Annotated in this window: 85 protein-coding genes (1 of these 85 running past the window's edge); 34 read left to right on the top strand and 51 right to left on the bottom strand. The window is 45.5% G+C overall.

The window, feature by feature from the left end; translation table 11 throughout:
- The 6 genes in view from BUC01_RS04650 to BUC01_RS04625 are tightly spaced (at most 29 nt apart) and all read right to left on the bottom strand, a layout consistent with a single transcriptional unit that may run on beyond the window.
- Nucleotides 1-1086, bottom strand: partial view of a glycoside hydrolase family 2 TIM barrel-domain containing protein gene (locus tag BUC01_RS04650; protein ID WP_025831146.1) — the 5' end (the start) only. Its footprint begins 1386 nt before the window's first position; 1086 of the gene's 2472 nt are visible here — the first part of the coding sequence; it begins with the start codon at nucleotides 1084-1086; its stop codon lies beyond the left edge, outside the window.
- A gap of 9 nt (nucleotides 1087-1095) precedes the next feature.
- Nucleotides 1096-2169 carry a glycoside hydrolase family 53 protein gene (locus BUC01_RS04645; protein ID WP_025831147.1) on the bottom strand — a complete coding sequence of 358 codons (1074 nt, stop codon included), beginning with the start codon at nucleotides 2167-2169 and terminating at the stop codon, nucleotides 1096-1098.
- A gap of 12 nt (nucleotides 2170-2181) precedes the next feature.
- Nucleotides 2182-3900, bottom strand: coding sequence for a DUF5114 domain-containing protein (locus BUC01_RS04640; protein ID WP_073312883.1), 1719 nt, complete (start codon nucleotides 3898-3900; stop codon nucleotides 2182-2184).
- A gap of 11 nt (nucleotides 3901-3911) precedes the next feature.
- Entirely contained in the window at nucleotides 3912-5486 is a 1575-nt protein-coding gene (locus BUC01_RS04635) for a RagB/SusD family nutrient uptake outer membrane protein (RefSeq protein WP_025831148.1), read from the bottom strand.
- 29 nt (nucleotides 5487-5515) lie between these two features.
- On the bottom strand, nucleotides 5516-8485 hold the full coding sequence (locus tag BUC01_RS04630; RefSeq protein WP_073312882.1) for a SusC/RagA family TonB-linked outer membrane protein: 2970 nt from the start codon (nucleotides 8483-8485) through the stop codon (nucleotides 5516-5518).
- A 27-nt stretch (nucleotides 8486-8512) separates the two neighbouring features.
- On the bottom strand, nucleotides 8513-11113 hold the full coding sequence (locus tag BUC01_RS04625) for a glycoside hydrolase 5 family protein (RefSeq protein WP_073312879.1): 2601 nt from the start codon (nucleotides 11111-11113) through the stop codon (nucleotides 8513-8515).
- 211 nt (nucleotides 11114-11324) lie between these two features.
- Between BUC01_RS04625 and BUC01_RS04620 the strand changes: the two genes are divergently transcribed.
- The gene (locus BUC01_RS04620) at nucleotides 11325-11807 is read left to right on the top strand and encodes a PepSY-like domain-containing protein (RefSeq protein ID WP_025831149.1); all 483 of its coding nucleotides are present in this window, start codon (nucleotides 11325-11327) and stop codon (nucleotides 11805-11807) included.
- A 232-nt stretch (nucleotides 11808-12039) separates the two neighbouring features.
- Here the strand turns inward: BUC01_RS04620 and BUC01_RS04615 are convergent, their stop codons facing one another.
- From BUC01_RS04615 to BUC01_RS04600, 4 genes are all read right to left on the bottom strand, one after another.
- Nucleotides 12040-13614 carry a peptide chain release factor 3 gene (locus tag BUC01_RS04615; protein ID WP_025831150.1) on the bottom strand — a complete coding sequence of 525 codons (1575 nt, stop codon included), beginning with the start codon at nucleotides 13612-13614 and terminating at the stop codon, nucleotides 12040-12042.
- Nucleotides 13615-13635: 21 nt separating this feature from the next.
- Nucleotides 13636-14493, bottom strand: coding sequence for a dTDP-4-dehydrorhamnose reductase (rfbD, locus tag BUC01_RS04610; RefSeq protein WP_025831151.1), 858 nt, complete (start codon nucleotides 14491-14493; stop codon nucleotides 13636-13638).
- Nucleotides 14494-14566: 73 nt separating this feature from the next.
- Nucleotides 14567-15109, bottom strand: coding sequence for a DUF4924 family protein (locus BUC01_RS04605; RefSeq protein WP_025831152.1), 543 nt, complete (start codon nucleotides 15107-15109; stop codon nucleotides 14567-14569).
- Between the two features lie 16 nt (nucleotides 15110-15125).
- Nucleotides 15126-15779, bottom strand: a complete 654-nt coding sequence (locus tag BUC01_RS04600) for a LysE family translocator (RefSeq protein ID WP_007664434.1) — start codon at nucleotides 15777-15779, stop codon at nucleotides 15126-15128.
- A gap of 422 nt (nucleotides 15780-16201) precedes the next feature.
- Between BUC01_RS04600 and purL the strand changes: the two genes are divergently transcribed.
- The 4 genes from purL (at nucleotide 16202) to BUC01_RS04580 (ending at nucleotide 25266) form a co-directional block, all read left to right on the top strand.
- Complete coding sequence (gene purL, locus BUC01_RS04595; RefSeq protein ID WP_073312877.1) at nucleotides 16202-19906, top strand: phosphoribosylformylglycinamidine synthase; 3705 nt, start codon at nucleotides 16202-16204, stop codon at nucleotides 19904-19906.
- 184 nt (nucleotides 19907-20090) lie between these two features.
- Entirely contained in the window at nucleotides 20091-24089 is a 3999-nt protein-coding gene (locus tag BUC01_RS04590; protein ID WP_073312875.1) for a hybrid sensor histidine kinase/response regulator transcription factor, read from the top strand.
- 15 nt (nucleotides 24090-24104) lie between these two features.
- Complete coding sequence (locus BUC01_RS04585; RefSeq protein WP_073312873.1) at nucleotides 24105-24653, top strand: chromate transporter; 549 nt, start codon at nucleotides 24105-24107, stop codon at nucleotides 24651-24653.
- Nucleotides 24654-24717: 64 nt separating this feature from the next.
- A complete protein-coding gene (locus BUC01_RS04580) occupies nucleotides 24718-25266 on the top strand; it encodes a chromate transporter (protein ID WP_025831153.1) in 549 nt (182 codons plus the stop codon).
- On the opposite strand, the gene BUC01_RS04575 is transcribed toward BUC01_RS04580, so the two are convergent.
- Both BUC01_RS04575 and BUC01_RS04570 read right to left on the bottom strand, forming a co-directional pair.
- Nucleotides 25263-26768 carry a glycoside hydrolase family 10-like protein gene (locus tag BUC01_RS04575; protein ID WP_025831154.1) on the bottom strand — a complete coding sequence of 502 codons (1506 nt, stop codon included), beginning with the start codon at nucleotides 26766-26768 and terminating at the stop codon, nucleotides 25263-25265. The genes BUC01_RS04580 and BUC01_RS04575 overlap by 4 nt on opposite strands.
- Before the next feature lie 27 nt (nucleotides 26769-26795).
- Complete coding sequence (locus BUC01_RS04570; RefSeq protein WP_025831155.1) at nucleotides 26796-28733, bottom strand: sensor histidine kinase; 1938 nt, start codon at nucleotides 28731-28733, stop codon at nucleotides 26796-26798.
- Between the two features lie 164 nt (nucleotides 28734-28897).
- On the opposite strand from BUC01_RS04570, the gene uvrA reads away from it, so the two are divergent.
- Nucleotides 28898-31672 (top strand): excinuclease ABC subunit UvrA, encoded by a 2775-nt coding sequence (gene uvrA, locus BUC01_RS04565; RefSeq protein ID WP_073312923.1) that lies wholly within the window; start codon nucleotides 28898-28900, stop codon nucleotides 31670-31672.
- A gap of 114 nt (nucleotides 31673-31786) precedes the next feature.
- Here the strand turns inward: uvrA and BUC01_RS04560 are convergent, their stop codons facing one another.
- Genes BUC01_RS04560 through BUC01_RS04550 form a run of 3 tightly spaced genes read right to left on the bottom strand, consistent with a single transcriptional unit; the run spans nucleotide 31787 to nucleotide 33944 of the window.
- A complete protein-coding gene (locus BUC01_RS04560) occupies nucleotides 31787-32272 on the bottom strand; it encodes an outer membrane beta-barrel protein (protein WP_025831156.1) in 486 nt (161 codons plus the stop codon).
- A gap of 2 nt (nucleotides 32273-32274) precedes the next feature.
- The gene (locus BUC01_RS04555) at nucleotides 32275-32514 is read right to left on the bottom strand and encodes a hypothetical protein (protein WP_025831157.1); all 240 of its coding nucleotides are present in this window, start codon (nucleotides 32512-32514) and stop codon (nucleotides 32275-32277) included.
- Entirely contained in the window at nucleotides 32514-33944 is a 1431-nt protein-coding gene (locus BUC01_RS04550) for a carbon starvation CstA family protein (protein ID WP_025831158.1), read from the bottom strand. Before BUC01_RS04550 ends, BUC01_RS04555 begins: the two co-directional genes overlap by 1 nt.
- A gap of 370 nt (nucleotides 33945-34314) precedes the next feature.
- On the opposite strand from BUC01_RS04550, the gene BUC01_RS04545 reads away from it, so the two are divergent.
- A complete protein-coding gene (locus BUC01_RS04545) occupies nucleotides 34315-35796 on the top strand; it encodes a glycoside hydrolase family 10-like protein (RefSeq protein WP_073312922.1) in 1482 nt (493 codons plus the stop codon).
- 972 nt (nucleotides 35797-36768) lie between these two features.
- Here the strand turns inward: BUC01_RS04545 and BUC01_RS04535 are convergent.
- On the bottom strand, nucleotides 36769-37971 hold the full coding sequence (locus BUC01_RS04535; RefSeq protein ID WP_025831616.1) for a hypothetical protein: 1203 nt from the start codon (nucleotides 37969-37971) through the stop codon (nucleotides 36769-36771).
- Between the two features lie 163 nt (nucleotides 37972-38134).
- Here BUC01_RS04535 and BUC01_RS04530 point away from each other — a divergent pair, with 163 nt between their 5' ends.
- From BUC01_RS04530 to BUC01_RS04520, 3 genes are all read left to right on the top strand, one after another.
- Nucleotides 38135-39313 (top strand): ATP-binding protein, encoded by a 1179-nt coding sequence (locus BUC01_RS04530; RefSeq protein WP_025831615.1) that lies wholly within the window; start codon nucleotides 38135-38137, stop codon nucleotides 39311-39313.
- 33 nt (nucleotides 39314-39346) lie between these two features.
- Nucleotides 39347-42904, top strand: a complete 3558-nt coding sequence (gene nifJ, locus BUC01_RS04525; protein WP_073312871.1) for a pyruvate:ferredoxin (flavodoxin) oxidoreductase — start codon at nucleotides 39347-39349, stop codon at nucleotides 42902-42904.
- 107 nt (nucleotides 42905-43011) lie between these two features.
- Nucleotides 43012-43200 (top strand): hypothetical protein, encoded by a 189-nt coding sequence (locus tag BUC01_RS04520; protein ID WP_025831613.1) that lies wholly within the window; start codon nucleotides 43012-43014, stop codon nucleotides 43198-43200.
- Between the two features lie 79 nt (nucleotides 43201-43279).
- Here BUC01_RS04520 and BUC01_RS04515 read toward each other — a convergent pair whose 3' ends face one another.
- The 6 genes from BUC01_RS04515 to BUC01_RS04490 all read right to left on the bottom strand — a co-directional run bounded on the left by BUC01_RS04515 (nucleotide 43280) and on the right by BUC01_RS04490 (nucleotide 53656).
- The gene (locus tag BUC01_RS04515) at nucleotides 43280-44164 is read right to left on the bottom strand and encodes a PfkB family carbohydrate kinase (RefSeq protein ID WP_025831612.1); all 885 of its coding nucleotides are present in this window, start codon (nucleotides 44162-44164) and stop codon (nucleotides 43280-43282) included.
- 66 nt (nucleotides 44165-44230) lie between these two features.
- Entirely contained in the window at nucleotides 44231-46996 is a 2766-nt protein-coding gene (locus tag BUC01_RS04510) for a substrate-binding domain-containing protein (RefSeq protein WP_317044866.1), read from the bottom strand.
- Nucleotides 46997-47072: 76 nt separating this feature from the next.
- Complete coding sequence (locus BUC01_RS04505; RefSeq protein WP_025831609.1) at nucleotides 47073-48542, bottom strand: DUF3843 family protein; 1470 nt, start codon at nucleotides 48540-48542, stop codon at nucleotides 47073-47075.
- Nucleotides 48543-48672: 130 nt separating this feature from the next.
- On the bottom strand, nucleotides 48673-48885 hold the full coding sequence (locus BUC01_RS04500) for a hypothetical protein (RefSeq protein ID WP_025831606.1): 213 nt from the start codon (nucleotides 48883-48885) through the stop codon (nucleotides 48673-48675).
- Nucleotides 48886-49135: 250 nt separating this feature from the next.
- Complete coding sequence (locus BUC01_RS04495; protein ID WP_025831604.1) at nucleotides 49136-51325, bottom strand: alpha-galactosidase; 2190 nt, start codon at nucleotides 51323-51325, stop codon at nucleotides 49136-49138.
- Nucleotides 51326-51367: 42 nt separating this feature from the next.
- Nucleotides 51368-53656, bottom strand: a complete 2289-nt coding sequence (locus BUC01_RS04490) for a TonB-dependent receptor domain-containing protein (protein ID WP_025831602.1) — start codon at nucleotides 53654-53656, stop codon at nucleotides 51368-51370.
- Nucleotides 53657-53926: 270 nt separating this feature from the next.
- On the opposite strand from BUC01_RS04490, the gene BUC01_RS04485 reads away from it, so the two are divergent.
- Nucleotides 53927-55534, top strand: coding sequence for a DUF6377 domain-containing protein (locus tag BUC01_RS04485; protein WP_025831600.1), 1608 nt, complete (start codon nucleotides 53927-53929; stop codon nucleotides 55532-55534).
- An 87-nt stretch (nucleotides 55535-55621) separates the two neighbouring features.
- Here the strand turns inward: BUC01_RS04485 and BUC01_RS04480 are convergent, their stop codons facing one another.
- Both BUC01_RS04480 and BUC01_RS04475 read right to left on the bottom strand, forming a co-directional pair.
- Nucleotides 55622-56509 (bottom strand): carbohydrate kinase family protein, encoded by an 888-nt coding sequence (locus BUC01_RS04480; protein ID WP_073312866.1) that lies wholly within the window; start codon nucleotides 56507-56509, stop codon nucleotides 55622-55624.
- 39 nt (nucleotides 56510-56548) lie between these two features.
- Nucleotides 56549-57709 (bottom strand): MFS transporter, encoded by a 1161-nt coding sequence (locus BUC01_RS04475; protein ID WP_025831599.1) that lies wholly within the window; start codon nucleotides 57707-57709, stop codon nucleotides 56549-56551.
- A gap of 206 nt (nucleotides 57710-57915) precedes the next feature.
- Between BUC01_RS04475 and BUC01_RS04470 the strand changes: the two genes are divergently transcribed.
- A complete protein-coding gene (locus BUC01_RS04470; RefSeq protein ID WP_025831598.1) occupies nucleotides 57916-58788 on the top strand; it encodes an aldose 1-epimerase family protein in 873 nt (290 codons plus the stop codon).
- 177 nt (nucleotides 58789-58965) lie between these two features.
- Here BUC01_RS04470 and BUC01_RS04465 read toward each other — a convergent pair whose 3' ends face one another.
- Nucleotides 58966-60768 (bottom strand): glycoside hydrolase family 32 protein, encoded by a 1803-nt coding sequence (locus BUC01_RS04465; RefSeq protein WP_081795786.1) that lies wholly within the window; start codon nucleotides 60766-60768, stop codon nucleotides 58966-58968.
- A 489-nt stretch (nucleotides 60769-61257) separates the two neighbouring features.
- Between BUC01_RS04465 and BUC01_RS04460 the strand changes: the two genes are divergently transcribed.
- Genes BUC01_RS04460 through BUC01_RS04445 form a run of 4 tightly spaced genes read left to right on the top strand, consistent with a single transcriptional unit; the run spans nucleotide 61258 to nucleotide 69111 of the window.
- Nucleotides 61258-64320 carry a SusC/RagA family TonB-linked outer membrane protein gene (locus tag BUC01_RS04460; protein WP_394363901.1) on the top strand — a complete coding sequence of 1021 codons (3063 nt, stop codon included), beginning with the start codon at nucleotides 61258-61260 and terminating at the stop codon, nucleotides 64318-64320.
- Nucleotides 64321-64339: 19 nt separating this feature from the next.
- Entirely contained in the window at nucleotides 64340-66073 is a 1734-nt protein-coding gene (locus tag BUC01_RS04455) for a RagB/SusD family nutrient uptake outer membrane protein (protein ID WP_073312860.1), read from the top strand.
- Nucleotides 66074-66094: 21 nt separating this feature from the next.
- A complete protein-coding gene (locus tag BUC01_RS04450; protein ID WP_073312858.1) occupies nucleotides 66095-67498 on the top strand; it encodes a DUF4960 domain-containing protein in 1404 nt (467 codons plus the stop codon).
- Between the two features lie 11 nt (nucleotides 67499-67509).
- A complete protein-coding gene (locus tag BUC01_RS04445; protein ID WP_073312856.1) occupies nucleotides 67510-69111 on the top strand; it encodes a glycoside hydrolase domain-containing protein in 1602 nt (533 codons plus the stop codon).
- A 217-nt stretch (nucleotides 69112-69328) separates the two neighbouring features.
- Here BUC01_RS04445 and BUC01_RS04440 read toward each other — a convergent pair whose 3' ends face one another.
- Together BUC01_RS04440 and BUC01_RS04435 are read right to left on the bottom strand one after the other, a co-directional pair.
- A complete protein-coding gene (locus BUC01_RS04440) occupies nucleotides 69329-70453 on the bottom strand; it encodes an AAA family ATPase (protein WP_025831596.1) in 1125 nt (374 codons plus the stop codon).
- A 120-nt stretch (nucleotides 70454-70573) separates the two neighbouring features.
- A complete protein-coding gene (locus tag BUC01_RS04435) occupies nucleotides 70574-71422 on the bottom strand; it encodes a patatin-like phospholipase family protein (RefSeq protein WP_025831595.1) in 849 nt (282 codons plus the stop codon).
- Between the two features lie 94 nt (nucleotides 71423-71516).
- On the opposite strand from BUC01_RS04435, the gene BUC01_RS04430 reads away from it, so the two are divergent.
- The 5 genes from BUC01_RS04430 to BUC01_RS04410 all read left to right on the top strand — a co-directional run bounded on the left by BUC01_RS04430 (nucleotide 71517) and on the right by BUC01_RS04410 (nucleotide 77419).
- On the top strand, nucleotides 71517-72704 hold the full coding sequence (locus BUC01_RS04430; protein WP_025831594.1) for a C1 family peptidase: 1188 nt from the start codon (nucleotides 71517-71519) through the stop codon (nucleotides 72702-72704).
- 414 nt (nucleotides 72705-73118) lie between these two features.
- Nucleotides 73119-74012, top strand: a complete 894-nt coding sequence (locus BUC01_RS04425) for an electron transfer flavoprotein subunit beta/FixA family protein (protein WP_073312854.1) — start codon at nucleotides 73119-73121, stop codon at nucleotides 74010-74012.
- A 5-nt stretch (nucleotides 74013-74017) separates the two neighbouring features.
- Nucleotides 74018-75037 carry an electron transfer flavoprotein subunit alpha/FixB family protein gene (locus BUC01_RS04420; RefSeq protein ID WP_073312852.1) on the top strand — a complete coding sequence of 340 codons (1020 nt, stop codon included), beginning with the start codon at nucleotides 74018-74020 and terminating at the stop codon, nucleotides 75035-75037.
- A 13-nt stretch (nucleotides 75038-75050) separates the two neighbouring features.
- Complete coding sequence (locus BUC01_RS04415; RefSeq protein WP_073312850.1) at nucleotides 75051-75692, top strand: energy transducer TonB; 642 nt, start codon at nucleotides 75051-75053, stop codon at nucleotides 75690-75692.
- A 20-nt stretch (nucleotides 75693-75712) separates the two neighbouring features.
- The gene (locus tag BUC01_RS04410) at nucleotides 75713-77419 is read left to right on the top strand and encodes an acyl-CoA dehydrogenase family protein (RefSeq protein WP_073312848.1); all 1707 of its coding nucleotides are present in this window, start codon (nucleotides 75713-75715) and stop codon (nucleotides 77417-77419) included.
- A gap of 135 nt (nucleotides 77420-77554) precedes the next feature.
- Here BUC01_RS04410 and BUC01_RS04405 read toward each other — a convergent pair whose 3' ends face one another.
- Complete coding sequence (locus tag BUC01_RS04405; RefSeq protein ID WP_073312846.1) at nucleotides 77555-78193, bottom strand: hypothetical protein; 639 nt, start codon at nucleotides 78191-78193, stop codon at nucleotides 77555-77557.
- Between the two features lie 25 nt (nucleotides 78194-78218).
- On the bottom strand, nucleotides 78219-78785 hold the full coding sequence (locus BUC01_RS04400; protein ID WP_025831588.1) for a hypothetical protein: 567 nt from the start codon (nucleotides 78783-78785) through the stop codon (nucleotides 78219-78221).
- Between the two features lie 534 nt (nucleotides 78786-79319).
- On the opposite strand from BUC01_RS04400, the gene BUC01_RS04395 reads away from it, so the two are divergent.
- The 6 genes from BUC01_RS04395 to BUC01_RS04370 all read left to right on the top strand — a co-directional run bounded on the left by BUC01_RS04395 (nucleotide 79320) and on the right by BUC01_RS04370 (nucleotide 84043).
- On the top strand, nucleotides 79320-80471 hold the full coding sequence (locus BUC01_RS04395) for a site-specific integrase (RefSeq protein WP_025831586.1): 1152 nt from the start codon (nucleotides 79320-79322) through the stop codon (nucleotides 80469-80471).
- 10 nt (nucleotides 80472-80481) lie between these two features.
- Complete coding sequence (locus BUC01_RS04390; RefSeq protein WP_139261806.1) at nucleotides 80482-81153, top strand: hypothetical protein; 672 nt, start codon at nucleotides 80482-80484, stop codon at nucleotides 81151-81153.
- A gap of 215 nt (nucleotides 81154-81368) precedes the next feature.
- A complete protein-coding gene (locus BUC01_RS04385; RefSeq protein ID WP_073312919.1) occupies nucleotides 81369-81653 on the top strand; it encodes a helix-turn-helix transcriptional regulator in 285 nt (94 codons plus the stop codon).
- Entirely contained in the window at nucleotides 81650-82174 is a 525-nt protein-coding gene (locus tag BUC01_RS04380) for a hypothetical protein (protein ID WP_012056158.1), read from the top strand. Before BUC01_RS04385 ends, BUC01_RS04380 begins: the two co-directional genes overlap by 4 nt.
- Before the next feature lie 48 nt (nucleotides 82175-82222).
- Nucleotides 82223-83158 carry a phage/plasmid replication protein gene (locus BUC01_RS04375; protein ID WP_073312844.1) on the top strand — a complete coding sequence of 312 codons (936 nt, stop codon included), beginning with the start codon at nucleotides 82223-82225 and terminating at the stop codon, nucleotides 83156-83158.
- 414 nt (nucleotides 83159-83572) lie between these two features.
- A complete protein-coding gene (locus BUC01_RS04370) occupies nucleotides 83573-84043 on the top strand; it encodes a hypothetical protein (RefSeq protein WP_139261805.1) in 471 nt (156 codons plus the stop codon).
- Nucleotides 84044-84212: 169 nt separating this feature from the next.
- On the opposite strand, the gene BUC01_RS26065 is transcribed toward BUC01_RS04370, so the two are convergent.
- From BUC01_RS26065 to BUC01_RS04340, 7 genes are all read right to left on the bottom strand, one after another.
- Nucleotides 84213-84347, bottom strand: coding sequence for a hypothetical protein (locus BUC01_RS26065; protein ID WP_262483995.1), 135 nt, complete (start codon nucleotides 84345-84347; stop codon nucleotides 84213-84215).
- A 29-nt stretch (nucleotides 84348-84376) separates the two neighbouring features.
- The gene (locus tag BUC01_RS04365; RefSeq protein WP_025831577.1) at nucleotides 84377-85144 is read right to left on the bottom strand and encodes a hypothetical protein; all 768 of its coding nucleotides are present in this window, start codon (nucleotides 85142-85144) and stop codon (nucleotides 84377-84379) included.
- A 443-nt stretch (nucleotides 85145-85587) separates the two neighbouring features.
- Nucleotides 85588-85971: a hypothetical protein gene (locus BUC01_RS04360; RefSeq protein WP_025831575.1), complete on the bottom strand. Its 384-nt coding sequence runs from the start codon at nucleotides 85969-85971 to the stop codon at nucleotides 85588-85590.
- A 43-nt stretch (nucleotides 85972-86014) separates the two neighbouring features.
- A complete protein-coding gene (locus BUC01_RS04355; protein ID WP_073312842.1) occupies nucleotides 86015-86926 on the bottom strand; it encodes a helix-turn-helix transcriptional regulator in 912 nt (303 codons plus the stop codon).
- A gap of 199 nt (nucleotides 86927-87125) precedes the next feature.
- Nucleotides 87126-88184, bottom strand: a complete 1059-nt coding sequence (rsgA, locus tag BUC01_RS04350; RefSeq protein WP_073312840.1) for a ribosome small subunit-dependent GTPase A — start codon at nucleotides 88182-88184, stop codon at nucleotides 87126-87128.
- 18 nt (nucleotides 88185-88202) lie between these two features.
- Nucleotides 88203-88976, bottom strand: a complete 774-nt coding sequence (locus BUC01_RS04345) for a class I SAM-dependent methyltransferase (protein WP_025831574.1) — start codon at nucleotides 88974-88976, stop codon at nucleotides 88203-88205.
- A gap of 28 nt (nucleotides 88977-89004) precedes the next feature.
- Nucleotides 89005-89523: a GNAT family N-acetyltransferase gene (locus BUC01_RS04340; protein ID WP_025831572.1), complete on the bottom strand. Its 519-nt coding sequence runs from the start codon at nucleotides 89521-89523 to the stop codon at nucleotides 89005-89007.
- A 427-nt stretch (nucleotides 89524-89950) separates the two neighbouring features.
- On the opposite strand from BUC01_RS04340, the gene BUC01_RS04335 reads away from it, so the two are divergent.
- The 3 genes from BUC01_RS04335 to BUC01_RS04325 all read left to right on the top strand — a co-directional run bounded on the left by BUC01_RS04335 (nucleotide 89951) and on the right by BUC01_RS04325 (nucleotide 93187).
- Nucleotides 89951-91351, top strand: a complete 1401-nt coding sequence (locus BUC01_RS04335) for a hypothetical protein (protein WP_025831569.1) — start codon at nucleotides 89951-89953, stop codon at nucleotides 91349-91351.
- A 127-nt stretch (nucleotides 91352-91478) separates the two neighbouring features.
- Nucleotides 91479-92255: a class I SAM-dependent methyltransferase gene (locus tag BUC01_RS04330; protein WP_073312838.1), complete on the top strand. Its 777-nt coding sequence runs from the start codon at nucleotides 91479-91481 to the stop codon at nucleotides 92253-92255.
- Nucleotides 92252-93187 (top strand): acyltransferase family protein, encoded by a 936-nt coding sequence (locus BUC01_RS04325; protein WP_025831565.1) that lies wholly within the window; start codon nucleotides 92252-92254, stop codon nucleotides 93185-93187. Before BUC01_RS04330 ends, BUC01_RS04325 begins: the two co-directional genes overlap by 4 nt.
- A 253-nt stretch (nucleotides 93188-93440) precedes the next feature.
- Here the strand turns inward: BUC01_RS04325 and BUC01_RS04320 are convergent, their stop codons facing one another.
- Together BUC01_RS04320 and BUC01_RS04315 are read right to left on the bottom strand one after the other, a co-directional pair.
- Nucleotides 93441-93728: a chaperone modulator CbpM gene (locus BUC01_RS04320; protein ID WP_025831563.1), complete on the bottom strand. Its 288-nt coding sequence runs from the start codon at nucleotides 93726-93728 to the stop codon at nucleotides 93441-93443.
- Nucleotides 93729-93742: 14 nt separating this feature from the next.
- Nucleotides 93743-94714, bottom strand: a complete 972-nt coding sequence (locus tag BUC01_RS04315; RefSeq protein WP_073312836.1) for a DnaJ C-terminal domain-containing protein — start codon at nucleotides 94712-94714, stop codon at nucleotides 93743-93745.
- Between the two features lie 315 nt (nucleotides 94715-95029).
- On the opposite strand from BUC01_RS04315, the gene BUC01_RS04310 reads away from it, so the two are divergent.
- Nucleotides 95030-97540: a bifunctional glycoside hydrolase family 9 protein/polysaccharide deacetylase gene (locus BUC01_RS04310; protein ID WP_073312834.1), complete on the top strand. Its 2511-nt coding sequence runs from the start codon at nucleotides 95030-95032 to the stop codon at nucleotides 97538-97540.
- 310 nt (nucleotides 97541-97850) lie between these two features.
- On the opposite strand, the gene BUC01_RS04305 is transcribed toward BUC01_RS04310, so the two are convergent.
- The 4 genes from BUC01_RS04305 to BUC01_RS04290 form a co-directional block, all read right to left on the bottom strand.
- On the bottom strand, nucleotides 97851-98870 hold the full coding sequence (locus BUC01_RS04305; RefSeq protein ID WP_073312832.1) for a threonine aldolase family protein: 1020 nt from the start codon (nucleotides 98868-98870) through the stop codon (nucleotides 97851-97853).
- A 126-nt stretch (nucleotides 98871-98996) separates the two neighbouring features.
- Complete coding sequence (locus tag BUC01_RS04300) at nucleotides 98997-99215, bottom strand: winged helix-turn-helix domain-containing protein (RefSeq protein WP_009132761.1); 219 nt, start codon at nucleotides 99213-99215, stop codon at nucleotides 98997-98999.
- A gap of 267 nt (nucleotides 99216-99482) precedes the next feature.
- The gene (gene groL / locus BUC01_RS04295; RefSeq protein ID WP_025831561.1) at nucleotides 99483-101120 is read right to left on the bottom strand and encodes a chaperonin GroEL; all 1638 of its coding nucleotides are present in this window, start codon (nucleotides 101118-101120) and stop codon (nucleotides 99483-99485) included.
- A gap of 38 nt (nucleotides 101121-101158) precedes the next feature.
- Nucleotides 101159-101431 carry a co-chaperone GroES gene (locus tag BUC01_RS04290; protein WP_005780804.1) on the bottom strand — a complete coding sequence of 91 codons (273 nt, stop codon included), beginning with the start codon at nucleotides 101429-101431 and terminating at the stop codon, nucleotides 101159-101161.
- Nucleotides 101432-101736: 305 nt separating this feature from the next.
- On the opposite strand from BUC01_RS04290, the gene BUC01_RS04285 reads away from it, so the two are divergent.
- Both BUC01_RS04285 and BUC01_RS04280 read left to right on the top strand, forming a co-directional pair.
- A complete protein-coding gene (locus BUC01_RS04285; protein ID WP_025831559.1) occupies nucleotides 101737-102588 on the top strand; it encodes a bile acid:sodium symporter family protein in 852 nt (283 codons plus the stop codon).
- 103 nt (nucleotides 102589-102691) lie between these two features.
- Nucleotides 102692-103402, top strand: coding sequence for a hypothetical protein (locus BUC01_RS04280; protein WP_025831558.1), 711 nt, complete (start codon nucleotides 102692-102694; stop codon nucleotides 103400-103402).
- 116 nt (nucleotides 103403-103518) lie between these two features.
- Here BUC01_RS04280 and BUC01_RS25405 read toward each other — a convergent pair whose 3' ends face one another.
- The 9 genes from BUC01_RS25405 to BUC01_RS04240 form a co-directional block, all read right to left on the bottom strand.
- Nucleotides 103519-103686, bottom strand: a complete 168-nt coding sequence (locus BUC01_RS25405; RefSeq protein ID WP_009132765.1) for a hypothetical protein — start codon at nucleotides 103684-103686, stop codon at nucleotides 103519-103521.
- A 77-nt stretch (nucleotides 103687-103763) separates the two neighbouring features.
- Complete coding sequence (hisS, locus tag BUC01_RS04275; RefSeq protein ID WP_025831557.1) at nucleotides 103764-105128, bottom strand: histidine--tRNA ligase; 1365 nt, start codon at nucleotides 105126-105128, stop codon at nucleotides 103764-103766.
- Between the two features lie 216 nt (nucleotides 105129-105344).
- A complete protein-coding gene (locus tag BUC01_RS04270) occupies nucleotides 105345-106037 on the bottom strand; it encodes a zinc metallopeptidase (protein WP_009132767.1) in 693 nt (230 codons plus the stop codon).
- Between the two features lie 134 nt (nucleotides 106038-106171).
- Nucleotides 106172-107479: an alpha-L-fucosidase gene (locus BUC01_RS04265; protein WP_394363900.1), complete on the bottom strand. Its 1308-nt coding sequence runs from the start codon at nucleotides 107477-107479 to the stop codon at nucleotides 106172-106174.
- A 168-nt stretch (nucleotides 107480-107647) separates the two neighbouring features.
- Entirely contained in the window at nucleotides 107648-108919 is a 1272-nt protein-coding gene (locus BUC01_RS04260; RefSeq protein WP_025831554.1) for an adenylosuccinate synthase, read from the bottom strand.
- A complete protein-coding gene (locus BUC01_RS04255) occupies nucleotides 108916-109404 on the bottom strand; it encodes a Fur family transcriptional regulator (protein ID WP_009132770.1) in 489 nt (162 codons plus the stop codon). The genes BUC01_RS04260 and BUC01_RS04255 overlap by 4 nt, the downstream gene beginning before the upstream one ends.
- A 162-nt stretch (nucleotides 109405-109566) precedes the next feature.
- Nucleotides 109567-110226, bottom strand: coding sequence for a DNA alkylation repair protein (locus BUC01_RS04250; RefSeq protein WP_025831549.1), 660 nt, complete (start codon nucleotides 110224-110226; stop codon nucleotides 109567-109569).
- 17 nt (nucleotides 110227-110243) lie between these two features.
- Nucleotides 110244-112289: a dipeptidyl-peptidase 3 family protein gene (locus BUC01_RS04245; RefSeq protein ID WP_025831547.1), complete on the bottom strand. Its 2046-nt coding sequence runs from the start codon at nucleotides 112287-112289 to the stop codon at nucleotides 110244-110246.
- Between the two features lie 102 nt (nucleotides 112290-112391).
- Entirely contained in the window at nucleotides 112392-112856 is a 465-nt protein-coding gene (locus BUC01_RS04240) for a helix-turn-helix domain-containing protein (RefSeq protein WP_025831545.1), read from the bottom strand.
- A 277-nt stretch (nucleotides 112857-113133) separates the two neighbouring features.
- Between BUC01_RS04240 and recQ the strand changes: the two genes are divergently transcribed.
- Entirely contained in the window at nucleotides 113134-114942 is a 1809-nt protein-coding gene (recQ, locus tag BUC01_RS04235) for a DNA helicase RecQ (RefSeq protein ID WP_073312828.1), read from the top strand.
- The last annotated feature ends 401 nt before the right edge of the window (nucleotides 114943-115343 follow it).

The following is a 115343-nucleotide window of genomic DNA, read 5'->3' as shown; positions in this document are numbered from 1 at the left end:
CGCAGGCATATTATGGGAAGTACGGACAGCATCACAGCCCATATCTTTCAGCATCGTAAGCTGGCGGCGTAAAGCGGCAACATTGATAGCCGCGCCCAACGGCCCAAGATCATGGTGATTGCACACACCCTGGAATTTACGGTGCTTACCATTCAGGAAAAAACCCTTATCAGCTATGATTTCTATGCTGCGGATGCCAAAACGGGTAGTATATTCATCCGTTTGCTTGCCATCCGCATAGATTTTAGAAACTGCCTTATATAGATAAGGTGTCTCCGGTGACCACAGACAAGGAGCATCCACCAGAAAGTTTTGTTCGAAAGGCTGACCGTGATTAATCTTACGGGTATTATCCTTCATTGCTACAACTTTACCATCCGGTGAGATAATCTCCGTAACGATACGGATATCTTTCCCCTCATCATTGGCAATAGTGGTCAACAAACGAACTGAAGCGTATTCATCAGCTACATGGGGTGTAGTCAATTGTGTGCCCCATACAGGAACATGCACTTTCCCGGTAGTCACTACACGTACATTACGGTAAAGCCCAGCTCCGGGATACCAGCGGGAAGACTGCGGTTTGTTTTCCAGACGAACAGCAAGAGTATTGTTCTTACCGTCTTTATTCAAAAGAGAAGTGACATCGCAATGGAAAGAATTATAACCGAACGGCCAGAAACAGGCTTCCTGCCCATTGACGTAGACACGGGCTTCGCTCATGGCGCCATCGAAGACAAGAGTGGTCTGCTTATCGGCAGTGACATCAAAGGTTGTACGATACCAGCCGATACCCACATAAGGAAGCCCGCCTGTGCGCCCGGTCTTGATAGAAGCTTTCTTCTCGAAGTTCTGCGTTATCGCCACTTCCTGCAAGTCGTTGCTGCGGTCGAAAGGACCGAAGATGGCCCAGTCGTGAGGCACGGTTACGGTTTCCCACTTGCGGTCGTCAAACTCCGGTTTCATAGCTTCCGGAGCGTCGCCTTTGGTGAATTTCCAGTTCTTCTCAAGAAGAGACTCGCTGCGTTGCGCTTGCAGGGAGGCAGCAAGTAAGATCATTAAGAATAAAGTCGATAGTTTTTTCATGATGGTATATTATTGATTAAATGCGTCCAGTGCAACAGTCGGTTTACCGCTTTCATCAAAAGCTCCCAACGTATATCCGTTCCAACTGCCATAAGACTGCGGTTCCCAATAGAAGACGCCAAGACACTGTTCGATTGCTTTAGATTTGGCAATCAGCTCGGTCAGGCAAGATTTTGAGATCTCAGGCTCATCCCAGGGCATGCCGACTTCGGCAATCATAACCTCCTTATTATAACGGCTCACCATATCCTCCATATTGGCCACACAGGCGGCAACCATCTCTTGCCAGTTATCTGTTCCGGGATAAAGGGACATAGCTATGACATCATAAGGAGTGTTATTGGCTTTCAGAATATCGAATATCCAGCGATAGGTACCGTTATTGTTTCCATCATGCAAATGTACGATAACTTTTGCATTGGGGAATACCTCTTTCACTGCATTCGAACCGGTTGTGATAAAATCTGCAAAGTTCTTCTCATTCTTCGCATAAGTCACGCCCTCCTTCGGAACGTCATACGTGGCACCGCTCACTGTGGCATCCTCATCCCACAACATACCGGGAGTTATTTCATTACCCACCTGCACCCATTCGGGAGTAATACCTTTCTCTTTCAAGGCATTCAGCACATCTTTGGTATGGTCGGCAATTGCTGTCTTCAGTTCATCAAGCGAAAGTCCTACCCAGGCGGCAGGCTTATACTGGCTACCCGGATCTGCCCATACATCACTGTAATGGAAGTCAATCATCACCCGCATACCCAGTTGATGGGCACGCCAGGCTTTCACCACAACATCACTCTTATTACACCAACCATCCGAAGGATTCACCCATACACGCAGGCGGATGGAGTTCATGCCCAGATCACGCAATAAAGTCATACACTCCGTTTCACGACCGGAAGCGTTGTAGAACTTCTTTCCCGACGCTTCCATCTGTGTCAACCAACTGACATCGGCGCCTTTGGCAAAGCCGGTCATGTCATAAGTCGGTTCTTCGGGAAATGTCGGTTTATCATCGTCACTGCAAGCGGCTGCTCCCCAAAGGAGCAGGCCGGCTAATAATATATTCATTAATTTCATAATTGATATCCTTTATTCAATAGTATAGGTTGCATTAATTAAATCTATAGTCAGAGTGTACGTACCCGGTGCCAGCGTGGCATCATCCGTGATGCCGTTATTACTCTTATAATAGAGTTTTCCGGCACTTCCGCCATAAACATAATTCCAGTCTCCGTTAAAAAGATAAATCTTAAATCCCCAGGCAGACGGTTGGGTGATAGTGATACTACCACTATATACACCACCGGTAGCTGTAGCGGGCAATGGTTCAAAAGTCCAGTCTTCACCTTCCAGTTTATTAAGACCGGCAACATAAATTTCATCGCCTATAGCCGTCAGTTTATAAGTCAATGCTTTCAATGATACATCAAAGAAGTAAAGACCGCCATCTGGTGCAGGAATATTGTTCTCCGCATTAAAAGCTAACGTTCCGGCATTGGCATCGCCTTCGCCCAATTTATAAACATCTCCCCAATTACCTTCTTCTATTGCAATCTGATATCCCCAGGGAGAATTAACATCCGCCACACCGGCATATCCCAGATTATCCTCATCATAAAGCCGCAGGTAGTTATTGAAGTTCCAGTCACCTTCTCCTTCACTGATACCCAGCATATAAAGAGTCTCTCTCACCGGTTCGGGCTCGGCACTGCCACTGGTTACTTCTACCGTCCACTGTTTCGGATTGCTCAAATCAATAACCAAAGTACATTCTCCCGCTGCCGGAACATTCACTGTGATATTACCCGCTTCTCCGCCAAAGATAAGATTTTCTCCGTTTTGCGCAAAACTTACAGGAGTTTCAATTCCTAAGTTGGCATCACTATCCGAACCATCAGTACCCGTAGAAGAATCGTATAGACGACCGGTTCCGTTCACCTTGAATGTAATATTTCCCGCCTGTGCAGCACTAAATGCATACGTCCATTTCACATTCGGACGATCAAAAGTCATTGTACCTGCCACATCGCCTGTAAGCGTAAGAGACGGTATGTAAAGGGCCGACCAGGCTTTCTTGTTAGTGTTTGCATCCACATAATAACAACCGCCCATTCCGGGAAACCAGAAGTTCCAGGAGGATTCTTCCGAAGACATCAGAAAGGCCGTTCCTGTTACGCCATCATTACCCCAAACCGTTCCATCACCTTCTTTCATAAAGAAGTTGTACCAGGCGGTGGCTCCCATGAAACCCAGATATTGCCCGTCGGAAGCAGCCGAATAGAGTGTCACACCGGTTTCTGCCTTATCGGCATTAAGAATATACCCCAGACTCATGTCAATCGTATAGGGAGTGACCGCTACTGTGACTACATTAGAGTAAACAGGGATCATATTCTTTCCCGTCTGCGCAGCAAGCCGGAAATAAACGTTATTCGCCACATCAGGATTGGCACCGATATTCTTGGCCAGTGCATTCAAGGCAGCACCGGTATAAGCCTTCGAGAGGGAAGTTTCTACATTTTCGCTCACCACACCCGAAAAATCCTGAGTAGTGGAAACCTGCAAGGTCTGGATGGTCACATCAATAGCCGACAAAGCAGGGTCGCTGATCTGCAAGGCATCTTTCGTCCATGCCAAAGACAGGACAATGTCATTACTGTTTTCCTGCGACAAGACGACTGTACTTTCCGTCGCAACCAGTTCACCGGATTGAATACTGCTCAGATATATTTTGTCTTCATCCTTTTCGCAAGAGGCAAAACTAAAAACTGCCGCAAGAAGGAGAAGGAAATTCTTCATTGTCTTCATATAGTATAGAATTAATAGTTTTCGTTATAAAGATTCGGGTTAGCCGTCAGTTCGGTGGACGGAATAGGATAAATGTTATATTTGTTGTCTACTGCCTGTCCGTTCATCACACCGCCTTTCCACTGCCACAGATAGCTGGAAGTGGTAAACTTGCCGTAACGTATCAGATCCGTGCGGCGGACACACTCCAGATAGAGTTCACGGGCACGCTCGTCAAGAATAAAGTCGGTGGTCAACTGTCCGTCGGTAATATTCCCCGAATCGTTGCCAAAGGCACGTCTGCGCAAATCATTGACACAACCTAAAGCTGTGGAACGGCTGCTGCCTTCTCCCCCTCTCACTACAGCCTCAGCCAACATCAGATAGACATCCGCCAGACGGAAAACCGGGAAATCGGTATTCACACCACCGTCGTTGCTATTGGAAGCGGCTTCGCCCGCATCAGTCAAGTTAGTCCATTTCTCCGGAAGATAACCGTTGCTTTGGTTTTCCACTACATCTATTGTTTTGGTCTGTCCCTCAGTATAGAACATCCCCCGGCCATCGCCATCACTGAAAAGATCGGGAAGTTCGCCTCGCAGGCGGAAATTACCCCAACCGGAAGATACACCGTAATCGGCAGGTACCTGAGTATCGGAAGTGTTATTCACGCCTCCGCAGATGATATAAGTAGTTGCTCCCCACGATACGGTATGTGTTGCATCCACCGGAAAAGCATAGATGATTTCATTGGTACGGTTATGGTTGTCGGCATTGAACAGTTTGGCATAATCACCTTCCAGCGTATAACCCGCTTTCAGGATTTCGTTGCAGTAGGTGATGCAATCCGTCCAATGGGCAGTACCCGTATAAACTTCCGCATTGAGATATAAGCGTGCCAACAGGGCATAAGCGGCTTGTTTGCAGGCACGGCCGTATTCGCATTCTGTGCGGTCCAACAAGTCTGCATCCACATCTTTCAATTCCGTCTCCAGATACTCGAACATTTGTGTAGCAGTGTAGCGTGGCGGCAGATAGCTGCCTACAGGATCATTCTCGGTGACAAGAGGTATGTTACGATAAAGATCGAGTGCATGATAGTATGCCAATGCACGGAGAAAACGGGCTTCAGCCCGATAATGGCGTATTTCCGCCTGCTCACTCTCACTGAATTTTTCAATCTGCCCGTCGGTGGCATTACGCAGGAATTCATTGCAAAGTGCTATGGTGTAGTAAATACGATAATACGTATCGGACACCCACGCATCATTGGCATCCCAACTCAGATAAGTAAGTCCACTCATTTTTTCGCCTCCCAACCAGGTGTAGACCACCTCGTCGGTGCCACATTCCTGCATATTGAAGTAACAGCGCATATAGTCGTAACCGAAGTTACTGTCGAGGTCTTTATCTCCGCCGCCTTTTTCTTGTCCGGCAATGACGAAAGACACATAAAGTTTTCCTAAAACGGCTTTATAGTTAGCTGCGGACGTATAAACATCAGCCGAAGTGGTTTCCGTATGCGGATACTGGTTGAGGTCGTCCAAACAGGAAGTTGTGAATAGTGTACCGGCAAAAAGCAGTACGGTATAGAATATCTTTTTCATACGATATGTCTTGTTTTTAATGGTAAAGATTAGAATTCAAGTCCCAGGCTGAGTGAGTAAGTGCGCGGGCGGGGATAGAAAGAAGAATCCATTCCACTCGGAACCTCCGGATCAACACCCGAATACTTGGTTATGCAAAATACGTTTTGCACCATGACACTAGCATTCAAACTGAGCCAACGGCATACACGGCCAAAGTTGTAGGATAGTGACAGGTTATCCATTTTCAGGAATGAGCCGTTCTCCACATAATAGTCCGACAAGTGCTGGCGCCTCTGGAAGCCGGTTTCCAGATAACTGCTGTGCACGTTATTCAACTGGAACGCATTATAGCTCATCGTCTCCCAGGCACCGGTGTTCATAGCCATGCCGTTGTATACGTAGTTGCCCACATTGGCACGAAAGCTGGTGCTCAGCGTCCACTTCTTATAATTCAGCGAAGTACTGAAGCCGAAGATAAAGTCGGGTGTAGGTGATTTATAGCGATAAAGGTCACCTGAGTTTATCTCGCCGTCATTGTTCAGGTCGGCATAAGCTCCCTCGATGGGTTTGCCGGTTTCGGCATCGTAAAGCTGTTTATAGACGTAGAACATATAAGGTTCGTAGCCTTCGCTCAATACCTGCACATTTTGTCCGTCAATGGAGGCACCGGCCGAGATGTTGGTGGCAGCACCACCTTCTACCAGAGAGAGGTTCTTGACTTTCATCTTTTGCCAGGTCATGTTGAAGCTGACATCCCAGTTCCAGTTCTTGCTTTGAATGGGACTGGCGTTCAGGGAAACTTCAATACCCTGACTATCTACATTACCCACATTGGTCAGGATATTCTTATCGAAATTAGTACCGGCGGGAGAGGCAACAGTAGCCAACAGGTCCTTGGTCTGGCGGGTATAGTAATCAAAGCTACCGGTAATACGGTCTTCAAGGAAGCCAAAATCAAAACCGGCATTCCAGGCGGTAGTAGTCTCCCATTTCAAATTAGAGACGTATGCCTCAGGGCGGTAGGTGGTGATGTACTGATTGCCGAACTGTGCTTCCGCCCCACTCTGGCTGGCTGTATAAACGGGCAGATAATTATAGTTACCAATGCCATCCTGCTGACCGGTGACACCGTAACTGGCACGGAGTTTCAGGTTACTCAACACTGCATTGTCTTTCAGGAAAGCCTCTTCACTGACTCTCCAGGCCAGAGCTACAGAGGGGAAAGTTCCCCAACGGTTATCTTTGCTGAAACGAGAGGTACCATCACGACGCATGGTGGCCGTCAGCATATAACGCGAATCAAAAGTATAGTTCAGACGCGCATAGTAAGAGAGAAGCACATGGCGCTCGTCGGAAGCGGCAGTCGTACTTTGTATCTCGCCTAATGTGCTCAGTTCACTGTATTGAGGGGAAGTACTCTTCCAGTATTGATAATCATATCCCACAGTGGCATCAATGCTGCTCTTCCAGGAGTCGAGGTATTTATTGTAATTGAAATAAGTAGTCAGCAGGCGGTTGGTATTCTTTTGCGGGCCATATTTATAATCACGCCCATGAGTTGTCTCATACTGGGCTGCCTCAGCCGGAACATATATCTTGCCTTGTCCCTTGGCATAATCATACCCCAAAGTAGCATGAAATTTCAGTTCGGGCAGGAAGTGCATTTTGTAATCCACATCAAAGTTACCAACCACACGGGACACACGGCTGGTTGATTTATACTGCTTGAGAGCCCCCAGAGGATTGACCGTACCACCTGTAACCAACTGCCCTACATTGTCAGTAGCCTCAGTGTATCCGCCAAACGTATTGTTACCCGAATAAACCGGAATGGTAGGGTTCCAGGTTGCTGCATTCCAAATGGCATTTGAATTGGCGAAACGGTTGTCGTTACGCGAACCTTTCACATTGAAGTTCAGTTTCAGATGGTCGTCAAAGAAACTGGGAGATAAGGATACACTACCTGTGATACGCTCTGCATTGTCCGTCTTCACCAAACCATCCTGGTTATAATAACCTAAAGACACACGGATAGGAAAGTTCTTTGCCAGACGGCCGGACAGGCTGAGGTTATTGTCCGTACCGAAAGTGTTATGATAGATTTTGTCATTCCAATCCGTGTTGGCATTACCCAGCAGGGCTTTCTGTGCATCCGAGCCCTGAGTATTGACCACATTGATGAACTCTTCGCGTGAGAGCATATCGTTCAATTTAGTACGAGTCTGTATGGAATTGGTAGTTGTGAAACTCACTTTCATACGGTCAGTACTTCCTTTCTTGGTAGTAATGATAATGACACCGTTTGACGCGCGCGAACCGTAGATGGCGGTGGACGAAGCATCTTTCAGGATGGTCATACTTTCTATATCACTCGGATTGATTAATGCCAAAAAGTTACCGTCATTACCACTGATACCACCCGTTTCAAGGGGTACGCCATCCAACACGATAAGCGGGTCGTTACTGGCATTCAGCGAAGCACCGCCACGGATACGGATGGTACTTCCGGCTGTGGGCGAGCCACTATTACTCATAATCTGTACACCCGATACTTTACCGTTAATCAGTTGTTCGGGCGAGGAAATCAGCCCGGAATTGAAATCCTTGCTGCTGACATTAGAGACAGATCCCGTCAGGTCACTTTTGCGGGTTGTTCCGTAACCGATAACAACCACATCACTCAGTACCTGAGAGTCACTTTTCATCTTTACATTCACGGTATTGTTGTCCGGAATGGGAACAGTCATAGTTTCATAGCCCACATAGGAGATTTGCAAAGTGGTAGCTCCCGAAGGTACAACAATGGAAAAGTTTCCATCAAGATCGGTTATCACGCCGGTACTGGTACCTACCACCAGGATACTGGCGCCGATAAGGGGTTCGTTCGTGTCGTCTACGACATGCCCGGTTACTTTTCTTCCGTCCTGAGCGGAAAGCGGGCTCGTAATTGCTGATAGCGCGATGCACAGCAGACATAGAAAAGCTGTGACGCGATGTTTTAAGGTTTTGTTTCTCATACTTGGTATTTAATTTAAAAGTGTTACTTATTCCAGCCAAATGCCGCCTATTTCTATTTCCGCTTGTTTCCCGGCAGTTCCTTCAAAGGACAGTTCAAGGCTTTCTATCTTTTCCACCCGGAAAGGAATCTCCGTTTGCGGACGGAAATAGTTGTCGAGGAAAACCGGATAGGCATGAGGCAACAGGGCGGTATTGGTCTGTCGCAGTTCCGTGAGAGGAATGCGAATGATATCATCCGTTGCAGCCGTACACGGTGCGAGATAGGTATATCCATCCGAAGTAATGAAACCTGCTTTAAGTCCTTCCGGCATCTTCTTCACGTGCAGACAAAGCTTACGGCCGGCTGCAAGACGTTCAGGACGGCCGCTAATGTCATCTTTGATATAGCGGCGAAGGAAAAAGACCGGATTAGGGTCCTTGGACTCAAAAGTAATGCGGAGAGTCGGTTTCTCCGTTGGGGCATTCTCAATCAATTCACGATTGGTACGACTCCACTCCGGTAAGGTATAGACTTCCAGGTTATTGCCGGTATCTCCCGCTTCCAGTAAAGAAAGTGGCTTCGTAGAAACGACTACATTCGTCTCCCACAGGGTAGCCGTGGTATAGTCCCAATCCAGCGGACTCTTGGCTACCCCGGAAGGGAATGTCTGTCGTTTATCTCCCCGACAAACAACGATGTTATACCTAAAACAACCTTCTTTTATATCTGAGGCAGGAACAATGGCACGGTATGTGTAACCACCTGCATAGTTCATCTTGATAGATGGATTCTTTTCATTCCAAAAGGAGATTTTATCAGTATAGATGATAACGGAGTCGGGCTGTTCATTACCGGCTACAGTGGCTTGTATGGTCAGGTCTTTGCCGGCATCAACAGTTCTCACCGGAGAATGATTGACTATGAAGTCAAGGTCTGAAGGTTGAGAGTGGAGAGTTGGGGAGACGTATTCACCAAGGGTGATGTTTTGCCAACGGGTATCGGCAGTCCAGGTTCCGGAGGCGGATATGCCTTCGCGTTGCAAAAGATAAACGCCGGGACGAAGGGCGGAAATGGTACCGTTCGTGGCGGCAGTATGTCGGGAGTTATCTTTATCTAATCCATTTATCTGGAAATGTTTACCCAAGTCAGGCAAATCCAGCACCATATCCCATGCATTGGAAATGATATGCATCACTTCTTTATCCAAAGAAGGTTTGGCAAACGGATCGCTCACCTGCACTACATCGGGCATAACTTCCAGGCGCCAGACACCATCTTCCAACTTATCTATCCAATAAGCACCTGTACCCTCGTAACGGACAACGGGAGAACTGCCGCATCCGGCAATGGCACGAAGCCGTGAAACATCTTTCGGAAGGGTCTGCGTCGTATTGGAATAGTAGAATTTCTCTCCATCGTTCAGTTCGCTCAAATCCTGTACGTAGCTGACGCGGAAGTCATTGAACAGCGTATCTGCCGGATAATCTCCAAAACTCTCTCCCCTGCCCACTTTCTGTGCCACTTCTGCGGCAATCATCAAACCAAGAGCCTTGTTCGGAGTATAAGCCACATTCAGGTAATGAGTCTGATATTCGGTATTATATGCCGCCATATCAATAGGATCATACGCAAACTGTGTAATCCACTGGAAGCCGGCAGAACGGAAAGTGCGGACAGTGGCAGGATAAAGATAGGAATAGAGATTGTCCGCAGGGTCAAATTCATAAACCAGACGCGCCTTTTTATTGAAACCTTTCAAATTGGAGAAAGGAATATCGTAGCGGTCTACCGCGGGCAGGAAGTTTCCTTTACGGGCATGTCCGGAAACAAGCCCCACGGGATACCACTGATAAGTAGTACCTTGAACGGCAGTATCGTAGTAAGCCTCAACCACATGCTGATTGTGGCTGACATTATAGAATACCGGTTTCCGGTTGCCTGCACGTTTCAAGGCAGATAACATCTTGTTGATATAAGTACGCGTTTCAACTACCGTACCCGGATGGCAGGGTTCGTTGTTGATTTCAAAACCTACGATGTAAGGATCGTCTTTATAGGCATAGCCTGTGTAAGAATTAACGTGGCGCACAAGGGCGGCAATATATTTTTCCTGCGCGGCAATGGCCTCTGCATCGCTATGAACAGCACATTTATCATAATTGTAGGAAAAGCCGCCGGTAGGCTGGTTACGTTCGGGATAGCCATTGCCGAAGTTGGTTTGAGCAGTAATAACGATGCGAATACCACGTTCCTGCAATTTAAAGATAAGATAATCCAGCAATTCCAAATGCTCGTTCTCCAGCAGGTTGCCTTTGCCATCGGAAATCTCAACGTCCCAAATGTGGATGCGGTAAGCATTCAGTCCCAGACGTGCAAAGTGGTAGACATCACGATCGATCGCAGCTTTGCGGTCAATGCCCAGATAGCCCATTACACGGTAAGCATGGGCAAAAGGCAGGGTATAATTCACGCCAAAGAAAGAAGTCTCTTTCCGGGTATCGGACCAACGCATGACGCCGTTGGCATCCACATAAACAGTAGGGATATTTTTTCGTACTTGGGACTGTACGTTGTTTGATACCTTGTTTTGTGCCGGGACAACTGCCGTCAGTAAACAAGTAACCAGGAGTAGAATGTGTCTCTTCATGTCATCAAATTAAAGTTGGTTTTCTGTTGGCAAAAGTAACGGAGGGAGGGGATTCGCGAAAGCATATTTCGGACATAAAAGGATAAAATTGAGACATAAAACAGCCACAGAGTGCCTTGCAGTGATGTTTTGTGTTAAATAAGCAAACAAAAGACATGGAATAGCGTTGTCTACCAAACCATAACCTAAGACCTAACAAAAAAATATGAGCATGAATAAATTGAAGTTTTCTTTTCTGCTTCTGATGCTTCTGGCATCAGTTCCGGTTTTTGCCGATTACGCTCCTGTCAATGTGCAGGAAGCCCTAAAGAAGATGTACCCCCAAGCCAAAGATGTAGCCTGGTCGCGGGACGAAGCGTATTATGTAGCGGACTTTATACAGAATGGCTTCGACACCAAAGTCTGGTTCAATTCCAATGCTTCGTGGGCAATGAAGCAAACAGACTGGGAAACGATGGATGAAGTCCCTGCCGCAGTTTATAATGCATTTGCTGCAAGCCAGTATTCTGATGGGATGGTACAAAATGTTACATTGGTCCAGTTTCCCGAAAAGCAATCGGTGATTTCTGTAATAGTGGGTATGGCAAATACGCAGACCAGGTATCAACTGCTATTCACCCTTGACGGAGGATTGGAGGATGAACGTAATGCGACTTACTTTAATAATCTGCTGGGTGCAGAGGTGTTCTTATAACAAAGATTTTCCATAATAAAAAGCTATTATGGAGCAGGACAAATGAAGCTAAATTCTTATTCGTATCGGTGCGGAAAGGAATTATTTCACCACAGATTACACAGATTAGCACAGATTTAATTTATTAATAATCAGAGATATCTTCCCTAATCTGTGTAAATCTGTGTAATCTGTGGTGCATCAAAACCGCTACAAAAAGAAACTAAATTCTGAAAAAATTCAGTCCTACCGATCAGAACTCGCTGGTAAAATGGAACTTAATATGCTTAAAGTCCATCTGGGCCATTTGCAGCACATAACCGCTATCTGCCAGGAAGACATCTCTTCCTTCACGGTCTTTCGCCATATACTGATACTTACGTTTCTTGAAAGCCTCCAGTTCCTCCTGGTCATCACTCTCTATCCAGCAAGCTTTATACAGACTCAACGGTTCCCAACGACACTTCGCACTGTATTCGTTCTCCAGACGATACTGGATAACCTCGAACTGCAACTGCCCCACCGTACCAATAATCTTCCGACCGTTAAACTGGTTGACAAACAACTGCGCCACACCCTCGTCCATCAGTTGGTCGATACCCTTGGCAAGCTGTTTCTGCTTCATCGGGTCAGCGTTTTCTATATACTTGAACATCTCCGGCGAGAAACTCGGCAAACCACGGAAATGAAGCATCTCCCCTTCCGTCAACGTATCACCAATCTTAAACGTTCCGTTGTCCGGTAACCCGATGATGTCACCTGCCCAAGCCTCATCAACAGTCGTCTTACGCTGTGCCATGAACTGTGTAGGCGAAGAAAAACGCATAGTCTTTCCATGACGCACATGCAGGTAAGGAGCATTACGCGTGAATTTACCTGAGCAAATCTTACAAAATGCAATACAGGAACGGTGGTTTGGGTCGATATTCGCCGTAATCTTAAAGACAAAACCGGTGAACTTCGGTTCTTCCGGTTCCACTTCACGCTCTTCCGCCTGCACCGGACGGGGACTTGGAGCTACCTCCACAAAACAATCCAATAACTCCTGCACACCGAAGTTATTCAGTGCCGAACCAAAGAATACAGGTGCCAGTTCGCCTTTCAGATATTCTTCTTTATCAAACTCAGGATAGACCCCATCTATCAGTTCCAGTTCACCACGCAGTTTATCAGCCAATTGCGCACCGATTTGCTTATCCAGTTCTTCGGTATTGATGTCTACCTCTACCTTCTCTGTAACCACCTGTTTGGAAGGCTGGAAAAGGTTCAGCTTATCTTCATAGATATTATAAACTCCCTTGAAACGGACACCACTTTCGATAGGCCAGGTCAGTGGACGTACATGAATGGATAACTCTTCCTCCAATTCGTCCAGCAAGTCGAAAGGATCCTTAGCTTCACGGTCCATTTTGTTGACGAAGATAATTACCGGTGTATTACGCATACGGCACACTTCCATCAGCTTACGCGTCTGCGTTTCCACACCCTTTGCACCGTCCACTACGATAATAACGCTGTCTACAGCGGTCAGCGTGCGGTAGGTATCTTCGGCAAAGTCCTGGTGACCGGGAGTATCGAGGATGTTAATCTTATAATCCTTGTAATCAAACTCCATCACAGAGGTGGTTACAGAGATACCACGTTGTTTCTCTATATCCATCCAGTCGGATGTAGCCGTTTTCTTTATCTTATTGCTTTTCACGGCACCAGCCACCTGAATCTGCCCACCGAAAAGCAATAACTTCTCGGTCAATGACGTCTTACCGGCATCCGGATGCGCGATAATAGCAAAGGTTCGCCTTCTCTCTATTTCGTTATTATTTGCCATATATGATTATATAGGTATCATTTATACTTCATTCAACTTCTCGATACACACTTTCAGGCTTTCTTCCCAATGAGGAACTTCGATACCGAACGTTTTCTTAATTTTCGTCTTATCCAATACCGAATAGTGCGGACGGGGTGCCTTTGCCGGGTATTCATTCGTATGCAACGGACTAACCTTACATGTCGTAATGCCTGCAATGCGGTGAATAGCCACCGTAAAATCATACCAGGAGCACACGCCCTCATCACTGAAATGATAAATGCCCGGAACAATTCCACGATTGATAGCTGCATAGATAGCAACTGCCAGATCTTTCGCATACGTCGGCGTACCAATCTGATCAAAAACGACTCCCAACGATTCACGTTCACGTCCCAGACGAATCATTGTCTTCACAAAGTTGTTTCCATAGATAGAATACAACCAGGCGGTACGAATCACCATCGCCTTTTCACAGTTCTGCATGACTTCCTTCTCTCCGCCCAACTTGGTAAACCCATAAACAGAGTTAGGGCATGTCTCGCACTCTTCTGTATAAGGGATATGCGCCGTGCCATCAAATACATAGTCCGTAGAAACCTGTATCATTGCAGCACCATTAGCCTGAGCGGCACGTGCCAGTATTCCCGGAGCTTCTTCATTCAGTTTACGGCATAACTCTTCGTTATCTTCCGCTTTATCGACTGCCGTATAAGCAGCACAATTCACTACGACTTCAATCTGATTGTCAGCAATGCACGCCCGTACAGCCTGTTCGTCACAGATATCCAGTTCCTGTACGTCAGTAAAATAATAAGTGTGTTGCGGATTCTCTTTTGCAAGAACTTGCATCTCGTTGCCAAGTTGTCCGTTGGCTCCGGTTACTAATATTCTCATCTCTCTATTTTAGATTTAATTATTTACGATTCACAATCAAAGTAACGTCCCCACTATCAGCCACTTTACAACATTACTCCCCCAGTTTCAACTCTCCCTTTTTATCTTTCTCGTAATAGTTGGCAAGCAGGGAAATAAAACTACTGATGGACTCTATTGCTTTCGCCGTTCCCGGTGTGATTTCCTTCTTCTGCAAACGCAGCAGCAAGACCCCATACAAAGCTTCGAAACACGTCTCCAGTTCCGGCTCATCTTTCTTTCCGTTCTTTTGGCGCAGTTCCACTATAAAGGGCAATGCTTTAAAATAGGCTGCACTATAATAAGGATATTTGGGAGATGCCAGCAATTCGCCATGCAACTCTGTCAGGTTCATCACTACGTTACGGTTGATTTGCAGATGTCCCTTTTCCTTCACACCTTCTATGCGCATCATATCAATCAGATTGCCATACCATTCTTCCAATGCGGGACGTTCCTCTTCGGGATAACGGGAAATAATACTTTCGCGGATATTATCGATATCACACCCGTTGGCGCGTATCAAATCCTCTACCTGCCACATATATATAAGGTATTCCGCGATATTCTTCGCTTTCAGTTGTTGTGCTATCTTCATGATTTTATGTTTCTTGTCAGTAAAGTGATTCGCCCATCAGCGTAAACACCAACCCAAACACAGACACAACAATGACAATGCCTCCGATAATACGGTTCAATATCCAGATGCCGCGCAGGTTGAATTGCGTACGGACTTTATTCACAAAGAAAGTGATGCCAAACCACCATGCCAATGCCCCCAGTGCAATAGCCAGGTATCCGGTGACCGCCTCAAACACCAACACCCCTTCGCTGACAAAGGCAAAGCGTGCAAAGAGTCCAATAAACAGGAAAATAATAAGTGGATTGGATAGTGTGACGGCGAACGCCGTTATGAAGTTATGGAAATAAGAACCTTTATTGGTAGAAACAGGACGGATGGAGGAGACGGGATTACTGCGAAACGTATAAATGCCAAATGCCAACAGCATGATGCTTCCGAACAACTGCAAATAAAAGATATTTTTATTGACGTAATCGAATACGAAACTCATTCCGTACCCTGTCAGCAAGGCGTAAGCAATGTCACTCAACGAGGCTCCCAGTCCTGTTATGAAACCATACCAACGCCCTTTGTTCAACGTACGCTGAATGCACAGCACGCCGACAGGCCCCAGCGGAGCAGACACAACTACCCCGATAATAAAGCCCTTCCATAATATATCGAATATGGTCCTTATTTCAATCATGGCTGCAAATATCGTACTTTTTTGCGAGACGAGCCAATAGTGTTAACGTTTTTTCGACTGAGAATTGCATTAGCTGACTTTTTTCATGACTTTTTGATTATATAAGTCATATTTCTTACAAGTTCCATGAGGATTATCTTTTTTTCATGCTTCTAAAATACGGGAATGAAATCAGCAAAGCAGATGCGAGTTTTTTTTATCTCCTTTTCTTTCTCTCCCCCAACGATTTTCCGTATCTTTGCCAGAAAAGCGAAGATAAGCTGCACCTCGGCATAAAAAATGAATAATTCATTTTATTCTGCGCTCAGTTTGCATTATCTTTGCGCCAAAGAAAAAAAGTCGGCATCTCCCGTAAACGCCTCTCTGCTTTTTCCGGAGTGCCCCAAGCATAAATCATAATTCATAAATCATAAATATTCAGTATGATTCTTTTTTTCAGAACCCCATCCAAAAGCGTGATAGCCGTAGAATGCGAGCACGCACTTCCTCAAGCAGACATCGACAAACTCTGCTGGCTTTTTGGAGAAGCCACCCTCGAAAGTGAAGACAACCTGAAAGGACATTTCGTTGGTCCGCGCCGCGAAATGATTACCCCTTGGAGTACGAACGCCGTAGAAATCACCCAGAATATGGGACTGGACGGCATCATCCGTATCGAGGAGTATTTCCCCGTAAAAGATGAAAACGCTGACCACGACCCGATGCTGCAACGCATGTATAAAGGTCTGAATCAGGAAGTATTCACCACCAACCGTAAGCCGGAACCGATCATCCATATCGAAGATTTGGAAGCTTACAACGAGAAAGAAGGCCTGGCACTCTCCAAAGAAGAGATGGACTACCTCAAGAAAGTAGAGCAAGACCTCGGACGCAAGTTGACAGACTCTGAAGTATTTGGTTTCGCACAAATCAACTCCGAGCACTGCCGCCACAAAATATTCGGTGGAACGTTCATCATCGACGGTGTGGAACAAGAGTCTTCTCTCTTCCAGATGATTAAGAAAACAACCCAAGAAAACCCCAATAAGATTATTTCAGCATATAAAGATAATGTAGCTTTTGCCGAAGGTCCGGTGATTGAACAGTTTGCTCCGGCAGACCACTCTAAGCCCGACTTCTTCCAGGTGAAAGACATCAAGAGCGTTATCTCACTGAAAGCTGAAACACACAATTTCCCGACAACCGTAGAACCCTTCAACGGTGCATCTACCGGTACAGGCGGTGAAATCCGCGACCGTATGGGTGGTGGTAAAGGTTCATGGCCCATTGCCGGAACTGCTGTCTACATGACTTCATATCCCCGCACCGACGAAGGACGTCTCTGGGAAGAAATCCTCCCTGTACGCCAATGGCTGTACCAGACTCCGGAACAGATTCTGATTAAAGCGTCCAATGGCGCCAGCGACTTCGGCAACAAGTTCGGGCAACCGCTAATCTGCGGTTCCGTGCTGACCTTTGAACATAAGGAAAGAGAAGAAGTTTACGGCTACGACAAAGTAATCATGCTTGCCGGCGGCGTAGGCTACGGCACGAAACGTGACTGCCTGAAAGGCACGCCGGAAGCCGGAAACAAAGTAGTCGTCATCGGTGGTGACAACTACCGCATCGGCTTGGGCGGTGGTTCCGTATCTTCTGTAGATACCGGACGCTACAGTAGCGGTATCGAGCTGAACGCCGTGCAGCGTGCCAACGCCGAAATGCAGAAACGTGCCTACAACGTGGTACGTGCCCTCTGCGAAGAAGAAACCAACCCGGTGGTGTCCATCCACGACCACGGTTCGGCAGGACACGTGAACTGCCTTTCCGAATTGGTAGAAGAATGTGGTGGTATGATCGATATGAGCAAGTTGCCTATCGGCGACAAGACACTCTCCGCCAAAGAAATCATCGCCAACGAAAGCCAGGAACGTATGGGCTTGCTCATTCAGGAAGAAGCCATCGAACATGTGCGTAAAGTGGCAGAACGTGAACGTGCCCCGATGTACGTGGTAGGTGAAACTACCGGCGATCATCGCTTTGCTTTCCAGCAGGCTGACGGTGTACGTCCGTTCGATCTTGCTGTTGAACAAATGTTCGGTTCGTCTCCCAAGACCTACATGATAGACAAGACCGTAGAACGTCACTACGAAATGCCGAAATACGAGCAATCCAAACTGCACGAATACCTGACGAACGTATTGCAACTGGAAGCAGTTGCCTGCAAGGACTGGTTGACCAACAAAGTAGACCGTTCCGTAACCGGTAAGATTGCCCGCCAGCAATGCCAGGGCGAATTGCAGTTACCATTGAGCGACTGCGGTGTGGTAGCCCTCGACTATCGTGGCGAGAAAGGTATCGCCACTTCACTGGGACATGCCCCTCAAGCCGCACTTGCCGACCCGGCAGCCGGTTCGGTACTTTCAGTGAGCGAAGCATTGACCAACCTTGTATGGGCTCCAATGGCCGAAGGCATGGACAGTATTTCCCTCTCTGCCAACTGGATGTGGCCTTGCCGCTCACAAGAAGGTGAAGATGCCCGTCTCTACACAGCCGTGAAAGCCTTGAGCGACTTCTGCTGTGCACTGCAAATCAACGTGCCTACCGGAAAGGACTCTCTGTCCATGACACAAAAATACCCCGACGGCAGCAAAGTAATTTCTCCGGGAACCGTTATCGTTTCCGCAGGCGGCGAAGTTTCGGACGTGAAGAAAGTGGTTTCTCCCGTTCTTGTTAATGATGAAAAGACTACGATTTATCATATAGACTTTAGTTTCGATACATTGAAACTGGGTGGCTCCGCCTTCGCACAGTCATTGGGCAAAGTAGGCGATGAAGTGCCTACAGTGCAGGATGCCGAATACTTCCGCGACGCTTTCCTTGCCGTACAGGAACTGGTGAACAAAGGCCTGATTCTTGCCGGTCACGATATATCAGCCGGTGGTCTCATCACTACCCTGCTGGAAATGTGCTTCGCAAATGTAGAAGGCGGTATGGAAATCAGCCTCGACAAGATGAAGGAACATGACCTCGTGAAACTTCTGTTTGCCGAAAACCCGGGTATCGTTATCCAGGTGAGCGACAAGCACAAGGAGCAGGTGAAACAAATATTGGAAGATGCCGGTGTAGGCTTCGTGAAAATCGGTAAGCCGACCGATGAACGCCATATCCTCATCACCAAGGATGATGCCACTTACCAGTTCGGCATCGACTATATGCGCGATGTATGGTATTCTACCTCTTACCTGCTCGACCGCAAACAGTCCATGAACGGCTGTGCCAAGAAGCGTTTTGAGAACTACAAGATGCAGCCGCTTGAATTCGCTTTCATGCCGGGCTTCAAAGGCAAATTCTCACAATATGGCATCGACCCGAACCGTCGCACACCGACCGGTATCCGCGCAGCCATCATCCGCGAGAAAGGTACGAACGGTGAACGCGAAATGGCCTACTCCCTCTATCTGGCAGGTTTCGATGTGAAAGACGTAACCATGACCGACCTTATCAGCGGACGCGAAACTCTGGAAGACGTGAACATGATTGTGTACTGCGGTGGCTTCTCCAACTCCGACGTGTTGGGTTCTGCCAAAGGTTGGGCAGGCGCATTCCTCTTCAACCCGAAAGCCAAAGAAGCACTCGACAAGTATTATGCACGCGAAGACACACTTTCACTGGGTGTCTGCAACGGTTGCCAGTTGATGATGGAACTTAACCTCATCACTCCAGAACATAAGAAACAGGGCAAGATGTTGCATAACGAGTCTCATAAGTTCGAATCCAGATTCCTCGGCCTCACCATCCCGACTAACCGCAGCGTAATGTTCGGTTCGTTGAGTGGCAGCAAACTCGGTATCTGGGTAGCTCATGGAGAAGGTAAATTCTCTTTGCCATACGATGAAGACAAATACAATGTGGTGGCTAAATATAGCTATGACGAGTATCCCGCCAACCCGAACGGTTCGGACTTCTCGGCAGCCGGTATAGCCAGTGCCGACGGACGCCATCTGGCAATCATGCCCCACTTGGAACGTGCTATCTTCCCGTGGCAGAATGGTTGCTACCCGGCAGAACGCCTGCACAGCGACCAGATTACTCCGTGGATGGAAGCCTTCGTCAATGCACGCAAATGGATAGAAGAGAAAACCAAGTAATTTCTACGAATATCCAAATAAAGCAAAGGCGCAGGTTATAATTTACAACTTGCGCCTTTTTCATGCAAACTATCAGAGAAATAGACCATTATTATTCGAGTTTCATTTTGCTTTTATCAAACAAAATGCATATTTTTGCGTTAATTTCACAAATGCCCCCAATAACAAAACGACCGTAACTGTTATGAGAAAATTTATACTTTTCTTTTTATTCATATACATATCTTCCCTCTGCATCGCCCAAACTTACAAGTACATCGGCGTAGAAGATGGTTTGAGCAATCGTAGGGTATATGCCATCCAGAAAGGTCCGAAAGGTTATATGTGGTTTCTGACACATAACGGCATAGACCGTTATGACGGTAAGGACTTCAAACAATACCGACTGATAGACAGCGAAATAGAAGTAAACTCCATGTTGAACCTAAGCTGGCTGTATGTCGGCGTGGACGGAACCCTCTGGGAGATAGGTAAAAAAGGAAGAGTATTCCGTTACGATGCCAAACACGACCGTTTCCAGTTTGTATACAAGCTGCCGGATGAAGTGGTGAAAGGAAATCCTTCTCCTGTAAGCTACGGCTTCATCGACACCAATAATGTGGTATGGTTATGTAATGAAGAGGCTTTGTATCTGTATGACACCGAAAGCGGAAAAGCCACCGTCATCAAGAACCAAATCGGTGAGAGTATCACAGACATTGAAGAGATTGACCCTGAACACTTTTTTATAGGGACGGATGTCGGCATACATCATGCCGAACTGAAAGACAACACTCTTACCCTTTCCCCCTGCGAAAAGCTCGACAACTTAAAGATGCAGGTCAATGAGCTATTCCTTCATAAAGAAAGCCGCAAGCTCTTCGTAGGAACCTTTCAGAGAGGTGTCTATGCATATGACATGAATCTCCATCAGACCATCAAGCTCAATGCCGGCCTGGAAGACGTGAGTATCACCCGCATCAAAGCTTTTAATGACAAAGAGATATTGATAGCCACAGACGGTGCCGGTGTATATAAAATGAATGTGGAAACTTACAAATGCGAGCCTTATATTGTAGCGGATTATAACAGCTATAATGCCATGAACGGCAATAGTATCTATGATCTTTATGTAGACGGCGACCGCATCTGGATGGCCAACTATCCTATCGGCATTACTGTACGCAACAATCAATACACCAGTTACCAATGGATCAAACATTCCGTCGGCAACAAGCAATCGCTCATCAACGACCAAGTGAATGCCATCGTTGAAGACCATGATGGTGACTTATGGTTTGCCACCAACAACGGTATCAGCCTCTACAGTACGAAGACCAAACAATGGCATTCGTTCCTCAGTGTATTCGACAATATCAACCTGACAAAAAATCATGTATTCATCTCCCTGTGCGAAGTTTCACCGGGCATCATCTGGGCAGGTGGATATAGTTCTGGCATTTATCAGATAGACAAAAAGCGGATGAAAGCTGAGTTTTTCACGCCCTCGACTTTTGGCGGTAGCGGTATCCGACCTGACAAATATATACGCTCCATCATGAAAGCATCGGACGGAAGCATCTGGTCGGGTGGGTATTACAACTTAAAGCAAATCAACTTCCAAACGAAGGAAATACGGCTCTACCCCGACTTAAACGGCATCACGGACATCAAAGAGAAAGATGAAAAGCACATGTGGATAGGTACCGCCACAGGTTTGAACCTGTTGAATATAGAAACCGGGAAGTATCAATATATAGCAATGCCGATAGAATCGTTCTACATCAACGCACTTTATCAGGACAAAGATGGTTTGCTCTATATAGGAACCAGCAATTCCGGTCTGTTGATCTACAATCATGAAAAAAAATCGTTCGAACATTTCCATAAGGACAATTGCGCCCTTATCTCCAATAACATATATACCATTCTTTCAGACGGAGACAAAAGCATTCTGCTAAGTACCGAAAACAGTCTGACCAGTTATTATCCGACAGCAAAAATATTCCATAACTGGACCAAGGAACAGGGCTTGAAAAGTGATCACTTCAATTCAACATCGGGCACACTCCGGAAGAACGGGAACTTTATCCTCGGAAGTACAGATGGAGCAATAGAGTTTGACAAAGACATGATGATTCCACGCGACTATAAGTTCCAGATGGTATTCAGTGACTTGCGGGTATTCTACCAGACCGTTTATCCGGGCGACGAGAGTTCACCGCTGGAAATGGATATAGACGAGACTAAAACACTGAGACTGAAATATAACCAGAATATATTTTCTCTAAAAGTATCTTCCATCAATTACGATTATCCCTCATTGCTTCTGTACTCGTGGAAACTGGAAGGTTTCTATGATGGATGGAGCCGTCCGGAAAAGGATTGCCTGATACGGTTCACTAACTTGAATCCGGGAAAATATACATTACGGGTGCGCACCATCTCCAGTGAAGACCGACGGGTTGTTCTCGAAGAACGCAGTATGGATATCGTGATAGAGCAACCCATCTGGCTCAGCCTGTGGGCACTGTTGTTCTATGCAGTGGTCATTGCGGCAATTGCCATCATCACATTGCGTATCATCATCCTACGTAAACAACGAAAAGCTTCTGATGAAAAAATACGCTTCTTTATCAATACGGCGCATGACATCCGTACTCCGTTGACATTGATAAAAGCACCGCTGGAAGAACTCAGTGAAAAAGAAAATCTGACTCCCGATGGACGCAGTAACATGAACACTGCCATACGAAACGTAAATGCCTTGCTGAGATTGACCACCAATCTGATTAATTTTGAGCGGGCAGACACTTATTCCGGATCTTTGTATGTGTCAGAGTATGAATTAAGCACATACATGGAGGAGACGATCAATGCTTTCCGGGCATATGCGGATGTGAAGCGGATCAGCCTGACTTACGAAAGTAACTTCCGATACATGAATATCTGGCTTGATAAAGACAAGATGGATTCTATTCTGAAGAATTTGATATCCAACGCTTTGAAATATACGCCGGAAGGTGGCAGCGTACACGTCTTTACCGCCGAAACAGAAGACAGCTGGAGCGTGGAGGTAAAGGATACGGGTATCGGCATTCCCGCTTCCGAACAAAAGAAACTCTTCAAAATACACTTCCGGGGCAGCAACGCCATAAACTCTAAAGTTACAGGCAGCGGTATCGGCTTGTTGCTGGTGTGGAAACTTGTTCATCTGCACAAGGGAAAGATTAACTTCAGCAGTACGGAAGGCAAAGGTTCCTGTATTAAAGTCACATTCCCGAAAGGAGAGAAATATTACCGCAAAGCGATTCACACTCCTAAACCGGGAAGTGAAAAAGTGGTTTACGCAGAATCGGGAGTACCTAAGAATATCCCGCCAAGTACCATTTACGAAAGTGCCAAACAAAAGCAGCAGAATGGTGACCTTCCGAAAATACTGATCGTAGAGGACAATGATGAGCTGAGGGAATATCTGCGCAATACATTGTCGGACAGCTACAATATACAAGTATGCAACGATGGCAAACCGGCACTCGACATAGTCAAGGAGTACATGCCCAACATGATTATTTCGGATATCATGATGCCCGAAATGCGTGGTGACGAATTGTGTCATATATTGAAGAATGATATTGAGACGTCTCACATCCCTATCATATTGCTTACGGCACTGAACAACGACCGGAACATCATCGAAGGATTGAAGACCGGAGCGGACGAATACATTGTGAAGCCTTTCAACATAGGAATTCTGCGTGCCACGATTGCCAACATACTCGCCAACCGTTCCTTGCTGCGGCATAAATATGCCAATCTGGAACTGAATGATGACGAGAATAGCGATGCAGCCTGCATCAACTGTTCTACCGACCTCGACTGGAAATTTATTTCTTCCGTCAAGAAGAATGTAGAAGATAATGTAGACAATCCTGCCCTCAACGTAGAGATGTTATGTTCTCTACTGAACATGAGTCGCACCAGTTTCTATAATAAGATAAAGGCTTTGACCGACCAAGCTCCGGCAGACTATATCCGTCTGATTCGCCTGAAACGTGCGGCACAGTTACTGAAAGAGCAACAATACAGCATAACAGAGGTTGCAGAAATGACAGGATTCAGCGATGCGAAATATTTCCGTGAAGTATTCAAGAAGCATTTTAATGTCAGTCCGAGCCAATACGGGAAACAAAAAGAAGAATAGAGAGAGGAGATAACTATGAATATATACTTAGAGGCATTCGGCCTCTTTTCTAAGATAGGAGTTTTTACTATCGGAGGTGGTTATGCAATGGTCCCCCTGATAGAAGAGGAGATTGTAGATAAACGGAAATGGATTGCCAAAAACGATTTCATTGACCTGCTCGCCATTTCTCAATCGACTCCCGGTATTCTTGCCGTCAACATATCTATCTTTATCGGGTATAAGCTACGGGGAATTCGCGGAAGTATAGTCACTACTTTGGGAACGATTCTGCCTTCCTTCTTCATTATACTTGCCATAGCCATGTTCTTTCATAACTTCAAGGATAATGTTGTTGTAGAACGGATTTTCAAAGGGATTCGTCCGGCAGTAGTTGCGCTGATAGCAGCCCCCACGTTCAGCATGGCGAAATCGGCCAAAATAAGCCGATACAATATCTGGATACCTGTGGCGTCCGCCCTCATCATTTGGCTGCTCGGCTTCTCTCCTATTTGGGTCATTATCATTGCCGGAGTAGGAGGATACTTGTACGGACGGCTACGCCGTCCGCAAATTAAAAATTGAGAATTGAAAATTAAAAATGGGCTGCACATCAATAACTAATAACTTATAACTAATAATTGTTTCCATGCTTTATTTCCAGTTGTTTTATACCTTCTTCAAGATAGGACTGTTCGGTTTTGGCGGCGGATATGCCATGCTTTCAATGATACAAGGTGAGGTTGTCACTCGTTATGGATGGCTGTCACCACAGGAATTTACGGATATTGTGGCTATCAGCCAAATGACTCCGGGACCTATCGGAATTAACTCGGCAACGTATGTGGGTTTCACGGCTACGGGAAGTGTATGGGGGTCTGTCATAGCTACGTTTGCCGTAGTACTTCCCTCGTTCATATTGATGCTGGCTATCAGTAAATTCTTCTTGAAATACCAGAAACATCCTGCGGTAGAGGCTGTATTCAGCGGATTGCGTCCGGCAGTGGTAGGACTTTTGGCTTCGGCGGCACTGGTACTGATGAACACGGAAAATTTCAGTTCGCCTAAAGAAGATATGTACTCGTTTATTATCAGTTGCATTATCTTCCTGGTAGCCTTTGTAGGCACCAGGAAGTATAAAGTCAACCCGATATTAATGATTGTGGCCTGCGGAATAGCAGGGCTGATATTGTATTAGAGCTTCACTTTCTTAGCCGCTGTTTTCGATTCATTGTGCAGCCGGTCGAGTGCCGTCACCACATAGCGGTATTTAGTCTTGCCATCCTCATAAGGCAACTTATAAAAATTATCACGTGTGATGGCTACGATATGGGCAGGATTACTGATATCCACTTTCTCTTTAGCATCGAAACGGTAGACTACGTATTGCACGGCACGATTCATTTCATCCTTATATTTCGGTTCTGTCCAGAATAAGATATATCCGTCAGCTGTCCACACGGGCTTCACTTTACGCACTTTAGCCGGTGCCTCATTATCCATAAATTCGAATACGGGCGGCAAAGCCGGATATTTGTGATACTCGGCAATCAAAGCATCACGATATTTCCCGGCATTCTCCACCACAGCGCTGGCAGGCCATTGGCAACTTCCGCCAATCGTCTGATAAGCCCGCTGCAACGCCATCTTACGGGGCAATTGATTCATAGAAGGATTTTGCGGATCGGCATTCTGCACCGTATTCATCACAGATTGTCCGATAAATAAAGGACGGTTCTCCGTATTCTTCGCCCACCACTTCACCAACGTTTCATAATCGGCTACCGGATGGCCTACCTGCCAGTATATCTGCGGGATATTATAATCTATCCAACCTTCACGGGCCCAAAGAAGTACGTCGGCATAGAGATCATCGTAATTCTGCAAGCCATTAGTCTTGCTACCCAATGGATCAGTCCGTTCGTTACGATAGATACCGAAAGGAGAAACACCGAATTTAACCCACGGTTTCAGTTCGCGCACAGTCTCATGTATCTTTTTAATAAGAACATTGACATTACTGCGCCGCCAGTCTGCCTTGCTGGAGAAACCACCGCCATAGCGGGCAAAGCTCGCATCGTCCGGGAAATCCAGTCCCTTCTGGGGATAAGGATAGAAATAGTCATCCATGTGAATGGCGTCCACATCGTATCGGGACAGAATATCCGTTATCACCATACAAATATGGCGGCGACTTTCCGGTAATGCCGGGTCAAAATACATCTGGTCACCATAAGTGACAAACCATTCGGGATGAATATTATAGACATGAGTCGGAGCCAACTGGTTCTTCAACGAGGTTTTCACACGATAGGGATTTATCCAGGCGTGGAATTCCATAGCACGCTTGTGGCACTCTTCAATCATAAACTGCATAGGATCCCAATAAGGATCCGGCGCTTGTCCCTGCACACCGGTCAGGAAACGGCTCCAAGGTTCCAACTGCGAGGCATAAAGGGCATCGGCTTCAGGACGCACCTGAAATATAATGGCATTAATACCCGCCTCTTGCAGAGAGTTCAACTGGTTTATCAAGGTTTGCTTCAACTTTTCGGTGGGAACTCCGCGAAACTGTCCGTTGACAGCTTGTATCCATGCTGCACGAAATTCACGTTTAGGATATTTTTCCGGTTGGAATTGCGCTGCCACTGCCAGAGAAAAAAACAGGGCGCATACGCACAAAAGGGTTCTTACTTTCATTCTTTATAAATCTGGTTAAGGGTTTATTTAGTTCACTGGCCATTCTACGACAATACGGACACCATCAGCATAAGAAGTATCCAGATAAATCTTTCCGTCCACAATGTCCATTACCTGGCGGGCGATGGAGAGTCCCAGCCCTGTGCCCGGTTTAAAACTGTCTATCTTGAAAAAGCGTTCAAAAACGGTATCCTGATATTGAGGGTCGATACCGATACCCGTATCTTCGATGATGAAACGCACGATGCCATGCGCTTTGTCTTCCTCGCACTGCAAACGAATGACACCTTTCTCGGTGAATTTCCCGGCATTATCCAATAAAAGGGAAAGCACACGTTTCACCCACGCACGCACCGTTTGTATTACAGGAGCTTCCGGCGCCGGAATCCATTGCAATTCCACACCCTCCTTCTGCTTGCCGCCGAATTCATTTATACATTCAAGGCAACAGGCATTGGCATCAACGGCTTCTTTGGGCATATCGGCAGTCTGTGAGTCCATGTCGGCTATATCGATGATATTATCAATCAATCCCAGCAGATAAGCGCTGTTTTTCTCCACCTGCCCGGAATACTCACGGGCATCTTCGGCATCCAGACCTTCTTCGGCAAGCAGGGCTGAAAAGCCTACTACGGAATTAAGCGGTGTGCGCAGTTCATGGGTGACATGCTGGATAAACGAACTCTTGATGCGGCTCATTTTCTGTGTCTCCTTACGGGCAACATCCAGTTTCCGGTTCATGGAAAGTGTACGAACATACAGATAAGTGACGAGCAAAAGTAATATCAATATCACACAACCTGCCGTGAACACAATGACCAGGCGTTCGCGACTCATTTTTTCGCTCAGTTCCAGCTTCTCCATTTTCAGACGGTCTACTTCGAACTGCGCGGTGTATTTGTTCAGTTGCTCATCCATTTCAGCCGTGCGGACAGAATCATTCAACTGAGAATATTCCTCATAAGCATAGCATGCGGCTTTATAGTCTCCTATCCGCTCAAGCATCATGGCTTTCTGCCTGTAATTGCCCGGATAGTGGTTACCAATAGAACGTTGGTAGTCAATGAGAGAGTCCATATAAGCCACGGCACCGCGTATATTGCCTAATGTCTGATTACACATTATATTATAGCCAATCCAGCCTTCTCGTGAAACGGCATCCTTATGCTGAAGGTAGTAAACATTCGCTTCACGAATATAGGGTTCGGCCGCCTTTTCCCCCTTCAGTCCTAAAGTCGCAATAACACGGAATTGATAATAGCGCATGTACAAAGCCTCTCCTATAGCCACTTTCTTATCCTCGGCCGTCTTCCGCAACAGTACCAGGCGGTCCAGATAAGGCAAAACATCACTATAAGCCTGACGCGCCAGATAGGTTTGAATGATATTGAGGGAAACGACGTAGGCATCACGGTAGTACTTGCCTTCTTCAAAATGCTTCAATGCACTGTCGTAGTATTCCAGACAGAGTTTTATATTCTGACCGAAAACACGATGGTTATAACCAATGCACATCTCACCGGAGGCCATACCGTATTTATCTTTCCGTTGTTCGGCATCTTTACAGAGCAATTCAGTTTCCCGCATCGCTTCCTCCTGCATACCTTTTTCGGTCATCCGCTGAATGTATTGCCTCCATGCCTGATAACGGTCGGTATCGCGATGGCAACGTTCCGCCCAGTCCATATATTCGTAGGTCACCAGACGCAGACTGTCCGTATCCCCCAAATCATAATAATGCCCTGCAATCGCCGCATAAGCATCACTGATATACGTCGTATCTTTCCGTTCTTTCGCCAGTTCCAGAAAACGTGTACCCAAAGGAAGAAAATCCGGTTTACCGGCAGCTTTCCGTACACTGTCAGCAAACGCTTTCAAATCGATGGTCTCTTGCCCGACGATTGTCTCGAAACAACAGAGCAAGCACACCAAAATCGCATAGAAGCACATTCGGGGGTATCGCATAAGGATGTTTGTTTTTTAAAAAATCGTCTAAAAATACTGCTTTTCCTGCTTGTATGTCAGCAAGTATTTAAAAGTATAACAAATCTTAACCTGCCAATCATTATACATATTTGAATGACAGTGATTATCTTTGTAGCTTGAAATTCACTTTAGTGACTCTGATTATGACAAAAAACAACTCCATACTTATCAAAGGCGCACGCGTCAACAACTTGAAAAATATAGACGTAGAAATTCCCCGCAACAGACTTGTCGTCATCACCGGACTATCCGGGTCGGGTAAATCATCCCTGGCATTCGACACGCTGTATGCCGAGGGACAGCGCCGTTACGTAGAAAGTCTGAGCAGTTATGCCCGCCAGTTCCTGGGACGTATGAGCAAGCCGGAATGTGACTTTATAAAGGGGATTCCGCCCGCCATCGCCATCGAGCAGAAGGTAAGCAGCCGTAACCCGCGCTCTACGGTCGGCACATCCACGGAAATCTACGAATACCTGCGCCTGCTGTATGCCCGCATTGGGCGGACGTTCAGTCCGGTAAGCGGTGAGGAAGTAAAAAAACATTCCACTGAGGACATCGTAAACTGTATGCTGAGTTATCCGGAAGGAACAAGATACACCGTACTGACTCCGATATTGCAGCGGGAAAACCGCACGATGAAACAGCAGTTGGACATCGACATGAAGCAAGGTTTCAACCGCCTGGAAGTGAACGGAGAAATGATGCGTATCGATGAATATCAACCCAAAGAACAAGATACGGTTTTCCTGCTGATAGACCGCATGGTAGCATCTAAAGAGAAAGATGCGATAAGCCGCCTGACAGACTCTGCCGAGACAGCCATGTATGAGGGGGACGGGGCTTGCCTGCTGCGTTTCTATCAACCCGACGGAACGACCAGCCTATACCGTTTCAGTACGAAATTCGAAGCAGACGGTATCACCTTCGAAGAGCCCAACGACCAGATGTTTTCTTTCAACTCTCCCATCGGGGCTTGCCCGGAGTGCGAAGGCTTCGGCAAGGTTATCGGCATTGACGAACATCTGGTAGTGCCCAACCGTTCACTTTCCGTCTATGACGGTGCCGTGGTATGCTGGCGCGGTGAAGTGATGGGCGAATGGAAGGATATGGTGATACGTGGCGCCGAGAAAGCCGGGTTCCCGATCTTCACTCCTTATTTCGAGCTGACGGACGAGCAACGCCGGATGCTGTGGGAAGGCACTCCCTACTTCCAGGGCATCAATGCTTTCTTCAAAATGGTACAAGAGAACCAGTATAAGATACAATATCGTGTGATGCTGGCCCGTTATCGTGGCAAGACACTCTGTCCAAAATGCCACGGTACACGTCTGAAACCCGAAGCCGGTTATGTACGGGTAGGCGGACGCAACATTTCCGAACTTGTAGACCTGCCGATTACGGAACTGAAAGTCTTCTTCGATAATCTGCAACTGGACAAACACGATGCGGATGTCGCCCGGCGCATCCTTACGGAAATCAACAGCCGCATTCAATTCCTGCTCGATGTAGGTCTGGGCTACCTGACACTGAACCGCCTCAGCAACTCGCTTTCCGGTGGTGAGAGCCAGCGCATCAACCTTGCCACTTCACTGGGAAGCAGCCTGGTGGGATCGCTCTATATCCTCGACGAGCCAAGTATCGGACTGCACAGCCGCGATACCGACAAGCTGATACACGTGTTGCGCCAGTTACAGCAATTGGGCAATACGGTCGTTATCGTAGAGCATGATGAAGAGATTATCCGTGCAGCGGACTACATCATAGATATCGGTCCGAAAGCCGGACGCCTGGGCGGGCAAGTGGTCTACCAGGGAGATATGAAAGACTTGCAGCCGGGCAGCGAGAGCTACACTGTCCGTTATCTGCTGGGCGAGGAAGAAATCCCCGTTCCGGAGCACCGCCGTCCGTGGAACAACTATATCGAACTGACCGGTGCACGTGAGAACAATCTGAAAGGGGTGAACGTACGTTTCCCGCTGAACGTGATGACCGTGGTTACCGGTGTCAGCGGTTCGGGAAAGAGTACATTAGTACGCGACATCTTCTTTCGTGCCCTAAAACGTGAACTGGATGAATGCAGCGAGCGCCCGGGCGAATTCGCCTCTATCGGCGGCGATCTTCAGAACCTGCGGAATGTAGAATTCGTAGACCAGAATCCTATCGGTAAATCCAGCCGTTCGAACCCGGTGACTTACATCAAGGCTTACGATGAAATTCGTAAATTGTGGGCAGAGCAACCTCTTGCCAAACAAATGGGGTACAGTGCCGGTTACTTCTCATTCAACAGCGAGGGTGGCCGTTGCGAAGAGTGTAAAGGTGACGGAACCATCACCGTAGAAATGCAGTTCATGGCCGACCTTGTACTGGAATGTGAAACGTGCCACGGCAAACGCTTCAAAGCCGACACTCTGGAAGTGAAGTTCCACGACGCCAATATATATGATGTACTGGAAATGACCGTCAACCAGGCCGTAGAGTTCTTCACAAAACATGGGCAAAAGAAAATTGTAAAGAAGCTCACTCCGCTGCAAGATGTAGGACTGGGATATATCAAACTGGGACAGTCCTCTTCCACCCTCTCCGGTGGTGAGAACCAGCGCGTGAAACTGGCTTACTATCTGAGTCAGGAAAGAGCCGACCCCACGCTGTTCATCTTTGACGAGCCAACTACGGGATTGCACTTCCACGACATCCGCAAACTGCTGGAAGCATTCGATGCACTGATACTGCGCGGACACTCCATTGTCATCATCGAGCATAATATGGATGTCATCAAATGTGCCGACTATGTGATAGACCTTGGTCCGGAAGGTGGTGATAAGGGAGGATATCTTGTTGCGGCAGGCACACCGGAAGAAGTGGCGAAATGTGCGGCAAGCTATACGGGACAGTTCCTGCAAGAAAAGTTATCCGAATAAGGGAACAAAGCTACGAGTTAAACAGGAAAGAAATATAACAGGAGTACCTCAATAAAAAACGTCCCCTGCCTACATTTGTAGCAAGGAACGTTTTTTATTGACTGTAAATAATGATTAGAAATAAAATCCAAAGCCAACTTTCAGTCCGAATACCGAACGGTCACCGTTCACATTCCAGTATACAGCCGGTTCAAGTGTCACCGTCTTCGAAAGGAAGAAAGCATACCCCGCTTCTGCACCGAAAGAGAACTTCGTATCATCACTTGTTCCCCAGTCCCAACGGTCTACATTGACATCAGCACCCAGATATACGCCCACCTTGCTGAAATAGTAACGGCCGCCTACACCAAGGGTATAAATGTCCGTATCTGAGCCACCATTATTCCAGGCTGCACCTGCATGTATCAACAACGCCACATTGTCCAACAGAAACGCACCTCCTTTGACTTCCATGCCGAATGAAGTCTTGTCCGTATCCGTATTGTGCGACAGGCCTAAACCCGAAACAGAAGGATTCAGAATCCACTTTCCTTTCTCAAATTGTGCCTGGGCAGCCACTGTGACTACGAGCAGACATACGAGTAATGCTAATTTTTTCATTGTTACTTATAGTTTTTGGTGTTATTATACTTTTCCTCTTCTTCACGACGCTTCCGCTGTAGCTCTTCTTTCTTGCGCAACACCAGCCAGAGAATTAACACAATCACATAAGACGCCCCGACCGTGACGTACTTTTCCGTATCGCTGATGACTGTGTTACGCGGCAGAAAATAGGCAGCCGTGGCACTTACATAAATAAGCAGAGCAATCGTGATGCTTGTAGATTTCTTGAATTTCTTCATTATCGAAGTTTTTTAGTTGTCTTAAAATACCAGATATTAAACCAGATTACGGCTATCGAAGCCGAGAATATGGCAATACCGAAAGCTAAACCGGGTCTCATACCGAATCCTTCGGGAGCTATACAGATATAGGTTGTACAAACAGCCGTCATAAATACAGCCGGAAGATAGGTCACATAATAATAGTATCCTTTCTTCCCACGTACCAGATAAACGGTTATCGCCCAAAGCGTAAAGACAGACAGCGTCTGATTGGTCCATGCAAAGTAACGCCAAATCATATCAAAGCCCTCTTTGTCTCGCAAGCTGTAAAGCAACAGACCGATAGCGACAAGAAACATCGGAATACATATATATAAACGGCGACGCATGGATTTTTGTTCCATTCCCAGGAAGTCTGCCACAATAAGGCGGGCAGAACGGAAAGCAGTGTCGCCACTGGTGATGGGTGCGGCAATCACACCCAATATGGCAAGCACGCCACCCACGGTTCCGAGCCAATTCTTGGTGATAGCATCTACCACTACAGCCGCATTATTCTCACCCATTCCATTTTCATGGAAGAAATAAGTAGCGGCAGCAGCCCATATCAAAGCAACGATACCCTCGGTAATCATAGCGCCATAGAACACAGGGCGACCATGACGTTCACTCGTCATACAACGTGCCATCAACGGACTTTGCGTAGCATGGAAGCCACTGATAGCCCCACAAGCAATGCTGACAAACATAATAGGAAAGATAGGGAGTGCAGCAGCATCGGGATGCGTATTCTGCAACCCGTCCCAAATTTCCGGCAAAACAGGATGTTTCACATAAAGCATGACTAATATGCCTACTGCCATAAACAGCAACGCAATGGCAAAAAGAGGATATATCTTGCCGATAATCTTATCCACAGGCAGCAAAGTGGCAAAAATATAGTAGATAAACACTATGACAATCCAGAAAGTGGCATCCATATAGTCCGGTGTCAGTTTGGCCAACAATCCCGCAGGACCGGCTACGAAAACAGCTCCCACCAGTATCATCAGCAACACTGTGAAACCGCGCATCACTTGTTTAGTGGTCATCCCCAGATAACGTCCGATAATCTCCGGCAGACTTTCGCCGCCATTACGCAGGGAGAGCATACCCGCCAGATAATCGTGCACGGCACCGGCAAAGATACTGCCGAACACAATCCACAAATAGGACGCCGTTCCAAACTTGGCTCCCATAATGGCACCGAAAATAGGCCCCAATCCGGCAATATTGAGAAACTGTATCATGAAAATTTTCCAAGTAGGCAAAGGAATGTAATCCACCCCATCAGCCTTAGTCAGGGCAGGCGTCTTGCGATTGTCCGGACCAAAAATCCGTTCAACGAAACGCCCGTAAAGAAAATAGCCGGCTATCAATGTCAGCAGGCAAAGCGTAAATGTAATCATGGCGTGTCAATTGATTAATTTTAATGGTCGCAAATGTAACAGTTTCTAAGGAAACTGCACAACTTTCTCATGTGTTTTACTTATCTTCGCCGCTAAAAATAACAGAAAACAAGAAGTAAATGATAATTTATCGGCGAGGGAATGGGTACGCGGATAAGGCGGACGAACGCGGACTTTAATCTTTTAGACGCGGATGACACGGATGACGCGGATTTTTAAAGCTGCGCTATACATACCGGCATATCACACCGAAGGAAAAAAGAATCCGCGTCATCCGTGTCATCCGTGTCTGAAAGATTACTTGCACGCCGAAGGAGAACCTTGCTCCAGCGCTACGCTGGTAAATTATCATTTACAAAACCATTTTATCATGAAACAGCTATTTTTTGCTATACTATTTGCAGCTTTTCTTCTGCCTCTCGCTGCGCAATCTCCATCCCCCGGCGAAACTCCTGCCTGTCCGCCCAAATACGAAGTACGCGCCGCCTGGGTGACCGCCGTTTATGGCCTGGACTGGCCCCGTTCCCGCGCCACCACGCCCGAAGGTGTCCGGAAGCAGAAAGCGGAACTTATCGAGATACTGGACCGGCTGAAAGCCGCCAACTTCAATACCGTCCTGTTTCAGACACGCACACGGGGTGACGTGCTTTACCGTTCAAAAATAGAGCCTTTCAATTCCATCCTGACCGGTAAGACTGCTGGAGATCCGGGCTATGACCCACTGGCTTTTGCCGTAGAAGAATGCCACAAACGTGGAATGGAATGTCATGCTTGGATGGTGGCTATTCCACTAGGCAACCGCCGCCATGTCACCTCTTTGGGCAAAGAGTCCGTCACTAAAAAGAAAGCCTCTATCTGTGTGCCTTACAAACGGGAATATTTCCTCAACCCCGGACACCCGGAAACCAAAGAATACCTGATGAGCCTTGTCCGCGAAGTCGTGAACAATTACGATGTGGACGGCATGCACTTCGACTATCTGCGTTACCCGGAGAATGCTCCGCGCTTTCCCGATACGTATGACTTCCGCAAATACGGCAAAGGCCGTGACCTCGCCCAATGGCGCAGAGACAACATCACAGAAATTGTCCGCCATCTCTACAAAGGCGTAAAAGCCTTGAAGCCGTGGGTAAAGGTAAGCACTTGTCCCGTAGGCAAATATCGAGATACCTCGCGATATCCCTCCCGTGGTTGGAATGCTTTCCATACAGTCTACCAGGATGCACAAGGATGGTTGGGCGAAGGTATTCAAGACCAGATATATCCCATGCTTTACTTTCGCGGTAATCATTTCTACCCATTTGTCCTCGACTGGCAGGAACAAAGCAACGGACGCCAAATCATCCCCGGCCTAGGCATCTACTTCCTCGACCCCAGCGAAGGCAACTGGACACTGGACGAGGTGGAACGCCAGATGAACTTTACCCGTGCCCATAAACTGGCAGGTCAGGCCCACTATCGCGTGAAGTATCTGATGGACAACACCCAAGGACTGTACGACGCATTGGAAGAAAACTTCTATACCGCTCCTGCCCTGCAACCCGCCATGCCATGGATAGACAACGTTCCACCGACAGCCCCTACCCACCTCACCGTCACCCGGCAACCTGACGGTTACACCCACCTCAGTTGGATGCCTGCCACGGACAATGACAAACGCAATGTACCGGCCTACGTCATCTACGGCTCGGACACTTATCCGGTAGATACCTCCAATCCGGAAAATATCATTGCCCAGCGAGTACAGGGAACGGAATACACGTATGCCCCCGTCCGCTTCTGGACGGCAAAGAGATATTTTGCCGTCACTGCCGTGGACCGTTGCGGCAATGAAAGCGAAGCGTGCAGGTAGCTCTTCCAATGCCATACTTCAGCGTCTGCAATGCCACACCTGAACGGAGGAAACGCCACACTTGAACAGGTGCGAGGTGTGGCATTGCAGGCGATAGGATGTGGCATTTCACCTGCTAAGATACGGCATTGGGGACGATGAAGTGTGGCATCCAACCAATAAAGTCCAGCAAACGGACAATGAAGTTCGGCATTGGAAAAATCATCATCATCATCAACAGCAGTCTTTTCTTTTTCTTTTTTTGATGATGATGTTGTTATTATATCTTTTATATTCTCTTTATTAGTTGCATTCGCTTTTTCATAAACAGCACTATTGCTCAACACTTTAACTGAATTTTCAGCATTATTCCCGTCATTTTTTTCCGATGTTTTTTGCTGTTTTTCGTCATTTTTCGGCTCAAAAACGGATGATTCTGATGCATTTTTAAACGTTTTTGAGGTATTTATCTGAGCAATTTCTTCTCGTTTTTCATCTTCATCCCCATCTATTTCTTTCCGTACCTGCACCCGTTGGCCTATCGGATTCAGTTCGGCAGGCATGAAAGAACCGTCCTCTTCAAAATCAAAAAGTCCGTAACCGAAGATAATCTTTTTGAGATAGGCAAAAGAAATTTTATAGTCTTTACAGAAAGGGCGCAGATACTTCATATCCCCGCATGAGTCGGGCAACATAGCCAGTTTCTCAATTACAAACCAATAAGCTCCCGTTCCCTTGAGCTTTTCCTTCTCCAGCAAATATTCCATTCTGGGATCGTACATCGCCATCAGCGGATGTTGCAGATAGAAATTCCTTTTCATCTTTTCTTTATGTGTTAGTTTAAAGCCATAAAGATAAGAATAGCGTGTGGAATGGCTGGAGGTTACGAGAGGTTCCGTGAGGTTATGTGAGGTTAAATGAGGTTTCGTGAGGTTATGTGAGGTTAAATGAGGTTTCGTGAGGTTATGTGAGGTTCCGTGAGGTTCATGGAGGTTACCCCACCTCCACCCGCACATAAGCCCGGTACTTACTTTGAGGAGTTACCGGCACCAAAGACAAATAACCGGAAACGATCTTTCCGTTCTCCACTACCAAAGGATAATCCTTCATATCCTGTTCATGCCGCGCCCGCAAGGCTTCGGCAGAAGGGAAATTGTCGACATTAAAGATTCCTTTGCTACCGGGAACGACGAAATTATCATAAAGCTGACGGGCAACCATCCCCATAGTCATGCGCACATTAACTTCAACATGTGGATAAATGGCGTACGGATATCCTCTCTGATCCGGACAGATCATCATATCTATCCCCATAGGACCGGAATAATGCCTGCCATAAATTCCTTCTATAACTTTCTGCAAATACTCACGAATGCCCACAAATGCTTCCAAAGGGATATACCGTAGAATCCACTGTTCCACTTCCTCATTAGAAACCAACATATTACCACGATAAGCACCTTTCTCATCCGTAATAAAATGCGAGTAGCCGCTAAACAGTACCTTCCCCCTGCCATTGGAGTAGAATTCCATGGCAAAATCTCCCTCCTTTTTATATATAGGTTCCAGTATAAGAGCTCCGTGTTCCGCTAATTCCCGACGACACCAATCAGCCGTAGATTTCGCCAGACCGCGGCGACACCAACGCAACCCCTTTCCGCTGCCCGACCACACGGACTTGAACAGGTAGCCGTCCTTAAAATCATCGACTATATCCGGAACGCGGAATTCCTTTCCCTCTCCTGATATCAGAAAATGGCGTCCACAAACGCGTTTGAGGGTTTTATTCAGTTCAAACGTCAGAGCAAGAGCCATCCCATACGCACGGGAAGAGAGCATACGACACTCGCGCAACTCCGCTTCCATAGGAAGTTTATGTTCGGCGATGCCGCCTTTCAGCATCCGCTTGCGGAAAGCCAGATTCCATCCCCACGGCACGACTTGAGAGTCTGCATAATCGGGCAACTCCGGTTCGGTAACCAATTGTACGGAAAGGGGGAACAATTGTTTCATTTTTTGCAGGTAATCGGCGTTATAAGCCGAAGGAGCAAGTACCGCACTGCCGGGCTGAGCATACCAAACGGGTAATAAAGCAAGATCTTGAGTCATGCGGCGGACAGAGGCGGGAGCCATATAATTTTCCTCATTGTTAGCCAGTGCCATGTCTGTGTCGGGGTTAAATACGTAGAGTTTCATACACTTATAAATCTTTATTTTTTTGCGGGTGCAAACTTACGGAGAAAAACCTGATAAAGCAAATATATAAACTTAACTAAGAAAAAAGATATTTTGCCATCTCTACTTTGCAATTCTACAAAAAAGGTGTATATTTGTCGCCCGATAAACCGAATTTAACAGCATGGAAGCATTCTACCGCACACACGCCTATCTTGTTGAGCATACCAATGCCCCCGTTCGCCGTGACCTCATGGATGAGATCAACTGGAACGATCGCCTTATCGGTATTAAAGGAACGCGCGGTGTAGGTAAAACCACGTTTCTGCTGCAATACGCCAAAGAGAAATTCGGAACCGACCGTTCCTGTCTCTTTATCAATATGAACAATTTCTACTTTTCCAATTTCAGTATCGTTGATTTCGCATACGAATTCCAACGTCGCGGCGGAAAAGTATTGTTAATAGACCAGGTGTTCAAGCACCCGGACTGGAGTCGGGAACTCCGTATGTGCTACGACCGTTTCCCAAATCTGAAAATCGTCTTCACCGGTTCGTCCGTGATGCGACTGAAAGAAGAGAACCTGGAACTGCGTGACATCGTGAAGAGTTACAACCTGCGTGGTTTCTCTTTCCGCGAATACCTGAACCTGCAAACCGGAATGAAATTCCGCGCTTATACTCTGGAAGAGATTCTGAGCAATCACGAACAGATAGCCAAAGGTATTCTCTCCAAAGTACGTCCGTTGGATTACTTGCAGGATTACCTGCATCACGGTTTTTACCCTTTCTTCCTGGAAAAGCGCAATTTCTCGGAGAATCTGCTGAAGACCATGAACATGATGGTGGAAGTAGATATCTTGCTTGTCAAGCAGATCGAACTGAAATATCTTCCTAAAATAAAAAAACTGCTTTATATGCTGGCAGTAGACGGTCCGAAAGCACCGAACGTAAGCCAGTTGGCAAACGATATACAGACATCCCGTGCCACGGTGATGAACTACATCAAATATCTGGCAGATGCACGCCTCATCAATATGGTATATCCGAAGGGAGAAGAATTCCCCAAGAAGCCATCGAAGATAATGATGCACAACTCCAACCTGATGTATTCCATCTATCCCGTGAAAGTGGAAGAACAGGATGTGCTGGACACCTTCTTCGCAAACACCTTATGGAAAGACCATAAAGTGAACAAAGGCGACAAGAATATGTCGTTCCTGGTGGACGATGTGATGCCTTTCAAGATTTGTCCGGAAGGAATGAAGATTAAGAACAATCCCGGCGTCACCTACGCCCTGCACAAAGCGGAAATAGGAAGAGGGAATCAGATTCCACTCTGGATGTTCGGCTTTTTATATTGAGATTTATTCACTTAATAATAATTCAATTTAGTTATGACTAAACAGAAGAAATTCATTACTTGTGATGGTAACCAGGCTGCTGCGCATATCTCGTATATGTTCTCTGAAGTAGCTGCTATCTATCCCATCACTCCCTCTTCTACGATGGCTGAGTACGTAGACGAATGGGCTGCCGCAGGACGCAAAAACATCTTCGGCGAAACAGTATTGGTACAGGAAATGCAATCGGAAGCCGGTGCTGCCGGAGCCGTTCACGGTTCATTGCAAGCCGGTGCGTTGACTTCAACGTACACTGCATCTCAAGGTCTGTTGCTGATGATCCCGAATATGTACAAGATTGCCGGTGAATTCCTGCCTTGCGTATTCCACGTATCAGCCCGTACACTGGCTTCTCATGCTCTGTGTATCTTCGGTGACCACCAGGATGTTATGTCAACCCGTATGACAGGTTTCGCTATGTTGGCAGAAGGTTCTGTACAGGAAGTTATGGACCTCTCCGGTGTTGCTCACTTGTCAACTATCAAAGCTCGTGTACCGTTCGTTAATTTCTTCGACGGCTTCCGTACTTCTCACGAAATCCAGAAGATCGAGATGTTGGAAAACGACGATCTCGCTCCGCTGATCGACCAGGAAGCTTTGGCTGAATTCCGTGCCCGCGCATTGAATCCGATGAATCCGGTTGCCCGTGGTATGGCTGAAAACCCCGACCACTTCTTCCAACACCGTGAATCATGCAACAACTACTACGAAGCAGTTCCTGCTATTGTAGAAGAATACATGAATGAAATTTCTAAAATCACAGGACGTAAATACGGCTTGTTCGATTACTATGGTGCTGAAGACGCAGAACGCGTAATCATCGCTATGGGTTCTGTAACCGAAGCTGCCCGCGAAGCTATCGACCACTTGATGGCTAATGGCGAAAAGGTAGGTATGGTTGCCGTACACTTGTATCGTCCGTTCTCTGCTAAGCACTTCCTGGCTGCCGTGCCTAAGACTGCTAAGACTATCGCAGTTCTTGACCGTACGAAGGAACCGGGTGCTAACGGCGAACCGTTGTACCTCGATGTAAAAGACTGCTATTATGGTGCAGCTGATGCTCCGGTAATCGTAGGCGGCCGTTACGGTTTGGGTTCTAAGGACACTACTCCTGCTCAGATCATTGCCGTATTCAAGAATCTGGCTATGCCGATGCCGAAGAACCACTTCACTATCGGTATCGTAGACGACGTAACCTTCACTTCACTTCCTCAGGAAGAAGAAATCGCATTGGGCGGCGAAGGCATGTTCGAAGCTAAATTCTACGGACTGGGTGCTGACGGTACAGTAGGTGCTAACAAGAACTCTGTGAAAATCATCGGTGACAATACCGACAAACACTGCCAGGCTTACTTCTCTTATGACTCAAAGAAGTCAGGTGGTTTCACTTGTTCTCACTTGCGTTTCGGTGATACTCCGATCCGTTCTACATACTTGGTAAACACTCCGAACTTTGTGGCTTGCCACGTTCAGGCTTACCTGCACATGTATGATGTAACCCGTGGTTTGCGCAAGAACGGTACCTTCCTGCTGAATACAATCTGGGAAGGCGAAGAACTGGCTAAGAACCTGCCTACCCGCGTGAAGAAGTATTTCGCTAAAAACAACATCTCTGTATACTATATCAACGCAACTCAGATTGCACAGGAAATCGGTTTGGGTAACCGTACCAATACAATCCTGCAATCTGCATTCTTCCGTATCACAGGCGTAATTCCTGTTGACCTGGCTGTAGAACAGATGAAGAAATTCATCCAGAAGTCTTACGGTAAGAAGGGTGAAGATATCGTAAACAAGAACTATGCTGCCGTTGACCGTGGTGGTGAATACAAGCAATTGACCGTTGATCCTGCTTGGGTTAATCTGGCTGACGATGCTAAGACTGAAAACAACGATCCTGCATTCATCAACGAAGTAGTTCGTCCGATCAATGCACAGGACGGTGACTTATTGCCCGTATCTGCATTCAAGGGTATTGAAGACGGTACTTGGTATCAGGGTACAGCTAAATACGAAAAACGTGGTGTAGCTGCTTTCGTTCCTGAATGGAATGCTGAAAACTGTATCCAGTGTAACAAGTGTGCTTATGTTTGTCCTCACGCTTCTATCCGTCCGTTCGTTTTGGATGCTGAAGAGCAGAAGGGTGCAAACTTCGAAATGCTGAAAGCTGTAGGTAAAGTATTCGACGGCATGACATTCCGTATCCAGGTTGACGTTCTCGACTGTCTGGGTTGCGGTAACTGCGCCGACATCTGTCCGGGTAATCCGAAGAAGGGTGGCAAAGCTTTGACTATGAAACATCTGGAAAGCCAGTTGAACCAAGTTCCTAACTGGGATTACTGCGCTGAAAAGGTAGCAAGCAAGCAACATCTGGTTGATGTTAAAGCTAACGTAAAGAACTCTCAGTTCGCTACTCCGTTGTTTGAATTCTCAGGCGCTTGCTCCGGTTGTGGTGAAACTCCGTATGTGAAGTTGATCACTCAGTTGTTCGGTGACCGCGAAATGGTAGCTAATGCAACAGGATGTTCTTCTATCTACTCCGGTTCAGTACCTTCTACTCCTTATACTAAGAACGAAAAGGGTCAAGGTCCTGCTTGGGCAAACTCTCTGTTCGAAGACTTCTGTGAGTTTGGTTTAGGTATGGAGCTCGCTAATGAAAAGATGCGCAACCGTATCGTGAAACTGTTCAACCAGATTCTGGAAGGCGAAAATGCTCCTGCTGAAGCTAAGGAAGTATTGAAAGCATGGATTGAAAACATGTACGATGCAGACAAGACTAAAGAACTTGCACCTCAGATCGAGGCTATCATCGAGCAAGGCATCGCTGCCGGCTGCCCGATCAGCAAGGAACTGAAAGGCTTGACTCAATATTTAGTAAAACGCAGCCAGTGGATCATCGGTGGTGACGGTGCTTCTTACGATATCGGTTACGGTGGTCTTGACCATGTAATCGCCAGCGGTAAGGACGTTAACATCCTGGTTCTGGATACTGAGGTTTACTCTAACACAGGTGGTCAGTCTTCTAAGGCTACTCCGGTGGGTGCTATCGCTAAGTTTGCTGCTGCCGGTAAGCGTGTACGCAAGAAAGACCTCGGTCTGATGGCTACTACTTACGGTTACGTTTACGTAGCTCAGATTGCTATGGGTGCTGACCAGGCTCAGACTCTGAAGGCAATCCGTGAAGCTGAAGCTTATCCCGGACCGTCACTCATCATCGCTTACGCTCCGTGTATCAACCACGGTTTGAAGGCAGGTATGGGTAAGAGCCAGGCTGAGGAAGAAAAGGCTGTTAAGTGTGGTTACTGGCACTTGTGGCGTTACAACCCGGCTTTGGAAGCTGAAGGCAAGAATCCGTTCCAGTTGGATAGCAAAGAACCGGATTGGGCTGGCTTCCAGGACTTCCTGAAGAGCGAGGTTCGTTACTCATCAGTAATGAAGCAATATCCTTCGGAAGCTGCTGAACTGTTCCAGGCAGCTGAAGACAATGCTAAGTGGCGTTACAACAGCTACAAGCGTTTGGCGCGTGAAAACTGGGGTGCAGATGCTGAATAATTTCAGTCATTGAAATAAGAAAATATAAACTCTGAAAAATGAAGGCTGCACCGCGAACCGGTTGTAGCCTTTATTTGTTTCTAAATCAAATTAAAACAACGAACATTATGATCGGATTTATTATTTGGATTATCGGTGTAGTGCTTGCCGTCAAAGCAGTACTCGAAATTATGAGATGGAATGTGGATGGAGTGAAAAAACTATTGGTTGCCATCCTTGTATTGCTGACTAGCTGGATAGGTCTGGCTGTCTATTACTTCTGGGGAAGGGAAAACTTGCCGCAGATGTTGAAATAAGCAAGTATTGTTGTAAACTGTAGTATCTCAAATTTCCCTCCTCCCCGGGAGAAGAATTTGAGATACTATTTGATTGATATTATTGACTGATAACTGTTCCTATCAGTTCCAGAACTTCCTCTTCCGTTCCGCTGAACGGACCATAGCTTTGCAACTTCACCGAACACATAGCGGCAGCAAAGCAACCGGCCTCCTGATAGGAAGCGCCTTTATTACGCATATAAAGATAACCCGCCATATAAGTATCTCCGCAACCGGTAGCATCTGCCACATTCTCCACCGGATAGGCAGGTATTTCATAAAAACGTCCGTCTACATAGATAAGCGAACCTTTATCCCCCAATGTCAGCAATACTTCTTTGACTCCCCAATCCGCCAGTTTCAATGCGGCATCATAAGGATCCACACACTGCGTAAGAACCTCCATCTCATACTCATTGGCTTTTAGGATATGGATATACTTCAAAGCCTCCTCTTTCTCGGTCCAGTCCACTGCCAGCACTTCTTCATCCCGCACTTCACGCAAGTAGCCTTGCACATCAAGAGAAAGCAAACCTTTGCCAGCAAGAGACTTGATGACCTCCAACGAGAAATCGTCTGCCAACAGGCTGCCCAAATGATAGATACGGGCATTCACATCCTGCAGACTTTCAACCGTGAAAGGATCGGCTTTCGCCGTCACACGCTGTTTCCGTTCGTTGGTATCCTCACCATAAATATTCTCAAAACAGATAGAACGGGCACTGGGAAGAACTTTCACTTCAATACCTTCTTTCCTCAAATCATCTACCACCGGCATTTCGCTATTCGCCAAAGCAGTGACAAGTTGAAAACCTTCTGTACTTAAATGTTTGATGGCATGTGCAAAATAGAAAGATGTTCCCCCCGGCATGTGCACTGTCTTTTTCGGAGTAACTACTTTATCCAAAGTAATATATCCAATGCAACAAAGATTGTATTTCATAAAATGTCTATTCCTGTTTCAGACTACAAAAGTAGGCAATTATTATTGTTTCCTCCCCCTGTAAAGCTATAAATTCTTTCTCTTTAAGAAATCCGTAGGACTTTCACCGAATTGCTCCTTGTAACACTTCGTGAAATAAGAAGGAGAAGAGAAACCAACCTCATAGGCAATCTCCGCAATCGTCATCTCCGAAGAAGCAAGCAGAGAAGCCGCCTTTTTGAGGCGAGCCTGACGCAGCAGTTCATTGGGCGCATAGTTGGTGAGTGACTTCAACTTACGGTAAAGTTGTACACGGCTCAATCCCATATCCTTGCCCAAGTCCTCTACATTCAGTTCCGCGTCTCTCATCTTCTCTTCCACAAGAGCCTTGAAACGGGAAACGAAATCCTTATCCATATCGCTGATATTCTCTTTCGCCAACGTCTGGTTATCACCGAAGAACTGTCGAAGCTGACGACGGGAATCTATCAGATTACGGATACGGGACAAGAGCAATTGCGAATTGAAAGGCTTGGAGATATAAGAGTCCGCACCTCCATTGTATCCTTGGATGCGTTGCTCGTCGAGCGAACAGGCAGTGAGAAGAATGACAGGGATATGGCTAGTTTGCAATTCTGTTTTCAGACGGCGGCAACACTCCACACCATCCATACCGGGCATCATTACATCGGAAACAATCACGTCGGGGACGTACTTCATGGCAAGGCGTATGCCTGTAGCTGCTTCCGGTGCGTCCAGTACCCGATATTCTTCGGCGAGCAGCGTCTTTACATAATGACGGATATCGGCATTATCATCAATAACCAATACTGTGGGACGTCCCGTTGCTCCTGCCTCCTCTTCATCAGCCGATAACTCGCTTTCCACTAACGTAGCGGAAACTTCCGTCTCTTCGGCAGGCAGCGTCACCACGGTAGGATGATATTGGGAAATGCTCTGAGCCGGAAGAAGGACGGTAAATGTCGTTCCCTTCTCATCACTCTGAGCAGTGATTTGCCCGCCATGCATTTCTACAAAGGCGCGTACAAGAGCCAGTCCGATGCCTGTGCCCGCCTGATGACCATCTATCTGATAGAAACGCTCAAAGATGGCATCCACTTCCTGGGAGGAAACGTAGCTGCCGGAGTTGAAGACAGAGAAGCGAAGGCTCGCGACATCGGCTTGCAGGCTCACGACTATCTTTCCATTCTCAGGGGTATACTTCACGGCATTGGACAACAGGTTGAAGTAGATGCGCTCCATCTTCTCGCAGTCCGCCATGATGCGGAAATCCACATCGGGCATGGCTTCGAAGGAGAAAGAGATATGTTTTTTCAGCAGGGCCATGCGGAAGGAATCGTTCCAGCTACGGAAATTGCCCAACAGGTCGAAAGGCTCCAGATGAAGTTCCATACGCCCATTCTCCACCTTACGGAAATCGAGGATTTGATTGACAAGGCGAAGGAGAATATTCACATTCTTCTTCATCAGTTCCAACAACTGGCGGGGACGTTCTCCGAGGGATTTATCAGTAAGAAGCTGTTCGATAGGGTCGGCAATCAGTGTCAGCGGAGTACGGAAATCGTGGGAAACATTGGTAAAGAAAACCAGTTTGGCATGGGTGGCCGCTTCCAATTCGTGGGATAGTTGTTCCAGTTGCTCCTTCTGCTGGATGAGTTGTTCCTTTTGCTGGGTTAGTTGTAGCTTTTGGAGTTCCAGTTTCTCCTTTTGGCGGGAAAGTTCGCGGTTCAGACGATTCTTGGTGCGCAAAGAAATATAAACGGCAACCAACAGGCCAATGACCAGTAAAAGTACCAGGAGACTACCATACAGTACTACTTGCTGCGTTGCATAACGGTCAAGATAATGGTTCATCTTTCCGTTCAGGGTTTCTATCTTTCCGTCAAGGGTGGCGATGTGCGTGGTCTGCATCTGCATTATCTGGGCGTTGGTGGCATCCACAACGGAAGTACTCAATATGGTCTCGCGCGGAAAACCGCGTTTGTTCAAGATATCCATGGCCATCTGTATCACCCGGTCGCCACCGGTAGGGTAAATAAACGTGGCATCCAGTTCTCCTTTCAACACCTGTTCCACGCCGTAGCCTTCACCGGACAGGGCATCCGTACCGATGAAGCGCATCTCTCCCGCCCTGCCTTTCTGCCGGGCAACGGCATAAGCACCTGCCGCCATACGGTCATTCTGGGCATACACCACATCTATCTGAGGGAAGTGTGCCAGCAAGGTATCCATTTTCTGCCCTGCTTCGGAGCGTAACCATCCGGCATCTTCACTTGCCAGAAGTTTAATACCGGGATAAGGTGAAATGGCGGAGACAAATCCCTGATGGCGGTCCATCGCCGGTGTGGAACCTGTCAAGCCTGATATTTCCACTACATTACCTTGCCCCTGAAGCATATTAACCACGTAGCGGCCTATCGCCTTTCCTATTTCATAATTGTCCGCACCGATGTAAGCGGTGTATTTGTCGGAAAGTATCTTACGGTCGAATACAATGACGGGAATTCCCCGGTCGTAGGCTTCTTCCACCACCGGAGTAATAGGAGCGGCTTCGTTGGGAGCAACTACAAGCAAATCTACACCTTCTTCTATAAAGTTACGGATGTCTTCTATCTGGCGGACATTGTCATCCTTCACGGTACGGATGTCCACCTCTACCCCATCGTAAAAGAGTGCTTCACGCAGCATCTCGTTATTCATCTGATGGCGCCATTCATCATCACTGCACTGCGATACCCCGATACGGAAACGAGGCTCATTCCGGGTACACGAAGCCAATAATCCTCCAATAAAAACCGGTATCAATATCAACAGCCAATAAATTCTTCTCATCTTCATTGTATTAGGTCAAAGTACCGAAAAAGTCTATATGCAAGAGGAGGCAAAAGTCACTTTGAGCATCCCCTCCTTAATATTTATATCTACGGCTGAAACGGGCCACAAAATCAATATTCTCCTGAATTAATTGCCGCCCACGTTCGGAGCCTTGCAGCGAATTAATCTGTGCATCAGGCAGCATCTGGCGTTCCAACAGATAGTAAAGCATTTCTTTTGATGTCATAGACGGTTCAACTATAACTTTAAGTGCCTGCCTCTTCGCCTGCTCCGGATTATAATAAGGATTCCGCTCATCCTTTATATAAAGGGCTCCATCCGGAAGAATAGAAAGTTGCCCGTCCGGAAGAATAAAGACTGCAATGTTCCTGCCATTTTCCATCCTTTCCGTTGGCACAAAATCCGGAGAAAATCCAATGTGCTTACCCAGCCATTGCATCAAATCCTCACAGCCGGCAAAGTAAATCAACGGGTAGTTTCCAGTCACTTGCAGCAATTTATCATACAATTCCCGGTCGCTCGCTTTCTCCTCTTCCTGCTCCTCACGCATCTTATAAAAAACTTCGCTACTCTCAACCCATGAGGTTATGCCGCAAACCTGCCAGTTATCACTATCATAAAAAGCCAAAGAAGTGAGCAATGCGTTATGCTTCTCCAGAATGTCATCCTGCAAAGAATCCATGGACGAACGGTCTACCGTATAAACTGTTCCATCCAGGCTTTCCACTACCAGTACATCCGCATCATGCTCCTTCAGCAAATACAGATTATAGGGCAAACACTTTATGCCGGCCAATAACTCCGCTTCCCGGTTCATGCCCTTGCTTTTCAGTATATATTGTGCCCATTCGGGTACGGTCAATGCCAAAGGGCCTATTTTGGAATTAATAGCCAAATAAGACGCCACAGCATAATCTCTTACGTTATCGTCTTCTAACATTTCGGAGAATTCTTCATCCACCTCATCCTGGTGATCCCATTCACGTTCGTCCTGCAACAGATAGGCGCTCCTATAAAACTGTGCACACCAATCTTTCAGCAAATAGAAATCTTCAAACCATTCGGACTTATACATTTTCTCTACCAGTTCCGTATTGATGGGTGCATTCTCAAACTCTTTATCCAACAGGGCATACAGCTTATCCGCCAGTTGCATCAGTCCCGGATTTTCAGGATTGATAAAAACTCCTTTCTGATATTGCTGTACGCCCATCCATATGAGGAAACAAATATCTTCCAGGTTTATTTCATCCGCATAATATTGCGATTCATCCACGTTATAGAAAGGCAGATACTTGCCATACATTTCCTTATGGGCCGTAACAAAAGCACGCCATATCCCCACATCGGAAATAACATCTTCAAAATAGAAAGTAATGAGTTTCGCCAGATTGTGCTGTTCAAAATCCGTTAATAGGTCATTAAGATCGGCAAAACGTATATAATCGCGTATTCTGTTAGCCAGCTTCACATAATAGGTATCCGAAGCTGATGCTACCGCAAACCAATGCCCTAATCTCCATTCACTACCGATAATCTTCATTGCAATTTAATTTTATCTGTTTATTCATGCAGGAGTATTCTGCAACGATGACAAATATACTTCCAAAATGCGAAACAGCAAAGCATTGAAGATAAATTCAAACGATAGCTTAATAGTTCAGCCCGAACTATTAAGACCATAGATACTCTAATCCCTTAGCCAAACCATAATTATACGCATCTTCCAATCCGTCACCGGTAATAGTGTAATAATCCACTCCCATATCTTTCAGTTCATAATCAGGTTTTATAAAATGAATCGTAGTACCTGGACGCCTGAGGCTGCTTCTTCCGTCTTCACCCGGCTGGTCGCTATTAACAGGCGCCCAGCTGACGGTTCCCATAGATGCTCCTTAATCTCTGCCGACAACCGTTGTATAGATTGCAGCATAGCACCACTTTGAGAACACCATGCGTGAACACATTCTTATATCCACCCGACATACAACATATAGCGATATCATCCATATTTTTTAGGGTATTAGTATCGCAAATATAAAAATAAATTGCACTATCACAGTGCAATTTATTAAATATTCTGCACAGTGACAGTGCAAATCAAGATAATGAAAGAAAAACTTCGTCAGCAGCCTATCATTGAGCAGTCAGCTCAACAACCCGACTCTGAGTTTGTCCTAACCCCAATACATCCAACCCGACTTTCATCAGATAATCACCGGAATATACTTTTCCATTAGCTACCAACCCGGAAGTCGCGGCAGGCATCAAGTTGATTTCTTCCACTTTATACTGTTTGTTCGGATCCAGACCTTGCAATTTCACCGCCAGCAGCTTTTCCTGAAAGCGCGGATGAATGTCATAAGCAAACAGAACCGCCTTGTTTGTATCTTTACTTACATAGTTCAGCGCCATATGATTCCCTTCATACGGAGAAACCAAACGATACTGGTCACCATCCATTATAGCGTTCTGGAGACGTTTCCAGTTGGCTACCGCTGTCTGGCAATAAGTCAGTTCATCGGCAGTAAGTTCTTTCAGACCGATATCGAAACCAAGTTTGCACATGGAGGCCACGTCGGTGCGGAACTTTATGGAAGTCGCCTTGTTCCAACTCGTCACATGGGCATCCATAGCCTTTGCGGGAAAGAACTGGGAGAAGCCCCACTGGATATAGACACGTTCCACCGGATCGGTATTGTCACTGCACCAAAACTCTGTGAAGTACTTCAATGCTTCGTAATCACAACGTGCACCGCCACCGGAACAAAGCATCATCGGGACATTGGGATAATTCGCCTTTACACGTTTCAGAACATTATAGATACCGCGGACATGATCAATATACAACTGTCCCTGTTTATTCTTCAAATATGGGGAATAGATATTGGTGATGGGGCTGTTGCAATCCCACTTGAAGAAAGCGACATCGGGATTTTCCTGCATAATGTTTTCTACAACGCCATATACATAATCCTGCACTTTCGGGTTGCTAAGATCCAGTACCAACTGATTGCGGTAATAATACGTTTCGCGGTTAGGCAGTTGGATGGCCCAGTCCGGATGTTTCTCAAAGAGTTCGCTCTTGGGGTTCACCATTTCCGGTTCAATCCAGATGCCGAACTTCACATCCGCATCTTTGGCAGCTTTTACTAAGGCGGGAATACCACCGGGCAGTTTATCGTGGGTCACTTCCCAATCGCCCAAACCGGCATGGTCATTCTTACGCGGGTATTTATTGGCAAACCAGCCGTCGTCCAACAGGAACATATCCACTCCCAAATGCTTGGCTTCCTTCATCAACTCGGCAAGTATCTCCTGATTGAAATTGAAACCTGTATTTTCCCAGTTATTCAAAAGGGTCAAACGGCTGCCTTTACCATCTTTCAGACTATAGTTGCGTGCCCATTCGTGCAGATTGCGACTGCCTTGCGAGGCACCATCATAACTTAAAGTGAAAATGAATTCGGGAGTGGTGAACACTTCATTCGGTTTCAGTTCGTAGTTCGATGCATAAGGGTTGATGGCAGGGATTACGCGCAGGTTGCCCACATTGTCCACTTCGAAAGTGAAACGGAAGTTGCCCGTCCAGCCCAGTGTACCCATCAAGACATCGCCCTGGTGTTCGTTCACCGGTTGGTCCAGTCCCACTTCAAAGAAGGGATGGGTGTGCATGGCAGCACGGCTTCCCAGCTTCGTGTCAATCACTTTCTTGCCAAACTGCAATTGCTGACTGCTCATCTGCGCTTCTTTTGCCCAGTCACTGCTGAACTCGGTCAGGTAATAGTTGGAATTATTGAAGTAGAGCATGGTGGAGGCATAGGTGGAGAGCATGACAGGTTTCTTCTCCTGATGCTTTATCTCGCTCCACGTCTTGATGACGTTCTCTTTGGGATAGGCCACATAATGCAGTGCCACGTCTACCGGATACTGGTTATCGCGCAGGTTTATCACGGTTTCCGTACCACCTTCTACAGGCTTGGACGAGGAAGAAACGTAATAAAGAATCGTCGACGGATTGCCGTCATTATGAGTGATGGCGATGGCAGGTTCAAAGTAATCTTCATTGCCGGAACCACTATACACTTCCCAGCCGCGCTTGCTCACACTACCGTCCGACCCGGCATGTATATTCCAACGGAAGTTCTGCAAATCCTGCTGATGCAAGAGTTTCTCGCCCAGATACGTTTGATACAAGCGACCGTTTTCGCCTACCTGGAGCACCAGGTCGGTGTTGTCCGTAGAAATGCGGATAGTTTCTTTTTCCGCTGCATGGGCATACGTCAGGGATGCGAATGCAAAGAGAGTTACGAGTAAATTTTTCATGGTGTACGATGAATTTAGTTACAAAAATAGATTAAATATAATTTAGAATGAAAGACTTGCGCTGAATTCCAGAGTGAGCGGGCGCAAATAATTACCGCTCATATAGTGATCCTTGAACTTTCCGGCTTCTTCCTTGCTCAACAGTTCGGCACCGTTGATAGTGCCGCTGGCACCCTTCTGATTCAAGAAGTTCACAACCGTAGCTCCCAAGGAGAGATGCTTGTTCACCTTCCAGTTTACGCCGCCGAAGGTTTCCCAACGGCCGTTGAAGTAGAGGGCATTGGTCAGATTGGCATACGTCTTTCCGAAATAACGGAAGCTGAGCCATACGCGCAGGTCGGGAGTAATGTTGTAGCTGGGATCTATTTCAGCAAGTACCTGCGGAATTTCTTTCACGATGTTGCCGTTGGCATTTAGGTCGGGCACTCCTTCAAAGGGGGACTTGATGAAATAGTTGTTATAGGTCGGCTTCTGGTAAGTGAACAGGGCATGCAGGTGGAAACCTTTGAACGGATTGATTTCTGCCGAGGTAGTCCAGCCCAGGGTCTTGATGTCGTATATTAATAAGGTGGTTTTGGATTGCGTCGTACCGGGTTTCGTTACGTTCTGCTGGTCGATGTTGTTCGACTTGGAGATATATGTAATCATGGAAGTCAGGTTCATCCAGTTGTTATGATAAAACAATCCGCCACGCAGCAAAGGGATGGTGACACGCTTGTACTGTTCCTCGGTGGGACCTGTTCCGGCATACTCGTTGATGCGGGGGAAACGGGTGGCAATGGTTCCATCGGCTGTAAGACCGAAGTTCTTTGTTATCTTATAAGTGAATTGTGCGGTTGCTGCATAATTCAGCTTGTCTTTTACCACTTTATGGGGTTCTATCTTTTCAGTAGAAAGTATGTTGCCGTCATTGTCCGTATATGAATGGGTATCGCCGATATGAAAACCAGCATAACGTCCGTAAGGTATCTGGTCGGCAGACATACGGTAGTATTCCAGGCGGGCACCGTAATAAACATTAAGCTTCGGAGTTACTTGCCAGTTGTCCGTGAAGTAGGCAGCCAGTTTGTTTTCAGTTCCTTTGGTATATTCCGGACTTAGCTCATTGAAACCTCTGAACTTATTGGTGCTTCCGTCGGCTTCCCGGCGATTCAGTATCTGCGGGTATTCAGTAACGGTTCCTATCCACTGGAAAGAGGAAGAATGATAATCCAGGTGGTAGTACCACTCGTTCAACCCTAACCTCATATCGTGGTTGCCCACTTTCTTTTTCAGTTCGGAAGTAAGCAGGACGTTCTTCACTTTGCCGAAGTGCAACCAGGTGCGTCTTCCTTCCACCAGTCCGGTGTAGGCTTCTTTGGAGTCATCCAGGAAAAGACCATCTGTTACAGTCGCCTCGCTGATATTACTACCGCCAAAGTCTACATAATTGGCTTCGGGGGCATTCATGAATTTGGCGTTAAGTGTCCAGTTCAAATTATTGCGGAAGGTATAGTCGAATAGCATAGCTACTTCATGCGCCTTGTTTCCGGTGAAATCGCCAAAGCGTCCGCTTTTCATCTTACCATCCGTCACATCCATGTACTGAAAACGTCCACCTTCGGGAGCATACGAGGAAGTCCCCAGCTTGAAGCCCGGAATTTCTTTCACGCTGCCATCGCCTACATAAATAAAGGGAGCCGCGTTAATCATCGAGCCGAGCGCATTGCTTTTCGAGAATTTATAAATGACGGAGAACTTCCCACGGTTGTTATTGAACAGCCGGGTCAATCCGGCGTGATAGAGCTGAGTACGGTCGCTGAAGTTTTCAAACTTAGGGGCGAAGCTGCCCGGGTCGAAATTCTGATAAATGCTGGCGGTATACAACCAATGGTCGCCAATGCCACCGGATACATTCATGTCCACATTCTGCCAGCCGAAGTGGTTGGTGTGGTAATTCAGTACTCCTTTGAATTCTTTCTGCCCTAACTTGGAGAAAGCGTTCACCGAATAAGCGATGTTTCCGGTAGTGATGGCAGATTCGGACGGGTTCATCAGCCCCACCTCGCCCAGGCTGGCATCGCTGCGCCAATGGGTAGCCAGTTTGTGTACAGCCGAAGAGTATACGGCAGGTAGTCCGTTCTCATATACATTCACATCCTCACTGGGGAGTCCGATTTGAATTTCACGGGGTTTGTTGGCATCCGAAGCATTCAGCATCACATTGCGTTCACTGCCTTCCGATTTCTTTGTACTAATGGTGTCGTTTACTTCCACCGGATTGCTTGCCATTGCAGAAGAAGCGAATGAGAGTATCATCGGTATGACACAAGAAAAGAGATTGACTTTCATAATATTCATTGATTTAAAATTAAACATTCTGAAGAAGGAACCGGAGAGGATTTCACTCCTTGTCTTTCAACGAGGGCAAAGTTAGGGGGTATAATAACGTACTGTTTCTGCAGGTAGCCGCCAGGTAGATTGACAGGAGAGGGACACAAAGGATAAACTGCTTATAATTAATCATTTGTCAGCACCCATTTTAGAAAAGCAAGTAGATGTACCCGTTTACCGGAAACTTTTGTTATCTTTGTATTTGTCTACTTTTAATGAATATACCCTATGAAGAAATGCTTATTATCGGGATTATTTCTGTTATTCGTACTCCTGCCTTTCCGTGCTGCAAATAGAATTGACTTGTCCGGAGAGTTGGAAGCTGCCTTGAAACTGCGCAGTCAATATTCACATCAGAAGGAGGCACGGATTGACAGTCTCAAGCATTTACTCTATCCGGCTATGGGAGATGATGAGCGTTTCCGGTTGTACAACGCCATTTATGAGGAATATTATACTTACCGGTTCGATTCGGCGATGTTCTACGTAGACCGGGAAGAAGAAGTGGCTACGCAACTTTCCAATCCTGCCTATCGCAACCTGAGCATCATTCACCGTTCCATACTCCTCTCCACTTCGGGATATTTCAGCGAATCCATTCAAAATCTGAAACAGATAGACAGCCGCACGTTGGACGATGCATTGCGGATAGAATATTATACCGCTTACGAATGGGCTTACAGTATGTGGGCCGAATATTCCAACGATAAAGTATATGCTCCCCGTTATTATGAAAAGGAGATGCTTTATCAGGATTCACTTATCAGTGTCCTGCCCGCCGGTTCACCGCTGCATCATTATTGGAAAGGTGAGAATCTCTATCGCCACCGCAGGTATGCCGAAGCGGAAGATTACTATAAAAAAGCATTGGAAGGATTGCCAGTCAATGTCCGGTTGTATGCCATGGTGACTTACGGACTGGCATTGGTGTACTCACAAACCAATAATTGGGAAGAATATGAAAATTACCTGATAATGGCAGCCATCTCCGATCAGGTGTGCCCGTTGAAAGAGAATCTAGCTTTACAGGAACTGGCTCTATATATCTTCAAGAACAGAAGCGGAGAAGTTTCACGTGCGAACCGTTACTTAAACCATTCTCTGAAAGATGCCATGTTCTACAACAACCGCCTCCGTATGCTCGAAATAGCGAGGAAGTTTCCCTCCATCGTGCTTTCCTATCAGGAACAGAATCTTATCAAAAGTCAGCGGTTACAATGGTCACTGATATGTATCAGTCTCTTGTCTATCGGACTGGTGGTTTCCCTGGTTTATATTTACCGGCAGATGAACCAGTTGCATAAGCGGAGAAAGATATTGGCGGATATGAACCAGGAACTGCAACATCTGAATAAAGCGTTGGTAGATACAAATCATACGCGCGAGGAGTATGTGAGTCTGTTTATGGATTTATGTGCCGCCTACATAGATAAACTGAATAAATACCAGGATTTAGTGAAGCGCAAGGTAAAGGCAAAGCAAACGGACGATTTACTGAGACTGGCCAATGCAACCAAGCTTTCGGACACGGATGCCAAAGAGTTCTTCGTAAACTTCGATACGGCTTTCCTGAATCTGTATCCCAACTTTATAAAGGAATTTAATTCCCTGTTGCGCGAAGGAGAAGAGATTATACCCAAGCGGGGGGAAATCCTGACTACGGAACTTCGCATTTTTGCTTTAATACGGATGGGGATTAAGGATAGTTCCAAGATAGCCACTCTCCTGTTCTATTCCCCGCAGACGATTTATAATCACCGGAGTGTGGTGAAAAATAAGGCAAAGATGAGGGATAGTTTTGAGAAACAGGTGGAGGAGCTTTGTGCGGTGATATAGGTGCTATAAATCAATCTCCTTTACCATTACCATATCAGAACAGTAATGATAAAGGAGAAAATAATCTAATTGTAACCTCTCAGGAGCTTAGTCCAATCTACTCTTAAAAGCAGCCGGTAACTCCGGCATAGCCCCGCTCTGTGTACAAACATAGGCAGAAACTTCCACCGCCAACTTATGAGCCTCAGGCACCGGCTTTCCGCTAAGTATGGCAGACGTGAAAGCCGCAGTAAACGAATCTCCCGCACCAACGGTATCGGCAACCGGAACCTTCGGAGTATCCTGGAAAGACACAACGCCCGGAGTAAACACATAACTGCCGTTCGTGCCGCAAGTCAGAATCAACATTTTCAGATTATATTTAGCCAGGAGTATCCAGCATTTATCCTGCAAGTCAATCCCCGGATAGCCGAAGATACGGCTAATAGTCACCAACTCCTCATCATTGATTTTAAGAATGTTGCAACGGCGCATAGACTCGCAAAGTATCTCTTTCGTATAGAACCCCTGGCGGAGATTGATATCGAAAATCTTAATCTGTTCATCCCCGTCGGGCATCGTATCCAGAAAACGCTGGATAGTGGCACGACTCACCGGGCTGCGCTGTGCCAGCGAACCGAAACAAACCGCACGGGTGGAAAGAGCCAGGCGTTTCAGTTCGTCAGTAAAGGGAATGTTATCCCAAGCCACGCCTTCTTTGATCTCATAACAAGGAACACCCACAGCATCCAGAGTTACCTGCACCGTACCTGTAGGATAATCCACCTGCTCTATCTGGCAAGCCAGCTTCTTTTGGGCAAATACATCCAATATTTCTTGACCGTCAGCATCACGCCCCACGGCACTCACCACACGGCTGTCGAAACCAAACTGTGAAACATGATATGCAAAGTTGGCAGGCGCACCGCCTATTTTCTTTCCTTCGGGCAGCACATCCCAAAGTGCTTCACCCATTCCTACGATGATTTTATTCATGATACTCGATATAATTATGAATTATGGTTAGATATAAAGTTATTTTTTAATCTTCAAAGTATAAGACAGCAGATATAGCACTCCGACAGTCATTACCGCTACCGCACCGCTCTGCCCTACCGCATCGCTTGCCAGTCCCATTGCCAACGGAAATACGGTTCCGCCGAAAAGTCCCATAATCATCAGACCGGAAACTTCGTTCTTCTTGCCCGGCATATATAGCAACGCCTGCGAGAAGACAATCGAAAAGATATTCGAGTTACCGAAACCTATCAACGCTATGCAAATATAAATAGTTGTTTTGGAATGGAAAGCAAAAAGCCCGATCATTGCAATCAACATCAGGAAACTACTGATGGCAAAGAACGACTTCGCATTCATCTTCCGCAGAATAAAAGAACCCGTGAAACAGCCTGCCGTACGGAAAATGAAATAAAGGCTCGTAGCAAATGCGGCGTCATCCAGTCCCATGCCCAGACGCTCCATCAGGATTTTAGGAGCGGTGGTATTCGTACCTACATCAATTCCCACATGGCACATGATGCCGATGAAAGAAAGCAAAATGAACGGTTTGGCCAACAAAGCCAGACACTGGCTGAACGTGGAAGGTTTTCCCTCCTCTTTCTCTTCGGTGATTTGCGTCTGTCCCAACAGTAAAACCGCAATCACAGCTATCACCATATAAATAGGGAACAGCACGCGCCAACCCATACCGAAGGACGGAATAGCCTGCGTAGCCCCCCACATGGCAATGTAAGGTGCAAGGAATGAGGCAATCGCTTTTATAAATTGTCCGAAAGTTAGGCTACTTGCCAGCCGGTCACCCCTGACAATATTAGAGAGCAACGGATTCAGTGAAGTCTGCATCAATGCATTTCCAATCCCCAATAAAGAGAAAGAAAGTAGCATCAACATATAACTATCACCGAAAACGGGTAACAAAAGGGAAGCGAATGTCACCACCAAACTAAGGAGTACCGTCTTTTTCTGTCCGATACGGCTCATCAGCATACCCGTCGGTACGGAGAAAATCAAGAACCAGAAGAAAACCAGCGAAGGAAAAATGTTAGCCTGTGAGTCTGTCAGACCTAAATCGGCTTTTACATAATTGGAGGCGATACCCACCAAATCGACGAATCCCATGGCGAAGAAACAGAACATCACCGGGACAAGCTTAGATAACGAAGAATTAGATTTCATTGTTCTATGGTATTAATTTAAGTATATTCCTGCTCGGGAAAGCACGTTGCAAAGGAAGCGAATCTTAAGACAATAGGGTATCACTTTTGTTACAAAGAGTAGCAATTATGATACGAAGCTCTTTTTTACGCCTATTTGAGAGCTATTATCTGTCTTTTTGTCTATTTTTGTGGGAGATTATACAAAGAAACTTTTTAAACAACAAGATGGAAACACTCTTTAATGGACGACTTAGCATCGAAGTCTCTGCACATGGAGCAGAACTATGCAGCATTTTTGCCAACGCAAAAGAATACCTGTGGCAGGCTGAACCGGAATTCTGGAAACGCCACTCACCTGTACTCTTCCCTATTGTAGGTAGCGTATGGGAAAACGAATACCGGAATGAAGGCTCTACTTATGTGCTCACGCAACATGGTTTTGCCCGCGACATGGAATTCAAATTAATATTAGAACAGAATGACGAACTGCGTTATCAACTGGTCAGCAACGAAGAAACGCTGAAGAAATATCCTTTCCCGTTCTGCCTCGAAATCGGTTACCGCATCCGCGACAAGAAAATCGACGTCATGTGGGAAGTGAAGAATACCGGAGAAAAAGAAATGCACTTCCAGATAGGTGCACACCCGGCATTCTATTACCCGGATTTCGATGCTGAAACTCAGGAACGGGGATTCTTCGGGTTCAACAAGAAAAGCGGATTGAAATATATCCTGATTTCCGAGAAAGGTTGTGCCGACCCGGACACTGAATACCCGTTGAAACTGACCGATGAACTTTTGCCATTGGATACACATACATTCGATAAGGACGCACTGATACTGGAAGGCAGCCAGGTGAGAAAGGTGACTCTATATAATAAGGAGAAGAAACCTTATCTCAGTCTGCATTTTGATGCTCCCGTGGTGGGGTTATGGTCGCCACCGGCAAAGAATGCTCCGTTTGTCTGCATAGAGCCGTGGTATGGGCGGTGTGACAGGGCACACTACACAGGTGAGTATAAGGATAAGGATTGGGTGCAGCATCTGCAACCCGAAGAAACGTTCAGAGGAAAATATACGATTGAGATAGAGGAATAAAAGAGAAACAGGACAATTTAAAGGTCTTCCCCGTACCCGGTCCGTATCAACTCCGTAGCAAGGCCGTAGCAAATTCGGTTCTATAGCTACGGAGATGATACGGAGTTGATACGGTTCGGGTACGGGGAAGAGGAAAAACAGAACATTCTTACGAATGTGTTTTCATCACAAATTTAGCTATTTCAGCTTATAAACCTGGAATGAACTTACCGTGTAGCTTCCACCTTTAGCATAGAAACTGATACGGTTATAAGGTTCCGAAGGAAATACCAGGTTTGTCATCGCCAGACGTCCGTCGTCACCGAATATCTCGATACTGGACTTATCTATAAAGATACGTAGCTTCATCTCATAGTTATCTTCTATCGGAGCGAATGTTACCACAGGGAAGTCCGGACTGAACGATACGATTCCGCTTTTGGTACGATCCATTGCAAACTTCTTCTCTACCAAATTATAGTAGATATCCACTTCTTCCCCTTTCGAGTTGAAAAGTTGGAAACCAATGACTTCCGCATTTCTGTTCTTGATGGTCATCTCTATTTCATACGAACCGGCATTGTCAGCGAGAAGTTTATCCATATTATAGGTACGGTCTACTTTGAAAGAACGCTTCTTCTCCCCTTTTCCGCGTAATGTCAGGAGTTCACGCGAAGGGGATGACTTCAGATAAGTCTCGCCGTCCGAAGTATAAAGACTCAAATCGCGGGGAACGGAATTGCCACTGCGGTATTGCGTGGTCGGCACATTGTTGGCGTACTGCCAATTGCTCATCCATGCCAGGGCTATATGGCGTCCTTCGGGAGCATTACTCCATGTTACGGTAGCATAATGGTCTTTTCCCCAGTCCATCCACTTTGTCATTTTCGGGGATTCATTCACAAAGGTCTTTCCGTCGAAGGTTCCTACAAAATATTGGGTAGCGCTACCGCCGAAAGGTCCTCCGGGGTTGATGTTGCAAATCAATACCCACTTTTTCAGTTCAGTGCCTTCGATGGGCAGTTCAATCAGATCGGGACACTCCCAGACACCGCCATGAGCACCCTGACCCTCACCGAAACTACTTTCATAGGTCCAGTCTTTCAGGTTGGCAGAAGAGTAGAACTGCATTTCCTGACCTACGGCAAGTACCATAATCCACTTGTCGGTGGCATCGTGCCAGAATACTTTCGGGTCGCGGAAGTCGCGTTGGGTGGAAGTCAGTATCGGATTGCGTGCATACTTCTTGAAGGTTTTCCCATTGTCAAGGCTATAAGCCATGCTCTGCACCTGGCGCTCGCTTGCCGAGGTATAGAAAGCGATGATGGCTCCGGCACCGAAACCTGCCGTATTATCTTTATCCACTACGCAAGAGCCACTGAAGATGGTGCCCAATGCATCGGGTGCAATGGCTACCGGCTGGTGTTCCCAGGACACAAGGTCAACGCTGATGGCATGTCCCCAATGCATATTTCCCCACATGGAACCATACGGGTTGTATTGATAAAACAGGTGATACACACCATCCTTATAGACCATGCCATTCGGGTCGTTCATCCATCCATATTGAGGGGTGAAGTGATAGAGCGGACGGAAGTCTTCACAGTTGGCAGTATCGAAAGTATCGGAAAGTTTCATCTCATTCCAGCAAATGGCCGTGTCGGGGATGAGCTGGAAATTAAAGGAGAGTGATTGATTATCAAATCCGGAAAGATCCACCGGAACAAAATAATCTACTTTATTGATAGCCAGACGGACGTTCATGTTGCGCACTACGTCATTATTCGCAATCATATAGAGTTTAGCCTCCGGAGAAGTTTCTTCTACGGGAAGCAACAGGAATTTCTTTTGATTCTCAATCTGGACAATGCTCTGTCCGTCGCCTAAATGTTTAATCACGAAAGGAGGATTAATAGCCTGGCACGAGAAAACAGACCATACAGTACCTATTATAAAGGCGAAAGTCCACCGTGCTGTTAACAAATAGTTTTTTAGATTCATGATGTTTCTTGGTATTAAAAAAACAGTTAATAATTGGTTGCCCGGGAAAGCACTTTGCAAAGGAAGAGATTTTCAGGGAAAGAAGCTGCCATTTATGTTTCATAAACTAACAAAATTGATACCAGAGGGGAGGTCGAGGCAAGATTAGTTCATTTTTGATGGGTTTTGATGCACCACAGATTACACAGATTTACACAGATTAGGGAAGAAATCTCTGATTATTAACAAATTAAATCTATGCTAATCTGTGTAATCTGTGGTGAAATAATTCATTTCTTATCAATTCTGTATCAAATTTACCAGCATCCGAAACATAAATTACAGCTTCTTTCCCGAAAATCCCCTTTCTTTGCAACATCAAAACATGACTCGGGAAAGCCGGTTTTGAGAGGTAATCCATTGCGATTACAAACAAAGTAAACTATTAAATTAAAATCTAAAAACATGGAAGGCATAAAAAAATCACTTCTATTTGCACTATTTCTTCTGATGTGCACGCTTGCACAGGCGCAAAGCCTGACCGTACAAGGAAAGGTGGTTTCTAAGACCGATGGGGAGCCAATCATCGGTGCAACAATAATAGAAACCAATCAGACCGCCAACGGTACCATTACTAATATCGACGGCGAATTTACATTATCCGTAGCCCAAGGTGCAGAGCTTACTATTTCTTATATAGGCTTCAAGACCGTGAATGTGAAAGCGCAAGCCTCACTGAGCATCACTCTGGAAGAAGAATCCGAAATGCTACAGGAAATTGTAGTTACCGGCTACACCACCCAACGCAAGGCCGACCTGACCGGAGCCATCTCCGTAGTCAGCATGGACGAAATTGCCAAGCAAAACGAAAACAACCCGATAAAGGCTTTGCAGGGACGCGTGCCCGGTATGAACATCACAGCCGACGGTAATCCCAGTGGAAACACCACGGTACGCATCCGCGGTATAGGAACCCTGAACAACAATGATCCTCTTTATATTATAGACGGTGTACCCACCAAATCGGGCATGCACGAACTGAACGGCAACGACATCGAATCCATCCAAGTACTGAAAGATGCCGCCTCAGCCTCCATCTACGGTTCGCGCGCTGCAAACGGTGTCATCATCATCACTACAAAGAAGGGTAAAGAAGGACAAGTGAAAATCAACTTCGACGCATCCGTCGCCGCTTCCATGTACACCAATAAGATGGAAGTGCTGAATACGGAAGAATATGGCCGCGCCATGTGGCAGGCTTACGTGAACGAAGGACAGGACCCCAATACCAATGCACTGGGTTATAAATACAACTGGGGTTATGATACCAACGGCTATCCCCAACTGAACGGCATCAGCATGTCCAAGTATCTGGATTCCGCCAATACAGTACCGGCTGCCGACACGGACTGGTTTGATGAAACGACACGCACAGGTGTAATCCAGCAATACAATGTATCTGTAAGCAACGGTTCGGAGAAAGGTTCCTCTTTCTTCTCTCTGGGATATTACAAGAATCTGGGTATCATCAAGGACAGTGACTTTGAACGTTTCTCCGCCCGCATGAACTCCAGTTACAATCTGATTGGCAAAGTGCTGACCGTGGGAGAGCATTTCACCTTGAACCGCACTTCGGAAGTACAGGCACCGGGCGGGTTCCTGCAAAATGTATTGCAGTTCAACCCTTCACTGCCGGTGCGTGACATCAACGGAGAATATGCAGGTCCGGTGGGCGGTTACCCCGACCGTGAAAACCCGGTGGCACGTCTGGAACGTAACTCCGATAACCGCTATACTTACTGGCGCATGTTTGGTGATGCCTACATCAACCTGAATCCCTTCAAAGGATTCAATGTACGTTCCACATTCGGACTGGACTATGCACAGAAATCGCAACGCATCTTCACTTACCCGATTACCGAAGGCAACGTGGCAAATGACAAGAATGCCGTGGAAGCCAAACAGGAACACTGGACGAAATGGATGTGGAATGCCATTGCTACCTATAATCTGGAAATCGGCAAGCACCGTGGTGATGCCATGATCGGTATGGAGCTGAACCGTGAAGATGATATTCACTTCTCCGGTTATAAAGAGGATTACGCCATCCTGACTCCCGACTATATGTGGCCGGATGCCGGTTCGGGCACTGCCCAGGCTTACGGTGCCGGTGAAGGTTATTCGCTGGTTTCCTTCTTCGGAAAACTGAACTATACATATGATGATAAATATCTGTTCTCTGTAACGGTTCGCCGTGACGGTTCTTCACGCTTCGGTAAGAATAACCGCTACGCCACTTTTCCTTCCGTGTCACTGGGATGGCGTCTGAATCGTGAGAAGTTCATGCAGAATCTCACCTGGATAGACGATTTGAAAATCCGCGGTTCATGGGGACAGACCGGTAACCAGGAAATCTCCAATATCGCCCGTTACACGATTTACGTTCCCAACTATGGTGTGACGGAATCAGGCGGTCAGAGTTACGGCACTTCTTACGACATTGCCGGAACCAATGGCGGAAGCATTCTTCAATCCGGTTTCAAGCGCAACCAAATCGGTAATGACAACATCAAATGGGAAACAACCACACAGACCAACCTGGGTATCGACTTCTCCCTGTTCAAACAAAGCCTGTATGGTTCGTTCGACTGGTTCTACAAAAAGACAACGGACATCCTGGTACAGATGGCAGGTATCGCAGCCATGGGCGAAGGCAGCAGCCAATGGATCAATGCCGGAGAGATGAAAAACATGGGTGTGGAGCTCAATCTCGGTTATCGCAACCAGACTTCATTCGGATTGAAATATGACCTGAATGCCAACGTCTCCACCTACCGGAATGAAATCACCAAACTACCCGCCACCGTAGCAGCCAACGGTACTTTCGGCGGTAATGGCGTACAAAGCGTTATCGGCCATGCCAATGGTTCGCAGGTGGGTTACGTGGCCGACGGCATCTTCAAATCGCAAGAGGAAGTTGACAACCATGCCACCCAGGAAGGTGCCGGAGTGGGACGCATCCGCTGGCGCGACCTGGACAATAACGGCATCATCAACGAGAAAGACCAGAAGTGGATATACGACCCGACGCCTGCATTCAGCTATGGTCTGAATATCTATCTTGAATACAAGAACTTCGACCTCACCATGTTCTGGCAAGGCGTTCAGGGAGTAGACGTAATCAGTGACCTGAAAAAAGAAACAGACCTTTGGAGCGGCCTCAACATCGGTTTCCTGAATAAGGGTAAACGGGTGCTCGATGCCTGGTCTCCGACTAACCCGAATTCTGATATTCCGGCACTGTCGCGCAGCGATATAAACAATGAGAAGCGCGTTTCAACTTATTTCGTAGAGAATGGCTCGTTCCTGAAACTGCGCAATATACAGATAGGTTACAATGTTCCGAAAGCCTTCTCCCAAAAGCTGAAAATGGACCGTCTGCGCTTCTATGTAAGTGCCCAGAACTTGCTGACCATCAAGAGCAAGGAGTTTACCGGAGTAGACCCGGAGAATGCCAACTATGGTTATCCTATCCCGATGAATCTGACTTTCGGAGTTAATGTAGGTTTCTAAATCAATAAATCAATTACTTATGAGAAAATTAATATATACAGCAGTTTTAGGTCTTTCCCTGATGTGCGGCAGTTGCACAGATTTTCTGGAAGACCAGCTCCCCCAGGGAACCATCAGCGATGAACAACTGAAGGACCCGGCATACATCGACAATCTGGTAATCTCCGCCTATGCCGTGTGGATTACCGCCGAAGATATCAATTCTTCTTTCTCCATGTGGAACTACGACGTACGCTCGGACGATGCCTACAAAGGTGGAAACGGTACGGAAGACGGTGACGTATTCCATGCACTGGACATCTCGCAGGGCATCATGACTACGGCATGGAACATCAGCGACATGTGGCAACGCCTGTACAACTGTATCTCACGCGTCAACACCTCCCTGCAACTTCTGGAGCAGGTAGACGAAAGCACCTATTCACTGAAACAACAGCGCATTGCCGAAATGAGATTCCTGCGTGCCCACGGACACTTCCTCCTGAAACGCCTGTACAAGAAGATTCCGTTTGCCAATGATGCCAACCTGTCACCGGAAGAATACAATTACCTTTCCAATACTACCTATAGCAACGACGAAGGCTGGCAGCAGATTGCCGACGATTTTCAGTTCGCCTATGACAACCTCCCCGTGAAGCAGGCCGACAAGGGACGTCCTGCCAAAGCCGCCGCGGCAGCTTATCTGGCTAAGACTTATCTCTATAAAGCTTATCACCAAGACAATGCGGACAACCACGAAGTGACGAGTATCAGCACGGAAGACCTGGTGAAAGTGGTGCAGTACACGGACAAAGCCATCATGTCGGCAGGCGGCTACGGACTGGAATCTGACTTTCAGAATAACTTCCGTCCGGAACCTCAGTACGAGAATGGCGTTGAATCTCTGTGGGCCATGCAATACTCCATGAACGACGGTACCAAAAACGGTAACTGTAACTGGTCCTACGGTTTGATTGTTCCCAATATTCCGGGGGTCACCGATGGCGGTTGCGACTTCTACAAGCCCAGCCAGAATCTGGTGAACGCATTCAGGACAGACGCTAATGGATATCCGCTACTGGATGCTTTCAACAGCCGTGATTACAATTCACAGTCCGATTATGCCGACCCGCGCCTTTTCCTCACGGTAGGTATGCCCGGATTCCCGTATGAGTTCAATAAGAAGTATATGATGGACGAATCGACTACCTGGAGCCGCAGCAACGGACTTTATGGCTACTATGTCACCCTGAAACACAATATAGACCCTGATGGCGGTTACCTTATCAAAGGTTCCTGGTGGGGTTCACCGATGAACCGTATCGTTCTGCGCTACTCGGACGTACTGTTGATGCGTGCCGAAGCATTAATCCAACTGAACGACGGGCGCACCAGCGAAGCCATCGACCTGATAAACGAAGTGCGCAACCGTGCCAAACAAAGTACGGCAGCCATCGCCGACTACGAAATGGAATATGGCGTACGCTTCAACGTGCAGCCCTATACGGGAAGTTACTCACAAGCGGATGCCCTGAAATTGCTGAAGTTTGAACGCCGTGTGGAGCTGGCTTTGGAATCGGAACGTTTCTTCGACCTCGTGAGATGGGGGGAAGCAGCAGAAGTGTTGAACAAGTTCTATGCCGAAGAAGCTGCCGACTGCACCATCTACACCAATGCGTCATTCACTAAAAACAAGAATGAGTATCTGCCTATTCCGTTTGCACAGATGAGCGCCAGCAATGGAAACTATTCACAGAACTGCGGTAACTGGTAACCTTTTAAAAACAAGAATATCATGAAATCAATATTGAATAAACTAAATACGCTTCTCCTGGGCACTGCACTGATGTTTACCCTCCCGGGATGTAGCGATGACAATAGATCCAACCTTCAACTGGACGGCGACACATGGCTGACCGCCTTTGAACTGGATGAAAATTATGCAGGGGCAATCGACCGGACAAACAAGACCATAACCGTAGCAGTTCCTGAGGTGTATGACACGGATGCAATGAAAGTCACGGGTATTGAAGTGTCCGAAGGCGCCGTAGCTTCGGTAAAGGCGGGCGATGTACTGAACTTCTCGTTTCCGCAGGTGGTAAAAGTGACCAACGGAGATGTTTTTCTGGATTATACGGTCAACATCAAGCATGATGAAGCCAAAATTCTTTCATTCAAGCTGAATGATGCATACGCCGGAGTGATTGACCAAAGCAAACGCACCATCACCGTGCGCATCCCCAGTACGGTGGATGTAAGAAACCTGGTTCCTGTAATCACCACTTCGGCAGGAGCGGTAGTTATGCCGGCATCCGGTCAGGCGGTCGACTTTACCAACCCTGTGGAATTCACTGTTTCGTATAATACCGCAACTGCCGTTTATACGGTTACGGTTATCCCTACCGATGCTCCAAGTGCCGTATATATAGGCTTGGCAGCAACGCTGGACGAACTGAACCCGGAAGAGAAAGAGGCGGCCACCTGGATGCTGAACAATGTTGCCAACGCACAGTACATCTCCTTTGCCGATGTGCAGGCAGGACGGGTTGACCTGAGCGAATGCGAACTCATGTGGTGGCACCTGCACATAGACGGCGGTATCGACAATATGGATAAATTTGATAATGCAGCCCCTGCGGCAGTCAGCGCACTGGTGAAGATGAAGGAACTGTATAACAACGGTATGAACCTGTTGCTCACCCGCTACGCTACCTATTATGCTGCCAAACTGGGTGCTACCCTGGACGGCAACAACCCGAACAACTGCTGGGGACAATCGGAAGAAAGCGGTGAAATAACCGGTGGTGCCTGGAACTTCTTCATCCAGGGACACGAGTCTCACCCACTCTATCAGAACCTGATAATGAACAGTGGCGAAACGGACAAGGTCTACACCTTCGATGCCGGCTACCGGACAACCAACAGCACGGCACAATGGCACATCGGTTCCGATTGGGGCGGCTATGCTACGAATGAAGTATGGCGTACCAACCATGGCGGCATCGACCTGGGTTATGGCGGCGACGGAGCCATCGTGGCATGGGAATATCCGGCAGATGGCACCAAAGGCGGAATTATATGTATCGGTTCGGGATGCTATGACTGGTATGCTTACGGAGTAGACGCTTCGGCAGATAAGTACCACGGCAATGTGGGCAGACTGACAGAGAATGCAATCAACTATTTAACGGGTAAATAAAAAACTAATATATGAAAACAATGATATATTCACTTACATTGGCTGCAATGATGGTCACTTCCTTCAGCAGTTGCAACGATGACAATGATCCGGTTCTGACTCAAAAGGACTGGAACGGGACAGCCACTTACTTTGCTTCGACGGACGCAATGAATTTCGATACATACTATAAACCTTATGTGGGCTATGTAGGCGACCCGATGCCATTTTACGATGCGCAGGCAGGGGATTTCAAAATCATGTATCTACAGGAATACCGCCCGAACCAGGCAGGCACTTACCACCCTATATGGGCGGTAAGTACCCAAGATGCCGCCTCATACACCTCTATGGGAGAACTGATTTCCTGCGGCGGACTGGCGGAACAGGATGCAGCCATCGGAACGGGAAGCACAATCTATAATCCTTCGGACGGTTTGTACTATACCTTCTATACAGGCAACAAATATCAACCCACTTCATCCCAGAACGGGCAGGTCGTAATGTACGCCACCTCTCCCGACTTCAAGACGTGGACCAAGAACCGCACTTTCTATCTGAAAGGTGACACCGACGGATACAGCAAGAACGATTTCCGCGACCCCTTTGTATTTGAGGGAGAAGACGGGAAGTATCACATGCTCGTTTCTACCGTGAAGAGTGGCAAAGGCGTACTGGCGGAATACACCTCTGCGGATATGAAAACCTGGGAACACGCCGGTGTATTCATGACCATGATGTGGGACCGTTTCTATGAATGTCCCGACGTCTTCAAAATGGGCGACTGGTGGTATCTGGTTTATTCGGAAATGCATGCGGCCGTACGCAAGGTGCAATACTTCAAAGGACGCACCCTCGACGAGCTGAAAGCCACCACAGCAAATGATGCCGGCATCTGGCCCGATGACCACGAAGGTTTCCTCGATTCCCGTGGTTTCTATGCCGGAAAAACAGCTTCGGATGGTACCAACCGGTATATCTGGGGATGGTGCCCCACCCGCTCGGGCAACGACAACACCGCAGTCGGCGCTTCTCCCAACGAACCGGAATGGGCAGGTAGCCTGGTTGCGCACAAAATCATCCAGCATGAAGACGGAACACTGTCTTTGGGACTGATAGAAGGTATCAGCCGGAAATATACAACCGATTCTGACGTGAAGGTCATGGAAAAGAGTAACGGGGTATCTGAAAGTAACGGCAGCTACACACTGACGGACAATGCGTATGTACTTTTCAACCGCCTGAATGTATGCAACAAGATTTCGTTTACCGTAAAGACGGCAAGCAATGCGGATAGATTCGGTATTTCTCTGGTGCGTGGCACTGACTCTAAAAAGTACTACACTATTGTGGTGAACCCGGAAGATAACAATAACAAGCGGAAGATTAACTTTGAGGAAGAGGGAGATGAAGGCAAAGGCTTCATTGACGGAATAGACGGTTATCTGTTCCCCACTCCTTCCGACAATGTATATCATGTAACAATCTGCACGGACAACTCGATTTGTGTGGTCTACATCAATGACAATGTGGCTTATACGAACCGCATTTATGGGATGCAGAAGAATCCGTGGTCTGTTAACAGCTACTCGGGAAGTGTGGAAGTCAGCAACGTGAAAGTCAGCTATTACTAAACGGAGAAACATAGCTAATTTTTACCTTCGTTATATATTTCCCCGAAGACCGTCTGGAATATATTCTGAGAGGGGGTATAATCAGTATACGACTGAATAGGGATGAGTATACGACTGAACCCTATTCAGTCGTATACTGAATCTCATTCAATCCGGCACTGAACTTACGAATGCCGGGGAAGCATTATGTTTTGTGTAATTTTCGTACGCTTATGAATTAATGCTCCTCTTTAGATAACCATATACTAAAGAAAAGGTCGTACACCTGATAAGAGTCACGCTCTTTTGTGATGAAATCCTTATCAAGCAATCCCGCCAACGCTGAGCGCACAGAACTGGGAGATACCAATCCATGACGTTTAGAAAAGGCACCGGAAACTACATTGCGCGCCTGTCCTTCCCGATTGATGGCAATCAGCACTTGTTTCTGTTTTTCGGGCAGTTGGTATAGTAATTCGGCATAAGTATCTGCCGTGAAGTTAACAATGTAGTTGATGGCGTCTTCTATCATTTCCATACCACATGTAGCTCCCTCAGGAGTTTTCAGAAAAAGGATATTCATTATTTTCTGCAAGTAGAAAGTACCACCACGAAAACGGTCGTAAAGCACATTCACCACCTCGGGCAAAAGTACCTTTTTGTGCTCCCGAAAATGACGAATGGCAAACTCTGTATACTTTTCAAGAGGGATAGGAGGCAAATTCATGATAGTGACACTCTGGTAAAACGGCCGTGAGGGAGAGGTAAAAATAGTCCCCATCAGATGACGCTGTGATCCGGAAAAGACGAAGCGGGCATTACTGCAATATTGCACATAGGTACGCAGTGTAGCCTCAATGGTATCTTCCGGATACTTCCCTATCTGCTGAAATTCATCAATAGCTATCAGGCAGGGACGGTCGGCATGCTGCAAATAATGGAATATCTCATCAAGAGAAGCGGCAGGATTGGTTATGTCACCAAGTCCTATGTTCCAGGAAGGAACTCCACCTATATCATAAGTGATGCCTGCCTGTAAAGAAGCAATAGCATTCACAAAATTCTCCCAGACTTTACGTCCCCGTGGCTTCAAGGCATCCAGAATAACCTTTCCGAATTTATTCACGAAATCACGCAACGAACGGGTAGCATAAATATCTACTATAAAAGTATAATAGTGTTCCGCTACCTCAGGTTGGGAAAAACAATGACGAATCAAATCCGTCTTTCCATAACGACGGGGAGAAATAAGCGCTATGTTATTTCCGTTAAGCAACAACGTAGTAATATCCTTAGTCTCTGTTTCCCGGTCGCAGAAAAACTTCGGAGAAACATAACCGTTGGTTACAAATGGATTGTTCATATCAGACCTCCTAAAGTTTGTAGTCCGACAAAGATAAGAATAAAGAAACGCATTGCCAAATAATGATTGCCATAAAGTGGCAATCATTATTTGGCAATGCGTTTACAATATCTTAATTAATCACTGAAAATCATACTTCGCCGCGCACGCATAGCCTTCCTCATACAAATCAGTCAGCTTCTGAATATCCCGTTCGATGCGGTCTACCATTACAGGTTTCTGCGGACGGATTACAGTAATTTCTCCCGCCTCTTCCATGCGCTCCACCATCTCCAGTTGTTCATTGTACACACGACAACGGCAACTTAACGCCTCACGCATCTTCGGGTATTTACGGTAGAGGAAAGAGGGAATGTGTATGTCCTTCGCTTCCTTGCGGTATCCACGGTTGCGGGTAAGCACCACCACATTATGCGTGAAACCCTCATTCCGGGCACGCATCAGGGGGATGCTGTCCACAATGCCCCCGTCGAGCATCGGCACATCGTCCACATAAGCAATGGGGCATACAAACGGAAGGCTGCTTGAAGCACGCACAATGTCAATCACCCGGCCTTTATCCTGCTTTTCCTCAAAATAGTTCGCCTCGCCCGTCACACAGTTCGTAGTGACCATTTCATAACGTTCCGGAGAACTGAAATAGGACTCGTAGTCATAAGGCAGAATATGCTCGGGGAACTCCTGAAACAGCAGGTCGAAGTCCATGATATTACGTTTCTTCAACAAATATTTCAGACCGATATACTGGTACTTCTCCAGCAAATCAATGTTACTGTACTTGGCGCGGCCGCGCTGACCGGACATGTAAGAAAGTCCGTTACAGGCTCCGGCGCTCACTCCGATAGTATAGGGGAAGCGGATGCCACGGTCCATAAAGCTGTCCAGCACGCCGCAAGTGAACACTCCGCGCATGCCGCCACCTTCAAGAACCAATCCTGTTTTTGGGTTGATATGTATCTTTTTCTCCATAATTATCTGAATTAACGCTCCAAAGATAGCTTTTGTTTCCGAAATCTCCCTATCTTTGTGCCAGTAACAATCAATTAAAATCAATTTAATCATGATGAAAAAGTCAATACTTATTGCCACTTTAGGCTTATTAAGTTTCAATGTGTCAGCACAAGACACTCCGAAGGCGGAAGAAGGCTTTATCTTCACCACCGTTAAAGAAAACCCGATTACGTCTGTTAAAAACCAAAACCGTTCGAGCACTTGCTGGAGCTTCTCGGCACTTGGTTTCCTCGAAAGCGAACTGCTGCGCATGGGCAAGGGAGAGTATGATTTATCAGAAATGTTTGTAGTGCACCACACAATGGTAGACCGCGGCGTGAACTATGTACGCTATCACGGCGACAGTTCTTTCTCACCCGGCGGAAGCTTCTACGACATCATGTTCTGCCTGAGAAACTACGGTCTTGTTCCGCAGGAAGCTATGCCGGGCATCATGTACGGTGACACGCTGCCGGTACACAATGAACTGGATGCAGTGGCCGGTGCTTACGTAAACGCTATTGCTAAAGGCAAACTGACCAAACTGACTCCAGTATGGAAGCAAGGTTTATCTGCTATCTATGACACTTACCTCGGCAAATGTCCCGAAACTTTCACTTACCAGGGTAAAGAATATACTCCGAAGACTTTTGCCGAATCTCTCGGCATCAATCCGGATGATTATGTATCTCTGACTTCATTCACTCACCATCCGTTCTACACCCAGATGAACATCGAAATCCAGGACAACTGGCGCAATGGTCTTTCTTACAACCTGCCTTTGATGGAATTCATGTCTGTCATCGACAATGCCGTTAATAACGGTTACACCGTAGCCTGGGGTAGCGACGTCAGCGAAAGCGGTTTCACCCGTGACGGTATCGCCGTAATGCCCGATGCTGACCGTGGTGCCGAACTCACAGGTTCTGACATGGCACGCTGGACAGGTCTTACTGCTGCCGACAAGCGCAAAGAACTGACTTCCCGTCCGTTGCCGGAAATCACCGTTACTCAGGAAATGCGCCAGACTGCATTCGACAATTGGGAAACCACCGATGACCACGGTATGCTTATCTACGGCATCGCCAAAGATCAGAACGGCAAAGAATACTATATGGTGAAAAACTCCTGGGGTACCAACAACAAGTACAAAGGCACTTGGTATGCTTCCAAGCCTTTCGTTGCTTACAAGACTATCAATGTTCTGGTACACAAAGATGCAGTGCCCAAGGCGCTGTTGAAGAAGCTGGGAATTAAATAAGTGATTAGAGGTTAGTGATAAGTGATTAGTACCATGCGGTGTAATAGCGCAGCTACTAATCACTTATCACTAATCACTAACCTCTAATCTCATTTCATCATCCTGCTATTAATATATTCCGTAAACTTATCCTTGTAATTCTCTCCTACGGGAATGTATATTTCTCAAGTGCACAATACTGTATTTTCTGTACTTTCATAGAGCAATCCCCCTCTTCTGATGCTCTTTCTTTTGCTCAAAACTTCCCCGTATGTGCATTTTTTGCCCTCATTTCTTGTCAGAACAAACAGTTTGACTAATTTTGCACGCTGATAATTAGTTAACCGGACAATTTCAGTAGCTGGACTTTATGACCTCCTACTCCTATTCCCGGCGCTGACATATTGAAAAATACTAATACTAAATATTAATAACATGAGTTTGAAAATCGTAGTATTGGCTAAACAAGTTCCCGACACACGCAACGTTGGGAAAGATGCCATGAAAGCCGACGGCACCATTAACCGCGCGGCACTCCCCGCCATCTTCAACCCCGAAGACTTGAACGCCCTTGAGCAAGCCCTCCGACTGAAAGATGCACATCCGGGCTCCACCGTAACCATCCTTACGATGGGACCGGGACGCGCAGCCGAAGTAATTCGTGAAGGACTGTTCCGCGGCGCCGACAATGGTTATCTGTTGACCGACCGTGCTTTTGCCGGTGCAGATACCCTTGCCACTTCGTATGCCCTTGCCACTGCCATCAAGAAGATAGGCGAGTATGACATCATCATCGGCGGACGCCAGGCCATCGACGGCGACACAGCCCAGGTAGGCCCGCAGGTTGCCGAAAAACTCGGTCTGACGCAGATTACGTATGCCGAAGAAATCCTGAACGTTGAAAAAACCACCGGACGCGTGGTTGTGAAACGTCATATCGACGGAGGCGTGGAAACCGTAGAAGGCCCGCTGCCCATCGTCATCACCGTAAACGGAAGCGCAGCACCCTGCCGTCCGCGCAACGCCAAACTGGTACAGAAGTACAAACGCGCCCTCGGTGCACAGGAGAAAGCCACCATCACCAAAGAAGGCGCTGTCCTGCCCTATGCCGACCTCTACGAGAAGTACCCTTATCTGAACATCACCGAATGGAGTGTGGCCGACGTCAACGGCGACCTGGAACAATGCGGCCTCAGCGGCTCGCCCACCAAAGTGAAAGCCATTCAGAACATCTCCTTCCAAGCCAAGGAAAGCCGCACGCTGACCGGAAGCGACCAGGATGTAGAAGATCTTATTGTTGAACTGTTAGCTAACCACACCATCGGATAAAAGTTATGAATAACGTATTTGTATATTGTGAGATTGAAGGCACCATAGTTGCCGAAGTAAGTCTCGAACTCCTTACCAAAGGACGCAAGTTAGCTAATCAACTGGGCTGCCAACTGGAAGCCGTGGTTGCCGGTACTAACCTTGCAGGTATCGAAAAACAAGTATTGCCTTTCGGCGTCGACCGTCTTCACATCTTCGACGCTCCGGGCTTGTTCCCCTATACTTCACTGCCCCACTCTTCTGTACTCATCAACCTGTTCAAGGAAGAAAAACCGCAAATCTGCCTTATGGGTGCCACCGTTATCGGTCGCGACCTTGGTCCGCGCGTTTCTTCCGCACTGACCAGCGGACTGACTGCCGACTGTACTTCACTGGAAATCGGCGAGCACGAAGACAAGAAAGCAGGCGTAACATATGAAAACCTGTTGTATCAGATTCGCCCCGCCTTCGGTGGTAACATCGTGGCAACCATCGTCAACCCCGAACACCGCCCGCAGATGGCAACCGTTCGCGAAGGTGTGATGAAGAAAGAAATCCTCGATGCCAACTATCAGGGTGAAGTTATCAACCACGACGTTGCCAAGTATGTACCCACTACGGATTATATAGTGAAAGTCATCGACCGCCACGTGGAAAAAGCAAAACACAACCTGAAAGGCGCGCCGATTGTCGTAGCCGGTGGTTACGGTATGGGTAGCCGCGAGAACTTCGATATGTTGTTCGAACTGGCTAAAGAACTCCACGCCGAAGTAGGCGGTAGCCGTGCAGCCGTCGATGCCGGTTTCTGCGACCATGATCGTCAGATCGGTCAGACTGGTATTACGGTGCGTCCGAAACTTTATATCGCTTGCGGTATCTCCGGACAAATCCAGCACATTGCCGGTATGCAGGAGAGCGGCATCATCATCTCTGTCAACAATGATGAGAATGCTCCGATTAACACCATCGCCGACTATGTAATCAACGGCACGGTGGAAGAAGTCATTCCGAAAATGATTAAATACTATAAAGAAAACAGTAAGTAAATTTATAAACGAAATGAAGGGAGTCATCATTACTATATGCCTATTCTGTGCATGCGGAATGCTGAATGCCCAGAACAAAATTCCGAAAAACGGCAAGCACGTCTATTCATACGCCAACGGAAATGACAGCATAGTGTGCTTCTATAAAAACGGAAGATTGGTAGGACAACGGACAGAGTATTATCCCAATGGGCAAATACGGCTAATATCGACCTACAAGAATGGGCGCAAGCTGAACTTGAAGCAATATTATGAAAATGGAGCCTTGAAGCGTGAGGAGCTCATGAACGGCGATTTTTCCGAAGGGCATCTATATGATATTGATGGCAAAGAATTGGACTTCATTCCTTACATGGAACTACCTCAGTTCCCCGGAGGAAATGCCGAGCTATCAAAACTGATAGCCCAATACACCAAGTATCCTCCGCAGGCCGTAAAAGATAAAAAGCAAGGATTAGTGCTCATAAAATGTTCGATAGACAAGGAAGGCAATCCTAAGATGGCAGAAGTTGTGAAGAGTGTTTGTCCCGAACTGGACAAGGAAGCAATGAGAGTGGTAGGTTTCTTGACGATGACTTACAAATTCACTCCCGGGAAGATAGAAGGACATCCGGTTAACATGCACTTCACCATCCCCGTCAATTTTCGTTTATAACTAAAAACAATAAAAAGATTATGGCAAATTTTTATACCGAAGTTCCTGAATTGAAGTTCCAACTGAACAACCCGATGATGGAACGTATCTGCGAGCTGAAAGAACGCGGATACGAAGATAAAGACAAATTTGACTACGCTCCGCAGGACTACTCGGATGCGATGGACTCATACGATAAGGTGCTCGAAATCACCGGAGAAATCACCGGAGAGATTATCAACCCCAATGCCGAAGGCGTGGACGAAGAAGGTCCCCACTGTGCCAACGGCCGCGTGGAATATGCCAGTGGTACAAGACAGAATCTGGATGCCATGGTGAAAGCCGGACTGAACGGTATGACCATGCCCCGCCGTTTCGGTGGATTGAACTTCCCCATCACTCCGTACACCATGTGTGCTGAAATCGTGGCTGCTGCCGATGCCGGTTTCGGTAACATCTGGTCTTTGCAGGATTGTATCGAAACGCTGTACGAATTCGGTAACGAAGATCAGCACAGCCGTTTCATTCCGCGCATCTGTGCCGGCGAAACCATGTCAATGGACTTGACCGAACCCGATGCAGGTTCCGACTTGCAGAGCGTAATGCTGAAAGCTACTTTCGACGAGAAAGAAAATTGCTGGCGCCTGAACGGTGTGAAGCGTTTCATCACGAATGGTGACGCTGACCTGCACCTCGTACTGGCCCGTTCGGAAGAAGGAACAAAGGATGGCCGCGGTCTTTCCATGTTCATCTACGACAAGCGCGAAGGTGGTGTAGACGTGCGCCGCATTGAAAATAAATTAGGTATTCACGGTTCTCCAACTTGCGAGCTCGTTTATAAGAATGCAAAATGCGAACTTTGCGGTGACCGCAAGCTCGGTTTGATTAAATACGTAATGGCATTGATGAACGGTGCCCGTCTGGGTATTGCCGCACAATCGGTAGGTTTGTCTCAGGCAGCTTACAATGAAGGTCTGGCTTATGCAAAAGACCGTAAACAGTTCGGCAAAGCTATCATCGAATTCCCGGCAGTATATGACATGCTGGCCATCATGAAAGCTAAGTTGGATGCAGGCCGCGCCCTGTTATACCAAACTTCCCGCTACGTAGACATCTACAAAGCATTGGAAGATATCTCCCGCGAACGCAAGCTGACTCCGGAAGAACGTCAGGAACAGAAGAAATATTCCAAACTTGCCGATGCCTTCACTCCGCTGGCAAAAGGTATGAACTCCGAATATGCCAACCAGAACGCTTACGACTGTATCCAGATTCATGGTGGTTCCGGTTTCATGTTGGAATATGCCTGCCAACGTATTTATCGTGATGCACGTATTACCAGCATCTATGAAGGCACTACTCAATTACAGACCGTAGCCGCTATCCGTTACGTAACGAACGGTTCGTATGCCGCTACTCTCCGTGATTATGAAACAATTCCTTGCAGTGAAGAAATGCAACCGCTGATGGATCGCCTGAAAGAGATGACGAATAAGTTCGAGGCTGTCACCAATGCAACGAAAGAAGCCGCCAACCAAGAACTCTTGGACTTCGTAGCCCGCCGTCTTTACGAAATGGCAGCTGTATGCGTAATGTCTCATCTTCTCATCCAGGATGCAACCAAAGCACCTGAGTTGTTCGCAAAATCAGCTGTTGTTTATCTGAACTATGCTGAAGCTGAAGTAGAAAAACACTTCAATTTCATCCGCAAGTTCAAGGCTAAGGAGCTGGAAAGCTATCGCAAGTAATTGAGGTCTGCAATATAAGATCTAGAAGAATATCAAAATAAAAGTGAACCTTAGAAATCCTGATATAGATTTTTTAGGGTTCACTTTTTATTCTAATGACTCGGCCATTCACTTAACATACAACTAACCAGAAAACTACGGACGTTTTTTTATCTTCATATGACCCAATCCATGCTTTTTCTTTCCTTTTCCCTCTCCCCCCTCAAGATTAGCAAATGGAAGTATTGGTCCCTTTGTAAATAACCTCTCTCTAACACTATCAGAAACCAGCTCGCCAAATTTGGATAACATATCAGCTTCAATACAACCGGAATTTGGACATTCAACATAAAAAACGTGTAAGTCATTCAAATTCTTGAGCATCTTTATCCAATGTCCTCCGGCATGTGGTCCTGCCTCTCCTATAGCAGTCTTATAATACTCCCGAACCCGATTACCAATTCCGCCACTTGACTTTCGCATTGGTGCTTTTCCGATATATAATATGTTTTCATTGGGAATCCAAAACTCAGCCAGTCTTCCTTTTATAACTTCAGCATCTCGAGTTTCTTCTTTATCAATAGTAAAGTAACCGAGTTTCTGAATCCAAGCTTCTAAAATAGTCATTGAAATAGGGACCTCTTCTATCGTCCTGTTCAACTCTGCATTTTCCGATAAAGAAACGATATAAACACCTCCTTTTTTGCAATCAATCGGGGTATTCCATTTTACCACTTTAATGGCAATGGGTGGCAACCCGACTTCTTCTACTAATTGTTTGATGGTTATTGGCATATTATGTATGTTTCAAATTGATATATTATTTTTTTACAAGATATTTTACAGGTATGAGAGCCGATGCTCCATCAGAAAGCCTTTCTACCCTATAATGGTCGGGAAAACCTCGTACTACATCTCTTGTTATTTTTACTTGATCTCCTTGATAAAAATGGATGGTTTGTTTGTTCCCTATTATTTCCAAGGTTTTCATTCGGTCACCATCCACGGCTGCTTTCACTAAGGCTTTTTCAACTTCCACATTAATTGCGGCATCATAATCCTTTGTGATAATGTAAATAGCATGCATATCTGGTTTATCAATAATAGAAGTGTAAACAAACAGACATAGAAAAGTTATAATACATCCCCATATCAATAGTTGCTTCTTCTGCTTTATGGATTCTTGCATCTTCTGCTTCATATTATTATTGTATTGCTTTTGTAGCTGCTCTTTATGTTTATCAAAGGTAATTAATTCTTTGTGACAATGAGGACACTCAAAAATGATATCGGATTTTGCTGGTGCTTCGATAACTCTGTTGCAGGAAGGGCATTCAACCATAGCAATCTCCCCTTTTTTTTCCATTTTGATATTACTCTGTTTCATATTCAATTTATATTTAGCTATTTTATATGTATGCGTAAAAGTTTTTAATAGACATGCTGAGCAAATAGCAAAAAAGAATGCTTAGTGGTATTAATAATACATCTAACAACACTCTTATTATTTTTCTGTAATAACAAATTCTGACACCAATCTTATTCGATATTAAGATATGGACTTGTATATCTTCCATTTGATTTATATAACATTTGTGATCCATAGATATAAAATTTAAATTATTTGTTAATCTATAAACGGAGCAAGAATCATAGATATCAAAATCAATATACAAAACAAGATAACAAGTATGATAGGTATTGCCAATAACCTACACTACAAAAACCAATATCAATTAAACTACAACTAAAAGCAATTATTATCAGTTATTTGAGTGATTTATTACAATAGGAAATGAGGCTTGATTTGTCTTTCTTTTGGTAATTATTGAGTTATTTTTGTTACTTGTTTGTTACTTGTATTTGTCGAGTAACAAAAAATGTCTATATTTGCCAGTGGTAACAAATCAACATTATAGCTATGGCAAAGAAGAAAAAAGCCCTCAAAGCCAAAGAACCTATCAAGCTAAGGGCAAAAAGTCTATCCAATGGCAATAAAAGCCTCTATCTGGATATTTACAAGGATGGTAAAAGAACCTATGAATTTTTAAAGCTGTATATCATTCCAGAAGTGGATGAAACGGCAAAGGCGAGAAATGCAAATACCTTACAGGCAGCAAACGCTATTAAGGCACAAAAGATTATAGAACTTACAAACGATGAGGCAGGAGTAACAAAAAACACCTCTCGTTCCAAGATGCTTTTGATTGACTGGATGAGGCATTATAGCGACCACAAACTAAAAACGGGGCAAAGTGCCGCTTTTCATATCCAGATAGACAAAGCAATAAAGCACCTTATAAAATACAAAGGCGATACCGTTACAATGAAAGAAGTTGATAAGTCTTATTGTTTAGGTTTTATCGACTATCTGAATAACGCCAAAAGAAAAGATGGCAAACTAATGGCTAAAGTAACAACAGCAGGTTATTTTAGATGCTTGAATTGTGCCTTAAACCTTGCTGTAAAAGAAGAAATTATACCTTACAACCCTATCACAAAGATTAATCCAGACGACAGGATTAAGATACCAGAAAGCACACGTGAATATTTGACGGTTGATGAGATTAAATTACTGATAGCCTCCAAGTGCATCAATGAACCCACCAAACAGGCTTATTTGTTCAGTTGCTTTTGTGGTTTGAGATTAGGTGACATACAGGCTTTGACGTGGGGCGATGTTATTTTAGACGGTAGCCAATACAGGGTAAAGATTGTAATGAAGAAAACCCAAAAGACTTTGTATTTGCCTTTGTCTGATGAGGCTTTAAAGTGGATGCCCAACCGGGACGATGCAAAGGACACTGATAAAATCTTTCATTTGCCTTATGCAACTTATATCAATGTAGTACTGAAAACGTGGGCACAAAATAGCGGTATTACAAAAACGATAACTTTCCACACGGCCCGGCACACCTTCGCTACTATGATGCTCACTTTAGGGGCTGATTTGTACACAACAAGCAAACTGTTAGGACATACACAGGTGAAAACTACTACCATTTATGCCAAGATAGTGGATAAGAAAAAAGATGAGGCGGTAAACCTTGTAAATAACGTGTTTAACAAATAAAGTGGGTAACGTGAAAATTCCAGAAATTGATTACATTCTATCTGACAGAGAAATAACGGACATGGTAGATGGTATTTATAAACAAAACTATGAATACTATAATATTGATGAAAACGGCTTTATATTAGGCTATAAAGACCAAAAAGGGCTTGCAGAGAAAGAGTATCTTACAGAACTTCTTTGCAAGTGGAGAAAAATTAACAGGTGGTTGAATGATGGTGCATCCCAGTATGAACGTGTAACGTTCGCTATGATTGAAGAAAAAGAAAAAGAGCGTGCCACCCTCTACAGGCAAATAGAAAATGCCTTAAACGGCAAATTTGCAATAAATAATAACCAAGAAAGTCTACCTATAGAAAAATTATTTCGTTTACCAAATAAACAAAAATCCGTTCAAAAACAAGGGCGACAAAGTAAACCATTTAAAAAATGTCTGCAAAACGATGATGGTTTCAGACTTCAAAGGTTACACGCTGTAATGAAAGGGAAAAAAGGAAAAGAGGCAGCATTAACTATAAAAGTAGCAATACAAATAGGTTGGATAACAAAACCCACATTCAAAGCCGTAGAAGACGAGTTTGGCGATATTGGGAATAGAAGTAACTACAACAAGTATATCAACGAGGATAGGTTTACCAACGATGAAATAGACGGCATGAAGAACACCCTATTATCTAATTAGAGTACTTTAAAAATGGTATTTAGTAGCATTTAATAGGCACAAATAGAGTGGCTATTAAGTGCTATTTTTTTGTTTACTATCAGGCTGATTTTCTTGTTTATGTTTGCATTGTTCTTACAACGGTGATAGTTGGTAACACCGTTTTGAATGTGCAAATAGGCAGAACCGACCAACGTACTGCATTAAGGCACAACTTCCATATAAATACCAAGACAATGGAAGAAAAGATTAACAAAATATTGGTTTATTCCTTGTTGGCTGCAAAGAATGTGCTAACATTGGAAGATGTAGCCTTATTGACGGGGCTAAGTAAATCCCACCTGTACCGCTTAACGTGTACCCACCAGATACCCTATTATCGTCCAAACGGGAAACAAATATACTTTGACCGTTCAGAGGTGGAAGCGTGGATGAAACAGAACCGAGTAGCGACCATTAAGGAGACAGAACAACAGGCTATTGCCTATGTGGTTACAGGAAAGAAAGGGGGAAACTTATGATAACGCCCAATATTCTTTATTATGCACGTCTGGAATTTGATGCAACAAGCAAGAAAACGCCCAAATATGTAGTGACAGCACAAGCGGGTTATTATCCACCGATAGAAACTATTACAGGCAGGAACGGTAAAGTATCAATGTACCTTATGGAAAAGCTGAAAGAGAACGCAAATGTTCCATCTATAAGACTACAGGCTAAAAATGGCTTGAATTTTACAGGTTTGAAAGATTATTTTGTGGACGGTAAACTAAGTGGCTTTGCTTATGGCTACCCGTTGGCAGATAAGACATACAGTGCCAAGAACAAGGTTAACCCGTTCTTTGAGTATAAAGATGATGGCTTTTTGTTTATTGTTCACCAAGACGATAAAGCGGTAACAGAAACGGAAAAGATTAGACCGTCTTTTATTGAATTGATTGTTTTAGATGGTGCAAAAGTCTTGATTTCCTCTTATTGCAAACAACTTGTGATGGGTGGCTTTAATGAAGTATTGGATGCTTTGAGGAAACAAGCCAAATAAAGAAGTTCCTTATAATAAGTTGTAGGTTGTACCCAAATTTTGGTAACAATGTATGATAAGTTAAAGCTACTCTACCCAAGAATGAGAGGTACACCAGACATAAGCGGTTATCTGGATAAGGCAAAAGAGCAAACCGACCTTAAAACGGGGGAAGTTTGCATCTTTGGCAGTCTGGACGGGTTGAAAGTGTCTATCTATACAGGCGGTTACTCCATTATAGGCAGTTTGGCAAAATACCTGTATCCAAGCAATGTTTACCCACTTGACAGACATAGCACCATACAAGCGATAGAAAAGCTATCAGACGCTTTGCACATTGACATGAGAGAGGCAAAAGTTACAGGGCTTGAATTTGGAACACAGTTTGTAATGAGGAAGCCAGTAGATGAATATCTGAAAAAGTTGGGCGATATGCCCAAGTTGGCACGTTATCACTTCGATGTAGGTACGCTGTACTATAAGCACAAAGGGAAACAGCAACCCAAAGTATTTTGTTTTTACGATAAAAGGGCTGATGCTGATGCCAAAGGGTTGATAATGCCAGATGGTTTTGCTGGAACCAATTTGCTAAAGTATGAAATGAGATTGAACGGGCGACTACCTCAACAAATAGGTGTTCCAGAGGTACAAGCCTCGACATTATCAGAAAGTGAGTTTTACAGGTTGCTTGTAAGAAAGTGGCAGAAACACTATTTTTCAATATCCAAGTTAAACCAGCTAAAAACAAAGGTTATGAGTGAAATTAAGACCGTTTCAGATGCTTTTGATGTGTTGGTGGCACGTTTGATAAGCCAAAGCGACCAAAGCCAAATAACGGCTTTTTTGGAAGAGCTAAAAGATGCAAAAGTGTTTAATGACAGAAAGTGCTACACAAGGCTAAAAAAGAAAATTATTGAAGTGGCAAACAAGGCGGGCGTTTCTATATCCGATGAAGATATAAGGGAACTTGACGATGAGATTAAGAATGTTGGAGCATACGTGTAATTACAAGACCCTTATAATAAGTTGTATGTTGTTACCAAAAATTGGTAACAGGTAGAGACCCCAAGTGCAAATTTTAGAGTATATCCCTAAAATCTAAAATATTCTATGTGGTTATGTTGCATTCTACAATAATACAGATTCAGCCCTTTTTCTTTGTCCTTTATTGACTTATACTTATCTTTGCCGTGTAAAATTTGGAAATATTAGCGTTAGCTATTATTCAATGGAGTAAAAAACGACCAATAAAAATTACAGACCGTTGAGTAATGAGTGAACGCCCGTGCTATGCGTGGGCTGTACTTATTATTGGTCTGTGGGTTACTTGGTCGTACCTTTACTCCGATAACGTGCAAGCCCACGTTATTTTTTACATGGTCTGTGATATGATTTATCAACTATTCAAATAAACAGATTATGAAAAAAGTATTATTTATGATTTTCACAGTAATTCTATTCTGTGGGTGTGACAAAGACAGTGAAAAAGAAACAAACAATTCTTACTTAACAGAGTATGTCACAGGTAGAGAATATTCCCAGACCTTTTATTATGGCGGTAACTGTGGATATATCTCATCCGATGGGGGGCATAATGGAAGCTATTTTGAATCTATTTGTGGTAGATTGAGAGTAAGTTTATATGACTATGATAGTGATTTTGCAACAATAGACCCCACACGAGAATTAAAGAGTGAATTAGAAGAACTGAATAAAAATTCTAAGAATAAAGAACTTAAATACTATCTAACCGCTAATATTCATTTTCTTTATTCAAATGGTCAACTTCAAAATTTGTCATTAATAACCGATTGGAAAATAGTCATAGGAAAAATGGAAGAATATGTTTATAATAAACAGATTTATAATCGTTTAATTGTTATCGAATAAGATTTTGTTATTGAACACCAATAGAGGTTGGACATTTTAATTAGGCTGTTTAATTTAGATTCAGTATATTTGTGTTGTAAAAGCCCACAAGCCCAATAAAAAAAGGCTATTTTGTTACTGATTTGTTACCCACTTTCAAAACAAAGTGGGCTTTTTATTTAAATATCAATCAATTACAGTAAAAACTATTGGTAATCGCCAAACACCCTCCACAACCTTGCAAAAACTCAGCTTTTCCTTTTAAAAATTCGATTCGTGCTTTTTCGTATTCTGTAAGCTCTTTTATTTTTTCTTTATTATCCATTTTTATTCTCCTATTTTATAATATTACTATTAATGAAGTTTGGCATAACATTCATATACTGGGTCATTTGAGCCATCACTATTATAATACTCTAAAACACCATTTTCATTGATGCGACTAATGGGAGGATTCCCATTATTACAGTAATAAGTCGTTCCATTGATTTGCATATCAAGATATATTCTCACATTATTATCAGAAAAAGGCACTAATATTCCGTCCATGCTTTTTTGTTCAATCGAATCATAATCAAAATTGTGGATGATGTATATTATTGCTCCTTTCTTAAGATTGAAGCATGCAAGATTGACATTAACGTCTGCTATATCGGGATCTACAAAATAGTAGTCTGTACTGTTCTTAATAGAACGTTTTGTACATTCAAAAATAGTATTAGTACTATTCTCTCTTAGTTTAAACGTTCCATCTGTGATATGTTTTAATAAAGTATAGGAGCAATTGTCACCACTAAAAGTTTTACCTTTCCAAGTTCCAACATTCTGAAAATCAACCTTTCTCCCTTCTTTCTCTTCCTGCTTTTCTGTTTCTTCTATGAAGGCGTTCGTGAAAGTATTTTTAGGAATTTGAGTATTACTTTGAGTATTAAAAACATTTGTAGTATTCTTACTCTCAAAAGAAATTCCTAAAAGGTTTAAGAGAGCAAGAATCCAACATATGAAAAATAATCCTGATAAGATAGCAAGCAGTACATATGGAAATTCATACTTTTTAACACCGATACTTTTAGATAATATAATCCTTTCAATCGTCGGATTATTCGTTGTTTTTGTTTCCATGATTATCTTTTATTTGTACCACTATGGCTCCTAAATGGCATTAATGATCAAAAAGAAAGTGTGGAGTCATATCATCTATCTCGTTGGAGGCGTCTGGTAAAGCCCAAGTACAAATAGACAATATCCCCACACTTGTAATGTATATTACTTGAGTAAGCATATACAGACAAGTGATGAGCGTGATTGCTATTCCTCGTACTTTTAAAGTTTACCAGACTTTCCACGAAGGATAAAAGCTACACTTTCATCAATAAACTATGTATGTCCTAACCTATTAAGCCAAGACTTTGCAAAGCTACAAAAAAGTTTATTGATTATCAAGCTCAAAACGGGGATATTGTTATGTGGCACCTCCTTTGATAAATATCTGTTTTTAGGCCGCTAAATTCCAAAGCTGAGGTTTAGCCGCCTAAACGTCAGCTTTACATTCACCAAGTTTAGGTTTATAGTTCTTCTTCCTCATCATCCGCCAACGCATCATAAATTTCCGGTGGATAAGTGATTTCATCTTCCGGGTCGTCAAGATATTCGTCCAGATGTTCATTGAAAGTGTCATAGTCATTGGCATAATCGGAAGTTGAATTATAAATTTCTTTTGTAGCTTTCTTGTAAGATACATTTCTCTGCGATGCAGATGAACTTTTTAGTCGGGATGACTTATAACTAAAGCCACGTTGCGGAGGAGCAGCGTTTTCATTAAGACTTTTTTCCAACATACTTCTGTTCATTGCATCTTGATAAGAGTAGTAGCCGAAGACGGCAAAAACACAAAACACACTTATACCTTTCAGTAAATTAGCCTTTCTCTTATTACAACCGTTACTCATAGTCTTCTTCTTTAGATATAAAATTCTACAATTTGATTTGCCACTAAGCGTTCCTTTTCAACGCCTCCTCATAGACCTTCTTCACCCATTCCCTTAGGCGCATTGGCTTGATGACCGTCAGCGAACGGCTTCTTGCCAATAAAGCCATTACAAAGTCATTTGTAATACGCAAGCGAAGACAGATACGAAACTCTTCTTCATTATCCGTGAGGATTTCCTGCGAATGGTGCAGGGGGACAGATCTCAAGAAACTGCCGTCAAGCGCATCATAACTCAATTCGATTTCCTCAACAGGAATGTCTGTTTGATTCCAAATGCCGTAACTGTCTTTAAATAACTCTTCCACGTCAATATCCATGTTACGCCTAAAGGTCTCTTCATTAATAATCCGGAGATTGCGGATACAGTTCGCGCTGAATGTTTTCAATGTCCCGTTGTCGTAGGCAAGGAGATACCATCTCTGCTGATCTTCTTTCAAGTAATGGGGAAGAACTTTCTTTTCACGAATCTTGCCTCCTTCACGTATATAGATATAGTTGAAAGCCACCGGATGTGAAAACCTAATAGCTTTTATCAATAATGGAAGACATTCATAATCCATTGGACGGTGGTGTTCGGCCAAAACGTAAGTGTGCAGATTGGAAGTTCGATCAATAGCATTCAATAAATCAAAGTTCAGCAAAAGCCGATCGTATTGTTCTTGTTTCAAACTATCTTCTTCGTTGATAAAATAGCCTTTCCGCTGTTTGTCAAAACAGATACGAATGCCGAACAACTCTTCTATCTCGTTAAAATCCCGTTGCAGAGTGCGGAGGTCTACGGGACTTCCGTCACGTTCCTCCATACGATGTGCAATGTAGTTTTCCAGTTCTTCTCTCGGAACGTATTGCTGAGGTCCTTTCAATCTGTTAATAATAACCAGCATTCGTTGCAGGCCTTCTAGTTTTCTACCCATACTTTCATTTTAGTTAATGATTATAGTAGCAAAGATAACGAGGCTCGACGACAAAACTTGTCGTTCTATGAAAATCTTGATAATTTATCAATTATCGTTGATCATTTAGAAAAATGAATCGTAGAAAGCCACCAAAGATTAGAGGAGTAAATATGAAGGTATACCGTGGCACACCTTCATACTCCCCATAGGTATCGAATTACCTATCCTTCTTATAATTCTTGGCATAATGCTTCAGTACCTTCGAAAGCGTCTTTTCCTGTCCCTTCCTTTCATGCTCTGAGGTAGAGAAATACTGGGCCTCCCTGCGCAGCTTCAGATAGCTTTCGTACACACCCTGTTCCAAAGTGCCATTTGCAACAGCCTCTATCACAGCACAACCGGGTTCATTGGTATGGGTGCAATCCGCAAAACGGCACGTTCCTTCCAAATCAGAAATATCCAGCATGGACGACAGCACATCAGCACTGCCGGAAGTGATGCCGAATTCCCTGACTCCCGGAGTATCAAGCAATACGCCCGAATGTTCAAGCAACACCATTTCACGCCTTGTAGAAGTATGCCGCCCTTTGCCCGTGGAGTCACTGATAAAAGATGTTTCCAGCACTTCCTTCCCACACAGGGCATTAACCAGAGAACTCTTCCCCACACCGGACGAACCGATAAACACAATCGTTTCCCCCTCTCCGATAGACCGGCGCAATGCCTCTATCGTTTCCGGTGAATGAATGGAAGTCGTAAACACTTGTGCTTTCCCTGCCAGATGCTTCAAGGAGTCGGCAATTTCCTGTTCATTAAAGCCCAGGTCGGCCTTCGTCAGAATCAGTACAGGCTGAATATCTTCTTCCAGCACCTGAACCATGAAACGCTCCGCCCTCCGCACATTGAAGTTCGCATCCAGACTTTGCACAATAAACGCCTTATCCACATGAGCGGCTATCATTTGCTTGTCCGACACAGTGCCGCTCTTTTTGCGACAAAGCGTCCGGCTGCGTGGCAAAATATCCATAACAATGCCTCTTCCCTCATCCGTCGGTTGAAAAATCACCCAGTCTCCGGTGCAGGGATATTCGTTCGGCATCCTGCCATAAAGAATATTTCCCGACAGTTCGCAGAGATATAAACCGTCCTCAGCCACCACCTCATAGCAAGTCTTATGAGTAACCGTAACCCGCCCGTGAGGCAAGCCACTAAAAGGCGTCGACTGTTTCTGCCGGAACAGACTATCGTTCCAGCCATATAACAATAAATTATTCATTTTTTCTTCTCGTTTTATTTAATCACATTTCTGTCCTATAAAGAACACATAACCAAAATACTCTTTATACCGCTCATAGACAAGAATATCTTTCTTCATCAAATCAACAAACTTCTGCGCCGCCATACTGTTGTTATTCTCTTCCAGAAAGTCCCGCATACGGGTTTCCATCTGGGCATAATAGTTGACCACCCAGCAATATTCCGGCAATACAAAATGTGCTACCGGAAGATAACCCGCCTGTTCCATAATCCGCAGTTTTCCCGATACATTGTCTATTTCGGGAAAGTTTTGAAGGAAGTAATCCATATCGTCCGGACGCTTGTTCGTCAGCCAGCAACATTCTGAAACGGCTACATAACCTCCGGGCTTGATAAACTTTTTCCATTCGGTCAGTCCCTTTTCAAAGCCGATATTATAGATAGAACCTTCCGCCCAAAAGACATCGAATTCATTCGGACGGAAAGGCAACTCTGTCATCGAGCCTACCAATGCGGTGACTTTATCTTCCAGCTTGTCCCGCTTGATTCTTGCTTTCACACCTTCCACCATTTCGGGCAGCAGGTCCATCGCGATAATAGAGCAATCCATACTGGAAGCCAGAACAGACGTTTGAAAACCTGTTCCACACCCTAAATCCGCTATTTTAGGTTTGGCGGGAAGATCGGTAATAAAGCTCAGAGCTTTCAAAGTTTCAGCTTTTCCACCCGGTCCCTGACGATCTAAAGCTGAAAAATAATTGGCAATTAGTGTAAAATCAAATTCTGTGATTAACATATCTTCTTTACTCATGATATTTCGTATATAAAATGTTTGTAAACTACATATTAACTGTCCCTGTAACGTTCTTCAAAGCATCGGAAATGATTTCTTTAGCCAGAAGGTATTCAGCCGGATAAACTCCATGACCGATGCCATACAGGTGAGATGGCTTATAGCCGAATCTCTGATAATAATTGGGATCACCCAACAGGAAAGCCGCCCCGTAGCCTGACGCTTCGGCAATGCGGAAACCTTCCTTCATCAGTGCAGAGCCGACACCCTTGTTGCGATATTCCAGCAACACGGATAGCGGGGCTACCATCAGGACGTCATACTTGCTGCCATCCGGTTGGGCGACATACGTTTTTGTAAACATGATGTGCCCTGCCAGGTGCCCGTCAAGCTCTGCCACTAAGTCCAGTTCCGGAAGATAATTTCCGCCATTGCGCAGTCCTACGGCAAAGTCCTGCTCAGTTCCGTCTCTGTGTTCGGCAGTTTCAAAAGCTGTCTTTATCAAATTATATACGATAGGATAATCCGCTTCTGTTATTTGTCTTACTATAATATTCGTTTTCATATTTCTTTGTTTTTAAATAATACATAGATTGAATCGTTACGGAGAAATGCTCTCCGTAAAGTTTTCAAATAAAAGGGTACAAGAAATTTGTCCGAGACATGAAGTATGTCGAACAAAACAGAATAGTCCAGCCTGAGAGAAGAATTACCAGGCTGTTATTACGCGGATATTTTCGAAGTTTGTAGTTTCACGCCGCAAAGATAGGAAAGTTTGGATATGCAAACGAATAAATAATCAAAAAAATAATGCTGCATGTCTGGGAATCAGATTTTTTCGTGTACATTTGTCAAAACTAAAATTAGACAGCTATGATAGAAATTCCTGAATCTACTACCATTAGCCGCCAGGCAACAGACACTGGGCGGCAGTGTCTACTATTGTCCATGCTACCAGTAATAAAGGCAAGCATACTTTAATACACAGTCTTATGAAGCTGTTTACTATTCTACTATTATTATCATGCCTCATCTCGTGCAGTCTGCGCCCCAAAAAGAGCATAGACGACCGCATCAATGAAGCCATCGAACTGCAAAAGAACAAACAACCGGAAAAAGCCATGGCAATCTACTACCAGGTGCTTCCGGAGGTGGAAGACCTGAGCAAACGCTCCGTGGTATGTTACAATTTAGGAGTCATGTACCTGTGGGACCGCATATTCGACAAAGCATACGATATGCTTCATCAAGCCTACGTGTGCGACTCTATCCTGAAAGATACCTTCGCCATGAGCAGCCGTCTCAACTGTATGGGGAGTGCCCTGAACCATATGCAGGACTCCTTAAACGGAGAGCGGCTGCAAAGAAAAGCCCTGTGCCTGGCACATGCCGTAAACGACTCCGCCATGCTCTGCGAACTGTACAGCCACTTTGAATACGCACACCAGCGTCTGAGGCAATGGGACTCGGTAGCCCACTACATACAGCTTGCCATCCGCTATACCCCCGCAGGTCAATCACCATCAAAACAATATGCCACTTTGGGCGAAGTATACCGCATGAAAGGCGACGCAGACTCCGCCCGTTATTATTATAAGAAAGGAATGGCTTGTCCGGAGATAGACGCAAGGCTACCGGCTTATTTTTATAGCGCCCAGTTGGAATCGCACCTCGACAACCATCAGAAAGCCTACGAACACCTGCTTGCCTACACCATGAGTGCAGATACCATCTACGCACAACAGAAAACCACCGAGCTGGAAAAACTGGCTTACCAACATGAAGCCGAAATGAGAGTGCGCATAATAAAAGAAAAACAACATCAGTACATCGGCTTAGGCATTTTAGTGCTTGTAACCGCCGCCTTCATCTTCCTGCTTATTGTGCAAACTCTCCGAAAACGGAAACGCATCATCCGGCTGGAATACGAGAACGAACTGAAAAATCTCCGCGAGAAAATAACTTTGCTGAAAGAGAACTTACACTCCGAAAGCCACGAAAAAGAGCATATGCTGCAACAAATGGAAGAACAAATCAGCCAGTTGCGTAGCATTTCTTTCCGTCGCACTCCCATCTCCCGCCGCCTCGACACTCTTGCCGCCCAAAACAGTAAGGAGAAGAAGAACATCAAAGTGATGACCGAAAAGGAACAGGCCGAGTTGAAACAAGTCATCTTCGAAATTTATGGAGACCACATCAGCCAACTGCAAAGCCAACACCCCAAACTGACGGAAGCGGATTTGCTTTATTCCTGCCTCGCTTCTGCCGGATTAAGCACTTTCGCCATCGCTCTTTGCTTCGGTAACACCGACACCGGTATCGTTGCCCAACGCAAACGCCGGTTGAAGCTAAAAATGGGAACAGAAGAGACGGAAGAGGCGGACGAAGAGTAAAATGTCATAATCCATTATATAATTTCATTCATTTACAACGGATTACATTTTCTGAATGTCATCCGTTTTTTTTCTTTCCCTGCCCGTACAAGCCTAACTTTGTTGCATCAAAACAATAACTAAACGTATGCAGCAAAGACACGAAAACAGAAAGGCCTATTTTCAGGAACTGGCAGCGACCAGTGAGCTTCATTTCCTTCCCTACATTCACCGATTCACCTCCGTCACTCCCCAAAGCCGGATTCTTGAAATCGGTTGTGGCGAAGGTGGAAATCTGGTACCCTTTGCCCGCCTCAGCTGTCGGGTTACAGGGATTGATTTATCTGAAAACCGTATCCGACAAGCCCGCCAGTTTTTTCAGGAAGAAGGGTTGCCCGCCACTTTCATTGCCTCGGATATCTTTCAAATCACACAGTTGGAAGAAGCGTTCGACATCATACTGATTCACGATGTCATAGAGCACATCTCCGGAAAATGCCGCTTTCTGGAACATATCAAACGTTTCCTCGCTCCCGGCGGAATACTCTTCGTCAGCTTCCCTGCCTGGCAAATGCCTTTTGGAGGGCATCAGCAGATTTGCCGGAACAGATGCGTTTCCCGTCTGCCTTTCATCCATTTATTACCCGCAGGCGCTTACGGCAATTTATTACACCGCTTCGGCGAAAGCCAGGCACGCATCGAGGAGCTTCTCGACATACAGGAGTGCCGGACGAGCATCGAACTATTCGAGAAACTTCTCTCCACCTCCCGCTATCGGGTTCTTCACAAACAATTCTGGTTTATCAATCCGCATTACGAACAGAAATTTCACCTTAAACCGCGTAAGTTGCCACGTCTCATCGGTTCGATACCGCATCTGCGCAATTTTTTCTGTACCTCATGCTTTTATCTGATACAATCATGAGGAACCGTATCCATGAACTGGACTATCTGAAATGCCTGTTTATCACACTCATGGTCATCTTCCACTTGAGCTATATAGGAGACAAATATCCATATGCCAAAAGCATCGTATATACTTTCCATATGCCTGCCTTTCTACTGATTTCGGGCTATCTGATTAATGTGCATAAAAAGCCGAAAGTTTTTCTGAAAGCGATGGCATGGATATTCATTCCATACGCCATTATGGAAATCAGTTATGCCTGCATGTCTACGCTGTTTCCCGTTTGGGACGGGATAAAGGAAATCAGCGCCTCAGTTCTATTCAGCAAAGTGCTGCTTGATCCCATTGGGCCTTACTGGTATCTGCACACATTCATATTATGTGGCACGACCCATTATTTCGTGCATACTTATCTCCGGGCAAATCCATTTATCCGTCTGTTGGCAACAGGCAGTCTTCTTCTACTTTTCTCCTACGTCTTTCATTTGCTGACATTTGCCAATGCTTTCTATTTCATGGCAGGCACCGCTATCCATCTGAGCAAACGTTCGTTCCTGTCTTGTTTTCCCGCTTCTTTTCTTGCCATTATCCCTCTGATCTTTCTGTGCAGTCAGCCGGAGAATCTGAACAGAAGCACTTTAGGAGGAATATTAATCACCGGACTGGTCATCAGTTTCTCGCTGTACATCTACAAACATCTCCCCCATACAGCGAAACAGGCTTCCCTGTTCATCGGAAAGAACACATTGGTAATTCTTCTTTTCTCCCCTGTCTTTACCGCACTATCCAAACTCTTTCTGCCTTTCTTTTCATTCGACCCGACAGGAATATGCTTTCTCTGCACCGCCACAGCCACTACCCTGTATGGTAGCATTTTCATAGCATTCTGTCTGGATAAAGCACGCCTCTCTCCTTTCTTCTTCGGGAAGAGAGTTTCGCTGAAGAATTAAGAGCGGTTTCCGTACTAATATCATCGCTTTCTTTCTATCTTCTCCGGCAAATTTTATAGTCTTTTCTCCATCTTTCTTAAACCTCACTATGACCAACACCCGGATGTAAGCACTACCAACACCCGGGTGTTGGTAGTGCTTACATCCGGGTGTTGGTCATCCTAACATGGGGATGTTGGTTAGCTAAAGTTTAAACCTTACTGCCACTTTGTTTTATACTTAAGCAATGTCCGGTTAAAACATCTTCCACATATCATCTGAACAGCCTCAACTGACTGCGCAACTCATGAAGTTCCCGCTGCATCTCTTCCATACGCTGCAATAGGTGATGAATAGCATCGATCCCTTCCATATTGATGGACAAGTCATAATACATGCGGCTGTAACGTTCCACGTCCGGCAGTTGGGTGAACGTCAGATAACGTTCACCACCTTCAGTTGTTACATCTATCAGCCCACCTTCCTGCAACAAGTCTATAAACGACGGTTCGATGTGGCATTTGCGACAATATTCGCTGACTATGATTAATTCGTTCTGCATGGTGCTATCTCCTTTTAGTTCATACTTTGAAGTTTACGGAACAACTCTTTCTGTTCTTCCGTCAAGTTCGTCGGCAGTTTCACGGAATAAGTCACAATGAGGTCACCGAACTGTCCTTCTTTCTTATATACAGGGAATCCTTTACCTTTCAGACGGGCCTTCGTACCATTCTGGGTTTCAGGTTTCACTTTCAGTTTCACCTGTCCATTCAAAGTGTCCACCAACTGGTCGCCTCCCAAAAGAGCGGTATAAAGATTGATGGGAACATCTACGTACAAGTCGTCGCCCAGACGTTTGAATACCGGATCGTCCGCAATCACAAACGTAATGTACAAGTCACCGGCAGGACCGCCGTTCACACCTTCGCCGCCGTAACCCTTCAGCTTGATAACTTGTCCGTTGGTCACTCCGGCAGGAATGGTGATACGCACATTCTTTCCGTTCACGGTCAGAACCTGCTTATGGGTTTGTGCCGCGTCGCGGAGAGACAGACTTAAATCTGCATGATAATCCTGCCCGCGGAAACCGGCATTAGCGCCTCCACTACGTCCCCGATGTCCGAACATAGACTCGAAAAAGTCAGAGAAACCGCCACCGGCACTTCCGGAGAACTCCTGCCCGTCGGATGAATACCAGTAACTGCCGTTACCATCCGAACCATATCCTGCGCTCGAGCCACCGAAGCCGCCACCTCCAAAGCCGCCGAAACCACCGGCACCCGCCTCCTGTCGGGCTCGCTTCTGAGCTTCAAACTCATCGGCATGCTTCCAGTGCTCGCCGTACTCATCGTACTTCTTACGCTTTTCAGGATCGCTCAGCACTTCGTTCGCTTCATTAATTGCCTGAAACTTATCCTTGGCAGTAGAGTCATTCGGGTTCAGATCGGGATGATACTTGCGTGCCAACTTGCGGAACGCTTTCTTTATATCATCCTGACTTGCCTTTTTGTCCACCCCAAGGACTTGATAATAATCTATATAAGCCATAGTCTATAATTTTAGTTTTTTCTTATATACCTTATCACAAATAACGCACCAAGCCCACCTTTTGAATACTAAAATACGTAAACGAAAATTAAAAAGAAGTATTATAAACTACAACTTTAAGACACACAAGCAATTATCCCTTTTATACAATCCTCATTAACACTACTTAAAATTCAAAATAATGTAAACAACACATAACATCCATTAATTATTTCTACTAAAAGTTCCTAAAATAAGCAGAAAACACTTTATTTGTATTTGAATAATGCAGTTACGGAGAGCAGATTTCCCCCAACCTTAATATATTGACTTATTATGAAAAGTAACCATTGGCTACTTACGGTAGCACTCACTTTCATCGTCCTGCAAGTAAAAGCGGATGCATGGATACGTATTAACCAACTTGGCTACTTGCCGCAAGCTGTAAAAGTGGCAGTGTTCATGAGCGAAGAACCGGCTGACATACAAGAGTATGCACTGGTAGATGCTTTCACCGAACAAACCGTCCGTACTTTCACCTCCACCAAAGCCACCGGAAAGATGGGACTTATGAAAAGTACCTATCGACTGGATTTCAGTGATTTCAACAAGCCGGGAACTTATTATCTGAAAGCGGGCAAAGCCGTTTCTCCCAATTTCCCTATCAACAACCACGTGTACAACGGCACCGCCGACTTCCTGCTGAACTACATGCGCCAGCAGCGTTGCGGCTACAATCCTTTCCTGAAAGACAGTTGCCATGTGCACGACGGCTATATCCTGTATCACCCCACCAAGACAGGACAGCACATAGACGTCCGCGGCGGCTGGCACGATGCTACCGATTACCTGCAATACACCACTACTTCCGCAAATACCATCTACCAGATGATGTTTGCCTATCAGGAAAATCCGGAATCTTTCGGTGATTTCTACGATGCAGCCGGACTTCCCGGCGCCAACGGTATTCCCGACATCGTAGACGAAATAAAATGGGGCCTCGACTGGCTGAACCGCATGAACCCGGCCCCCGGCGAATTGTACAATCAGATTGCTGACGACCGCGACCATGCCGGTATGCGTCTGCCCAACAAAGACGAGGTGGATTACGGTTACGGTCCGGGCAAGGGACGCCCTGTCTATTTCTGTAGCGGCGAGCCCCAAGTGCGCGGTCAGTTTATGAATGCCACCACCGGTGTAGCCAGCACAGCGGGTAAGTTTGCTTCCTGCTTCGCCCTCGGCGCGCGCCTTTTGAAAGATTTCTATCCTGAATTTGCTGCCGAAATCGGTGCAAAGGCCGATGCTGCCTATCAGGAAGGCGTAAAGAAACCGGGTGCTTGCCAGACGGCATCCGTCAAGTCACCTTATATCTATGAAGAAGATAACTGGGTGGATGATATGGAACTCGGTGCCATGGAACTTTTCAAAAGCACCGGAGACTTGAAGTATCTGGAACAAGCCGTTGAATACGGACGCCGCGAACCCGTCACCCCGTGGATGGGTGCCGACAGTGCACGTCATTATCAATGGTATCCGTTTATGAACATGGGACACTACCATCTGGCAACCGTTAACAACGACCGTCTCAGCAAAGAATTTATCCGCAACATGCGTGCAGGCATCGTCCGTACTTACGAAAAAGCTGTCGAAAGTCCCTTCATGCACGGCATCCCCTATACTTGGTGTTCAAACAATCTGACCACTGCCATGCTGACGCAATGCCGTCTATATCGTGAAACAACTGGTGACGACACTTACAAAGAAATGGAAGCCGCCATGCTCGATTGGCTATTCGGTTGCAATCCCTGGGGCACCAGTATGATTGTGGAACTTCCTCTTTACGGAGATTATCCCTCGCAACCGCACTCTTCCCTACTCAATGCAGGTGTAGGCAATACCACAGGCGGCGTAGTGGACGGCCCGGTTTACCGTACCATCTTCGAAAGCCTGCGTGGAGTAAATATGACGGGGATTCCCGGCACTCCCGGTCAGGATTATGAACGTTTCCAGCCCGACCTGATGGTTTATCATGATGCCATCCACGATTATTCCACGAATGAACCGACTATGGACGGAACTGCTTGTCTCACTTATTATCTCTCTGCCATGCAGAAAGAGGGTATGAAGCAAGCAGGCATCCAGGGCGACAAGAATGTATACGTGAACGGAGGCATTATCCGTACCGACCCGTCAAAGAAACAAATAACTCTCGTCTTCACTGCCGCTGATAAAGCCGACGGCGCAGATGCCATCATCAGTACGCTGAAAAAACATGGCATTAAGGGCGGTTTCTTCTTCACCGGTGAATTTTATGAGCTGTATCCTGATGTGGTAAAACGCCTGCGTGCAGAAGGTCATCTGGTAGGCAGTCACAGTTATGGACACTTATTGTATATGCCGTGGGAAAACCGCGACTCACTGTTAGTGACTCGTGAGGAGTTTGAACAGGATATGCTGAAAAGTTACGAAGGTCTGCGCAAAGCAGGCATCGAGTATAAAGACGCTCCCGTCTATATCCCACCCTACGAATATTATAATAAGGAGATTGCCGCATGGGCAAAGAATATGGGTATCCAGGTTATCAACTACACTCCCGGCACCATGACTAACGCCGACTACACCACGCCGGATATGGGACAGAAATACCGGAGCAGTAAATTCATCTACGACAAGGTGATGGAAGTAGAAAAGAAAGAAGGTCTGAACGGGCACTTGATGCTGATACACTTCGGCACGGACGACCGCCGCACAGACAAGTTCTACAACGGGTATCTGGACAAAATGATTAAAACGCTGAAACGAAAAGGTTACACCTTCGTACCTGTCCTTGAGGCGGTAGGGATGTAAGCCATACACATAGTTATTATAAAAAGGTTAGTTAAAGGTTATCATGCAAAGGTATTTAAGGTAAATATTCAATCGGTTTGTTTTCAGTAAACTTTCTCCCACCCCCAAGGGAGAAAGTTTCAAGCCAAAGCTCCATGCCTGCGAAGGTCCGGAGCTTTTTGCTTCTGCCATTTTTATCAATAGAAGAAGCATTTGACGCAGGTAAGTGCATCGGCTGACGCAGATAAGTGCGTTGCCCGATGCAGGTAAGTGCATCGGCTGATGCAGGTAAGTGCGTTGTCCGATGCAGGTAAGTGCGTTAAAAGGAACATCAAAAGCTGTCTTTCACAGCCTGCAACAGAGACTGAATATCCTCCTCGGTCGTATCAAAAGAAGTCACGAAACGAATTTCATTTTCCGCCTCATTCCAGAAGTAAAAGAAGTAAGATTTCATCAGCTTGTTGATGACGGGGCGAGGCATAGTCAGGAATAACTGGTTACTTTCCATCTTTTGAGTGAAATGTATTCCGGGCAATGCTTTCAGACCTTCGTACAGTTTCTGCGCCATCGCATTGGCATGCGTCGCATTTTTCTTCCAGAGTTCATCTGTCAGATATGCCGTGAATTGGCAGGAGAGATAGCGCAACTTGGAGGCCAGTTGTGCCGACTGCTTCCGCACGTAAAGTGCTTCCTTCTTCAAATCCGGATTGAAAATAATCACGCTCTCACCCAGCATCAGCCCGTTCTTCGTTCCGCCGAAACTGAGAATGTCGATACCGCAATCTACCGTCAGCTCCTTAAAACCAAGGTTTAAAGCTACACAAGCATTTGCCAGGCGAGCCCCGTCCATATGCACGTACATTCCATGTTCATGTGCCAGAGAGGTCAGTGCTTTCAATTCTTCCGGAGTATATACAGTGCCCAGTTCCGAACATTGGGAGATATAGATTGCTCCCGGTTGGGAATGGTGTTGTTCACCAAAATTCTTCAGATAGGGGCGCACCAGTTCGGGGGTAAGTTTACCATCAGGGGTTGTGATGGTACGTATCTGGCATCCTGTCATACGCGCGGGCGCACCACATTCGTCTACATAAATATGTGCCGTCTCCGCACAAAGAATTAAATTGTAAGGGCGTGTCGCCAACTGCAAAGCTACGGCATTGCTACCCGTTCCGTTGAAGACGAACAGCGGTTCACAATCAGCCGCAAAAACATCCTTTATTTTACGGACAGCTTCTTCTGTCCAAGGGTCATCACCGTAACCTACTGCATGATCCTGATTGGCCCGGTTCAAAGCTTCCATCACCAATGGATGTACACCGGAATTGTTGTCTGAAGCAAAACTTCTCATAATTACATTGATTTTTCTAAGAATGTGCAAAGGAACAAAATATTATTTGTCGGCAGAAAAAAAAGAAGCGTGGATTTTTCTAAATCCACGCTTTCGTTTAGGTTTTCAATCGGTTTGTTTCATTTCTTACCCGATGTAGACATTCACGCCCAAAAAAATGTAGAGCTCTTCGTTCTCCTGGTGTAATACAATCTTGTCTTCACAAGCTAACCACCCCAAGGCAGCCCCCAATTCTTTGTCTTTCAGCCCGGACTTTCTCTTCAAAGTCCCATAGTCCCATTTGGCATAATTGCTAAGCAACCTCCAAACTTTGCCTGCGTTCAGGCCGATGTCGCTTTTGTTCATCTCTTTTCGCTATTAAAAAGGTTAAATAATTGATTGGTTTTCTGTTTAGGTTAATCCTATTTGACCCTAAAGGTATCACTTTTAATTTATAAAACACAAAAATCGAACAAAAGATATCTTTTTTAATCTAAATTGTAACAGTTTCGTAATAACATACAGAAAATATGAGAAAATACTGACCAGTAAACAGAAAAAAAGACCACAGTGCCCTCATTGAGAGAGACACTGTGGTCTTTACTATGTTATATATTCAGGAAAAAACGGGTATTACATCATGCCACCCATACCGCCCATGCCGGGAGCACCCATTGGCATTTCAGGTTTATCTTCCTTCTTTTCAACGATTACACATTCGGTAGTCAGGAACATACCGGCGATAGAAGCTGCATTTTCCAAAGCTACACGAGCTACCTTAGCAGGGTCTACCACACCGGCAGCGTGCAGGTTTTCGTAAATATCAGTACGGGCATTGTAACCATAGTCACCTTTACCTTCACGTACTTTCTGCACTACAACAGCCCCTTCCTTACCTGCATTAGCAACAATCTGACGCAGCGGCTCTTCGATAGCGCGTTTGATGATGTCAACACCGGTCGTTTCGTCGATGTTGTCACCCTTGAAGCCTTCCAGTACATCGAGCGCACGGATGTAAGCTACACCACCACCCGGTACGATACCTTCTTCGATAGCAGCGCGGGTTGCACGCAAAGCATCGTCTACACGGTCTTTCTTTTCTTTCATTTCCACTTCAGAAGCAGCACCTACGTAAAGAACCGCAACACCGCCCGACAACTTAGCAAGACGTTCCTGCAATTTTTCTTTGTCATAATCAGACTTGGTAGCAGCAATCTGAGCCTTGATTTGTTCGCAACGTTCCTTGATATTTTGTTTGTCACCAGCACCGTTTACGATAGTAGTGTTATCTTTAGAAACGGTTACCTTGTCGGCAGTACCCAGCATTTCGATGGTAGCTTGTTCCAGTTTCAGACCTTTTTCTTCGCTGATAACCACACCACCGGTCAGTACGGCAATGTCTTCCAACATTTCTTTACGACGGTCGCCGAAGCCCGGAGCTTTCACTGCACAAATCTTCAACTGAGAACGCAGGCGGTTTACAACCAACGTAGTCAAAGCTTCGCTATCCACATCTTCTGCAATAACCAACAGAGGACGACCGGTTTGTACGGCAGGTTCCAGGATAGGCAAGAAATCTTTCAGGTTAGAAATTTTCTTGTCATAGATCAGGATATACGGTTTTTCCATTTCGCATTCCATCTTCTCCGTGTTGGTAACGAAGTAAGCAGAAAGATAACCGCGGTCGAATTGCATACCTTCCACTACACCGATAGTAGTGTCAGTACCTTTAGCTTCTTCGATAGTGATTACACCATCCTTAGAAACTTTGCGCATAGCGTCAGCAATCAGTTTACCGATAACGGGATCATTGTTGGCAGAAACAGAAGCAACCTGCTCAATCTTATCGTAGTTGTCACCTACTTTTTCAGCTTGTGACTTAATAGACTCAACCACTTTGGCAACAGCCTTGTCGATACCGCGTTTGATATCCATCGGGCTTGCACCGGCAGTTACATTCTTCAAACCTTCAGCAACAATAGCCTGTGCCAATACAGTAGCGGTAGTAGTACCATCGCCAGCGTCGTCACCAGTTTTGGAAGCAACTTCTTTCACCAACTGTGCACCTGTATTCTGGTATGCATCAGACAGTTCCACTTCCTTAGCTACAGTCACACCGTCTTTCGTGATGTGTGGAGCACCGAATTTCTTTTCGATAATCACGTTACGACCTTTCGGGCCGAGAGTTACTTTCACTGCATTTGCCAGTGTATCGATACCTTTTTTCAATTGGTCGCGGGCATCAATATTGAATAATATTTCTTTTGCCATAATGATATTTACAATTTTATGATTTTACAATTACTATATTAACCTAACACTGCGAGTACGTCACTTTGACGCATGATGAGATATTTAGTACCTTCAACTTCCAGTTCAGTACCGGCATATTTGCCATACAAAACAGTGTCACCCGTCTTCAATACCATCTCTTCATCTTTCGTACCGTGACCAACTGCCACAACTTCACCTTTCAAAGGTTTCTCTTTTGCTGTATCCGGAATAATGATACCGCCAATTGTTTTTTCTTCTGCAGGTGCAGGGAGTATCAGCACTCTGTCTGCCAATGGTTTAATGTTCATAGTTCTTTTGTTTTTTTATTATGTTATACATATATATTATAGTAATGTTTTATCTCACTTTTGGCGAGACGTAAAACAAATTGCGAAAAGCGTGCCAAACGGCAAAGTTGGATTTCTGTCAGTCTAAAACTGCCAAATTGACATTTCAGTATAACTTTTTCATGCAAGCATGAAAATTCTGCTTTCGATTTGCACTATCTTTAGAGAAGACAGGCGGCATCTCAGCATAACTTTTTCATGCAAGCATGAAAATTCTGCTTTCGATTTGCACTATCTTTGCAACTTCAAAAAAACGATTTTAGAACATGAATGCAATATGGATTGTTTTGCCCATTCTCAGTTTATTAATGTTTGAACTGGGACTTACACTTGAAATTAAAGATTTTAAATTATTTCGCCAACGTCCCTATCCTGTAATTGCGGGATTATTGGGTCAGATTATGCTATTGCCTGCATTGGCTTTTGCGTTAGGCTATCTGTTCCACCTGGAACCTTTGTTTTTTATCGGCTTGGTGCTGATTGCCTGTTCGCCGGGAGGTAGTTCTTCCAACATATTCTCTATGATAGCCAAAGGAGATGTGGCACTTTCCGTTTCGCTGACCGCACTCAGCAGCATTATCACCTTGTTCACTATTCCCGTCATAATGGAATTTGCTACGCAGGTGGCAGGAGATAGCAGCGGAATTACCATACACTTACCGGTTGGAAGCCTCATCATCCAGAACTTACTACTCATGCTGTTCCCAATAGCAGCAGGTGTCCTGACCAAACGTTTCTGTCCTAAAGCTGCCGAACGCATACACAAAGTATTATCCAAAGTGGCTTTTCCCGCACTGATTTTATTGGCTACCATCTTCTTTATACAGCATCACGAAACGATTGCCGCACAGATTGGCCGATTAGGATTGTGTATCACCATGATGATATTACTGGCTATGGGTGGCGGGTATCTAATCTCCCGCCTGATGAAACTGACCCGAAAGGAACAGCGCACGCTCATCATTGAAATAGGGATGCAGAATGCTGCTCAGAGTATTGCCATCGCAAGTAGTCCGTTCATATTCAATAATGACATCATTGCTATACCCGCCATTATTTACGCACTGATGATGAATGTTATCTTATTAGTATATGTAGGCATAGTGAAACGAAGATAATTAACACAGACCACTATAAAACAGTCAGAAGAAATCTTGCTTTATTCGGAATTAATACCGAAATTTGTATATATCAAGAAGCAATCTTAAAAACCTCAACGATATGATACACAAGAACTTTCTTTGGATACTACTATTGTCTTTTATGAGTTTGACTGCCATTGCCCAAGAATCGGAAAAGCTTGTCAAAACAATCTATATAAATGCCAGTGAGGCTATCCTCTTCGACAGGGTTATCGACTTCGTGCAGAATGATGAGTATTTCATTTTATCACTGGATAAACAAGCTGGCTTCATACAAGCCCAGAAGCCTATTTCTACAAAGAAAATGTTTAAACCGGATGAACGGAGAACTTTGAATTTCATCATCAAACCTATGAATGAGAACTTATCCCAGATTACCCTAAATATTCGTATCGAAGAAAGACACTGGGGAGGCAACGAGTCCGGTCATGTCTATTTTTACGAAGATAAGGGAGTCAGCCAGAATAGTGATTTATACCAGACTGTATGGGATGAACTAAAAGCGGCATTGACTCCTTATCGCCAGGTAATACTTGTACCCGCTGAGTCCTCAACCGCACCCGCAATATCCGTTCCGGCTGAAACAACCTTGAATTCCCTGCCTAAAACATTTTTAAGAGATGGATTTCCATTGCTGGTAGAGCGTTGCCGCAACGTTCTCTCATCAGCCTATATGGCACAAAAACTAATTAGTGAACATACAAACATTCCCGGCAGGGAAGGATATCCGGTGAAACTCTATGAATATTATACCGGAAAAGACGTCAAGAAAGGAGTCCTACTGGGCTAAAGAACAGTTATAAAAGAGTAAAAACCTTGCATCCAAGAAGTGAACTCCTTGTCTACCGGAAGTTAAGTTCTTGCCTACAAGAAGTTAACTCCATAAAATCGGAACGTTAGGTCTGTCTATTCGACATCCAAATCCAGGTCACAACTTAATTCCGTTGAATATCCTTGCCAAAAACTCTTGGTAGAGTGTACCAAAGCACTCCCCATCAAGAAAAGGAATATTACGGCTATTAGCGTCATCACCATACCGATGGCTGCATAATACTTCGGTTCTAAAACATCCATAATAGTTATCTTTGTTAGGTTAGTACTACAAAGATAACCAAGATGGATTACAATAGGTTTACTCTTTTATGAAGTTTTTATTTCTTTAAAGTTTGTATCAATTCTTCGGCCGTGACAAGGCTCTGTTCGCCCGTTTCCATGTTTTTCAGGGTCACCTTATTTTCATTCATTTCATTCTCGCCCACCATCGCCACAAACGGGATGTTCTTGGCATTGGCATATCCCATCTGTTTCTTCATTTTAGATGAGTCCGGGAAGATTTCAGCACGGATACCTTCTGCACGAACCTTAGCAAGCACATTCAAAGAGAAGGCAGCTTCTTTCTCACCGAAGTTGATGAAAAGAAGTTGCGTGCTGTTTACGGCTTCCTTCGGATAAAGATCGAGCTGGTTCAGTACATCAAAGATACGGTCGGCACCAAAAGAGATACCTACACCGGATATACCTGCCATACCGAATACACCTGTCAGATTATCATAACGGCCACCACCTGTAATACTTCCGATTTGCACATCCAGGGCTTTCACCTCGAAGATGGCACCTGTATAATAGTTCAGACCACGCGCAAGCGTCAAGTCCAGTTCCAATTCATTTTTCAAACCGAAAGCAGCAAGGGTTTTCAATATGAACTCGCTTTCTTCCACGCCCTTCTGACCGATTTCACTACCGGCAAGCACGTCTTTCAGAGTAGCCAGCTTTTCTTCATTCGTACCACTCAGCAGAATAATGGGTTGCAATTTGGCAATAGCCTCATCATTGATACCTTTTTCTTTCAATTCCGCATTCACATTCTCCAAACCGATTTTGTCCAGTTTGTCAATGGCTACGGTTATATCTACAATTTTGTCAGCTTCACCGATAATTTCGGCAATACCTGTCAAAATCTTACGGTTGTTTATCTTAATACAAACACGGATACCAAAATGAGTAAAGACGGTATCGACAATCTGCATCAATTCTACTTCATTTAGCAGGGAATCACTGCCTACCACATCGGCATCACATTGATAGAACTCACGATAACGTCCCTTCTGCGGACGGTCGGCACGCCAAACGGGTTGTATCTGATAGCGTTTGAAAGGGAAAGTGATTTCATCACGGTGCATCACCACATAGCGGGCAAACGGCACAGTGAGGTCATAGCGCAAACCTTTCTCACAAAACTTACTGGCAAGTTTAGCAGCGTTGCGGCTCAGCAACTCTTCGTCAGTCAGTCCGGAAAAATAATCACCCGAATTCTGTATCTTGAACAGAAGTTTATCACCTTCTTCACCATACTTTCCCATCAGTGTGGAAAGCATTTCCATTGCAGGTGTTTCAATCTGCTGAAAGCCATAGAGGTGATATACATCACGAATGGTATTGAATATATAGTTACGCTTCGCCATCTCTACCGGCGAAAAGTCACGGGTTCCTTTTGGAATACTTGGTTTTGCTGCCATAATAGTTTCAATTACTTTTAAAAACGAAGTGCAAAGTTACAGGTTTTTATCGAGATAAGAAAAGAGATAGGGTTGTTTTCTATAAAACAGATGGTCCATTTACCCTAAACAAATGGTCTGTTGAGGTCAAACAGACCATCTACTTAACGCAAACAGACCGTCTGTTCGCACGGAACAGACGGTCTGTTTTTCTGTTTTATATATAAAGACGAAGAATTAGTCTCTGCGTCCCATAAATATCATGATATAGTAAATCAGCGTTGCCAGTGAACCCAATGCAGCCACTACATACGTATAAGCAGCAGAACGAAGTGCGTCTTCGGCTTGCTTATGATTGTAAGAGTTCGTAATGCCCGAACGGCTCAACCATACCAAAGCACGTTTGCTGGCATCAATTTCCACCGGCAAAGTGATGAAGCTGAACAGCGTAGTCATAGCAAACAAAATAATACCTGCCAGCAACAACTGCGGGAATGTGTTCAGCAGCAAGATACCACCCAACAGCAACCAAGTCATCCACTGTGAAGCAAATGATACCACCGGCACCAACTTGCTACGCATCGTCAGCGGAGCATAAGCACGCGCATGTTGCACTGCGTGTCCACATTCGTGGGCAGCAACGGCAGCAGCCATGATACTGTTACTTTCGTATACCCCTTCACTCAGGTTCACTGTCTTATTGGCAGGATTATAGTGGTCTGTCAGTTGTCCCGGCGTATGTGTCACCTGAACATCATAGATTCCATTGTCATGCAGCATCTGAAGGGCAACATCACGGCCCGTCATTCCATTACCGGTAGGGATTTTGGAGTACTTCTTGAACTTGTTCTGCAGGTTCATTTGCACCAGCCAGCTTACTACAGCTATACCAATAAAGATAATCCATTGTATTCCTATCATTCCTTCCATATTCTTTTCTGTTTTTAGTAATTAAAAATGTGTAGTTTGTTATATACAATACAAATTGTTTGCCAAAAATAAAGGGAAACTGTGAGCTTTACTACAGTTTCCCTTATCTTTTAGGAAGAATTAGCGAAAAAGGTCTATTGCCCAACAAGTTGTAACTCTACCACGTAATCCATATCTACAGGTGTTTCCGGCAATTGCAACACAATTCCCTGTCCGGCACGGGCAATGCGCACAGGAGACTGGTCTTTAAACAGGAAGGCTTTTTTCACCATTTTTCCATTCAACGGCAGATACAGCGCATTATCCTTCAAATTCAGGATATGAACAAAAAGACGATTCCCTTTTTGTGTTGTCACTCCCCAGTCGTGCGGAGAAACGATGCCGCCACGTGTGCCGTAGATGGTTTCACCATACACTTTCATCCACTCTCCCTTTTCTTTCAGGCGTTGAACAGAAACTTCCGGCAAGCATCCGTCCGGCTGAGGACCGATATTCATCAGCAGGTTTGCATCCTTACCGGCAGCCTTTACCAGATAATGTATCAAAGTCTTCGTAGATTTATAGTTCTGGTCGGTAATCTTATATCCCCACATTCCGTTCATGGTTTCACAAGTTTCCAGTGGTAAATGACTGACATCTTGTCCTGAAAGTCCGGCTCTGTTCTCACCCGGCAAGTCACGTTCAAATATCTGTATGTCTTCGCCGGGGAAAGGCGTTTGGTGATGGTTATTACCAACCAGACAAGCGGGTTGCAGGCGATGTATCATGGCATACTGTTCGGGAAGCTGCCAGTCAAAATCCGGATTTGCATCCTGATCCCACCAGCCGTCAAACCAGATGGCGCCTATCGGTCCGTAATTCGTTAGCAACTCTGTCAGTTGGTTATTCATGAAGGTATAATAACTTTTCCAGTCTCCTTTCGGATTAGGCCGTCCGGTTCCGCGCCCTGTGCGTCCCCACGGGGCATCCTCGCGATACCAGTCTATATGGGAATAGTAAAAATGCAGCCGGATGCCTTGTTTGTGACATTCATCTGCCAGTTCCTTCACTATGTCGCGTTTGAAGGGGGTGGCATCTACTATATTATAGTCAGAATATTGGGTATGAAACATGGAGAAGCCTTCGTGATGGCGGCTTGTGAAGCAGATATACTTAGCTCCGGATGCTTTGATGGCACTCACCCATTCGGCAGCATTGAACTTGGAAGGATAGAAGCCACCTGCCAGTTTCGCATATTCTTTATAATTCAGGTTATTGTTGGTCATAGTCCATTCTCCGGTAGCCAACATGCAATACAAGCCCCAATGCAGAAAGATTCCGAACTTATTGTCCTGAAATTCCTGACGGGCTTTCAGATTCTCGGCAGACGGTTCGTAGGTCTGCGCCTTTGCAGGCAGAAAGGAGACTGCAAACAGAAGGGATAAGATAATAGGTGTTTTCATCATAAGTATACGGATTGGTTACTAATAGTTTGTCTGAAAAGGAATAGTTTGTTGTATCCGGTTGAAACGTTTTTCGCCCCTACAAGCGCTATGACATTGCCTGTAGGGGCGAATAAACATTCGCCCGCCCAATAGCAAAACTTTCTTGGGCAGCCTTATAACAATTTACTATTCCTCAGTATAGCGTTCAATAGTCTGTCCGCGGTCGGGACCTACGGAAACAATCTTGATGGGCACACCAAGTTGTTCTTCCAGGAACGTCAGGTAAGCGTTGAATTCTTCGGGGAATTCATCTTCGCTCTGCATTCTCGTCATGTCGGTTTCCCAACCGGGCAACTCAACATAAACCGGCTCGATGCCTTCATTGATATCATACGGGAAGTAATCGATTTCTTCGCCATCTACCTTATAAGCCACGCAAGCCTTGATAGTTTCGAATGAATCGAGAACATCGCTCTTCATCATTATTAATTTGGTAACACCGTCTACCATAATGGCATACTTCAACGCAACCAGGTCGATCCATCCGCAACGGCGCTTACGTCCTGTTACCGAACCGAATTCATGTCCCAGCGTACAAATCTGGTCACCCGTCTTGTCAAAGAGTTCCGTCGGGAACGGACCGGCACCCACACGTGTGCAGTATGCTTTGAAGATACCATACACTTCACCAATCTTGTTAGGAGCCACACCCAAACCGGTGCAAGCACCTGCACAAATGGTATTGGAAGAGGTTACGAAAGGATAAGAACCGAAGTCAACATCCAACATTGTACCTTGGGCACCTTCACAAAGCACTGATTTTCCACTGTTCAGCAAGTTGTTTATTTCGTGCTCGCTATCCACCAATGGGAATTGTTTCAGATATTCGATACCTTCCAGCCAGGTCTTTTCCAATTCAGTCAAGTCATACTCGTAGTTCAGACCTTTCAGGATTTGTTCGTGACGTGCTTTAGCTTCAGCATATTTCTGTTCGAAGTTATGCAGGATATCGCCTACACGCAGACCGTTACGGCTTACTTTATCCGTATAAGTCGGACCAATGCCTTTACCCGTCGTACCTACTTTGGCATCACCTTTCGCAGCTTCATAAGCGGCGTCCAATATGCGGTGGGTAGGCAGGATGAGATGCGCTTTCTTTGAGATATGCAAGCGCTCTTTCAGGTTATGGCCGGATGCCTCCAATGCTTCTGCTTCTGCTTTGAAGAGAGCCGGGTCGAGCACCACGCCGTTACCGATAATATTCACCTTGTCACCTTGAAAAATTCCCGAGGGAATAGAGCGGAGCACATACTTCTGCCCTTCGAACTCGAGCGTATGTCCGGCATTCGGTCCGCCCTGGAAACGAGCTACGACATCGTATCTCGGAGTTAACACGTCAACGACTTTGCCTTTGCCTTCGTCGCCCCATTGTAATCCTAATAGAACCTCTACTTTCATTTTTCTTTCTTATGGTTATTACTTTTCTTCTTGCGTTTATTGGCCCGGTCGCACTTGCTGCACAATCCATACAGATAGAGCGAATAGTGCGATAAACTGAACCTGCTTAATTTCGTATTCCCAATGGCGTGCTGCAACTCCTCGTTCTGAAACTCGGTCACCTTGCCACACTGCGTGCAAATCTGGTGGTGATGCGTATCACGGTTATAGCTCTTTTCGTATTGGGAGGAATTACCGAACTGGTGCTTAATGACCAGACGGGCATTGATGAGAAGGATAATAGTATTGTAAAGAGTCGCGCGGCTTACACGGAAATTTTCCTGGTCGGCCATCAGCGAATAAAGAGTATCTATATCAAAATGACCTTCGATGGAGTAGATAGTATCGAGTATGGCATAGCGTTCGGGAGTCTTGCGATGCCCGTTCGCGTTGAGATATTCAGTGAATATCTGCTTTACCGTATCTTTCACATTCTGACTTTCCATTTTTTGGCGGCGCAGTTTTTTACAGCCAACAAAGTTAAGCCTTTTTTGCGGAAAGCAAATGAGAAAGAGGAAAAAAAACAAAAAAAGAGTGATAGAGTGGTAAGGTGGTAGGATGACCGCTGCTTAGTATTTATCACTCTATCACCTTACCACCCTATCATTTTATTCTATTTCTTCTTTTACAAGATTATATAGCAACAATTCGGCTTCCGATTCGGAATGTTCCATCTCTTCCACCCGGCGACATACATGGAAAGCATGTTCTTCGCTATGCTGCATGAAGCGGCGAATGGCCGCCATAGCTGCATTGCGCACGTGGTAGGAACCGGAAATGAAAGCACAAACTGCCTGGTCGAGAAATTCGTTCGCAGTACGTTCATCCATATCACCTTTCTTCATCAGCAAGCGGGCGATGGTGAGGAAACCGCATGTCTGTATATACTCCCGCTCATCGGCAATCCATTGGAAAGACTTCGCAGGGGCATAAGGAAGATGCTGGAACAGATTCATGGAAGTAAGTTCCGCTATCTCGATATTCTGAATGCTTTCCACCCAGATATCAGCAATCTCCGGAAAGAAGCTATCTACCGGCTGTAACAGTCCCGCCATAATCTTACATTCACGGATATCCTCTTTCCACAAGGCTTGCGCTAATGAGTGATCTTTTTCATACCCTTCGGCAATGGCCTTGATACGGGGAAGTTCTACACCGAAATTCAATTTATAGACCAGCCCTTTTTCACGCATACTTTGAGATACAGCCCCGTTCATAGAGAGGCGGAGCTGTGTCTTTATTTCTTTCAGTTGTTCATGTAGATCCACAAAACAATGATTTATAGTTAATTATTAACAGAAGGCAGATTAGAATAATCCTTGCTGTAACGCAACATCTGTTCTGCATAACCCTCGTCATAAGTCACTTTTACATCGGTTATCTTACCGTCCGCATCTGTCACGGCTTCGTACTTCGGATTTACAAATCCCTTATATGGAGCCAGGTTCAGTTTCTTATAACGTTCCAGTATTTCGGCATGCAAAGTAGGATCTACCTTCACGGCATAATTTTCCACGATGTCATGGGCAGCCTGGTAGTCACCTGTAGACTTGATGCGTTGAATTTCGGACAACAACTCACCGAAGAGTTCACGCAACTTTTCGTAATCGTTCACTACAACGTAAGTCTTACCGTCTTTCTTTACCATCTCTACCACTTTATCAGCCGCACCTTTCTCAAACACCCAGCGGGCAATGAGCTGACGGTTACGCATATGGGCCTCTTCCACACTATTTCCCGGCTCGATGCGAACCAACTGTGTCATCAGACCATTCATCAGATACGTGTAGTATTCGGCTTTGTAAGCATCCGCATTAGGTGTCAGTCCCAACTCTACCAATTTAGGGTCGGCCACATAGTACAAACCAAACAAATCGGCTCGCGCTTCTTCAATCGTAGAACCGTAAGCCTTCAAAGCATCCGGATCAACGCCCGGAAGCAACTTGCCGGAACCATGCCCCAGACATTCGTGCAAGTCTGTGTGAAGTTCACCGGTAAGGTCGGCATAATTATCTATTAATTTCAATTCAGCGTCGCTGTACACAAATTCTTCATTGAATCCGTTGCCATGAGCCGCTTTATTATAAGCATCCGTAATGTTACCGATAGTAACCGATTTGGAACCATGATGGCTGCGTATCCAGTTAGAGTTGGGTAGATTGATGCCGATAGCCGTTGCCGGATACAAATCACCTGCCAGGATGGCAGCAGTAATCACTTTGGCAGAGACGCCCTTCACTTCATCTTTCTTGAACTGCTTGTCTACCGGAGAATGATCTTCAAACCACTGCGCATTGCCGCTGATGATCTCCGTGCGATGCGTGGCTTCCAAATCCTTAAAGTTCACCAGCGATTCCCAACTTGCTTTCATTCCCAACGGATCGCCATAGCTTTCAGTAAAGCCATTGACAAAGTCCACAAGTGAATTCAAGTCTTTCACCCACAAGATGGCATAATCATCGAATGTTTTCAGGTCACCGGTTTCGTAATACTCTATCAACTTGGTGATGACCGCTTTCTGTTCCTGATTTTCAGCCACAGTTTCAGCCTTCTTCAACCAATATACAATTTTATCGATAGCCGGTCCATACAGACCACCCACTTTCCATACCTTCTCCTGTATCTTGCCATTCTCTTTCACCAGACGGCTATTCAGTCCATAAGAAACGGGCGTTTCATCTTTCGGATTCTTCATTGCATTATAGAAGTCCTCGGCTTCTTTCTGCGTCACGCCGTCATAATAATTACAAGCCGAAGTCAGCACCAAGTCCTCTCCTGCTGCCTGATTCACACGTTTCGGCATAATCGCAGGATCGAAAATAACGGGAGACAATTCATCACACAATTGTTCTGCGGTTTGGCCCTCAACCAATGGCAACGTAGAAGCATCCACACTCAACACAGCCTGCCTGAAAAATTCGGGAGTAAAACCCGGCACGAACTTTTCCGTACCATAATGATGATGAATGCCATTGGAGAACCACACACGTTTAAGGTATACTTCCATCGCCTTAAAATCAGATGTATTCTTGTCTCCTTCATATCCCTTATATATCGCTTCCAATGCGCGGCGAATTCGCAAGTTATACTTTCCGTTTTGGTCAAACAGAATATCACGGCCTTGCAAAGCAGCTTCCGTAAGATAGTACACCAGCTCTTTCTGTTGGAGCGACAAGTTTTCGAAACCGGGAACCCGGTAACGTAAGATCTGTAAATCTGCAAATTGTTCCACTGTATAATCAAATTTATCTGCCTCGGCAGTTGTTGTCTTTGAGCCGCTACAAGCTGTCAGTAGTGAAAAAGCGGCACATATCATTAGTTGTTTCTTCATGTGTCGGGAGATATGGAGTTGGTATTAAAAAAGACGAAAAGGAAGTATTCCGAAACAAACGCTCCGGAATATTTCCTTATCTATGCATTCTTCAACGCAGAATTACTGTTTCTTATCTGCGTGTTTTTTACGATATCCGTTAGGAGTTTCACCTACATTTTTGTAAAATGCAGCGTAGAAAGACTGACGGTTGGCAAAGCCTACCATTGTGCTAATTTCTTCCACATTCTTGTCGGCATATCTCTTGTCCGTCAATAAATGTTTAGCATCTTTCACTCTGTACTCATTCAACAGGCATGAATAGTTCATACCAAAACGAGAATTTACTACAGCTGACAAATAGCGAGTGTTGGTTTTCAACTCTTTCGCCAAATCTTTAGCTGAATAATCGGGATCTTTGTACTTTTTCTGTACTACAACGATATTCAATATCCTGTCATACAATTCATCTGCCAACTCCGGACGAATTAACGAACGGTAAGCCGCATTCTTCTCTTTTTTCTCTCTCAGGTTGTAAGGGCGCTTCTTTGGAGCCGCTTCCTGATTCTTGTTTTCTAAATCACTCATTGAATTAACTGGTTAGGGTTTGTTAAAATATGCAAGCCCGAAGGATTTTCCTTTAGACTTTACAAAAGTCTGACATTTTTTTGTAATACGCAACTTTTATCGTACATATTTTTGATTCATAAACAACGAAAAAGGTTGAAAAGTAGCATTTAAGCCGATTTAATAAGAAACTTTAACTTTAGCGAAAAGGATTATGATATAAAATGAATACGTTTATTGACTTGTTTCATATACGATAATTAATGTACCTTTGCACGATAAAACTTTATTCCAGAAAATGATACAGACGCTCAAAAGATATTTTGGTTACGATACTTTCCGTCCTTTACAGGAAGAGATTATCCGCACATTGCTTGCTGGCAGAGATACCTTAGTATTAATGCCTACCGGAGGTGGAAAGTCCATCTGTTACCAGCTTCCGGCCCTGTTGTGTGAAGGAACTGCCGTAGTCGTTTCACCTCTGATTTCACTGATGAAGGACCAGGTGGAAGCACTCTGCGCCAATGGTATTGCCGCCGGTGCTCTGAATAGCAGTAACGACGAGACGGAAAATGCAGTTATGCGCCGTGCCTGTACGGAGGGAAAACTGAAATTACTCTACATTTCGCCTGAGAAATTAATAGCAGAAGCCAACTATCTTTTAAGAGATATGCACATCTCATTATTTGCCATTGATGAAGCGCATTGTATTTCCCAATGGGGACATGATTTCCGTCCGGAATATGCACAAATGGGTTTTATACACGAAATGTTTCCAAACATCCCTGTCATAGCCCTCACAGCCACGGCAGATAAAATTACACGCGAAGATATCGTACGGCAGTTGCACCTCAATCAACCGAAGGTTTTTATCTCATCTTTCGACCGCCCGAACCTCAGCCTCACCGTAAAACGGGGATATCAACAGAAGGAAAAGAGTAAAGCGATTCTGGATTTCATCGCCCGGCATCCCGGCGAAAGCGGCATCATCTATTGTATGAGTCGGAGCAAGACGGAAACTGTGGCACAAATGCTGCAAAAGCAAGGCCTCCGTGTAGCCGTTTACCATGCGGGACTCTCTTCCGCCCGGAGAGATGAAGCACAGGATGATTTTATCAACGACCGTGTACAAATAGTTTGTGCCACAATTGCTTTCGGTATGGGAATCGATAAAAGTAATGTGCGTTGGGTCATCCATTACAATCTGCCTAAGAGTATAGAGAGTTTTTACCAAGAGATAGGACGCGCCGGACGTGATGGCCTGCCAAGCGACACACTGCTATTCTACTCCTTGGCCGACCTTATCTTACTGACGAAGTTTGCGACAGAAAGCGGGCAACAGAGCATCAATCTGGAGAAGTTGCAACGTATGCAACAATATGCTGAAGCTGATGTTTGCCGCCGACGTATCTTGTTGAGCTATTTCGGAGAGACCACCACGGAAGATTGCGGCAACTGTGATGTTTGCAAGAACCCGCCCCAACGTTTCGACGGAACCGTCATTGTACAAAAAGCTCTAAGCGCCATTGCCCGCACAGAACAACAGATAGGAACTGGTATTCTGGTAGATATTCTGCGTGGAAACGTTAGTCCGGAAATATCAGAAAGAGGATATCAGCAACTGAAGACCTACGGTGCCGGACGCGAAATACCTGCCCGAGACTGGCAGGATTACCTGTTGCAAATGCTGCAAATGGGTTATTTTGAAATAGCCTACAACGAGAATAACCATCTGAAAATAACGAGTAGCGGCAGCGATGTTCTCTTCGGGCGGGCGCAGGCACAGCTTGCTGTGATTCGCCGTGAAGAAACCGCCCCTGCCAAAGGAAGGAAGAAGAAATCCACCATTCCGGTCAGGGAGTTGCCTTTAGGATTACCGAATACGGAAAGCGAAGAACTATTCGAAGCTCTGCGTGAATTACGGAAACGGCTCGCATCCCAGGAAGCACTTCCTGCTTATATCGTCCTGTCCGACAAAGTATTGCACCTGCTCAGCATATCTCGTCCCACAACATTGGAGGCGTTCGGAAATATCAGTGGGATTGGCGAATATAAGAAGAAGAAATACGGGAAAGAATTTGTCGATTTAATCCGGAGGTATGTGTAAGATTATACTTTTTCTTTCGCTTGCCCGAAAGAAAAAGTATCAAAAAGAAAGGGCACGGGCTCAGTCTACGGTGCTACTCCGACACTGCGGCTCGAACTCGCTTCGCTCAAACAATCGCCCCTTACCTGCGCCTGACAGTGCCTCCGCTGACGCACCTACGCCTATGCTCGAAGGCTGCGCGGTGCAGGCGGCTGCGCTGTAACAATGCTGTAATAATACTGTAATATAGAATATAAACTAGGCAACTAAGCTGTAATACATTTTACGTTGCACGCATATACTTATACCTTCACAATAGATTTCATAGGGATATTCCTAAAATAATAAAATTTAAGGCAACTAATTCATTGCGAGTTAGTTGCCTTTTTTGTATCTTTAAGCATTCCCCCCAAAAAACGGTT

This window comes from Bacteroides stercorirosoris, from assembly GCF_900142015.1.
GTDB lineage: Bacteria > Bacteroidota > Bacteroidia > Bacteroidales > Bacteroidaceae > Bacteroides > Bacteroides stercorirosoris.
Note: the sequence above shows the minus strand (reverse complement) of the source record. Positions and strands in the feature narration are given on the sequence as shown.

Excerpts from the sequence above, each read along its gene's own strand:
- BUC01_RS04310 (WP_073312834.1), top strand. The coding sequence starts at position 95,030 with ATGAAAAGTAACCATTGGCTACTTACGGTAGCACTCACTTTCATCGTC.
- rfbD (WP_025831151.1), bottom strand. The coding sequence starts at position 14,493 with ATGAGAATATTAGTAACCGGAGCCAACGGACAACTTGGCAACGAGATG.
- purL (WP_073312877.1), top strand. The coding sequence starts at position 16,202 with ATGATTCTTTTTTTCAGAACCCCATCCAAAAGCGTGATAGCCGTAGAA.
- BUC01_RS04545 (WP_073312922.1), top strand. The coding sequence starts at position 34,315 with ATGAAACAGCTATTTTTTGCTATACTATTTGCAGCTTTTCTTCTGCCT.
- rsgA (WP_073312840.1), bottom strand. The coding sequence starts at position 88,184 with ATGAATAATTTATTGTTATATGGCTGGAACGATAGTCTGTTCCGGCAG.
- BUC01_RS04495 (WP_025831604.1), bottom strand. The coding sequence starts at position 51,325 with ATGAAAAATTTACTCGTAACTCTCTTTGCATTCGCATCCCTGACGTAT.
- BUC01_RS04585 (WP_073312873.1), top strand. The coding sequence starts at position 24,105 with ATGAATATATACTTAGAGGCATTCGGCCTCTTTTCTAAGATAGGAGTT.
- BUC01_RS04410 (WP_073312848.1), top strand. The coding sequence starts at position 75,713 with ATGGCAAATTTTTATACCGAAGTTCCTGAATTGAAGTTCCAACTGAAC.
- BUC01_RS04570 (WP_025831155.1), bottom strand. The coding sequence starts at position 28,733 with ATGCGATACCCCCGAATGTGCTTCTATGCGATTTTGGTGTGCTTGCTC.
- BUC01_RS04380 (WP_012056158.1), top strand. The coding sequence starts at position 81,650 with ATGATAACGCCCAATATTCTTTATTATGCACGTCTGGAATTTGATGCA.
- BUC01_RS04240 (WP_025831545.1), bottom strand. The coding sequence starts at position 112,856 with ATGAGTGATTTAGAAAACAAGAATCAGGAAGCGGCTCCAAAGAAGCGC.
- BUC01_RS04330 (WP_073312838.1), top strand. The coding sequence starts at position 91,479 with ATGCAGCAAAGACACGAAAACAGAAAGGCCTATTTTCAGGAACTGGCA.
- BUC01_RS04600 (WP_007664434.1), bottom strand. The coding sequence starts at position 15,779 with ATGATTGAAATAAGGACCATATTCGATATATTATGGAAGGGCTTTATT.
- BUC01_RS04520 (WP_025831613.1), top strand. The coding sequence starts at position 43,012 with ATGATCGGATTTATTATTTGGATTATCGGTGTAGTGCTTGCCGTCAAA.
- BUC01_RS04530 (WP_025831615.1), top strand. The coding sequence starts at position 38,135 with ATGGAAGCATTCTACCGCACACACGCCTATCTTGTTGAGCATACCAAT.
- BUC01_RS04645 (WP_025831147.1), bottom strand. The coding sequence starts at position 2,169 with ATGAAATTAATGAATATATTATTAGCCGGCCTGCTCCTTTGGGGAGCA.
- BUC01_RS04480 (WP_073312866.1), bottom strand. The coding sequence starts at position 56,509 with ATGAATAAAATCATCGTAGGAATGGGTGAAGCACTTTGGGATGTGCTG.
- BUC01_RS04515 (WP_025831612.1), bottom strand. The coding sequence starts at position 44,164 with ATGAAATACAATCTTTGTTGCATTGGATATATTACTTTGGATAAAGTA.
- BUC01_RS04375 (WP_073312844.1), top strand. The coding sequence starts at position 82,223 with ATGTATGATAAGTTAAAGCTACTCTACCCAAGAATGAGAGGTACACCA.
- BUC01_RS04415 (WP_073312850.1), top strand. The coding sequence starts at position 75,051 with ATGAAGGGAGTCATCATTACTATATGCCTATTCTGTGCATGCGGAATG.
- uvrA (WP_073312923.1), top strand. The coding sequence starts at position 28,898 with ATGACAAAAAACAACTCCATACTTATCAAAGGCGCACGCGTCAACAAC.
- BUC01_RS04270 (WP_009132767.1), bottom strand. The coding sequence starts at position 106,037 with ATGGAAGGAATGATAGGAATACAATGGATTATCTTTATTGGTATAGCT.
- BUC01_RS04280 (WP_025831558.1), top strand. The coding sequence starts at position 102,692 with ATGATACACAAGAACTTTCTTTGGATACTACTATTGTCTTTTATGAGT.
- BUC01_RS04385 (WP_073312919.1), top strand. The coding sequence starts at position 81,369 with ATGGAAGAAAAGATTAACAAAATATTGGTTTATTCCTTGTTGGCTGCA.
- BUC01_RS04400 (WP_025831588.1), bottom strand. The coding sequence starts at position 78,785 with ATGAAACAGAGTAATATCAAAATGGAAAAAAAAGGGGAGATTGCTATG.
- BUC01_RS04460 (WP_394363901.1), top strand. The coding sequence starts at position 61,258 with ATGTGCACGCTTGCACAGGCGCAAAGCCTGACCGTACAAGGAAAGGTG.
- BUC01_RS04445 (WP_073312856.1), top strand. The coding sequence starts at position 67,510 with ATGAAAACAATGATATATTCACTTACATTGGCTGCAATGATGGTCACT.
- groL (WP_025831561.1), bottom strand. The coding sequence starts at position 101,120 with ATGGCAAAAGAAATATTATTCAATATTGATGCCCGCGACCAATTGAAA.
- BUC01_RS04370 (WP_139261805.1), top strand. The coding sequence starts at position 83,573 with ATGAAAAAAGTATTATTTATGATTTTCACAGTAATTCTATTCTGTGGG.
- BUC01_RS04430 (WP_025831594.1), top strand. The coding sequence starts at position 71,517 with ATGAAAAAGTCAATACTTATTGCCACTTTAGGCTTATTAAGTTTCAAT.
- hisS (WP_025831557.1), bottom strand. The coding sequence starts at position 105,128 with ATGGCAGCAAAACCAAGTATTCCAAAAGGAACCCGTGACTTTTCGCCG.
- BUC01_RS04440 (WP_025831596.1), bottom strand. The coding sequence starts at position 70,453 with ATGAACAATCCATTTGTAACCAACGGTTATGTTTCTCCGAAGTTTTTC.
- BUC01_RS04300 (WP_009132761.1), bottom strand. The coding sequence starts at position 99,215 with ATGAACAAAAGCGACATCGGCCTGAACGCAGGCAAAGTTTGGAGGTTG.
- BUC01_RS04580 (WP_025831153.1), top strand. The coding sequence starts at position 24,718 with ATGCTTTATTTCCAGTTGTTTTATACCTTCTTCAAGATAGGACTGTTC.
- BUC01_RS04630 (WP_073312882.1), bottom strand. The coding sequence starts at position 8,485 with ATGAGAAACAAAACCTTAAAACATCGCGTCACAGCTTTTCTATGTCTG.
- BUC01_RS04455 (WP_073312860.1), top strand. The coding sequence starts at position 64,340 with ATGAGAAAATTAATATATACAGCAGTTTTAGGTCTTTCCCTGATGTGC.
- BUC01_RS04505 (WP_025831609.1), bottom strand. The coding sequence starts at position 48,542 with ATGAAGATTATCGGTAGTGAATGGAGATTAGGGCATTGGTTTGCGGTA.
- BUC01_RS04475 (WP_025831599.1), bottom strand. The coding sequence starts at position 57,709 with ATGAAATCTAATTCTTCGTTATCTAAGCTTGTCCCGGTGATGTTCTGT.
- BUC01_RS04560 (WP_025831156.1), bottom strand. The coding sequence starts at position 32,272 with ATGAAAAAATTAGCATTACTCGTATGTCTGCTCGTAGTCACAGTGGCT.
- BUC01_RS04325 (WP_025831565.1), top strand. The coding sequence starts at position 92,252 with ATGAGGAACCGTATCCATGAACTGGACTATCTGAAATGCCTGTTTATC.
- BUC01_RS04335 (WP_025831569.1), top strand. The coding sequence starts at position 89,951 with ATGAAGCTGTTTACTATTCTACTATTATTATCATGCCTCATCTCGTGC.
- BUC01_RS04340 (WP_025831572.1), bottom strand. The coding sequence starts at position 89,523 with ATGAAAACGAATATTATAGTAAGACAAATAACAGAAGCGGATTATCCT.
- BUC01_RS04640 (WP_073312883.1), bottom strand. The coding sequence starts at position 3,900 with ATGAAGACAATGAAGAATTTCCTTCTCCTTCTTGCGGCAGTTTTTAGT.
- BUC01_RS04470 (WP_025831598.1), top strand. The coding sequence starts at position 57,916 with ATGGAAACACTCTTTAATGGACGACTTAGCATCGAAGTCTCTGCACAT.
- BUC01_RS04450 (WP_073312858.1), top strand. The coding sequence starts at position 66,095 with ATGAAATCAATATTGAATAAACTAAATACGCTTCTCCTGGGCACTGCA.
- BUC01_RS04615 (WP_025831150.1), bottom strand. The coding sequence starts at position 13,614 with ATGGCAAATAATAACGAAATAGAGAGAAGGCGAACCTTTGCTATTATC.
- recQ (WP_073312828.1), top strand. The coding sequence starts at position 113,134 with ATGATACAGACGCTCAAAAGATATTTTGGTTACGATACTTTCCGTCCT.
- nifJ (WP_073312871.1), top strand. The coding sequence starts at position 39,347 with ATGACTAAACAGAAGAAATTCATTACTTGTGATGGTAACCAGGCTGCT.
- BUC01_RS04465 (WP_081795786.1), bottom strand. The coding sequence starts at position 60,768 with ATGAATCTAAAAAACTATTTGTTAACAGCACGGTGGACTTTCGCCTTT.
- BUC01_RS26065 (WP_262483995.1), bottom strand. The coding sequence starts at position 84,347 with ATGGATAATAAAGAAAAAATAAAAGAGCTTACAGAATACGAAAAAGCA.
- BUC01_RS04255 (WP_009132770.1), bottom strand. The coding sequence starts at position 109,404 with ATGGAAAGTCAGAATGTGAAAGATACGGTAAAGCAGATATTCACTGAA.
- BUC01_RS04245 (WP_025831547.1), bottom strand. The coding sequence starts at position 112,289 with ATGAAGAAACAACTAATGATATGTGCCGCTTTTTCACTACTGACAGCT.
- BUC01_RS04420 (WP_073312852.1), top strand. The coding sequence starts at position 74,018 with ATGAATAACGTATTTGTATATTGTGAGATTGAAGGCACCATAGTTGCC.
- BUC01_RS04345 (WP_025831574.1), bottom strand. The coding sequence starts at position 88,976 with ATGAGTAAAGAAGATATGTTAATCACAGAATTTGATTTTACACTAATT.
- BUC01_RS04620 (WP_025831149.1), top strand. The coding sequence starts at position 11,325 with ATGAATAAATTGAAGTTTTCTTTTCTGCTTCTGATGCTTCTGGCATCA.
- BUC01_RS25405 (WP_009132765.1), bottom strand. The coding sequence starts at position 103,686 with ATGGATGTTTTAGAACCGAAGTATTATGCAGCCATCGGTATGGTGATG.
- BUC01_RS04395 (WP_025831586.1), top strand. The coding sequence starts at position 79,320 with ATGGCAAAGAAGAAAAAAGCCCTCAAAGCCAAAGAACCTATCAAGCTA.
- BUC01_RS04535 (WP_025831616.1), bottom strand. The coding sequence starts at position 37,971 with ATGAAACTCTACGTATTTAACCCCGACACAGACATGGCACTGGCTAAC.
- BUC01_RS04635 (WP_025831148.1), bottom strand. The coding sequence starts at position 5,486 with ATGAAAAAGATATTCTATACCGTACTGCTTTTTGCCGGTACACTATTC.
- BUC01_RS04260 (WP_025831554.1), bottom strand. The coding sequence starts at position 108,919 with ATGAAAGTAGAGGTTCTATTAGGATTACAATGGGGCGACGAAGGCAAA.
- BUC01_RS04425 (WP_073312854.1), top strand. The coding sequence starts at position 73,119 with ATGAGTTTGAAAATCGTAGTATTGGCTAAACAAGTTCCCGACACACGC.
- BUC01_RS04575 (WP_025831154.1), bottom strand. The coding sequence starts at position 26,768 with ATGAAAGTAAGAACCCTTTTGTGCGTATGCGCCCTGTTTTTTTCTCTG.
- BUC01_RS04355 (WP_073312842.1), bottom strand. The coding sequence starts at position 86,926 with ATGGGTAGAAAACTAGAAGGCCTGCAACGAATGCTGGTTATTATTAAC.
- BUC01_RS04625 (WP_073312879.1), bottom strand. The coding sequence starts at position 11,113 with ATGAAGAGACACATTCTACTCCTGGTTACTTGTTTACTGACGGCAGTT.
- BUC01_RS04265 (WP_394363900.1), bottom strand. The coding sequence starts at position 107,479 with ATGAAAACACCTATTATCTTATCCCTTCTGTTTGCAGTCTCCTTTCTG.
- BUC01_RS04320 (WP_025831563.1), bottom strand. The coding sequence starts at position 93,728 with ATGCAGAACGAATTAATCATAGTCAGCGAATATTGTCGCAAATGCCAC.
- BUC01_RS04360 (WP_025831575.1), bottom strand. The coding sequence starts at position 85,971 with ATGAGTAACGGTTGTAATAAGAGAAAGGCTAATTTACTGAAAGGTATA.
- BUC01_RS04605 (WP_025831152.1), bottom strand. The coding sequence starts at position 15,109 with ATGAAGATAGCACAACAACTGAAAGCGAAGAATATCGCGGAATACCTT.
- BUC01_RS04405 (WP_073312846.1), bottom strand. The coding sequence starts at position 78,193 with ATGCCAATAACCATCAAACAATTAGTAGAAGAAGTCGGGTTGCCACCC.
- BUC01_RS04555 (WP_025831157.1), bottom strand. The coding sequence starts at position 32,514 with ATGAAGAAATTCAAGAAATCTACAAGCATCACGATTGCTCTGCTTATT.
- BUC01_RS04490 (WP_025831602.1), bottom strand. The coding sequence starts at position 53,656 with ATGAAAGTCAATCTCTTTTCTTGTGTCATACCGATGATACTCTCATTC.
- BUC01_RS04290 (WP_005780804.1), bottom strand. The coding sequence starts at position 101,431 with ATGAACATTAAACCATTGGCAGACAGAGTGCTGATACTCCCTGCACCT.
- BUC01_RS04435 (WP_025831595.1), bottom strand. The coding sequence starts at position 71,422 with ATGGAGAAAAAGATACATATCAACCCAAAAACAGGATTGGTTCTTGAA.
- BUC01_RS04315 (WP_073312836.1), bottom strand. The coding sequence starts at position 94,714 with ATGGCTTATATAGATTATTATCAAGTCCTTGGGGTGGACAAAAAGGCA.
- BUC01_RS04285 (WP_025831559.1), top strand. The coding sequence starts at position 101,737 with ATGAATGCAATATGGATTGTTTTGCCCATTCTCAGTTTATTAATGTTT.
- BUC01_RS04305 (WP_073312832.1), bottom strand. The coding sequence starts at position 98,870 with ATGAGAAGTTTTGCTTCAGACAACAATTCCGGTGTACATCCATTGGTG.
- BUC01_RS04550 (WP_025831158.1), bottom strand. The coding sequence starts at position 33,944 with ATGATTACATTTACGCTTTGCCTGCTGACATTGATAGCCGGCTATTTT.
- BUC01_RS04365 (WP_025831577.1), bottom strand. The coding sequence starts at position 85,144 with ATGGAAACAAAAACAACGAATAATCCGACGATTGAAAGGATTATATTA.
- BUC01_RS04485 (WP_025831600.1), top strand. The coding sequence starts at position 53,927 with ATGAAGAAATGCTTATTATCGGGATTATTTCTGTTATTCGTACTCCTG.
- BUC01_RS04590 (WP_073312875.1), top strand. The coding sequence starts at position 20,091 with ATGAGAAAATTTATACTTTTCTTTTTATTCATATACATATCTTCCCTC.
- BUC01_RS04500 (WP_025831606.1), bottom strand. The coding sequence starts at position 48,885 with ATGGGAACCGTCAGCTGGGCGCCTGTTAATAGCGACCAGCCGGGTGAA.
- BUC01_RS04510 (WP_317044866.1), bottom strand. The coding sequence starts at position 46,996 with ATGAGAAGAATTTATTGGCTGTTGATATTGATACCGGTTTTTATTGGA.